This is a genomic window from Micromonospora sp. WMMD961 (assembly GCF_029626145.1).
Taxonomy (GTDB): domain Bacteria; phylum Actinomycetota; class Actinomycetes; order Mycobacteriales; family Micromonosporaceae; genus Micromonospora.
In genome coordinates, this window is record NZ_JARUBJ010000002.1 from 5698495 (window position 1) to 5813837 (window position 115343).

Annotated in this window: 100 protein-coding genes, 2 tRNA genes, 2 pseudogenes and 1 riboswitch (2 of these 105 only partly in view); of the genes and pseudogenes, 38 read left to right on the forward strand and 66 right to left on the reverse strand. The window is 71.5% G+C overall.

From position 1 onward, the window contains the following. The 3 genes from O7614_RS25730 to serS all read left to right on the forward strand — a co-directional run. Window positions 1–168: the 3' portion of a saccharopine dehydrogenase NADP-binding domain-containing protein gene (locus O7614_RS25730; RefSeq protein ID WP_278141005.1), read on the forward strand. It extends 1014 nt beyond the left edge of the window; 168 of the gene's 1182 nt are visible here — the last part of the coding sequence; its start codon lies off the left edge, out of view; it ends in the stop codon at window positions 166–168. Between the two features lie 25 nt (window positions 169–193). After that, on the forward strand, window positions 194–1276 hold the full coding sequence (locus O7614_RS25735) for a MerR family transcriptional regulator (protein WP_278141006.1): 1083 nt from the start codon (window positions 194–196) through the stop codon (window positions 1274–1276). A gap of 94 nt (window positions 1277–1370) precedes the next feature. After that, entirely contained in the window at window positions 1371–2657 is a 1287-nt protein-coding gene (gene serS, locus O7614_RS25740; RefSeq protein ID WP_278141007.1) for a serine--tRNA ligase, read from the forward strand. A gap of 90 nt (window positions 2658–2747) precedes the next feature. On the opposite strand, the gene O7614_RS25745 is transcribed toward serS, so the two are convergent. From O7614_RS25745 to O7614_RS25765, 5 genes are all read right to left on the reverse strand, one after another. Further along, complete coding sequence (locus O7614_RS25745) at window positions 2748–5894, reverse strand: discoidin domain-containing protein (RefSeq protein ID WP_278141008.1); 3147 nt, start codon at window positions 5892–5894, stop codon at window positions 2748–2750. Window positions 5895–6002: 108 nt separating this feature from the next. Beyond that, window positions 6003–6875 carry a cytochrome c biogenesis protein CcdA gene (locus tag O7614_RS25750; RefSeq protein ID WP_278141009.1) on the reverse strand — a complete coding sequence of 291 codons (873 nt, stop codon included), beginning with the start codon at window positions 6873–6875 and terminating at the stop codon, window positions 6003–6005. Next, on the reverse strand, window positions 6872–7504 hold the full coding sequence (locus O7614_RS25755; protein ID WP_278141010.1) for a redoxin family protein: 633 nt from the start codon (window positions 7502–7504) through the stop codon (window positions 6872–6874). The genes O7614_RS25750 and O7614_RS25755 overlap by 4 nt, the downstream gene beginning before the upstream one ends. 42 nt (window positions 7505–7546) lie before the next feature. After that, entirely contained in the window at window positions 7547–9010 is a 1464-nt protein-coding gene (locus O7614_RS25760; RefSeq protein ID WP_278141011.1) for an NADH-quinone oxidoreductase subunit NuoF family protein, read from the reverse strand. Further along, on the reverse strand, window positions 9010–10644 hold the full coding sequence (locus O7614_RS25765; RefSeq protein ID WP_278141012.1) for a hypothetical protein: 1635 nt from the start codon (window positions 10642–10644) through the stop codon (window positions 9010–9012). Before O7614_RS25765 ends, O7614_RS25760 begins: the two co-directional genes overlap by 1 nt. A gap of 281 nt (window positions 10645–10925) precedes the next feature. Between O7614_RS25765 and O7614_RS25770 the strand changes: the two genes are divergently transcribed. Further along, on the forward strand, window positions 10926–12371 hold the full coding sequence (locus O7614_RS25770) for an alpha-amylase family protein (protein WP_278141013.1): 1446 nt from the start codon (window positions 10926–10928) through the stop codon (window positions 12369–12371). Between the two features lie 85 nt (window positions 12372–12456). Continuing rightward, window positions 12457–13365 carry a L,D-transpeptidase gene (locus tag O7614_RS25775; protein ID WP_278141014.1) on the forward strand — a complete coding sequence of 303 codons (909 nt, stop codon included), beginning with the start codon at window positions 12457–12459 and terminating at the stop codon, window positions 13363–13365. A 25-nt stretch (window positions 13366–13390) separates the two neighbouring features. Here the strand turns inward: O7614_RS25775 and O7614_RS25780 are convergent, their stop codons facing one another. Genes O7614_RS25780 through O7614_RS25795 form a run of 4 tightly spaced genes read right to left on the reverse strand, consistent with a single transcriptional unit; the run spans window position 13391 to window position 16878 of the window. Beyond that, window positions 13391–14023: a response regulator transcription factor gene (locus O7614_RS25780; protein WP_278141015.1), complete on the reverse strand. Its 633-nt coding sequence runs from the start codon at window positions 14021–14023 to the stop codon at window positions 13391–13393. Continuing rightward, complete coding sequence (locus O7614_RS25785; RefSeq protein WP_278141016.1) at window positions 14020–15150, reverse strand: histidine kinase; 1131 nt, start codon at window positions 15148–15150, stop codon at window positions 14020–14022. Before O7614_RS25785 ends, O7614_RS25780 begins: the two co-directional genes overlap by 4 nt. A gap of 26 nt (window positions 15151–15176) precedes the next feature. Beyond that, window positions 15177–15977: an ABC transporter permease gene (locus O7614_RS25790; protein ID WP_278141017.1), complete on the reverse strand. Its 801-nt coding sequence runs from the start codon at window positions 15975–15977 to the stop codon at window positions 15177–15179. A gap of 1 nt (window position 15978) precedes the next feature. Beyond that, complete coding sequence (locus tag O7614_RS25795; RefSeq protein ID WP_278141018.1) at window positions 15979–16878, reverse strand: ABC transporter ATP-binding protein; 900 nt, start codon at window positions 16876–16878, stop codon at window positions 15979–15981. A 239-nt stretch (window positions 16879–17117) separates the two neighbouring features. On the opposite strand from O7614_RS25795, the gene O7614_RS25800 reads away from it, so the two are divergent. Further along, a complete protein-coding gene (locus O7614_RS25800) occupies window positions 17118–17972 on the forward strand; it encodes an alpha/beta fold hydrolase (RefSeq protein WP_278141019.1) in 855 nt (284 codons plus the stop codon). 52 nt (window positions 17973–18024) lie between these two features. Here the strand turns inward: O7614_RS25800 and O7614_RS25805 are convergent, their stop codons facing one another. Next, complete coding sequence (locus O7614_RS25805) at window positions 18025–19452, reverse strand: cellulose binding domain-containing protein (RefSeq protein WP_278141020.1); 1428 nt, start codon at window positions 19450–19452, stop codon at window positions 18025–18027. 280 nt (window positions 19453–19732) lie between these two features. On the opposite strand from O7614_RS25805, the gene O7614_RS25810 reads away from it, so the two are divergent. The 3 genes from O7614_RS25810 to O7614_RS25820 all read left to right on the forward strand — a co-directional run bounded on the left by O7614_RS25810 (window position 19733) and on the right by O7614_RS25820 (window position 22324). Beyond that, window positions 19733–20911 (forward strand): glycosyltransferase family 2 protein, encoded by a 1179-nt coding sequence (locus tag O7614_RS25810; protein ID WP_278141021.1) that lies wholly within the window; start codon window positions 19733–19735, stop codon window positions 20909–20911. Between the two features lie 13 nt (window positions 20912–20924). Beyond that, window positions 20925–21110 carry a hypothetical protein gene (locus O7614_RS25815; RefSeq protein WP_278141022.1) on the forward strand — a complete coding sequence of 62 codons (186 nt, stop codon included), beginning with the start codon at window positions 20925–20927 and terminating at the stop codon, window positions 21108–21110. Between the two features lie 83 nt (window positions 21111–21193). Beyond that, a complete protein-coding gene (locus tag O7614_RS25820; RefSeq protein ID WP_278141023.1) occupies window positions 21194–22324 on the forward strand; it encodes a site-2 protease family protein in 1131 nt (376 codons plus the stop codon). A gap of 127 nt (window positions 22325–22451) precedes the next feature. On the opposite strand, the gene O7614_RS25825 is transcribed toward O7614_RS25820, so the two are convergent. Further along, window positions 22452–23723 carry an FAD-binding protein gene (locus O7614_RS25825; protein ID WP_278141024.1) on the reverse strand — a complete coding sequence of 424 codons (1272 nt, stop codon included), beginning with the start codon at window positions 23721–23723 and terminating at the stop codon, window positions 22452–22454. Beyond that, window positions 23720–24472: a hypothetical protein gene (locus O7614_RS25830; RefSeq protein ID WP_278141025.1), complete on the reverse strand. Its 753-nt coding sequence runs from the start codon at window positions 24470–24472 to the stop codon at window positions 23720–23722. Before O7614_RS25830 ends, O7614_RS25825 begins: the two co-directional genes overlap by 4 nt. A gap of 120 nt (window positions 24473–24592) precedes the next feature. Here O7614_RS25830 and O7614_RS25835 point away from each other — a divergent pair, with 120 nt between their 5' ends. Next, a complete protein-coding gene (locus O7614_RS25835; protein ID WP_278141026.1) occupies window positions 24593–25000 on the forward strand; it encodes a hypothetical protein in 408 nt (135 codons plus the stop codon). Window positions 25001–25046: 46 nt separating this feature from the next. Here the strand turns inward: O7614_RS25835 and O7614_RS25840 are convergent, their stop codons facing one another. Beyond that, window positions 25047–25976, reverse strand: a complete 930-nt coding sequence (locus O7614_RS25840) for an LLM class F420-dependent oxidoreductase (RefSeq protein ID WP_278141027.1) — start codon at window positions 25974–25976, stop codon at window positions 25047–25049. Window positions 25977–26074: 98 nt separating this feature from the next. Here O7614_RS25840 and O7614_RS25845 point away from each other — a divergent pair, with 98 nt between their 5' ends. Continuing rightward, window positions 26075–26386 (forward strand): metalloregulator ArsR/SmtB family transcription factor, encoded by a 312-nt coding sequence (locus O7614_RS25845; protein ID WP_088949605.1) that lies wholly within the window; start codon window positions 26075–26077, stop codon window positions 26384–26386. Further along, window positions 26387–26908, forward strand: a complete 522-nt coding sequence (locus O7614_RS25850; RefSeq protein WP_278141028.1) for an SRPBCC family protein — start codon at window positions 26387–26389, stop codon at window positions 26906–26908. A 48-nt stretch (window positions 26909–26956) separates the two neighbouring features. On the opposite strand, the gene O7614_RS25855 is transcribed toward O7614_RS25850, so the two are convergent. From O7614_RS25855 to O7614_RS25865, 3 genes are all read right to left on the reverse strand, one after another. Then, on the reverse strand, window positions 26957–27994 hold the full coding sequence (locus tag O7614_RS25855) for a hypothetical protein (RefSeq protein ID WP_278141029.1): 1038 nt from the start codon (window positions 27992–27994) through the stop codon (window positions 26957–26959). Beyond that, window positions 27994–28263, reverse strand: coding sequence for a hypothetical protein (locus tag O7614_RS25860; protein ID WP_278141030.1), 270 nt, complete (start codon window positions 28261–28263; stop codon window positions 27994–27996). Before O7614_RS25860 ends, O7614_RS25855 begins: the two co-directional genes overlap by 1 nt. Window positions 28264–28739: 476 nt before the next feature. Continuing rightward, complete coding sequence (locus O7614_RS25865) at window positions 28740–29534, reverse strand: class I SAM-dependent methyltransferase (protein WP_278141031.1); 795 nt, start codon at window positions 29532–29534, stop codon at window positions 28740–28742. A 160-nt stretch (window positions 29535–29694) separates the two neighbouring features. On the opposite strand from O7614_RS25865, the gene O7614_RS25870 reads away from it, so the two are divergent. Next, on the forward strand, window positions 29695–30162 hold the full coding sequence (locus O7614_RS25870) for a GNAT family N-acetyltransferase (protein WP_278141032.1): 468 nt from the start codon (window positions 29695–29697) through the stop codon (window positions 30160–30162). A gap of 105 nt (window positions 30163–30267) precedes the next feature. Here the strand turns inward: O7614_RS25870 and O7614_RS25875 are convergent, their stop codons facing one another. Both O7614_RS25875 and O7614_RS25880 read right to left on the reverse strand, forming a co-directional pair. Then, window positions 30268–30612: a hypothetical protein gene (locus tag O7614_RS25875; protein WP_278142459.1), complete on the reverse strand. Its 345-nt coding sequence runs from the start codon at window positions 30610–30612 to the stop codon at window positions 30268–30270. A 214-nt stretch (window positions 30613–30826) separates the two neighbouring features. Continuing rightward, window positions 30827–31468 (reverse strand): annotated as a pseudogene (locus tag O7614_RS25880) (epoxide hydrolase); the annotation flags it as partial. Between the two features lie 65 nt (window positions 31469–31533). Between O7614_RS25880 and O7614_RS25885 the strand changes: the two are divergent. Both O7614_RS25885 and O7614_RS25890 read left to right on the forward strand, forming a co-directional pair. Then, window positions 31534–32478 (forward strand): RNA polymerase sigma-70 factor, encoded by a 945-nt coding sequence (locus O7614_RS25885; RefSeq protein WP_278141033.1) that lies wholly within the window; start codon window positions 31534–31536, stop codon window positions 32476–32478. Window positions 32479–32560: 82 nt separating this feature from the next. Continuing rightward, window positions 32561–33748, forward strand: coding sequence for an FAD-dependent oxidoreductase (locus O7614_RS25890; RefSeq protein WP_278141034.1), 1188 nt, complete (start codon window positions 32561–32563; stop codon window positions 33746–33748). A 209-nt stretch (window positions 33749–33957) separates the two neighbouring features. Here the strand turns inward: O7614_RS25890 and O7614_RS25895 are convergent, their stop codons facing one another. Beyond that, window positions 33958–34332: a YciI family protein gene (locus tag O7614_RS25895; protein WP_278141035.1), complete on the reverse strand. Its 375-nt coding sequence runs from the start codon at window positions 34330–34332 to the stop codon at window positions 33958–33960. Window positions 34333–34455: 123 nt separating this feature from the next. After that, the gene (locus O7614_RS25900; protein ID WP_278141036.1) at window positions 34456–35250 is read right to left on the reverse strand and encodes a hypothetical protein; all 795 of its coding nucleotides are present in this window, start codon (window positions 35248–35250) and stop codon (window positions 34456–34458) included. Between the two features lie 184 nt (window positions 35251–35434). Between O7614_RS25900 and O7614_RS25905 the strand changes: the two genes are divergently transcribed. Further along, window positions 35435–38533: a tetratricopeptide repeat protein gene (locus O7614_RS25905; RefSeq protein ID WP_278141037.1), complete on the forward strand. Its 3099-nt coding sequence runs from the start codon at window positions 35435–35437 to the stop codon at window positions 38531–38533. 25 nt (window positions 38534–38558) lie between these two features. Here the strand turns inward: O7614_RS25905 and ngg are convergent, their stop codons facing one another. The 3 genes from ngg to O7614_RS25920 all read right to left on the reverse strand — a co-directional run bounded on the left by ngg (window position 38559) and on the right by O7614_RS25920 (window position 43153). After that, window positions 38559–40358 carry an N-acetylglutaminylglutamine synthetase gene (gene ngg / locus O7614_RS25910; RefSeq protein WP_278141038.1) on the reverse strand — a complete coding sequence of 600 codons (1800 nt, stop codon included), beginning with the start codon at window positions 40356–40358 and terminating at the stop codon, window positions 38559–38561. After that, the gene (locus tag O7614_RS25915; RefSeq protein ID WP_278141039.1) at window positions 40345–42129 is read right to left on the reverse strand and encodes an N-acetylglutaminylglutamine amidotransferase; all 1785 of its coding nucleotides are present in this window, start codon (window positions 42127–42129) and stop codon (window positions 40345–40347) included. Before O7614_RS25915 ends, ngg begins: the two co-directional genes overlap by 14 nt. Window positions 42130–42505: 376 nt before the next feature. Then, window positions 42506–43153: an NAD(P)H-binding protein gene (locus O7614_RS25920; protein WP_278141040.1), complete on the reverse strand. Its 648-nt coding sequence runs from the start codon at window positions 43151–43153 to the stop codon at window positions 42506–42508. A 93-nt stretch (window positions 43154–43246) separates the two neighbouring features. Here O7614_RS25920 and O7614_RS25925 point away from each other — a divergent pair, with 93 nt between their 5' ends. Continuing rightward, the gene (locus O7614_RS25925; RefSeq protein WP_278141041.1) at window positions 43247–43624 is read left to right on the forward strand and encodes a helix-turn-helix domain-containing protein; all 378 of its coding nucleotides are present in this window, start codon (window positions 43247–43249) and stop codon (window positions 43622–43624) included. A 345-nt stretch (window positions 43625–43969) separates the two neighbouring features. On the opposite strand, the gene O7614_RS25930 is transcribed toward O7614_RS25925, so the two are convergent. Beyond that, window positions 43970–44212 carry a hypothetical protein gene (locus tag O7614_RS25930; RefSeq protein WP_278141042.1) on the reverse strand — a complete coding sequence of 81 codons (243 nt, stop codon included), beginning with the start codon at window positions 44210–44212 and terminating at the stop codon, window positions 43970–43972. Between the two features lie 441 nt (window positions 44213–44653). On the opposite strand from O7614_RS25930, the gene O7614_RS25935 reads away from it, so the two are divergent. Further along, a complete protein-coding gene (locus tag O7614_RS25935) occupies window positions 44654–45655 on the forward strand; it encodes a sodium:calcium symporter (protein WP_278141043.1) in 1002 nt (333 codons plus the stop codon). A 123-nt stretch (window positions 45656–45778) separates the two neighbouring features. Here the strand turns inward: O7614_RS25935 and O7614_RS25940 are convergent. The 6 genes from O7614_RS25940 to O7614_RS25965 form a co-directional block, all read right to left on the reverse strand. After that, a tRNA-Ile gene (locus O7614_RS25940) sits at window positions 45779–45852 on the reverse strand. A gap of 66 nt (window positions 45853–45918) precedes the next feature. Continuing rightward, window positions 45919–47604, reverse strand: coding sequence for an insulinase family protein (locus O7614_RS25945; RefSeq protein ID WP_278141044.1), 1686 nt, complete (start codon window positions 47602–47604; stop codon window positions 45919–45921). Continuing rightward, the gene (locus O7614_RS25950) at window positions 47601–48548 is read right to left on the reverse strand and encodes a hypothetical protein (RefSeq protein WP_278141045.1); all 948 of its coding nucleotides are present in this window, start codon (window positions 48546–48548) and stop codon (window positions 47601–47603) included. The genes O7614_RS25945 and O7614_RS25950 overlap by 4 nt, the downstream gene beginning before the upstream one ends. A gap of 54 nt (window positions 48549–48602) precedes the next feature. Continuing rightward, the gene (locus O7614_RS25955) at window positions 48603–49841 is read right to left on the reverse strand and encodes an NAD(P)/FAD-dependent oxidoreductase (protein WP_278141046.1); all 1239 of its coding nucleotides are present in this window, start codon (window positions 49839–49841) and stop codon (window positions 48603–48605) included. Beyond that, on the reverse strand, window positions 49831–51948 hold the full coding sequence (locus O7614_RS25960) for an MMPL family transporter (RefSeq protein WP_278141047.1): 2118 nt from the start codon (window positions 51946–51948) through the stop codon (window positions 49831–49833). The genes O7614_RS25955 and O7614_RS25960 overlap by 11 nt, the downstream gene beginning before the upstream one ends. Before the next feature lie 432 nt (window positions 51949–52380). Further along, window positions 52381–52453 (reverse strand) — tRNA-Asn (locus O7614_RS25965). Between the two features lie 295 nt (window positions 52454–52748). Between O7614_RS25965 and O7614_RS25970 the strand changes: the two genes are divergently transcribed. Then, the gene (locus O7614_RS25970; protein WP_269682837.1) at window positions 52749–53153 is read left to right on the forward strand and encodes a hypothetical protein; all 405 of its coding nucleotides are present in this window, start codon (window positions 52749–52751) and stop codon (window positions 53151–53153) included. A gap of 64 nt (window positions 53154–53217) precedes the next feature. Here the strand turns inward: O7614_RS25970 and O7614_RS25975 are convergent, their stop codons facing one another. The 17 genes from O7614_RS25975 to O7614_RS26055 form a co-directional block, all read right to left on the reverse strand. Continuing rightward, a complete protein-coding gene (locus O7614_RS25975) occupies window positions 53218–54225 on the reverse strand; it encodes a sugar phosphate isomerase/epimerase family protein (RefSeq protein ID WP_278141048.1) in 1008 nt (335 codons plus the stop codon). 210 nt (window positions 54226–54435) lie between these two features. Then, the gene (locus tag O7614_RS25980) at window positions 54436–54921 is read right to left on the reverse strand and encodes an ATP-binding protein (RefSeq protein ID WP_278141049.1); all 486 of its coding nucleotides are present in this window, start codon (window positions 54919–54921) and stop codon (window positions 54436–54438) included. A gap of 194 nt (window positions 54922–55115) precedes the next feature. Next, the gene (locus O7614_RS25985; protein ID WP_278141050.1) at window positions 55116–57230 is read right to left on the reverse strand and encodes a ThuA domain-containing protein; all 2115 of its coding nucleotides are present in this window, start codon (window positions 57228–57230) and stop codon (window positions 55116–55118) included. A gap of 74 nt (window positions 57231–57304) precedes the next feature. Then, window positions 57305–60163, reverse strand: a complete 2859-nt coding sequence (locus O7614_RS25990) for a PQQ-dependent sugar dehydrogenase (protein WP_278141051.1) — start codon at window positions 60161–60163, stop codon at window positions 57305–57307. A gap of 217 nt (window positions 60164–60380) precedes the next feature. After that, window positions 60381–61448, reverse strand: coding sequence for a polyprenyl synthetase family protein (locus tag O7614_RS25995; RefSeq protein WP_278141052.1), 1068 nt, complete (start codon window positions 61446–61448; stop codon window positions 60381–60383). Further along, on the reverse strand, window positions 61445–62851 hold the full coding sequence (locus O7614_RS26000) for a nucleotide pyrophosphatase/phosphodiesterase family protein (RefSeq protein ID WP_278141053.1): 1407 nt from the start codon (window positions 62849–62851) through the stop codon (window positions 61445–61447). Before O7614_RS26000 ends, O7614_RS25995 begins: the two co-directional genes overlap by 4 nt. Then, complete coding sequence (eboE, locus tag O7614_RS26005; RefSeq protein ID WP_278141054.1) at window positions 62848–64047, reverse strand: metabolite traffic protein EboE; 1200 nt, start codon at window positions 64045–64047, stop codon at window positions 62848–62850. Before eboE ends, O7614_RS26000 begins: the two co-directional genes overlap by 4 nt. Continuing rightward, window positions 64047–64904, reverse strand: a complete 858-nt coding sequence (locus O7614_RS26010; RefSeq protein WP_278141055.1) for a TatD family hydrolase — start codon at window positions 64902–64904, stop codon at window positions 64047–64049. Before O7614_RS26010 ends, eboE begins: the two co-directional genes overlap by 1 nt. Beyond that, on the reverse strand, window positions 64905–65513 hold the full coding sequence (locus O7614_RS26015) for an EboA domain-containing protein (RefSeq protein WP_278141056.1): 609 nt from the start codon (window positions 65511–65513) through the stop codon (window positions 64905–64907). A 53-nt stretch (window positions 65514–65566) separates the two neighbouring features. Then, window positions 65567–66586, reverse strand: coding sequence for a sugar phosphate isomerase/epimerase family protein (locus tag O7614_RS26020; RefSeq protein ID WP_278141057.1), 1020 nt, complete (start codon window positions 66584–66586; stop codon window positions 65567–65569). Continuing rightward, the gene (locus tag O7614_RS26025; protein ID WP_278141058.1) at window positions 66583–67506 is read right to left on the reverse strand and encodes an SCO3242 family prenyltransferase; all 924 of its coding nucleotides are present in this window, start codon (window positions 67504–67506) and stop codon (window positions 66583–66585) included. Before O7614_RS26025 ends, O7614_RS26020 begins: the two co-directional genes overlap by 4 nt. After that, a complete protein-coding gene (locus O7614_RS26030) occupies window positions 67490–68656 on the reverse strand; it encodes an inositol-3-phosphate synthase (protein ID WP_278141059.1) in 1167 nt (388 codons plus the stop codon). The genes O7614_RS26025 and O7614_RS26030 overlap by 17 nt, the downstream gene beginning before the upstream one ends. 623 nt (window positions 68657–69279) lie before the next feature. Next, window positions 69280–70488 (reverse strand): Gfo/Idh/MocA family oxidoreductase, encoded by a 1209-nt coding sequence (locus tag O7614_RS26035; protein ID WP_278141060.1) that lies wholly within the window; start codon window positions 70486–70488, stop codon window positions 69280–69282. A gap of 21 nt (window positions 70489–70509) precedes the next feature. Next, entirely contained in the window at window positions 70510–71562 is a 1053-nt protein-coding gene (locus O7614_RS26040; protein ID WP_278141061.1) for a substrate-binding domain-containing protein, read from the reverse strand. A 97-nt stretch (window positions 71563–71659) separates the two neighbouring features. Further along, window positions 71660–72784 carry an ABC transporter permease gene (locus O7614_RS26045; RefSeq protein ID WP_278141062.1) on the reverse strand — a complete coding sequence of 375 codons (1125 nt, stop codon included), beginning with the start codon at window positions 72782–72784 and terminating at the stop codon, window positions 71660–71662. Further along, window positions 72781–74289 carry a sugar ABC transporter ATP-binding protein gene (locus O7614_RS26050; protein WP_278142384.1) on the reverse strand — a complete coding sequence of 503 codons (1509 nt, stop codon included), beginning with the start codon at window positions 74287–74289 and terminating at the stop codon, window positions 72781–72783. Before O7614_RS26050 ends, O7614_RS26045 begins: the two co-directional genes overlap by 4 nt. Window positions 74290–74452: 163 nt before the next feature. After that, window positions 74453–75631, reverse strand: a complete 1179-nt coding sequence (locus tag O7614_RS26055) for an ROK family protein (RefSeq protein ID WP_278141063.1) — start codon at window positions 75629–75631, stop codon at window positions 74453–74455. Window positions 75632–76512: 881 nt separating this feature from the next. Between O7614_RS26055 and O7614_RS26060 the strand changes: the two genes are divergently transcribed. Next, window positions 76513–76986 carry a hypothetical protein gene (locus O7614_RS26060; RefSeq protein ID WP_278141064.1) on the forward strand — a complete coding sequence of 158 codons (474 nt, stop codon included), beginning with the start codon at window positions 76513–76515 and terminating at the stop codon, window positions 76984–76986. Window positions 76987–77061: 75 nt separating this feature from the next. Here the strand turns inward: O7614_RS26060 and O7614_RS26065 are convergent, their stop codons facing one another. The 3 genes from O7614_RS26065 to O7614_RS26075 form a co-directional block, all read right to left on the reverse strand. Beyond that, entirely contained in the window at window positions 77062–78090 is a 1029-nt protein-coding gene (locus O7614_RS26065) for a YihY/virulence factor BrkB family protein (protein ID WP_278141065.1), read from the reverse strand. A gap of 64 nt (window positions 78091–78154) precedes the next feature. Beyond that, window positions 78155–78964, reverse strand: coding sequence for an ABC transporter permease (locus O7614_RS26070; RefSeq protein ID WP_278141066.1), 810 nt, complete (start codon window positions 78962–78964; stop codon window positions 78155–78157). 9 nt (window positions 78965–78973) lie between these two features. Next, window positions 78974–79762, reverse strand: coding sequence for an ABC transporter permease (locus tag O7614_RS26075; protein ID WP_278141067.1), 789 nt, complete (start codon window positions 79760–79762; stop codon window positions 78974–78976). Window positions 79763–80219: 457 nt separating this feature from the next. Here O7614_RS26075 and O7614_RS26080 point away from each other — a divergent pair, with 457 nt between their 5' ends. Beyond that, window positions 80220–80381, forward strand: coding sequence for a hypothetical protein (locus O7614_RS26080; RefSeq protein ID WP_347404376.1), 162 nt, complete (start codon window positions 80220–80222; stop codon window positions 80379–80381). A 78-nt stretch (window positions 80382–80459) separates the two neighbouring features. On the opposite strand, the gene O7614_RS26085 is transcribed toward O7614_RS26080, so the two are convergent. After that, the gene (locus O7614_RS26085) at window positions 80460–81392 is read right to left on the reverse strand and encodes an ATP-binding cassette domain-containing protein (RefSeq protein WP_278141068.1); all 933 of its coding nucleotides are present in this window, start codon (window positions 81390–81392) and stop codon (window positions 80460–80462) included. Window positions 81393–81537: 145 nt separating this feature from the next. On the opposite strand from O7614_RS26085, the gene O7614_RS26090 reads away from it, so the two are divergent. After that, window positions 81538–83907, forward strand: a complete 2370-nt coding sequence (locus O7614_RS26090; RefSeq protein ID WP_278141069.1) for a TRAP transporter fused permease subunit — start codon at window positions 81538–81540, stop codon at window positions 83905–83907. Then, the gene (locus O7614_RS26095; protein WP_278141070.1) at window positions 83904–84911 is read left to right on the forward strand and encodes a TAXI family TRAP transporter solute-binding subunit; all 1008 of its coding nucleotides are present in this window, start codon (window positions 83904–83906) and stop codon (window positions 84909–84911) included. The genes O7614_RS26090 and O7614_RS26095 overlap by 4 nt, the downstream gene beginning before the upstream one ends. Before the next feature lie 9 nt (window positions 84912–84920). On the opposite strand, the gene O7614_RS26100 is transcribed toward O7614_RS26095, so the two are convergent. Beyond that, window positions 84921–85457 carry a hypothetical protein gene (locus tag O7614_RS26100; protein ID WP_278141071.1) on the reverse strand — a complete coding sequence of 179 codons (537 nt, stop codon included), beginning with the start codon at window positions 85455–85457 and terminating at the stop codon, window positions 84921–84923. Next, window positions 85458–87360 (reverse strand): annotated as a pseudogene (gene dnaG / locus O7614_RS26105) (DNA primase). Between the two features lie 113 nt (window positions 87361–87473). On the opposite strand from dnaG, the gene O7614_RS26110 reads away from it, so the two are divergent. Next, the gene (locus O7614_RS26110; protein ID WP_278141072.1) at window positions 87474–88679 is read left to right on the forward strand and encodes a low temperature requirement protein A; all 1206 of its coding nucleotides are present in this window, start codon (window positions 87474–87476) and stop codon (window positions 88677–88679) included. A gap of 6 nt (window positions 88680–88685) precedes the next feature. Here O7614_RS26110 and O7614_RS26115 read toward each other — a convergent pair whose 3' ends face one another. From O7614_RS26115 to O7614_RS26125, 3 genes are read right to left on the reverse strand one after another with little or no spacing between them, the layout of a single operon-like run. After that, entirely contained in the window at window positions 88686–89534 is an 849-nt protein-coding gene (locus O7614_RS26115; protein ID WP_278141073.1) for a siderophore-interacting protein, read from the reverse strand. Window positions 89535–89549: 15 nt separating this feature from the next. Next, window positions 89550–90812 (reverse strand): deoxyguanosinetriphosphate triphosphohydrolase, encoded by a 1263-nt coding sequence (locus O7614_RS26120; RefSeq protein WP_278141074.1) that lies wholly within the window; start codon window positions 90810–90812, stop codon window positions 89550–89552. Then, window positions 90796–91149 (reverse strand): VOC family protein, encoded by a 354-nt coding sequence (locus O7614_RS26125; RefSeq protein ID WP_278141075.1) that lies wholly within the window; start codon window positions 91147–91149, stop codon window positions 90796–90798. The genes O7614_RS26120 and O7614_RS26125 overlap by 17 nt, the downstream gene beginning before the upstream one ends. Window positions 91150–91403: 254 nt before the next feature. Here O7614_RS26125 and O7614_RS26130 point away from each other — a divergent pair, with 254 nt between their 5' ends. Continuing rightward, complete coding sequence (locus O7614_RS26130) at window positions 91404–91904, forward strand: roadblock/LC7 domain-containing protein (protein WP_278141076.1); 501 nt, start codon at window positions 91404–91406, stop codon at window positions 91902–91904. Window positions 91905–91946: 42 nt separating this feature from the next. Here the strand turns inward: O7614_RS26130 and ppdK are convergent, their stop codons facing one another. Beyond that, the gene (gene ppdK, locus O7614_RS26135) at window positions 91947–94682 is read right to left on the reverse strand and encodes a pyruvate, phosphate dikinase (RefSeq protein WP_278141077.1); all 2736 of its coding nucleotides are present in this window, start codon (window positions 94680–94682) and stop codon (window positions 91947–91949) included. A gap of 314 nt (window positions 94683–94996) precedes the next feature. Between ppdK and O7614_RS26140 the strand changes: the two genes are divergently transcribed. Further along, entirely contained in the window at window positions 94997–96700 is a 1704-nt protein-coding gene (locus tag O7614_RS26140) for a beta-N-acetylhexosaminidase (RefSeq protein WP_278141078.1), read from the forward strand. Window positions 96701–96722: 22 nt separating this feature from the next. Here the strand turns inward: O7614_RS26140 and O7614_RS26145 are convergent, their stop codons facing one another. Beyond that, complete coding sequence (locus O7614_RS26145) at window positions 96723–97895, reverse strand: Clp protease N-terminal domain-containing protein (RefSeq protein ID WP_278141079.1); 1173 nt, start codon at window positions 97893–97895, stop codon at window positions 96723–96725. Window positions 97896–98277: 382 nt separating this feature from the next. Here O7614_RS26145 and O7614_RS26150 point away from each other — a divergent pair, with 382 nt between their 5' ends. After that, complete coding sequence (locus O7614_RS26150; RefSeq protein WP_278141080.1) at window positions 98278–98934, forward strand: C39 family peptidase; 657 nt, start codon at window positions 98278–98280, stop codon at window positions 98932–98934. 355 nt (window positions 98935–99289) lie between these two features. On the opposite strand, the gene dusB is transcribed toward O7614_RS26150, so the two are convergent. Then, entirely contained in the window at window positions 99290–100447 is a 1158-nt protein-coding gene (gene dusB, locus O7614_RS26155) for a tRNA dihydrouridine synthase DusB (protein ID WP_278142385.1), read from the reverse strand. A 192-nt stretch (window positions 100448–100639) separates the two neighbouring features. Here dusB and O7614_RS26160 point away from each other — a divergent pair, with 192 nt between their 5' ends. Further along, on the forward strand, window positions 100640–101614 hold the full coding sequence (locus tag O7614_RS26160; protein ID WP_278141081.1) for a type IV toxin-antitoxin system AbiEi family antitoxin domain-containing protein: 975 nt from the start codon (window positions 100640–100642) through the stop codon (window positions 101612–101614). Window positions 101615–101709: 95 nt separating this feature from the next. On the opposite strand, the gene O7614_RS26165 is transcribed toward O7614_RS26160, so the two are convergent. The 3 genes from O7614_RS26165 to O7614_RS26175 all read right to left on the reverse strand — a co-directional run bounded on the left by O7614_RS26165 (window position 101710) and on the right by O7614_RS26175 (window position 104049). After that, on the reverse strand, window positions 101710–103089 hold the full coding sequence (locus O7614_RS26165) for a glycine--tRNA ligase (RefSeq protein WP_278141082.1): 1380 nt from the start codon (window positions 103087–103089) through the stop codon (window positions 101710–101712). A 114-nt stretch (window positions 103090–103203) separates the two neighbouring features. Then, window positions 103204–103683, reverse strand: a complete 480-nt coding sequence (locus O7614_RS26170; RefSeq protein ID WP_278141083.1) for a hypothetical protein — start codon at window positions 103681–103683, stop codon at window positions 103204–103206. Window positions 103684–103707: 24 nt separating this feature from the next. Further along, the gene (locus O7614_RS26175; RefSeq protein WP_278141084.1) at window positions 103708–104049 is read right to left on the reverse strand and encodes an antibiotic biosynthesis monooxygenase; all 342 of its coding nucleotides are present in this window, start codon (window positions 104047–104049) and stop codon (window positions 103708–103710) included. 28 nt (window positions 104050–104077) lie between these two features. On the opposite strand from O7614_RS26175, the gene O7614_RS26180 reads away from it, so the two are divergent. The 8 genes from O7614_RS26180 to O7614_RS26215 all read left to right on the forward strand — a co-directional run bounded on the left by O7614_RS26180 (window position 104078) and on the right by O7614_RS26215 (window position 108728). After that, window positions 104078–104335, forward strand: a complete 258-nt coding sequence (locus tag O7614_RS26180; protein ID WP_278141085.1) for a hypothetical protein — start codon at window positions 104078–104080, stop codon at window positions 104333–104335. Window positions 104336–104389: 54 nt separating this feature from the next. Further along, on the forward strand, window positions 104390–105334 hold the full coding sequence (locus O7614_RS26185) for a metal ABC transporter substrate-binding protein (RefSeq protein ID WP_278141086.1): 945 nt from the start codon (window positions 104390–104392) through the stop codon (window positions 105332–105334). Next, window positions 105331–106092 (forward strand): metal ABC transporter ATP-binding protein, encoded by a 762-nt coding sequence (locus O7614_RS26190; RefSeq protein WP_278141087.1) that lies wholly within the window; start codon window positions 105331–105333, stop codon window positions 106090–106092. The genes O7614_RS26185 and O7614_RS26190 overlap by 4 nt, the downstream gene beginning before the upstream one ends. Before the next feature lie 3 nt (window positions 106093–106095). Then, window positions 106096–106962, forward strand: a complete 867-nt coding sequence (locus tag O7614_RS26195) for a metal ABC transporter permease (RefSeq protein WP_278141088.1) — start codon at window positions 106096–106098, stop codon at window positions 106960–106962. 43 nt (window positions 106963–107005) lie between these two features. Then, a complete protein-coding gene (locus O7614_RS26200; RefSeq protein WP_141910753.1) occupies window positions 107006–107305 on the forward strand; it encodes a metalloregulator ArsR/SmtB family transcription factor in 300 nt (99 codons plus the stop codon). Further along, complete coding sequence (locus tag O7614_RS26205) at window positions 107302–107700, forward strand: Fur family transcriptional regulator (RefSeq protein WP_278141089.1); 399 nt, start codon at window positions 107302–107304, stop codon at window positions 107698–107700. The genes O7614_RS26200 and O7614_RS26205 overlap by 4 nt, the downstream gene beginning before the upstream one ends. Window positions 107701–107740: 40 nt before the next feature. After that, on the forward strand, window positions 107741–108349 hold the full coding sequence (locus O7614_RS26210) for a hypothetical protein (protein ID WP_278141090.1): 609 nt from the start codon (window positions 107741–107743) through the stop codon (window positions 108347–108349). Window positions 108350–108560: 211 nt separating this feature from the next. Further along, complete coding sequence (locus O7614_RS26215) at window positions 108561–108728, forward strand: hypothetical protein (protein ID WP_278141091.1); 168 nt, start codon at window positions 108561–108563, stop codon at window positions 108726–108728. Between the two features lie 185 nt (window positions 108729–108913). Here O7614_RS26215 and O7614_RS26220 read toward each other — a convergent pair whose 3' ends face one another. From O7614_RS26220 to O7614_RS26235, 4 genes are all read right to left on the reverse strand, one after another. Further along, the gene (locus tag O7614_RS26220) at window positions 108914–110911 is read right to left on the reverse strand and encodes an acyl-CoA dehydrogenase family protein (RefSeq protein ID WP_278141092.1); all 1998 of its coding nucleotides are present in this window, start codon (window positions 110909–110911) and stop codon (window positions 108914–108916) included. Window positions 110912–111016: 105 nt separating this feature from the next. Further along, window positions 111017–111520, reverse strand: coding sequence for a DUF6328 family protein (locus O7614_RS26225; RefSeq protein WP_278141093.1), 504 nt, complete (start codon window positions 111518–111520; stop codon window positions 111017–111019). Window positions 111521–111695: 175 nt separating this feature from the next. Further along, window positions 111696–112445, reverse strand: coding sequence for an SIS domain-containing protein (locus tag O7614_RS26230; protein WP_278141094.1), 750 nt, complete (start codon window positions 112443–112445; stop codon window positions 111696–111698). Window positions 112446–112598: 153 nt separating this feature from the next. Further along, window positions 112599–113429 (reverse strand): alpha/beta fold hydrolase, encoded by an 831-nt coding sequence (locus O7614_RS26235; protein ID WP_278141095.1) that lies wholly within the window; start codon window positions 113427–113429, stop codon window positions 112599–112601. 106 nt (window positions 113430–113535) lie between these two features. Beyond that, a riboswitch (TPP riboswitch) is annotated at window positions 113536–113640 on the forward strand. Between the two features lie 75 nt (window positions 113641–113715). Between O7614_RS26235 and O7614_RS26240 the strand changes: the two genes are divergently transcribed. Both O7614_RS26240 and O7614_RS26245 read left to right on the forward strand, forming a co-directional pair. Next, a complete protein-coding gene (locus tag O7614_RS26240; RefSeq protein ID WP_278141096.1) occupies window positions 113716–114303 on the forward strand; it encodes an ECF transporter S component in 588 nt (195 codons plus the stop codon). Between the two features lie 102 nt (window positions 114304–114405). Then, window positions 114406–115343: the 5' portion of an ABC transporter ATP-binding protein gene (locus O7614_RS26245; RefSeq protein WP_278141097.1), read on the forward strand. 493 nt of this gene lie beyond the right edge of the window; 938 of the gene's 1431 nt are visible here — the first part of the coding sequence; it begins with the start codon at window positions 114406–114408; the stop codon falls past the right edge of the window.

The following is a 115343-nucleotide window of genomic DNA, read 5'->3' on the forward strand; positions in this document are numbered from 1 at the left end:
TACGACGAGACGGCGAAGATGCTCGCCGAGTCGGCGCTGTGCCTGGCGCTCGACGACCTGCCGCCGACCGCCGGGCAGCTCACCCCCGTCGCCGCGATGGGCGACGCGCTGCTCGACCGGCTCGTCCGGGCCGGGCTCACCTTCCGGGTGCTGGACCGCTCGGCTTGACCCTCGACCGGGTCGAGGGGGCAGGATGCCCAGCGTGAGCGACCTGCACAGCATCGGTGAGCTGGCCCGGGCCAGTGGTCTGACCGTCAGCGCCCTGCGCTTCTACGACTCGGCAAGGGTGCTGGAGCCGACCCTGGTCGACCCGGTCACCGGCTACCGCTGGTACACCGACGAGCAGATCGCGCCGGCCCGACTGGTGGCCGGGCTGCGCCGGATCGGCATGCCGGTTCCGGAGATCGCCGCCGCGGTACGCGCCGAGCCGGCCGTGGTGCACCAACTGCTCGACGCGCACCTGCGCCGGCTCGCCGACGGGCTCAGCGACGCGCGTCGCGAGGTCGACCGGCTGCGGGCCCTGGTGGACCCGACCCCGCCGACCGCCACCACGCTCCTGGTCTCCCCCGCTGCCCTGGCCGCCGCGCTCGACGCGGTGCGCTTCGCCGTCGGCGTCGACCCGGAGCTGCCGATGCTCGCCGGCGTGCTGTTCGACGTGGAGCCCGACGGCGTCCGGCTCGTCGCCACCGACCGGTACCGGCTCGCGCTGGCCCGTGCCCGGGCCGACGTCGACGGACCGCCGGTACGGGTGTTCGTGCCGGTGGCCCTCGTCGACCAGCTCCGGCCACTGCTCGACAGCGCCGACGCCTGGCCCGTCCGGCTGACCGTGGCGGGCCCGGACCTGCGGGTGCGGGCGGCCGACCGCACGGTCACCGGCACCGCCCTGCCGTACGACTTCCCGGACTACCACCGGTTGCTGCGGCAGTCCGTCGGCGAGCGGCCGACCGCGCGACGGATCCCGGTGGACGTGGCCACGCTGCGCGCCGCGCTGGCCGACCCGGCGGCCCCCACGGTCGCCCTCGACCACGACGGCACGACCCGGAAGGTCACCGTGCTCGGCGTCGGCGACCACGGCGAGCTTCGACTGCTCGCCGCCGTCGACCCGGGGACCGACGCGCTGCGGATCGGGGTGGACGGTGGCTACCTGCTGGACGCGTTGGACGCGGGCGGCGCGCCGCAACTGGTGCTGGAGCTGGACGGGCCGATCGCCCCGCTGGCCGTACGCCGTCCGGACGACGCGGACACCTACTCCGTGCTGATGCCGATCCGGCTCTGAACGGGGTCCGTCACTCCCCGTCCCGGGTCGAAAGGGGCACGACCGGTAGCATCGGGAGGTCTAACTGACCCCGGACGGAGGCGTACGGAGCAGCATGCTCGACATGGAGTTGATCCGGAAGGATCGCGAGGCGGTGGCGACCGCGCTGGCGAAGCGTCTGGATCCCGCCGAGGTCACCCGTGCCCTGGACGAGATCCAGCGGCTCGACCAGGAACGACGCGCCCTCATCACGGAGATCGACGCCGATCGGCAGCGCCGCAAGGCGGAGGCGCGGGCGTACGCGGAGGCGAAGCGCGCCGGGCGCGAGCCGGACGTCGCCGCGCCCGAGGCCGGTCGCCGGCAGCTCTCCGAGTTGGAGTCGGAGCTGGACGAGGTGCAGGGGCGGCTGCGCACCGCGATGAGCGAGCTGCCCAACCTGCCCGCCGACGACGTCCTTCCCGGCGGCAAGGAGGCCAACCGGGTCGTCAAGACCTTCGGTGAGCCGCCGGTGATCGAGAAGGTCCGCGACCACGTGGAGCTGAGCCGGGCGCTGGGCCTGGTCGACCACGAGCGCGGCGTGAAGCTCGGCGGCTCCGGCTTCTGGATGTACACCGGGATGGGTGCCCGGCTGGAGTGGGCGCTGCTCAACTTCCTCATCGACGAGAACGTCAAGGCCGGCTACGAGTTCCTGCTGCCGCCACACCTGCTGCTCGACACGGCTGGCTTCGCCGCCGGGCAGTTCCCGAAGTTCTACGACGACGTCTACCACCTGGACCGGGAGTCCGCCCCGCGTGGGCAGTTCCTGCTGCCGACGTCGGAGACGGCGATCCTCGGCGCGTACCAGGACGAGATCCTGGAGACGCCGAAGCTGCCGCTGAAGCGTTTCGCGTACACGCCGTGCTACCGCCGGGAGGCGGCCGGCTCACACTCGGACGAGCGCGGCACCGTACGCGGCCACCAGTTCAACAAGGTGGAGATCTTCCAGTTCACCCTTCCGGAGCAGGCCGACGCCGCACTGGAGGAGATGCTCGCTCACGCCGAGAGCCTGGTCGAAGGGCTGGGCCTGCACTACCAGCGCACCCTGCTCTCGGCCGGCGACGCCAGCGCCTCGATGAAGAAGACCCTCGACATCGAGGTGTGGATGCCGAGCACCGGGAAGTACAAGGAGGTGTCGTCGGTCTCCTGGGCCGGCGACTACCAGGCGCGTCGGGCGGCCATCCGCTACCGCGAGCCGGGCGGCAAGCAGACCCGTTTCGTGCACACCCTCAACGGCTCGGCGCTGGCGACGAGCCGGCTCTTCCCGGCCATCCTTGAGCAGTTCCAGCAGGCCGACGGCAGCGTGCTGGTCCCGAAGGTCCTCCAGGACCGCCTGGGCACCGACCGTCTGACCCCGCTGCGCTGAATCAGTCGGCGGCGGGGCTGGTGCGTCCGCACCAGCCCCGCCGCCCTCGATTCGAGCCTCGGGTGTCAGACCGTTGTCGATCCCGCCGGGTCAGGCACCGAACACCTCCGCGTGGGTCAGCCGGGCGTCACCGGGCCGCCAGTCGGTGACCGCGATCGCCACGTACCGCCCGGAGGCCCTGGTCGAGATGGTGGTCTCGGGTCGCGGCTTCGGCACCGAGGCGACCGCCACGTAGTCCAGTCCGTCGGCAGAGGTGGCCACGGTGATCGGCCGCCGCCGACCGGGGGTCCAGGTCAGGCGGACCGAGGCCAGATCGTGGAGCGATCCGAGGTCGATCACCAGTCGGCCGGTCGGGCCGGGTTGCCAGGCGGTACCCGGGTCGCCGTCGACGGCGGCCGACGGGTCGGTCATGCCAGCCGGGAGTGGTGACGTCGGGTAGGTCGTCCGAGACCGGGCCAGGTCGCTGGTCGGCGTCACCGTCCCACCCGGGAACGCGACGTCCCGGCTGCGTCCGGCGGGCACCGTCACCCGCCGTCGGGCGCCGCCGGCCGCGGACTCCAGCTGCACCACCACGATGTGCGCGGCGGGTGCGGTGATCCGGACGCGGTGCGAGTCGGTGACGTCGAACCGGGTACCGGCGGGAATCGCCTTCGCGGGCCGTGCCGCGGTCGCGGTGAACCGGGGCGGCTCGACGCGTGCGGAGGCGGCGGCGAGGTCGACCTGGTAGTCGGTGGTCCCGGGTCCGGTGACCTGGCTTCCGTGGTACAGCCGCAGCGCGTCGTGCTGCGGAAGCGTGACGGCCGCCGTCGTGATGTCGTCGCCGGAGAGGTTGAACAGGCTCAGGTATCCGTCCGCGTCACTCACCCGCAACGCCTCCGGACCGCCGCTGGGCAGGGTTCGGGACGCCGCGGCGGCCAGGGCCGACCTGTTCGCGCCCGCGTACCCCTCGATGATCAGCCGGGTGCTGCCGGTGGCCGGTCCGCTGGACAGGGTGACGGTGGTGGCGGTCACGGTGATCGGATTCTGGCCGTTGTGGACCACCAGGCCCGCTCGTCCGTCGACGTCCAGCCAGGAGCCGGCGATGGTCGGGCTGTCCGGCACAACCGCCGCGTCGCTCCAGGTGGTGCCGTCCAGAGAGGTCTGGATGGCGTACCGGGTGCCGTACGCGGCCTCCCAGTCCAGGCGTACGCCGCTGACGTCGGTGGCCTCGCCGAGGTCGACGGCGAGCCAACTGTCCGGTCGGCCGCGTTCCTCCCGGGCGACCGCCCAGCGGGTTCCGGGGTTGCCGTCGGTCGCGCGCGGTGCCGGATAGGCGGGGTCGGCGGACGAGGCCGTGGTGGGCCGGCCGGTGGCGAGGTCGACCCCGTTGGCGTCGAGCACGGCGAACGCGAACAGCGAGTAGCCGTACTGGTTGGCGGGAGATCGGCCGAGCATCCGCACGTACCTGGCTGGACGAGACGCGAAGCTGATCTGGTCGGTTCCGCCGTCGCCGACGCCCTGTTGTCCAGCCAGGGTGACGGACCCCTGTTCGCCGGTGAAGGTACGGGTGCCGGTGAGCCCGGGTACGCCGGGCATGTCCAGGTTGAACAGGGTGAGCGCGCCCTCGTCGGCACCGATGCCGGTGGTGGCGTACACGACCGTACCGGTGGGCAGCGTGACGTATCCGGCGGTGCCGTCGGCGACGCGCAGGACGGTGGCCGTGGCGTCGACACCGTCCCGGGCCGCGGTGTACTCGGCGGAGGCTCGGCCGAGGACCGGTGCGGACTGCCGCGGCAGCAGCGACGCGGCCCGCGTGTCGAACAACCAGTTGTCGTGGGCGGGGGCCCACTGGAACGACACGAACCCGGTCTTGCTGACCGCCGCGGCGAACGCGGCCGGGGTCTGCTGGGCGGTCAGGCCGGCCTGCTCCCCGAAGTCCCGGGTGCCCGCCGCGGCGGTGAAGAAGGTCTTGCTGTCAACCGGCTTGACCACGCCGCCGTTGGCTGCCCGCCAGGCGTGGAAGAGGTAGCTGATCGCGACCTCGGCCCGCGCCTCGGGCTCGTACTTCGGTTCGCCGCTGAACTTGGTGAGCCGGTACTCGGGCGGGTAGTTCAGGTATGGCATGAGCCGGTCGGCCAGGTCCGCCTCGGCCCGGGCCGCGTGCCGGTCGCCCCGGACCTGCGCGAGGAAGGCGAGCGGCAGGACGTCGCGGCCGTAGAGGTGGTAGCGGTCCGCGACCATCGGCATGAACGGCTCTCCGGCGTCGCTGGCCATCAGTCGCATGGTCCGCCACAGTTGGTCGCCGTTGGGCTGCCGGGTGAGGGCCTCGGGGAGCGGCTGGCCGGCCGTCAGGAAGTGCGCGGCGGTACGGCCCGCCGTACGCCAGAGTTCTTCCTGGTAGTGCGGCCCGAAGGAGCCGTGGTTCTCGACCATGAAGGTGTCGTAGATGTTGTGGGCGGTGTTCCACTCGGCGACCGGCCGCCCCTCGACGATGGCGGGGTTGGCGCGGTCGGCCGGAGGTAGCCCGGTCGCGTTGATCGTCCACGTCAGAAACCGCTCGCGCCACGCCGCTGCTGCGGGGTCGTCCGTCGCCCAGGCCAGGCCGGGCGCGATCGCCTGGGCGTAGACGCCCATCTCTTCGAGCTTGGTGTCACCGACCCAGCCACCGGTGAGGCCGTTCGGCGTCCAACTGCCACTCAGCGGGTCGTTACCGGTGCCGAGGGAATGGGCGTACGCGGCCTGGCCGCGGGCGATGCGGTCGACGTTGTCGCGGGTCACCTCGTCCAGTTCGGCCCAGAGTAGCCGGGCGGCCAGGATGAAGTACAGCTCGAAGGTGCTGTCCCAGAAGAGCTTCTGCCCCCACTCGGTGCCGCCGGCGAGTCGGTTGGTAGCGGCGTACCGCCGGATGGTGGCGAGGGTGCGGCCGTGCAGGGTGTCCCGGTCGACGCCTGCCGCCGCCGGGTCGTACCCGGGCGAGGTGAGCAGGACCGCGTTGCCGAGGACGACCGCGAACCTGAAGTCCGCGAGGCGGTACGCGTTGATCGCCGGATCCCATTGCTCCTCCGACCATCGAGTGTGGGCGAGCAGGAGCGCGTGGTAGGTGTTGGCGACCGGGTCAGTGGCTGCGGCCGGTGACGTGGTGGCGGCTGGCGCGGCCTGGGCGGTGGCGGCGGGTCGGGCGATGGCGAGTCCAGCGCCGACGGCGCCGCCAAGGATGAGGAGCCGACGCCTGCTCAATTCGAATTCGGATATGTCCATGGTGGTCCTTCGGTGTGACAACGTTGTCAGACAGACTCCGACGATCGTTTCCGGATGTCAAGACCAACGCGGTCGCCTCAGGGATGCGGCCGGCGGGCTCCGTTACCGCTAGCCGGGCGGGGGCGTGTCACCGTCGTGAACGGGGTTGGACGGGCGGTGGAGGCGCTTGATGAGCAGCGCGGTCAGGATCAGGGTGGCCAGCACGGCCAGGAGCAGCGCCGGGCCGATGCGGTCGAGGGTGTCGGCCAGGGTGTGCTGGAGCGTCGACGCCGCCTGGATCACCGGGTCCTGCAGGGCGTCGCGGCGGCCGGCGGCGAGCCGTAGCTCGTACCAGCCGTACCAGGCGACGTAGCCGCCGGCGACCAGCAGCACCAGGCCACTGAGGCGGGGCACCAGCGCGCCGGCGACGCGCAGCCGGGCCACCAGGCCGTCCCGCAGCAACGCCACCCCGAGCGCGGCGACCGCGACCACCAGCCCCATCCCGAGCGCGTACGCACCGAAGAGTGCCAGCCCCCGTCCGGTCGAGCCGGCCTGAAGGCTGGTCACCACGATCGCCAGGAACGGCGCGATGGCACAGCCGAGCGACGCCAACGCGTACACCGCGCCGAAGATGGCCATCGACGGCCAGGACCGGGTCAGCCGGGGCGCCCGGGCCGACCAGCCGGGGGCGGGCAGTCGCCGGCCGGCGAGCAGCCAGCAGCCCGCCACCAGCAGCAGCACGCCCAGCGTCACGGTCAGCCACGGCAGCCGGGGCCGCAGCCAGCCGGCCAGCGGCGCGAGCGCCAGGCCGAACGCGCCGAAGACCAGCACGTACCCCACGGTCAGCCCGGCCGCCGCGGTGAGCGCGCGGCCGACCGCGCCGCGGGTGTCCGACGCCCCGGCGACCAACAGCGAGAGGTACGCGGGCAGCAACGCGAAGCCGCACGGGTTGACCGCGCCGAGCATGCCGGCGGTCAGCGCGAGCACCAGCGCGGCGGTCACGCCCCGGCCAGGGCGGCGACCCGGGCGCTGAGCGCCTCACCGTCCAGGAATCCCTGGTGGACCACCTTGCCGGTCCGGTCGACGATGACGAAGATGCTCTGCTCGGTCACCTTGAACCGCTTCCAGAGCACGCCCTTGCGGTCGTCGACCTGGATCGTCCCGGCCAGGTCGAACTCGGTGACGAACTCCTTCATGGCCCGCTGTTCGCCCAGTCCGGCGACGCCGACGATCGGCACGGTGTCCCGGTACTTCGGCGCGATCTCGGCCACCGTCCATGCCTGACTGGCGCAGGTGGCGCACCAGGGCGCCCAGAACCACAGCACCACCGGCTTACCGGCGAACTGCGCCGCGTCGAACGCGGCACCGGTGAGGGTGGTCCCGGTGAAGCGCAGGACGTCCGGAACCTGGGCCGGGGCTGTGGGCGGCACGCTGGTCGCGGCGCCCGTCGGCGCACCGGTCACGGTCGGGGCCGGCCCGGTGGCAGTGGGCCCACCCGGCGCGGTGCCGGTGCAGGCCGCAACGCCGAGCAGGGCCACGACGAGCGCCCCGGCGGTGAGGGCGAGGCGCAGGTGCCCGGCCGCCGCCCTAGCCATGCCCATCCGCATCGGGATCTCCATTCTCGTTCGCAAGGGACCCCTCCTATACCTGAGGCGTTAGGAAGGGTCCCTTCCTTACTCCGCCTTGGCGAGGCGCAGCGCCAGCTCCGGGCACACCTTGACCGCCTTCAGCGCACCCTCCCGCAGCCAGGTCGGCACCGGGGTGGCCGGGAAGGCCGGGTATCCGTTCGCGTCCAGCCGGATGAAGTCCGGTACGACATGCGCGCAGAGGCCGTGCCCGTCGCAGCGCGACCAGTCCAGGGTGAGCTTCTGCGGGTTCGCGTCCGGCGCGCCCGGCAGCCCCATCACGCCCTTGACCCGTCGGCCGCAACCGTCGCCGGTGCTGTGCAGCCGCAGGTCCTCGGCGAAGACCTCGATCGCGGAGAGCGCGAACCGGGCGGTACCGTCCGGGTGGCTGCACGCGCCCCGGCCCCTCACCTCGCCCGCGGCGGCCCGCACCACGTCCGCCGGTTGGCTGCCGGCCACGGCCAGGTCCACCGCGCGGGCGAGGTCCGGCAGGCCCATCTTGCAGGGTCCGCACTGGCCGGCGGACTCCCCGGCCAGGTAACGCACCACCTGCGCGGCCTCACCGAGCGGGCAGGTGTCGAGCCCGACCGGGACGATGATGCCCGCGCCGAGGGTGCCGCCGACCGCGGCCAGACCCTTGCGGGACACCTCGGCCTTCTCCGCCGCCTCCGGGGTGATCCACTTGCCGTGGTAGCCGCCCATCAGGATGCCCTGCACGTCCGGGACCTCGCACAGGTCGAGGACGTCACGCAGCGGCATGCCGGCGGTGCACTCCACCACGGCCGGTCGGCCCGCCGCGCCGGTCACGGTGAGCAGCACGGTGCCCGGCTCGTCGTCGGTGCCGAGCGCCGCGTACTCGTACGGGCCGAGTCGCGCGCCGATCGCGAGCTGGGCGTACGTCTCGGCGTTGGACAGCAGGGTGGGCAGACCGCTGACCCCGGAGTCGCTGGAGCGCTTCTTGGTGCCGGGAGGGATGTGCGGCAGCCCGTTGATCCCGTTGACGAGTGCGCCGCCCTCACCGGAGATGAACCGGTGCGGCACGGTGACGATCGTCGTCATCACCGGCATCCGGCGCTCTTCGAGTGCCTCCATCAACGAGTCCCGGCCGACCCCGTCGTCGGCGACCCCGATGACGATCTCGTCGGCGTCCAGCGCGTACGCGGCCAGCGCCGCGCCGTCCAGGATCAGGTGCGGTGCGCGGGTCAGCAGCACCTTGTCCTTCCAGCTGGCCGGCTCACCCTCGGTGGCGTTGACCACCACGACGGCGGCGAGGTCCTGCCGTTCGCAGGACTCCAGCACGGCCCGCAGTTTGCGGGCGAACGGGAAACCCGCCCCGCCCTTGCCCTTGAGCTGCATGCCCTCGGCGAGGCGGAGCAGTTGCGCCGGCTCCATCGGCCCGATCGGACCGTGCACCTCCTCATGGGCGGCCAGGTCGAGCCGACCGTACTCGGCGAAGCCGGCGGTGAGCCGCGGCTCACCCACGCAGGCCACCGGTGGCACAGCCGTCCGCATCACTTCGCCTCACCCCGCAGCCCGGCCCAGTACGCCCCGTCCACCGCGTCGGCGCTGGCCTTACGGCGCTTGGCGGAGCGGCCCTCACCGGCGGCCCGCTTGGCGCGACGCGAGGCCAGGTCGACCAGCGTCGGCGTGTCGTCGACCGGCGGCACCTCGTCCGGCACGTACCGGGCCGGCGGACGCCAGTAGTCCGGCTCCTCCGGCAGGTCGTCCTCCGCGCTGTGCCGGCCGCTGCCGCTGCGCGGCGTCGCCGAGATCGGGCTGCTGGAGATCGGCTCGGCGGAGACCGGGCCGGCGGAGATCGGCTCGGCGGCCTGCCACCGGCGCGGGCTGTCCCACGGCTCCTCGGGCTCGGCCGTCGACAGCGGCGGAGCCGAGTACCGGCTCTCCTCGTCCTCGCGGCGGGACCGGCGGCTGGTCCGCTCGGCGGCCGGCCCGTCGGCGCGTCGCCGGCCGCTCGGAGCCTCCTCGTCCCGGGTACGCGAGCCACGCCGCCGGGCGACCGGCTCCAACTCCTCCTCGTCGCGCCGGCGGGTGTCGGTCTCCTCGACCCTGCGGCGGGTCGACCGGCGGGTGGTGGGCTCCGCCTCGTCGCGCCGGCCCCGGGACGAACGTTCGGTGTCGCGGCCGGCGGCCGGCTCCTCGTCGCGTCGGCGTCGGCTCGGCCGGGTGGGCTCCACGAGGGAGCCGGGCTCGGGCACCACCGGGACGGTGAACCGTTCGGGGTCCCGCCGTGCGGCCGGTGCGGCCCAGGTGGCGGTGGTGGTGTCCGCCCAGGCGGGACGCTTCTCCGCGGCGGAGTTGCTGCGTCGACCCAACCCGGCCAACAGCGACCGGGCGGCCTTCGCGTCACCGGCCCGGCCGGCCATCGCCGCGTTGCGCGCCGCCGCCTGGTGCTGTTCGCGGCTGCGTCGACCGAGGCTGACCGAGAGCCGCACCAGCAGGGCCAGCACGACCAGCAGGATGCAGCCCAGGTAGCTGAACATCACCCAGGGCGCTGCGGCCCGTCCGGCGTTGAGGCCGTGCAGCACGGCAAAGGGCCAGGCCAGGTACGCGACGGAGTGCAGGGCGCGCCACAACCACTTCGGACCGACGTCGGCGAAGCGGGCCCGGATGATTCCGGTCCAGATGACGCTGACCATGAGCAGGGCGGCGACCGTGCCGAGCCCGACGTACAGCCCTCGGCCACCGACGAACGGCACCAGGGCGTCGGTCGCCGCCGCCCGGCCTGTGGCGATCTTGGTGAGGACGTGGAATCCGAGCCCGGCCACGCCCAGCACGCCGGTGGCGCGGTGCGCCGACTGCATCAGCACCCGGTGCGGGATGCGCAGCACCAACCGGTCGGTGGCGAGCAGACCGAGCATCACGGTAAGGCTCAACGCCACCAGGGAGATCACCCCGGCGAAGAACTCGGTGAAGAAGAAGCCGTACGCGTACGCCTTCTGCCCGGCGCCGGTCAGCATGACCGCCGCCCAGAGCGCGGCGAGCGCCGACGCGATCAGCATGGCGGCCGCCGGCCGCGAGGGGGTTCGCACCCCCCGACTGCTGGCGCTGGTCCGGACGGTGGCCGCCTTCTTGTCCTGCTGTGCCCGGGCCATCTGCTCCTCGATCGTCTCGCGGCGGCGTACCACCGGCCGACCCCTGCTCCCCCATCCAGTACGGACGGACGGGGCGCGCGGATCACCGGTCGCGAAAAATTTCTGGGTTGGGATCGAACCGAGTGACCCCGCCATGCGTTGTGCTCTCCCGCAATCCGAGGCGCAGCGATGAGCATCCATGCGTTGACAGTGCTTGCAACACGCTTGTAATCTTTCGGCAAATTTCAGCAGGGGTTGCAAGATTCGAGCAGCCCGACGGCGACCCGCCGCACCACCTCCCCCCACCCCCACCCCCGCTCCCGTCAGGAGTCCCGATGCATCGACGTCGACGCGGCTCGGCGATCCTCGCCCTCGGCCTGATCGCCAGCCTGCTCGCCCCCGCCACCGTGCCGGCGAGCCCGGCCCTCGCCGCCCCACCCGGCACCAAGAAGGTCATCGTCCAGCTCTTCGAGTGGAACTGGCCCTCGGTGGCCGCCGAGTGCCAGAGCACCCTCGGCCCGAAGGGCTACGGCTACGTCCAGGTCTCACCCCCGCAGGAACATGTACGGGGCAACCAGTGGTGGCTGGCGTACCAGCCGGTCAGCTACCGGATCGAGTCCCGCAAGGGCACTCGGGCCCAGTTCCAGTCCATGGTGAACACCTGCCACGCGGCCGGGGTCAAGGTGCTCGTCGACGCGGTGATCAACCACATGTCCGGCCAGGCCAACGGGGGCACCGGCTGGGCCGGGTCGTCCTACTCGCACTACGACTACCCGGGCATCTACCAGACCCAGGACTTCCACCACTGCGGCCGCAACGGCGGCGACGACATCGTCAACTACAACGACCGGTACGAGGTGCAGAACTGCGAACTGGTGAACCTCTCCGACCTGAAGACCGAGTCGGACTACGTCCGGACCAGGATCGCCGCGTACCTCAACGACCTGCTCTCCCTCGGCGTGGACGGTTTCCGCCTGGACGCCAGCAAGCACATGCCGGCCGCCGACATCGCCGCGATCAGGAGCAAGCTGTCCCGCTCGGCGTACCTCGTGCAGGAGGTCATCTACGGCGCCGGCGAGCCGGTCCAGCCGACCGAGTACACCGGCAACGGTGACGTGCACGAGTTCCGCTACGGCAAGGACCTGGCCCGGGTGTTCCGCTCGGAGCGGCTGGCGTACCTGCGCAACTTCGGCGAGGGCTGGGGGCACCTGCCCAGCGGTCCGGCCTCGGTCTTCGTGGACAACCACGACACCCAGCGCGACTCCGGCGGGGTGCTGACCTACCGCGACCGGGGGATCTACGCGCTGGCGAACGCCTTCATGCTGGCCTGGCCGTACGGCTCGCCGACCGTGATGTCCAGCTACACCTTCAGCAGCCGGGACGCCGGCCCGCCCTCGGACGGCAACAACAAGACGCTCAACACCACCTGCTACTCCGGCTGGGAGTGCGAGCACCGCTGGCCGGTGATCGCCAACATGGTGGGCTTCCGCAACGCCACCGAGGGCGCCGGCGTGGCCAACTGGTACGACAACGGCAACAACCACATCGCGTTCAGCCGCAGCGGCAAGGGCTTCGTCACCATCAACGACGAGGACTCCGCGGTCAACGGCCGTTCCTACTACACGGGGCTGCCCGCCGGCCGGTACTGCGACGTCATCCACGGCACCTACACCGGCGGCACGTGCAGCGGGCCGGTGATCACGGTGGACGGGAACGGCTGGTTCGCCGCCAACGTGCCCGCACACGACGCGGTAGCCATCCACATCGGCGCCCGCCTCTGACCACCTGAAAGGAAGGGCCCCTTGCTATCACTTTTTGTATAGCAGGGGGCCCTTCCTTTCAGCTCAGGTCCGATACAGTGGATTCGTGGGTTTTGACCGAATGTCCCCGTATCGCCGCCGCCGCGTCTGGGTGACCGCCGCCATCGCCGTCCCCGTGCTGCTGGTCACCGCGCTGCTGGTCGGGCAGGCCCTCACTCCGAACTCGACGGCCCCCGAACGGGTCGTCGCGGCGGCCGACCCGACGCCGAGCAGTGTCGAGCAGAACGCGGACGAGTCGACTCCCCCGGCAGCGCCCGCCCCGGCGGGGTTGCCGGTGGTCGACTACGACCCCGCCCCCGGTGGGTTCCCCGCCGACCCGGCCACCATGGACACCACGCCGCTGACCGAGGGGGCGCACCCGACGAAGCGGATCGCCGCGTACGACGCGCCCGGCGGTCGCCCGCGAGCATTCCTCGAACCGACGATCCGAGGCGTGGAGCTGACCATGCCGATCGCCGACCGGCAGGCCGGCTGGACGGCGGTTCTGCTGCCCTCGGCCAATCGGCGGCTCGCCTGGCTGCCCCCGGGCGGGTTCGACACCGTGCCGTTGCGCGACCAGATCGTGGTGGAACGCAAGGTCCACCGACTCACCTGGTACCGGGCCGGCAAGGCGGTGCGCTCCTGGGAGGTCAGTCTCGGCCAGTCGGGGCAGGACACTCCGCTCGGGCGGACCTTCATCCTGGGCCGCACCCCACCGCCGGAGTCGGTCTACGGCGGGGTGGACATCTACGCGCTCGGGTCGGTGCCCGACGACCCGGAGTCGGTGCCGGCCGGGCTGCGCGGCGCGCACATCGGCGTGCACACCTGGCACAACGACGACGAGTTGGGCGAGAACACCACAAACGGCTGCATCCGGCTGACCCGCTCCGGCCAACGGGAGTTGCTCGCCGAGGTCCGCCCCGGCAGCAGCGTGGTGGTCGTCGACCAGTTGCCCACCCCACCGCCGACCGCCTGAGCGCCAGCCCGCGGAGGCCCGTCGTTCAGTCGCCGAGCAGCCAACCGTTCTGCTCGGCGACCCGGATGGCGTCGGCCCGGTTACGCGCGCCGGTCTTGCCGATCGCCGCCGAGAGGTGGTTGCGTACCGTCCCCTCGGAGAGGTGCAGCGCCCCGGCCAGGTCGGCGACCGTGCCACCGCCACGGGCCGTGCGCAGCACCTCGGTCTCCCGCTCGGTCAGCGGGCTGACCCCGGTGGCCAGGGTCTCCGCCGCCAGCGTCGGGTCGACGACCCGCAGGCCGGCGTGCACCCGGCGGACCGCGTCGGCGAGTTGTCGGGCCGGGGTGTCCTTGACCACGAAGCCGCTCGCGCCGGCCTCCATCGCCCGCCGCAGGTAGCCGGGCCGGCCGAAGGTGGTCACCACCAGCACCCGGCAGGTCGGCAACGCGGCCCGCAACGCGGTGGTGGCCGCGATTCCGTCCAGGCCGGGCATCTCCACGTCCAGCAGGGCCACGTCCGGCGCGCTGCGCAGCGCCTCGGGCACCACCTCGTCGCCGCGGCCGACCTCGGCCACCACGGTCAGGTCCGGCTCCAAGGACAGCAGCGCGGCCAGCGCGCCCCGGACCAGCGCCTGGTCGTCGGCCAGCAGCAACCGGATCGGCGAAGGCTCGCCGCTCACCGCGCCTCCCCCGGCGCGTGTACCCGCAGCAGGAAACCGTCGCCGCCCGGTCGGCGGCCGACGGTCACCACCGCGTCCAGTCGGCCCGCCCGCTCCCGGAGGCCGACGAGGCCGGAACCGGTGGCGTCGGGAGTGGACGGCCCACGCCCGTCGTCACTCACCTCGACCCGGTCCGGGTACACCCGGACCGTGCAGCACCGCGCCCCGCTGTGCCGGACCACGTTCGTCACCCCTTCGCGTACCGCCCAACCGAACAACCGGTCCCACTCCTGCGGCAGGTCCGGCACCTCGGCCGGCAGATCCGCCACGATGCCCGCCGCGGCCAGCGCGGAGCGGGCGCCGGCCAGTTCCGTGGCGAGGGTGACCTCGCGGTACGCCCCAGCCGTCTGCCGTACGTCGGCGAGCGCCGCCCGGGCCAGCGCTTCCACCTCGGCGATCTCGACGGCGGCCCGGCCGGTGTCCACCTCGATCAGTCGGCCGGCCAGCTCGGCCTTGATCGCTACCACGGTCAGCGAGTGCCCGAGGATGTCGTGCAGGTCCCGCGCCGCGCGGGCCCGTTCCTCGGCTACCGCGAGCCGGGCGATCTCCTGCTGGGCGGCCCGCAGCTCGCTGTTGCGTTGGGCCAACCGGGAGACCCCGAACATGGCGAACGAGGCGAGCAGCACCGCGAAGACGATGCCGCTCTCCGCCTCCCAACCCGGCACCAGCCAGGAGGCCAACCCGGGGGTCACGGCGCAGACCACCACGGTCGGCAACGCCTCCCACGACGGCAGCAGGAACACCGCCGCCGCCGCCACGTAGACCAGGGTGGCCAGCCAGTCCCCGCCGGTCCCCGGAATGCTCGCCAGGCCCACCACCAGCAGCAGCACCAGCCCGGCCCGGGCGCGGCCGGCCGGGATCGGCCGCAGCGACTGGCGCAGCCCACGCGCCCACTGGAACAGCAGCACGTAGCCGACGCCGAAGGCCACCAGCGCCGTCACTCCGAGGATCCGCCGCCACAGCTCCGGCTGATGCAGCGCGGTGGCGAGCGGCACGTTGAGGAAGAACAGCCACACGGCGGCCAGCAGCCAGCCGGTGAACCGCCAGTGGCGGCTCACCGGCCGGGGCTGCACGGTCGCGAGGTCCATCAGGCTCACGCTAGCCGTCGGGGTGGTCAGACCCGAGCGGTGTCCCGGCGGAACAGCCGAGCCGCACCGACGCCGAAGACCAGCGCCCAGCCCACGAGGTTGGCCACGGCCGCCAGGCTCACCCCGTCGCCGGTCAGTGGAGCACGGGCCAGCACCCCCACGCCGTACACCGGGGTGAACGTGGCGACGTGCTGGAGCACCTCCGGCAGCACCTCGACCGGCACGAACAGCCCGCCGAACATGGCCAGCACGGCCAGGATCGGGCCGATGAACTGCATGACGTTCTCGGCCGGCGCCAGGTAGCCGACGAACAGGCCGAACGCGGCGAAGACCAGCGAGCCGACCCAGGCGGCGAGCCCGGACAACAGCCAGACGTACGCCGGGACACGGACGCCGGCCGCCGCGCCCACCAGAAACTCGACGGCGACCGCGAGCAGGCCGAGGGCCATCGCGGTGGCCAGTTTGGTGGCCACGTACGCGCTCGGGCGCAGTGGGGTGAGCCGCAGCTGCCGGCTCCAGCCCAGCGCCCGCTCGGTGGCCACCGCGCCACCGGCGCTGGTGGTCGCCACCATGGCCGCGTACACGGCCAGGCTGATCATGACGTACGCCGTGACCGGACGCCCGTTGTCCAGGTTCTGCCCGCCCTGCGGCAGGCCGAAGATGAGGAAGAAGACGCTCGGCATGATCAGCGTGAAGGCGAGGGTACGACGGTTGCGCAGCACCCGGCGCAGCTCGATGCGTAGGACGCCCGGGGAGAACCCGCCCAGGGCGGGCAGCCGACGGTCCGGCTGGTCGGTGCGGGGCGGGGTGGCCGACACTGTGGTCATCTCAGGCTCCGGTCTGCGCGGTGGTCAGGGTGAGGAAGGCGTCCTCGAGGTTGCGGGAGGTGATCTCCACGTCCCGGGCGGCGGTCCGGGTGAGCAGGTGTCGGGCGACGGCGTCCGAGTCGCCGGTGCGGACCAGCACGCTGTCGCCGCGTACCTCCACGGTGTCCACGCCGGGCAGCGCGGCGAGCGCGGCCTGGTCGGCGCCGGGCAGGGTGGCTCGCACCGTGCGACCGGCGGCCAGGTTCTTGATCTCCGCGGTGGTGCCGTCGGCGACGACGCGCCCCTGCCGGACCAGCACGATCCGGTCGGCGTACGCGTCCGCCTCGTCCAGGTAGTGGGTGGCGAAGATGACGGTCCGTCCGCGTCGGGCGTCCCGGCGCAGTGCCTGCCAGAAGTCCCGGCGGCCCTCGACGTCCATACCGGTGGTCGGCTCGTCGAGCACCATCAGGTCCGGGTCGGGCAGCAGGGCCAACGCGAAGCGCAGTCGCTGCTGCTGGCCGCCGGAGCAGCGCCCCACCACCCGCCCGGCGATGCCGGCGAGGCCGGCCCGCTCCAGCACCTCGGCCACCGGGCGGGTGTGCCGGTAGAAGTGGGCGGTCATCTCGACCGTCTCGCCCACGGTGAGGTCCTTGAGCAGTCCGCCGGTCTGCAGGACGGCGGCGACCCGGCCCCGGGCCACCGCGTCGTCCGGGGTGCCGCCGAGGATGCGGACGGTCCCCGCGTCCGGGCGGGCCAGCCCGAGCAGCATGTCGATGGTGGTGGTCTTGCCCGCGCCGTTCGGGCCGAGGAAGGCCACCACCTCGCCGGGCTGCACCCGCAGGCTCAACCCGTCGACAGCGGTGACCGCGCCGAAGGACTTGGTGAGGCCGTCCAACTCGACAGCCGGATGCGTACTGGTCATGTCAGTCATGCTCCGGCGGCGCGTACCCCAATGCCTGGAGCGGCCGTCACGTCCCGGCCGTGACATTTGTCAGGGGCCCTGGTTGGCACGGAGAGTGACGGGCACGTGGGCACGGACCGCGACGAGCGTGATGCCGCTGAGTCATCAATATGCCCGTGTGGCATCACGCTCATCGGAGGAATTCCCGCCGCGGCAGCGGGTAACCGCCGGGCCGGACGCCGCGACACCGGGAGGACGCGATGGGTGCCACGCCGCAGGGCCGGGTCGACACGGTCGTGCTGATCCACGGACTCTGGATGACCCCGCGTAGCTGGGAGGGGTGGGTCGAGCGGTACACCGCGCGCGGTATGCACGTCATCGCCCCTGCCTGGCCCGGGATGGACCGGTCCGTGGAGCAGTTGCGTGACGATCCCGGCCCGATCGCCGAGCAGAGCATGGCCGCGATCGTGGCGCACTACGACAAGATCATCCGAGCGCTGCCCCGACCGCCGATCATCATGGGGCACTCGTTCGGCGGCCTGTTCGCCCAGGTCCTCGCCGACCGGGGTCTCGGCGCGGCGGTGGTGGGGGTGCATCCCGCAGCGGTGAAGGGTGTGCTCAAGGTGCCGCTGAGCACGCTGCGCTCCGGATTCTCGATCCTCCGCAACCCCGCCAACCGCCACCGGGCCGTCCCGTTCACCCCGGACGACTTCGCCTACGCGTTCGGCAACGCGATGAGCCGCGAAGACTCCGACCGGGCCTGGCAACGCTATGCCGTTCCGGGCGCCGGGCGGGTCCTCTTCGAGGGCGCGTTCGCCAACGTCGACCCGCGCTCACCGGCCCGGGTCGACGTCGGGCGCGACGACCGCGCACCGCTGCTGCTGATGGCCGGCGAACTCGACCACGTGGTGCCGGCGTCGGTGGTCCGCGCGAACGCGGGGCTGTACCAGAAGTCCCGCGCCCTCACCGCGTACCAGGAGTTTCCCGGCCGGTCGCACTTCACCGTGGGGCAGGACGGCTGGGAGGACATCGCCGACTACGCGCTGGACTGGGCGCTGCGCGCCGCGGCCCTGCCCCGGGAGGCGACCATCGCCAGCGAGACGCCCCGCCGCTGAGTGCGCCGCTCGGACCACGACGAAGCGGAACGGGTCCGACCAGGGTCCGTCCCTACTGATCGGCTGTGGTGTTGATGTAGTTGATTCCGTTCTTGTAGAAGCTGTCGACGGCCCTGTTCACCTCCGCGACGCCTACTGCCTTGCCGGCAACCGAGTAGATCCAGTTGACCTGCATGTTCCAGGTTCGTTGGCCGGCGAAGGGCAGGTCGATCAGCCATGCGTTGAGGTGGATGCGCATCGGTTCGCGGGGGAAGGTCTTGCCGCCGCTACTGAAGACGGGCCGGCCGTCGACCGAGTATGTGACCGTGCCGTCGACCGCGGTGATCATCAGGGTGTGCCACCCGGTGAGGCTTCGATTCAGGGCGCGCGTGGTGCGGTCCCCCTGGGCAGCGCTACGCCAACTGGTGGTGTCGAGCTTGGGCCCGGGTGCGCCCCAACCGCCGTTGGGCTGGTACTCGAAGTCGAGTTCGTTGTAGCGCTGTGAGGTCGCCTCGGGCGAGATCGTGCAGAAGGATTCGACGACGTGGTCGCCGTCGCGACCGTCGACCGGTTTGTCGGTGAAGTTGATCCGTGCGGCGATGGTGCCGGTGAGGAAGGTGTTGTCGATGCCGATCAGCTCGGCCTGCCGGGTGCCTTGCCGGGTGCCGTCGGTGGTGACCTGCAGCTGAAGTACCTGCCCGCCGTTGGCCTTTTGATTCGCGGGGAAGCTGATGGCATCCGCTGACCAGGTGCCGGCGATCCCGGGCCCGCCGCCGTCGGTGCGGACCTGCCATCCGTTGGCGGTCACCGCCGGATCGGCGACGTCGGTGTAGCGGAAGTTGTCGAAGAGTGTTCCGGCCGGCAGTGTCGCGGCCGACGCGTTCGAGGGTCGAGGGGAAGCCTCCGGTGGAGCGCCATCGGGTTCGTCCCCCCAGAAGAGGACGCCGTCGACATAGCCGGTCACGCGCGCCGAAGGCGCGTAGTGGGTGAGCGCCGGGTCGAACGAGCGATCGTCGGCCTGGTCCAGGGCCTTGTGGTCGAGTCGGTACAGCTGTAGCCCGATGCCCTGGCTGCTCTGCCCCGGTGCCAGCGTGCCGGCAGCGGAGGTGAAGCCGACCCGCAGGTAGTGGGTGGCCGTGGGAGCCGGCTGCGGCATCGCGGTGACGACCTGGGTGACGGTCGAGCAGCGGAGGGCCGTCTGCACGCAGTTGGCCGCGTAGTCGGCATCGCCGTGCTCGCTGAAGTAGTACCGGAGCGTCACCTGGTGCAGTGCCACCGGTTGGCGGGATGTGTTGATCACCTCCAGCCACGGCTGCGCGACCGCAGCGGTGGCCGGGGTGTCCGTCCGATACCGGACGGTCAGCAGCGCACTCCCGTCATCAGGCCGGGCGTTGTGCGTCGTCCGCCAGACGCCGTACGACAACAGCCCGGCGCCGAGGACGACCACGACCATGAGCAGGCTGAGCCAACGGCGGGAGGAACGGGAACGCGACCGACCCATGCGTGCTCCTTGACGACTCGACGCCCGCTTGCCGGGAAGTGCTGGCAGCGGGCGTCTAGACAAACGCGGGTCATCCTACCGACGCGGGCCCGCGTCGTGGGTCCGGCATGACACGAGACATCCCCGGCCGGCCGGACGGCCGTCTCCAGCGCGCATCGGCCGAACAGGCAGCTAAAACTGGCCCGGCGGAGGCGTCGCCGACTTGATCAAGCCAGCTATGGTTCTCCCGCTCCAGACCGCGACAGCCGGCCCTGGACGATGATCATCGGGCGGGGAACTCGTGTCACACAACATCATGCGCGAAGCCGGGCCTGAGGCGACAGTCATCCTGAAAGGTCTCCCACGGAGACGCCACGGCAATCCGAAGCCCAGCGGGCCGACGCTGCACGACATCGTCGCCATCATCCCGGCCCGCAACGAGGAAGTCGGGATCCTCACCTCCCTGAACTCCCTGGCCCGGCAGACCTGGCGCCCTGACCGCATTGTCGTGGTTGTCAACAACTCCACCGACCAGACGGAACACTACGCCCGGCAGTTCGCGGCCGATCCGCACACACCGCGTACCGACGTCCTGCTGATGCCCGAGAACGAGCACAAGAAGGCCGGTGCCCTCAACTACGGCATCGCCTGGTTGAGCCAGCGGGTCGGCGGGCGGTTGGACCCGGTTCAGCACGTCCTGGTGATGGACGCCGACACGGAACTGCACCACAAGTTCATCGAACGGGCCCGCAAGGTGATCACCTCGGACCCCGAGGTCGGCGGCGTCAGCGCCGTCTGCCTGGGCCGCACCGGGCTGTGGCGCAACCCCTGGCAGAGATTCCTGCTGGGCATGCAGATCATCGAGTACGGACGCGCCGCCAACGCCCGTTTCCAGACCGACGTGCACACCATGTCGGGCGCCGGATCCTTCTACCGGGGCGTCGCCCTGCAATCGGTCATCGACAAGCGTGGCGCGGTGTTCTGGGAGGACCACCGCAACCTCGTCGAGGACTACGAAACGACGTTGACGCTCAAGGAATGCGGCTGGAAGGTGACGGCGAACCAGCTGTGCATCGCGTACACCGATCTCATGCCCACGCTGCGTGAGCTGCTGCAACAACGTCAGCGCTGGGTTCGTGGGACCGTCGACGCCCTACGCGCCCGTGGCTGGACCAAGTTCACCTGGCACTCGATCGCGTCGATGATCCTGGGGCTGCTCGGCGTGGTGTACCTCATCGGCTGGGGCACCACGCAGCTGGCCGCCGCCGTCGCGAACGGCTTTTCGCAACAGCCCATCTTCTGGTTGCTGTTCGCGTTCTGGGTCACGTACCCCGCGGTGATGGTACGCAACCTCGGCTGGAAGGCGATGCTGGTCGAAGCCCTGCTCATACACGAACTGGTCTACACGGTCGTACGCATGTACTGGCTTCTGTCGTCCCTCCTCAAGTCCTATTTCACGCCCGTGTCGGCCTGGAAGTAAGGCAGCGTCACAGGTGAACTCCCTGAAAGGCTTCGGGATCTGCTTCCTCTTGGCGGCGACCCTGATTGCCATGCGCGAACTCGCCGAGGTGGAATACGCCCTCCTCGTCCTGACGGTCATCCTCATCTCCGTCTCCACCGGCATCTACGTGGCGTCGCGTCGGCGGTACCGTAAGGACCGTCGAATCGTCGGAGACTGACGTCCCCGGGGCCTTCCCGACCGGTCGGAACCTCAGTCAGCCGGGTCCGGCATGGGCGGGCCCGGATGGGGTATCTCAGCGGGATGAGGGCCAGTTTCCGGCTCGGCCGGATCGCGGGGGTGCCGGTCGGCGTCAACTGGAGTGTTCTGGTCATCTTCGTGCTGATCGCGTGGGGGTTGGCCGCCAACCAGTTCCCCCGCTCGTACCCCGACCGCTCGCCGCTGGCGTACACCCTCGCCGGGCTGGCCGCGGCGGTGGTGTTCTTCGTCGGCCTGCTCGCCCACGAGGTGTCGCACGCGGTGGTGGCCAAGCGCAACGGGCTGGCCGTCGACGGCATCACGCTCTGGCTGTTCGGTGGGGTGGCCGAGCTGAGGGGCGAGCCCCGCGACCCGGGCGCGGAGCTGCGGATCGCGGGCGTGGGCCCGCTGGTCAGCCTGCTGATCGGGGCGTTCTTCGGTGCCATCGCCGCGCTGCTCGCGCTGGCCGGGCAGGGCGGGCTGCTGCTCGGGGCGGTGGCCTGGCTGGCCGGCATCAACGTGCTGCTGGCCGTCTTCAACGTGCTGCCGGCCGCGCCCCTGGACGGCGGTCGGTTGCTTCGTGCCGCCGTGTGGAAGGCCACCGGTGACCGGACCCGGGCGTCAGTGGTCGCCGCCCGGGCCGGCTGGGTGCTGGGTGTGCTGCTGATCGGCCTCGGGTTGTGGCAGTTCCTGTCCGGGGTGGGGTTCGGTGGGCTCTGGCTGGCCCTGATCGGCTGGTTCCTGATCGGCGCGGCCGGGGCGGAGGAACGGCAGGCCCGCACCGGCAGCGCGCTCCGCGGCATCCGGGTGGGCGACGTGATGACGCCGCAGCCGCAGACCGTCTCGGCGGAGGTGACGGTCGCCGACTTCGTCGACCACTACCTGTTCGCGTACCGGCACTCGGCTCTGCCGCTGACCGAGGACGGCCGGCCGACCGGTCTGGTCACCGTCGACCGGGTGCGGGGCGTACCGGCCGAGCGGCGGGCGTCGACCACCCTCGCGGAGGTGGCCTGCCGGGCCGACGACCTGGTGCTCGCCCAGCCGGGTGAACAGCTCAACGACCTGCTGCCCCGGCTCTCCGAGTGCGCCGACGGCCGCGCCCTGGTGGTCAATGACGACGGCCGCCTGACCGGAATCGTCTCCCCCAGCGACATCGCCCGCGCCGTCCAACGCAACACCCTCGCCGGCGCCCGCTGACCCACACACGTCTCGTCGATCATGGAGTTGTGGTGGGGACGAAACGTCTCCTGAGCCCCCAGAACGGGCACCACCACTCCATGATCGACAGGGTGGAGGGGCGGGAGGGCAGAGCGGCGCGGAGGGGTCAGCGGGGGAAGTAGCGGTTCAGGGGGTCGGTGTCGAACTTTGCTTTCGGGTCCAGGTCGGTGAGCAGGGCGGTGAAGTCCGCGTGGTGCGGGTAGCGGGCGGCCAGCTCCGCCGGGTCGGTGACGAAGACCTTGCCCCAGTGCGGGCGGGGCGCGAACGGCGCCAGGCGCTCCTCCACCGCGGCCACCACCGGCAGCACGGCGGCGGTGTCGTCGATCCAGGTGAAGTGCACGACGAAGCTGTCCCGCCGGTGGTTCGGGCTGAGCCACAGCTCGTCCGCCGCCACCGTACGCAGCTCGCACACCAGCAGCACCGGTGCGATCAGGTGCGCCACGTCGTCCAGGGCGGCGAGCGCGTCGGCCGCCGCCGCGCGCGGCACGTGGTACTCGGACTGCAACTCGTCACCGCTGCTCGGCGTGAAGCCGAGCTTGAAGTGCGGCAGCCGCTCGTGCCACGGGCCCGGCTCGCCGAGTTGCGGGGTGCAGTTCTCCGGCGGCATCCCGAGCACCGGGTGCCGCGGCTGGTCGGCAGCGGTGGTGCCGAGCCAGTCCGCCGGGGGCGGCGGTTGGTCGGCTGCCTGCTTGCGCCACACCTCGCGCAGCCGGGGAGTACGCCAGTCGGTGAAGACACTCACGCTGTACGCCGAGCCGAGCGCCTCGTCCAGCGCCTCCCGGTCGAGGTCGAGCCGCACGTACTGGCGCAGCTCGAAGGCCGGCACCACGTCCAGGGTGACCCGGGTGACCAGGCCGAGCGCGCCGAGACCGACCACCATGCCGGCGAACCTGTCGGTGTCGCGGTCGACCCGCAGCAGGTCGCCGTCGGCGGTGACCAGCTCCAGGCCGGCGACCGCGCTGGCCAGGTTGCCGTGGGTCTGACCGGAGCCGTGGGTGGCGGTGGCCACCGCGCCGGCGACCGAGATGTGTGGCAGCGAGGCGAGGTTCGCCAACGCGTACCCCTGGGTGTGTAGCTGTCCGGCGAGGTCGCCGTAGCGCATCGCGCCGCTCACGGTGACCTGCCCGCGCTCGTGGTCCACCTCGACGGCCGTGGGCAGCCCGGCGAGGCTGACCAGGTCGCCGTCGGTGTCGCCGAAGCGGTTGAAGGAGTGCCCGCTGCCCACCGCGCGGAGCCGCGGGCTGGCGGCGACCAGTCGGCGCAGTTCGTCGGTGGAGGTCGGTCGGTGGAACGCCCGGGCGGCGTACCGCACGTTGCCGGCCCAGTTGCGGCGCGGAACGTCGGTGGTCGACGCCGTGTGCGGTCCCTGCTCGATCATGTAGCGGTCTCCCGATCGGTGGACTGGTGGTCCGCCAGCGCGCTGACGAGGGCGTCCAGAACCGTATCCGTCTGGTGCGTGTTGTAGCCACGTTGGGCGATCGGCACACCGGCCGCGGTGGCGCGTTCGATCTCGCCCCGGGCCGCCTGCCGGGCCGATGCGTCGCCGGACATCAGGGCGTCCTGCCCGCGCCGGATCAACCGGTCGACGCGGTCCATCTGGTAGCCGCGCAGCCCGACCGTGAGGTCCGGGGTGGCGAAGGCGGCGTGACGCAGCGCGCGCAGGTCGACAAAACGGTCCCCGGCATGGCGGGCGAGCGCGGCGGACACCTGCTCGGGGTGCTCGCGGACCTGGTCGAGGACGAGCAGCTCGATGGCCGGACGGCCGTCGACCGGGTGCCGGGCGGTGACCAGCTCGCGCGGCACACCCTGCACAGGCACCAGCAGCAGTCGCGGCGGTGTCGCGTAACCGGCGCGGCGGGGAGGCTCGTCGAGGACCAGCGTGTCGACCTCGTCCCACCGGATCTCCCGGCGCAGGCCGGGCCGTCGGATGCTGAGCCCGTCCGCGTGGATCCCGAACCGGAACGGCCGTACCGCGCTGACCAGCGCGACCGCGCCGAGCGCGATCGCCCCCACCGCGATGACCGTCCGTAGCAGATGGCCGTCGCTGGGATAGACCAACAGGAGCACTCCACCGAGTACGCACACCAGGGCGAGCGCACGGGCCCCCCGATTCCGGCGCAATTCCACGCTCGGACCCCCGTTTCATGACCGTGGCGTCGGTCCCGACATCTTCCGCCAGACCGGGCACCAAGGACACCGGTCGATCGGGCACGGTTGTTCTCGTCGTCGTCGGGGAACCCTACGCCCATGAGCAGCTACCGCGATCCGGCCGCACGAGGTGACGTCTTCCCCTCCGAGGAGGAGCTGGACCCGACCGGCACCGGAGTCGAGCAGGCCGGCGGGGTGCCGAGCCACCCGGCACCCACGCCCGGTCCCCGCCCCACACCGGCACCCGCGCCGGCCCCGACGCCGGTGCCGGCACCCGGGCCGCCGCCACGCGCCCCCGGCGCGCAGTCGATCGTGACCCGCCACCTGGACGGTTCGGTGGAGGTGGTCACCGACCTCGACGGTGACGGGGTCGCCGACGTCGTCCAGATCGACGTGGACGGCGACGGGATCCCCGACATCACCTACGTGGACAGTGACCGGGACGGGCGTCTGGACACCGTGCTGGGCGACCCGAACGCGGTCGGGACGGGCACCCACCGCGCCTGACCGGCGGCGGCCCGCCACGGCCGCCGGCCGCCGACCGCCGATTGCCTCAGAGCTTCGCCATCACCTCGCTGGCGACCAGTTCCAGGTGCTCCAGGTCGCCGAGGTCCAGCACCTGGAGGTAGAGCCGCTCACTGCCGATCTCCGCGTACCGGCCGATGGTGTCCAGGACCTCGGCGGGGGTTCCGGCCAGACCGTTGGCCCGCAGCTCGTCCGGTTCGCGGCCGATGGCAGCGGCCCGGCGGGCCACCTCGGCGTCGTCGCGCCCGCAGCAGAGCACCAGGGCGTTGGACCAGACCATCTCGGCCGGGTCCCGGCCGATCTCGACGCAGGCCGCGCGAACCCGGTCGAACTGCGCCGCCGTGTCCGGCACCGAGGCGAACGGCAGGTTGAACTCGTCGGCGTAACGGGCGGCCAACCGAGGGGTTCGCTTCGGACCTGTCCCGCCGAGCAGGATCGGTGGGCGCGGCTGCTGCACGGGCTTGGGCAGGGCGGGCGAGTCACTCACCGGGTAGTACCGGCCGTCGTGGTCGAACCGCTCGCCGACCGGCGTGGACCAGAGCCCGGTGATGACGGCGAGTTGCTCCTCCAACCGGTCGAACCGTTCGGCCAACGGCGGGAACGGGATGCCGTACGCGGTGTGCTCCTCGGCGAACCAGCCGGTGCCAATGCCGAACTCCACCCGGCCGCCGCTCATCTGGTCGACCTGCGCCACGGTGATCGCCAGCGGGCCGGGCAGCCGGAAGGTCGCGGCGGTCATCAACGTGCCGAGCCGGATCCGGCTGGTGTCCCGGGCCAGCCCGGCCAGCGTGGTCCACGCGTCGGTGGGGCCGGGCTCGCCGGCCCCCTCGCCCATCCTGAGGTAGTGGTCGGACCGGAAGAACGCCCCGTAGCCAGCATCCTCGGCGCAGCGGGCGACGGCGAGCAACTGGTCGTAGCTGGCGCCCTGCTGGGGCTCGGTGAAGATCCGAAGTTCCATGATCCGAGCATAGGGAGCCGGTCGACGGTCCCGCGTCGGGACGGCAATCGTCGTCGCATGCTTTGACAGTCATATGACCAAGGAGGCATATTGGGTCGGTGTCCACCGATGCCTTCACCGTCCTCGCCGAGCCGACCCGGCGCCGGATCCTCGATCAGCTCCGCGACGCCGAACGCAGCGTCGGCGAGCTGGTCGACGGCCTCGGGGTCAGCCAGCCGGCCGTCTCGAAACACCTGCGGGTGCTTCGCGACGCCGGCTTCGTCACCTGCCGGACGGCCGCCCGACAGCGGATCTACCGCCTCGACCCCGGCCCGCTGCGGGCCGTCGACGGCTGGCTGGACCCGTACCGGCGGCTCTGGGCCCGACACCTGGACGCCCTGGAACGGCACCTCGACAGTCAGGAGCAGTGAATGGACCGCGACGCGTTCCGCCCGAGCCCACCCGCCGACGTACGCGCCGAGGCCGGCGCGACCCTGGTCTTCGTCCGCGACCTGCGGCATCCGCCAGCCGCCGTCTGGGCGGCACTGACCGACCCGACCCAGCTCGCGCAGTGGGCGCCGTTCCTCGCCGACCGCGATCTCGGCGACACCGGCGCCGCCGTGCTCACCCTCGTCGACGGCGAGACCACCCAGCAGGACCCGGCGACGGTACGCCGGGCCGAGCCGCCGCACCTGCTGGAGTACACCTGGGGCGACGACCTGCTGCGCTGGGAGCTGAGCCCACTGGGCGGCGGCACCCGGCTCACCCTGCGGCACACCGTCGCCGACCGGGGCATTCTTCCGATGGTCGCGGCCGGCTGGCACCTCTGCCTCGACGTGGCCGACCGGCTGCTCGACGGCGACCCGGTCGGCCCGATCCGTGGCGCGGAGGCCAAGGACTTCGGCTGGCCCGAGCTGCGCGACGCGTACGCCGAACGGCTCGCTGAGGGCTGACCGGCACGGTCCCGGCGGCCCCGGCACCCCGGAGCCGCCGGAGCCCGGTCAGACGTACGGCCGCTTGGCGTACGCCTCGCGGAGCGCGGCCAACCCGGTCGCCTTCGGCGTCAGGGTGCCCCACCCGGAGTTGAAGTAGTTGGTGCGCACGATCCGTGGCCCGCGCTCGGCGTTGAGCTGGGCGATCGCCGCCGGCACCGTGGCGATCCAGGCCGCCTGGTCGGGGATCTCGGCCACCCGCACCCCCCACTCCGCGATGATCACGGGTCGGGACAGCGCCACCGGCCCGAGATCCGCCACCGCCCAGTCCTTGGTGCGGCGGAACCGGGCCAGCGCGGTGTGGCTGGCGTTGGTGCCGTACGCGTTCCACTGAAGATAGTCGAGGCGGGTCATCAGCGACTCCGGGTGCATACGCTGGAAGCAGGCCCGGTCGAAGCCGCCCAGACCGACCGAGAAGGTCGTCCCGGTGGGCAGGGTCCGAGCCTTGAACCACGTCAGGATGTAGTTCACCGCCTGCACCGCCCGAGCGTCCGACTCGGCCCAGCTGTAGGCCTTACCGTCCTCGGTGGTCCCGAACTCGTGGTCGGTGTCGAATTCCGAGGCGAGCTGGATGTTCACCCCGAAGCCGAGCGCCCGGTACTGCGACAGGGCGCGGGCGAACAGCCCGTCGCACTGCCCGTTGATCACCTGGCCGTACCCGTACGCCTTCGGCCAGGTCGTGCCGGGTCGCTGCTGGATGGTCATCGACGGCGCCGGCACCGTGTAGCTGACGCCGTCCACGGCGAAGCTCTGCGGCCCCTGGTTCGGGGCGCCGTAGTGCTTCAACTCCAGGACCATGTTCATCTGCACCCCGGCCTTTCCGAGGCTGGTCAGCCAGGGTCGGTTGTAGCCGGGGAAGGTGTAGCCGTCGGCGAAGCTGCGGTACTGGGTGAGGGACCGGAAGTTGCCGCCGGCCATGTCGGCGGTCGGATCGGCGCCCCCGGACAGGTAGTAGCCGCCGAGCACCGGTTGAGCCAGGCTGTAGTCGGCCGTGGCCGTCGCGGTGTTGCCGCCCGCGTCCCGGACCTGGACGGTGACCCGGGGCATCACGCCACCGCCCGGTACACGGCCACGGAGCCGTTGTCGGACACCCGGGTCCAGGTACGCCCGGAGTTGTCGGTGACGCTCACGGTGAGTGGGTCGATGACCGCCGTGACCTTGACCGGCGCGCTGCTGTTGCCCTGCGCGTCGGTGACCACGATGGTGACGGTCAGCGGTTTGGTGTCGGCGTCCTTGTAGGTGACGGTCAGCAGCATCTGGTCACCCGGCGCGAAGACGGATGCGTTCAGGGCTGCGGTTGCGGTGGGAGCGGCCATGTCGGGCCCTTTCTGGCTCGATCGCCAGGGCTCGGCGCGCGGTCGAGCGACGCCGGACCCGGCGGGTCCACAGTGGGAAAGGCCGGCGGGGCACGGGGACGGTGGGCACGACCGGCGGACGACGTTGCCTGACTGCCGGCGGTGCTGACGTCCTTGTCCCGGTGGGCGGAGGCACCGCTGCGGGCGCCCGCAGGGGTGTCGGTGGCAGCCGTGGCCCGTCGTACACACGATCGGCACGGCAGCTGTGCCGTGACCGGCGCGGCTTCGAGGCCGGGCTGGGTGAGAGCGGCACCGGTGCGGACGATGGTGTCCCCGCCGGGCCGGAGGATCGGGATGTGGCCCGCCACCCGTCTACCTCCACCTGCCCCAAGGGTGCTCTACCAGGGGCTTTACCGTCTTGTCCGGTTCGCGACAAGGCTCGGCGGCCGGGCTCGGCGGCACCGCTCGGCGGGGCTCAGCAGGGCTCGGTGCGACGGTTACGCGGGCCTGGTGCCCCGTACCGCCCAGGCCCGCGCGGTGAGCCGGATCGAACCGTCCGGCTCGACCGGCAGCCGGGTGGCCAGCAACTCCCGCAACGCGGCCCGGTCGGTCTCGGCCAACGTCGCGACGTACCCCGGCGCCGACCCCTGACCACCGAGGAACGGCGTCCAGTAGTCGGCGAAGTCGGTGAAGGTCGTCGGTACGTCGACCGGCCGGACCGACACCTCCCGCAACCCGGCCTGCTCCCACAGCGCGTGCAGCGTGTCGGGCTGGCCCACAGTGGTGCGTCGGCCCTCGTCCCGCTCGATCGAGGCCGGGTCGAGCTGTGCGGCGGCGGCCCAGAAATGCCGCATCATCGCCATCCCCTCGGCGTAGTCCCAGACGTAGGCGGCCACCACCCCGGCCGGCCGGACCACCCGGGTGAACTCCGCCACCGCCCGCTCGGGCTCCGGCACGAAGTTGAGCGTCAATCCGCTGACCACCACGTCCGCGACGCGATCGGGCAGTGGCAGCGCCCGCGCGTCACCGACCTGGAAGGCCGCCCGGGGGTCGGTGACCCGGGTCCGCGCGACCGCGACGAACCCCGCAGACGGGTCGATGCCCGTCACCCGGACGGGATCCGTGGTGGTGAGGATCGCCGAGGTCAGCGCCCCGGTGCCGCTACCCGCGTCGAGCCAGTGCCTCCCCGGCGGCACGGCCAACCCGCGCAGGAAGTCCGCCGCGACCAGGCGGCTCCACCGACCCACGTACGCCTCGTACGCGTCACCGTTCGCCCACACCGGCTGTGCCATTCCGGAACGATACGACAGACCGGGGCTGTCGATGCTGGCGTTCAGTCGAGGTGGTCGGCATCGGCGCTGACGAACCCCGCTACAACGCGCGCCGCATGGTGGAACTCCTCGTCGCAGGGCTGCCAGCGCCCTGGCGCCGGGCCGCGATAGCTTATTGATCATGGTGGACTGGGAGCTTCGGCCGGCCTCGATGGCGGACGTCGAGGCGGTGGCCGAGTTGCGGGCGGTGGTGCTGCGGGCCGATCTGGAGCGGCTCGGGCGGTACGACGAACAGCGGGTGCGGCAGCGCCTGCGCGACGGGTTCGCACCGGCGTACACCTGGGTTGTCGAGGTGGGCGGCGCGTTCGCCGGCTGCGTGGCGCTGCGGCCCGACGCGGACGCCCACTGGCTGGAGCACTTCTACCTGGCCCCGCGGCTACAGGGCAGCGGCATCGGCACGGCCGTGCTGCGCGAACTGCTGGACCGGTGCGACCGCGACGGCACGCCGGTCCGGCTGAACGTGCTGCAGGGCAGCCCGGCTCGGCGACTGTACGAGCGGCACGGTTTCACCCTCGACACCGAGGATCCGGTGGACGTGTTCATGGTCCGCAGGCCCAGGACAACCAGCAACGAGAGCCTGTCAATGTAGCGTTGACGCCGCCGCAGCGATCTGCCTGACCGCCGTGGTCGCCGCCATGTCCATTCGTCCGCCCGCGCTGCGTGACGCCCGCCGGATGACGCTGCCCTCGCGCGGTTAGCGCAGCAGCCGGAAGAAGGCGCGCAGGTCGGCGATCAACAACTCCGGCACCTCGAGCGCGGGGAAGTGCCCACCCCGGTCGTGCTCCTTCCAGTACCGAAGGTCCGGGTAGCGGCGGGTCACCCAACGCCGGGACGGCCGCGGCAGCTCGGCGGGGAAAATCGAGGCACCGACGGGTACGCGGACCTGATCGGCGTCCGCACCGCTGATCCAACCGGACACCCGGTCGATGCTCTCCGCGTACAGGCGCGCCGACGACGCCGCGGTCCCGGTCAGCCAGTAGAGCGTGACCTGGTCGAGGATCTGATCTCGGGTGAGGCTGGCGGGGTCGGCCCAGAGCAACTTCTCGCCAGGCGCACAGACCGGCCGGGGAATCCAGCAGGGCGTATCCGACGGTCTGCGGTGCGGTGCGGTGGGCCTCCGAGTACGCCGAACTGGATGTGCCACGTTGACGCAGGTCGGCCAGCGCTCGGCGTTCGGAATCGGTGAGCTCGTCGGTGGCGGCCGGGTCCGGGCCGGCAAGCGGCGGTACGAGATGCACGCCGGCCACGTGCTCGCCATCCAGCGCTCCGAGAACGCTGGAGACGCTGGTGCCCCAGTCACTGCCGGCGGCTCCGTACTGGGTGTAGCCGAGCGCCGCCATGATCTCCGCCCATGCGGCGGCTGTGCGCTCGATGCCCCAGCCGGGGTTGGCGGGTTTGGCGCTGAAGCCGTACCCGGGCAGGGACGGGATCACCACGTCGAAGGCATCCTCGGCGGTGCCGCCACAGCTCACCGGGTCGGTCAGCGGCGTGATGAGGTCGACCAGTTCCAGCACCGAGCCGGGCCAGCCGTGGGTGAGCACCAGTGGCATCGCGCCCGGGTGCGGCGATCGGGCGTGTAGCAGATGGATCCTCAGTCCGTGGACGTCGGCGAGATACTGCGGGACCGCGTTGAGCCGCGCTTCGGCGGCTCGCCAGTCGTACTCCTCGGCCCAGTACCCGCACAGACTCTGCACCTCGTGCAGGGGTATGCCGTGTGCCCAACCGGGCGCGGGGGCAGCCTCGGGCCACCGCGTACGGGCGAGCCGGGCACGCAGATCTGCCAGTTCGGATTCCGGCACCTGCACCCGGTAGGGCTCGACATGGACGGGCATGCGTGTCCTCAGCTGTCCGAGGCCAGCCGGACGGTGCTGGCGGCGACACCGGAAGTCTTCCATGGACGAGGCCCCTAGGCACCCCGTCGACCGGTCGACGCGGTCGCGCGGGTGGATACTGTCTAGTCATGCCGCTCAGTCCGGACGAGGTGGAGCTGTTCGAGCACTCCAGGGCCCGCCTGGAGGCGGTCGCCTATCGCCTGCTCGGCTCGGCCAGCGACGCGGAGGACGCCGTCCAGGACACCTTCCTCCGTTGGCAGGGCGCCGACCGGGAGCACGTCGAGACGCCCGAGGCGTGGCTGACGAAGGTCCTCACCAACGTGTGCCTCAACCACCTGACCTCGGCGCGGGCCCGGCGGGAGACGTACGTGGGCACGTGGCTGCCCGAACCGGTCCTCGCCGGTGACCGGATGCTCGGCCCGCTCGACACCGCCGAGCAGCGCGAATCGGTCTCGATGGCGGTGCTCACCCTGCTGGAGCGGTTGTCGCCCAACGAGCGCGCGGTGTACGTGCTACGGGAGGCCTTCGGCTACTCGCACGGTGAGATCGCCGAGATCCTCGGCATCACCGAGTCGAACTGCCAGCAGACCTACCGACGTGCCAAGCAGCACGTCACCGCCGAACGGGCCCGCGCGGAGGTCGACGCTGCCACCGCCCGGAAGATCGTCGCGGAGTTCCTCACGGCAGCCAACAACGGCGAGATCCAGCGGCTGGTGGAGTTGCTGACCGACGACGCGACGAGCACCGCCGACGGCGGCGGCAAGATCCCGGCCCGTGCCGCACCGATCGTCGGCGCACTGGCGGTGGCGAAGTTCCTGCGTGGCCTGTTCAAGCCCGCCGACGTCAAACGGGACCTGGTCGGTGGCAGCCCCGCCCTGCACGTCGCCACCGCCAACGGCGCGCCGGCGGTGGTGGTCGTGATCGACGACCGGGTCATCGCCGTGATGTCGGTGGAGGTGACGCCCGACGGTGTCACGGCCATCCACAACCAGGTCAACCCCGACAAGCTCGTCCGTGCCACCCGGCAGTGGTCCGCGACTGAGCACGAGGAGCCCACCCTGCGCGTCTGGTGACCCAGCTCATAGCCGGCTCCTGTCAGGAATCGCGTCGCTGTCCGGTTCAGGAAGCGACCACCACCGAGACAGGAGTGCCACCATGAAGCACCGCATCGTCGTCCTCGGAGCGGGGTACGCCGGAGCCATGGCCGCGGGACGCCTCGCCAAGAGGCTGCACCCCGACGACACCGAGATCACCGTCGTCAACGCCGACGCCGACTTCGTCGAGCGGGTCCGCATGCACCAGCTCGCCGTCGGGCAGGACCTCAAGCACCGCCCGCTGCGCGACGTCTACGCCGGCACCGGCGTCACGCTTCGACGGGCCCGGGTCACCGCCGTCGACGCCGACCGCCGGACGGTCGCGCTCGCCGACGAGCACGGCAGCGACGAGATCGCGTACGACACGCTCGTCTACGCCCTCGGCAGTGCCGCCGCGGACCAGGGCGTTCCCGGAGTCGCGGAGCACGCGTACGACATCGCGGGTCGGCCCGCGACGCTGCGGTTGCGTGACCGCCTCGCCCGCCTCGCGGCCGGCGGGACCGTGCTCGTCGTCGGCGGGGGCCTCACCGGCCTCGAAGCGGTCACCGAGATCGCCGAGGCCCGGCCGGACCTCGACGTCGCGCTCGCGGCCCGGGGTGGTCTCGGCGACTGGCTCAACGACAAGGCGCAGCGGCACCTGCGCGGCGTCTGCGACCGGCTCGGCGTCACCGTGCACGAGCACACCGACATCGCGCGGGTCGACGCGACCGGCGCGGTCACCCGCGACGGTCGGGAGGTCCCGGCCCAGGTGACCGTGTGGACGACCGGCTTCGCCGTCCACCCCATCGCCGCCGCCACGACCCTGGCAGTCGCGCAGACCGGCCAGATCATCGTCGACGAAACCATGCGGTCGGTCTCACACCCCGACGTGTACGCGGTGGGCGACGCGGCGATCGCCGCAGGGCCGGGCGGCAAACCGCTGCGGATGTCCTGCGCCTCGGGCATCCCGATGGCCTGGCAGGCAGCCGACGCCATCGCCGCCCGCCTGACCGGTCGGGCGAAGTTCCCCAAGGCCCCGCTGCGCTACTTCAACCAGTGCATCAGCCTCGGCCGCCACGACGGCATCATCCAGTACGTGACCGCCGACGACCGGGCCAAGCCGTCTCTGCTCACCGGGAAGCTGGCAGCCCGCTACAAGGAGTTCGTCTGTACGGGCGCGGCCTGGAGCCTCTCCCACCCGATCCTGTACCCGGTGCGCCGCCACCGCATCGTCGCGACCCGATCGGAGATCCGCACGGGCTCGTCCTGACGGGCACGCGCCAGCCCTGGACGAGTCCGTCCGCACCGTGGCTCGGGCTGCGGGCGCGGCCCGCGGTGACCGTCGGTCACCTCAGTGCGCGGCGGATGTGACAGCGCGCGGTATACCTCAGAGTCGTATTCATGACTCTGAGGTATGCCGGCGGCAGCGTCGTGATGCTCACGCCCGCGAAGGCGGCCGGCGCCCGACCCGTCGAGGTGTCAACCCCGGCTGGCTGCCTCGCGGAGCATCGCGTCCGTCTCGGGGTCGGGCATGAGCTCGCGGACCTCCTGCGCACAGCGGCAGGCGACGGCGATCTTGGCAGCCCACTCCAACGCCTCCTCGCGGGTGGGCACGTCGATGACGGTGAGCCCGCCGATGACCTCCCTGGTCTCCGGGAAAGGACCGTCGGTGACCGTCCCGTCGGTGGCCACGATGCTCGCCTGCTGCCGTTCGAGTCCGCCGCCGTACACCCAGACACCGGCAGTCACGGCCTCCTGGGTCACCGCGTGCGCGGCCTTGCCCACGTCGGGGAAATCCTCGGCGGGGATGTGGTCCATCGCGCCGTCGTTGAACGAGATCAGGTACCGCGCCATCGCGTGCCTCCTCTGTCGTGGCGGCATCCTCCGGCCGCCTTCCGTCTGGTCTACGAACGACTCGTCGCGGATTCGACGGTATGCCAGCGGACTTCCCACCCGGGTCTCCCCCGGCCTGGTCGATCAGCCGGTGTACTTGCCGTTGCGGGTGTCCCCTGACGTCCCGTCGTAGTGCACCTTGCGGTAGCGGTGCACCGAGCCCTTCTTGACGGCCTGCCAGTGGAGGTACGCCACCTCGTAGTCGTGGTGCTTGTAGTAGTCACCGAACGACTTGTAGTAGATCCGGTGTCGGGCGTACCCGCCACAGTTGGCGAGGTAGCTGTAGGAGTACATCTTCATCCCGCCGAAGTCGGACGCGTAGTACGTCTTCGCCGGGTGCCACACCGACGACGGATTCGGGTATCCGGGCAACTCGGCCCAGTTGTACGAGTTCCAGTACAGGTCCCAGCAGGTCATCGTCGCCGCTGTGGACATTCCACTCGACGTCGGCGCGACCAGATCGTCGGCGACGACCGGGGACGCCACGATGGTCCGGTAGGCCAGCTCCGGTGGGGTCGGCGTGCCGGCCGGCGGTTCCGACAGCAGCACGCGGGGCACCGGCACGGACCTGGGCGTGATGGTCAGGTAGGTCTGCAACATGCTCTGCTTGTCGTCGTACGTCAGGGGCGCGTTGCGGCCCATCTCGCCGTCCTGACGAAGGCCCCAGTCGCCGGACAGCTCGTCGCGGGAGAACACCACCCGCACACCGTTGCGGTAGCCCAACCGCGCCAGCTCGACGTCGCGGTCCACGGGCTCCTCGTCGTACACCCCTGGGCCCGCCCCGGCGGCGGCGCTGACCGGCGTGGCGTTCCACGCGGTCAGCGTCGGCAGGACGACCAGCACCGCGAGCAGTGCGCGTCCCGACAGCACTCTTGCCATCACAACTCCTCACCCGATCGATTGCGAGGCGCGGACCCGGACGGTTCGCGCCTCGGTGTGTCCGGGACATCCTTCGAGGCGAGGTTCAGAGCGTCGTCAAGGTGGCGTCAAATACGCCGTGTTTCGGTGTCGCAACGGCGACGCTCCCGTATGCGTGGCCGTCCGCACGGCGCCCAATGAAACGATGAGCGCCCCGACGGATCGCGAGTGGAGCCGACGGTGGACCGTCGTGGTGGCCGCAGCCGGGTACGGCAAGACCTTCGCCGTGCGACGCTGGCTGGGCGACCGCCCGGTGCGGTGGTGCGACGGCCCGGAGGTGGCCGCTCTGGCGACGGCCGGGCCGGAGTGGCTTACCGCCCTCGGCACCCGATCCGTGATCGACCTGCCCGCCGACGAACCGAGCTGGCTCATCCTCGACGACGTTCCACGACTCTCCCGCCGACGGCTACAGGCCCTGCTGGACACCCTGGAACAGCTTCCCCCGCAACTGAGGGTCGTCCTGGTGACCCGCCACCCGCCACCACTGCCCCAGCGGCAGTCGGGGCTGCTCGCCGAGCACGGTCCGACGGATCTCCGGCTCTCGCCCGACCAGGTGGCGTGCGTACTCGCCGCCGACCACGGCCTGACCGACGCGGCGCTCGCGATCCGCATCCACGCCGCGACCGGTGGTTGGCCGGCGCTGGTCACCCTGGCCGCCCGAGCGGCGGCCGCCGCCGGCACGGACTGGGACGACCCGGCTGAGCCGGGGTCGCCCCTGGAGTCCTATCTGGTACGGGAGGTGTTCGCGGAGCTGCCGCCCGAAGTCCACCGACTGCTGCGGGACGCGGCGCACCTCGACCCGATCCACCCCGATCTGACCGGCTTCCTCGGGCACCGACACGGGGTTCACCGGCTCGACCAACTGGCCCGCACCGGCATTGTCGTCCCGGTGACAGCGGGCGGGCAGGCGTACCGGATGGTGCCGGTCGTCGCCAGCGTCGCCCGCCGCCATCTGTCCCTGGACCCGGCGGCGACGGAACACCTGCACGCGCGCGCCGCAGCGTGGTACGCCGAGCACGGGCACCTCGTCCCGGCCCTTCGGTCGTACCGAAAATCTGGTGTCGCCGAGGCGGCGGCGCTGGTCCTCGCCGGCCACGGCGCGGAGCTGATCGCGTCGGGCGGCGCGGAGGCCGTCGTCGACGCCTACCAGGCCCTGCCCGAGGACGCCCGGTCCGACGGGCTGCGGCTGCTCTACGGGGAGGCGCTACAGATGCGTGGCGACTTCGACGCCGCGCTCGCCGTGTACGCCGCGTTGGACGACCGGCAGAAGGCCCTCCCGGCCGGGCTCGCCTGGCGGTACGGCCTCGTGCACTACCTGCGCGGTGAACCGCAGGCCGCGCTTGAGGTCTTCCAGCGCGCTGCGCTCGACCCCCACCCGTCCACCGACAACGCCCGGCTGCTCGCCTGGACCGCCTCGGCGCAGTGGACGACCGGGAACGCCGAGGCGTGCCGGCACAACGCCGAACACGCCCTGGCCGCAGCGACAGCCGTGGGCGGCGACGCCGCACTCGCCGCCGCGCACACCGCGCTCGCCCTCGACGCCAAACTGCGCGGTGATCGGCCGGCGGCCGACGAGCACCACGAGAAGGCGCTGCGGGCCGCCGAGGCGGCGCGCGACACCATCCAGGTGACCCGAATCCGCGCCAACCGCGCGTCCGCCCTGGTCGGCGAGGGCCAGTACCTCGAAGCGCTGACCGAGGTCCGGCCCGCGGTGGAGGTGGCCCAGACCAACGGGCACGCCGCGATGCTCGCGTTGGCGCTCTGCAACGAGGGCTCGGCCTACTTCCACCTCGGTCAGCTCGCCGAGGCCATCGAGTGTTACGAACGCGCGGTGCCGCTCCTGCAGCGCATGGGCTCCCGCAAGGTGGCGTACCCCCTGGTGGAAATCGGGGACGTGCACGCGCTGCGGGGCCGGACCACCCTGGCTCGCGCGGCGTACGAGGAGGCGCTGCGCGCCAGCGAACCCGTCAACGACCATCAGATCCAGGTACCGGCGCTCGCCGGACTGGCCCGGGTGCTGGCCGCCGAGGACGGCGCCACGGCGTTCGCCCTGGCACAACGCGCCGTCGAACTGGAACGCGGTCCGGATTCGGCGACCGCCCGACTCGCGCTCGGCTGGGTGGCGCTGGAGATGGGTGACCACGAGCGGGCCGCCGAGGTGGCGCTGATGGCGTCCAGCGCCGCCCGGCTGCACCGTGACCGCGCGGCGCTCGCCGAGGCGTTGGAGCTTCGCGGGGCTGCCGCCGTCGACGCCGACGACACCCGCCAGGCCTGGCGGGAGGCGGCCGCGACCCTGCGCGACATCAAGTCCGCCGTGGCCGCGGACCGACTCGCGGTGCTGCTCAGCCGGCTGCCCGGGGCGGATCCTCAGGAGCGGGTCAACGCCCAGCTCGCCGCCGAGCGGCTGACCGGTGCCGGCGTACCGCCGCCGACGCTCAGCCGGCAGGGCACGTGCCGGGTCGCCCAGGTCACCGTCCGCACCCTCGGACGCTTCGAGGTGTACGTGGACGGCTCGCAGGTGCTGGCCACCGCGTGGCAGTCCCGCAAGGCACGAGACCTGCTCCGGATCCTCGCCTCCCGACGCGGTCGCGCGGTGCCCCGGGAGCAGCTCGGCGAGATGCTCTGGCCCGCCCAGGCCCCGGAGCGGGTCAGCCACCGGCTGTCCGTGGCGCTGTCCACCCTCCGCGGCGTCCTCGATCCGGAGCGCCGTACGACGACGGACCACTTCATCATCGCCGCGCACCCCAGTCTGGCGCTCGACGTCGACCACGTTGAGCTGGATGTCGAGGAGTTCCTCACCGAAGCCGCACACGGCTTGCGGCTGGCAGAGCAGGGCGAGATCGACGACGCGCGGGCCACGCTCCTCCTCGCCGAGCAGCGTTATCGGGGCGACTTCCTGGAGGACGAGCCGTACGACGACTGGTCCCGTCCGACCCGCGAGGAGGCACGTCGGGTGTACCTGCGTGTCGTACGCAAGCTGGCCTCGCTGGCGCACAGCGTCGACGAGACCGTCCGCCACCTCGGCCGCGCTCTCGAACTGGAGCCCTACGACGAGGGTGTGCACGGCGAGTTCGTCCGGACGTTGACGGCTGCGGGCCGGCACGGCGAGGCCGCCCAGGCGTACCGGCGCTACGTGGAGGCGATGTCCTCGATCGGCGTACCGGCCCAGGCGCGAGGCGAGCTGTGCGGTGCCGCGCCCGCCGACCCGACCTCGGCGACCACCGTGCCGTCGGTTGTGCTCTGACCTTCGGGCACGCCAGGGATGGTGGCTACTCTGCCGGGACGCCGGCCGGCGTCCACAGCCGGTGCGCGGCACTCGTGCCGGGGAAGAGCAGATCGATGAAGCGCTCCGCGGTCGGCTGCGGCTCGTGGTTGGCCAGTCCTGGGCGCTCGTTCGCCTCGATGAACACGTGCTCCGGCTGATCGCAGGAGCGGACGAGGAGATCCAGGCCGGTGACCGGGATCCCCAGAGCCCGGCTGGCGGTGACACATGCCGCGGCGATCCCCGGATGCAGCCGAGACGTGACGTCGTGGATGGTGCCACCGGTGTGCAGGTTCGCGGTCCGACGCACGGCGAGTACCGCGCCCTCGGGCAACACGTCGTCCATCGCGAACCCGGCCTCCCGGACGGTCTCCCGGGTGAGGTCGTCCGTCGGGATCCGCGACTCGCCTCCGGTGGCGGCGGCCCGCCGCTGACTCTGCCGCTCGATCAACTCGGTGATCGAGCGCCGTCCGTCGCCAAGGACCGACGCCGGCCGACGAATCGCGGCCGCGACAACCTCGTGGTCGATGAGGAGTACCCGGAGGTCCTCCCCGCGGCACATCTCCTCGATCAACACATCGGCGCAGTACCGGCGGGCCAGCGCGACCGCCGTCGCCAACGAATCGGGCGCGCTCACCCCCACGGTGATCCCGGCGCCCTGCTCGCCCCGGGCCGGTTTGACCACCACCGAGCCGACCGACGACATGAAGGCGGCGTCATCGTCGTCACCCGTCGCGGTGCGGCCGCGGGGAACCGTCAGGCCGGCGTCCTCGAACACCCGCCGGGTGACCCGCTTGTCGTCGCAGCGGCTCATCGCGATGGCGGAGGTCAGTTCCGACAGCGACTCACGGGTCAGGACGGTACGCCCGCCGTTGGACAGCCGAAGCTCGGCCCAGGCGGGATCGGTGACCTCCACCCGGATGCCACGGCGCATGGCCTCGTCCGCGATGATCCTGGCGTACGGGTTCAGTTCGTCGTAGCCGTCCGGCATCTTGGGCAGGAAGAGGCGCTGGTTGATGGGGTTCTTGCGCTTCACGCACAGGGTGGGTGTGCGCTCGAATCCGAGCCGTTCGTACAGCCGGATCGCGCCCTCGTTCTCGGCCAGCACCGACAGGTCCACGAAGCGCCGGCCGCGTTCGGCGAGCCGGGCGGCCAATTCCAGCAGCAGGGTCTTCCCGGTCCCCGGTGGCGCGTTGTTCGGGTCGACCGTGAGACACCACAGGCTGGAGCCGCTCTCCGGGTCGTCGAACACCGCGACGTGGTCGACGCCGGTGATCGTGCCGACGATCTCACCGGTTCGAGACTCGGCGACCAGGTGGAGGAAGTGTTTCGTCGCGCTGTTCGCGACGAGAACGTCCACCGGTGCGGTCAGCATCCCGTTGCGGGCATAGATGCGGTTGACCGCGTGACCGTCGGCGTCGTCCCGCAGTTCCCGGATACGTAGCCCCGCTGCGGCGTCGGCATCCTGCTGAACGTTGGCCAGGTCCAGCCGGTAGGTCAGCGAGGGGTCGATGAACAGCTCGTCCGGCAGCCGGGACACCAGCACGTGCGGGTCCCGCAGATAGATGCAGATGTCCCGGGACCCGGCCGCTTCGGAGCGCAGCACGTCCGCGACGTCGGACGGGTGGGCGAAGGTCTGACCGAACACCAACCGGCCCCATCCGCAGTCGAGCACCACGTCCGTGCCATCACCCGGCGGGTCGTCGAAAGGGCCGGGCAGGACCGGGTCGCCTCCGGCACCGACCCGCTCGCGTCGCCCGGGTGGCGTCCTCGGATCGGAGACCTTCGTGCCGTCAGTCGATTCCATGACTCTGTAACCACATCTCCAGAAGTCCGAGCTGCCAGAGCTTGTTGCCGTGCAGCGGGGTGAGCTCGGCGTTCGGATTCGTCAGCAACGTCTCGACGTAATCGGCGCGGAACAGGTTCCGCCGTTGGGCCTCGGGCGCGTACAACGCGTCGCGTACGCGGTCCAACAGCTTTCCCTCAAGGTGGGTCAGCCCCGGCACGGGGAAGTAGCCCTTGGGCCGGTCGATCACCTCCCTGGGAAGCACCCGTCGGCCGATCTCCTTGAGTACGCCCTTGCCGCCCTGGGCGAGCTTCAGCGCCGGCGGGCAGGTCGCGGCCAACTCGACGAACTCATGGTCGAGGAAGGGCACCCGGGCCTCCAGGCCGTGCGCCATCGTCATGTTGTCGACCCGTTTCACCGGGTCGTCGACGAGCATCACGGTCGTGTCGATCCGCAGTCCGGCGTCCACCGCCGTCTCCGCGCCGGCCCGACCCAGGTGCGCCGCCACGAACTCCCGGACCGGGTCCCCGGCGGGCAGGTACTCAGGATTCAGCACCTCCGCCAGCCCGGCGGCGTCCCGGTCGAAGAACGCCTCCGCGTAGGTGCCCAGTTCCCGCCCACGGTCCACCTGGGCCAGCGGCGGATACCAGTGATAGCCGCCGAGGATCTCGTCCGCGCCCTGACCGGACTGCACGACCTTGACGTGCCGCGCCACGACCTCACTCAACAGGTAGAACGCCACGCAGTCGTGACTGACCATGGGTTCGGACATGGCGGCGACGGCGGCTTCCAGCGGAGCCACCAGATCCGCGGCGGCCACTTCGACCCGATGGTGGTCCGTGCCGAAGGTGCCGGCGACCATGTCGGAGTAGACGAACTCGTTGCCGGCGCGGCCACCGACCGCATCGAAACCAATGGAGTACGTCGACAGCCCGCGCTGCCCCTCGTCGGCGAGCAGGGCCACCACCAGGCTGGAGTCCAGCCCGCCGGAGAGCAGGACGCCGACCGGAACGTCCGCCACCATTCGGCGCCGGACCGCGACGGTGAGCGACTCCAGCAGCGCGTCCTGCCAGTCCCGCTCCGACCAGTCGGCCCGGCCAGGATCCCGGGTGAACGACGGCTCCCAGTAGACGCGGTCGCGGACCCGCCCGTCCGGCTCGTAGGTGCGTACGGTGGCCGGCGGGAGCTTGCTCACCCCGCGCAGGATGGTGCGTGGCGCGGGCACGATGCTGTGCAGGCTCAGGAAGTGGCTGAGCGCGACGGGGTCGATGGAGGTGTCCACGCCACCGCCGGCCAGCAGTGCCGGGAGTGTGCTGGCGAACCGCACCACGCCCGGGCTTTCGGCCAGGTAGAGCGGTTTGATCCCCAGCCGGTCGCGGGCCAGCACCAGCCGACCGGTGTCCCGCTCGGTGATGGCAACGGCGAACATACCGATCAGATGGTCGACGAAGTCGGTGCCCCACTCGGCGTACGCCTTGACGACGACCTCGGTGTCCCCGGCGGAGAAGAACCGGTGACCCCGCGCCTCCAGTTCCGCTCTCAGTGCGCGGTAGTTGTAGATGCACCCGTTGAACACGCCTGCCAAGCCGGCGGCCGGGTCCACGAGAGGCTGACCGCTGGCAGCGGACAGGTCGATGATTTCCAGCCGGCGGTGGGCGAGTGCGGTGCACCCGTGCGACCACGACCCGGCATCGTCGGGGCCACGAACGCTCATCGCCGCCGCCATGCGTTCGACGGTGGCGACGTCGGCGCGGGCGCCGTCGCGGCGAAGCTCTCCGCTCAGTCCACACATGTGAAGCGGTCCTCCCGAACCCGCCCGCCGGGGGTTCCCGGCCCGCCGCTCTCGCTGCTGCCTCTGAGCGTCCGCATCCGCCAACCCCCGAGAACGATTGATTTGGTCCCGACATGAACTCCTGCTCGGCCACCAAATCTTGACGAGATATATGGCGGAGCTACCGCAGGACCATGACAAATCAATGACACCGCAGGCGCGCCGGATGTAGTCGGCTGTCGCAGCGCCACCGCCTGTTCACCGAGCGTGCGTGCGTGCGGTGAAGTCGAGCCATCTCGAGGAGCGCCTCAATCACCAGACAGAGCTGCCCGGGCGCCGGGCGGCGGGCTGCCGATCGCGTCCACCGACACCGCGCCCTTGCCGGAAAGATCGCGGTTCAGTACCCCAGGTTGAGGTGGGCCCGGCGGTGCTCGCCCTTCTCGATCAGGTCGACGAACCCGAGCGCGTAGTCCGGGCCGGAGATCGCTCCGCCGTCCCCGGGCTGAACGGCGACGTCGTCACCGACCCGGTAGGTGCCCAGCCGCTCTCCGGGCACGTGCGCACCGAACCTGCCCGCCGGGCTCACGAACACCCAGTCGAGCGTCTCTGGCGTGGCCGGGAGATCGTCGGTGACCAGCGCCGCCACGGTGACGAGTTCGTCGTGGTACGCGGCGGGGGCGTGACTCAGGTCCGCGACGTAGCGGGGCGCTCCCGAGGCGGGGCGCAGCGACGAGAAGCCGCCGACGACGTACAGCGGAATCCTCTCGGCGTCGGCGAGACGAGTGATCATGGCATACACGTCCCGGAAGGAGCCCGCCAACGAACCACGCGGTGCGAGCGCGCCGACCACGACGTCGGCGCCCGAGATCACCGAACTCAGCGCTGCCTCGTCGGTGACGTCGCCCCGGACGTAGGCCACGCCCGGGACGCGATCGGCCGGAACCGACCGGCTGAACGCGGTGACCTCGTGACCGCGAGCGGCAGCCTCGGCGACGATGGCCGATCCTGCGTACCCGGTACCGCCGAGGACGGTGATGCGAGACATGAAGTTGCCCTTCTTGCCAGCTTCCGCGGCCCCCTGACCGCGCTTCCTCGGTTACCGTAAGAGACCAGGTCTCCATCGGGAAGAAGGCACTTTTTGGTAACCACCCAGGCCGCGGCCCTCCACGGCGACCCGTATCAGGCCGACTGTCCGACCCGGCGCATCCTCGACCGCATCGGCGACCGATGGACCGTCCTGATCGTCAGCGTCCTGGGCGACGGGGACGCCCGCTTCTCCGAACTGCGGCGGCGCATCGAGGGCGTCTCGCAGAAGATGCTGACCCAGACCCTGCGAGGGCTGGAACGAGACGGCCTCGTGCGCCGCACGGTGTACCCGGAAGTGCCGGTCCGGGTCGAGTACGCGCTCACCGAGGCCGGCCGGACACTGCTGGAGCCGCTGCGTGCGCTCCAGCGGTGGTCGATCGAGCACCTCGGCGACGTGTCGGCGGCACAGGACGCCTACGACAAGCGGTAAGCGAGGGAGTCGACCGGGCGGCGGGCCGCGCTGCTCACCGCCACCATCCCTGGCGACCCGCTGACCCTGCCTTCGCACAGGGCGCGAACTCGGACGGCGTCTGGCGACCCCGGCCCGAGCAGCCAAGGCCGCCGACGCATGCGGCCAGACACCGGCGAGCTGACGGTTGGCCTGCTAGCAGCGGAATCGGCCCTCGACATCTCTCACCGCTCCCCCGCCGTTCATCGACCTCTTGCGGACTGGATGCGGACCGCCCCCCGTTCCACGTTCATGCCGGGCTGATCCTCGTGGCCGTTGCTGGCGGATCGCGCTCAATCGGCCCGGACCGCGGCTTCTGACCCTGCCCTATCCTGAGTCGCGCTGCCGTCGCCGCAGCAACACGGCTGACACCAGGTTGCCCATACCGCCGACCGCCCACAGTGCGGCAAATGCCCAATGCCACGGCGTGGGGTCTCCGACGGCCACGAGCACCCACCCGGCGGCCAAGAGAAGCCAGACGCCTCCCATGATGAAACCCCGCTTCGGCGTTTTCGCTGTTTGCCACCACGGGTTCTTGGCTGGCTTCATGTGGGCGATCTTCGCACTCATCACGGAACCGCCTGAAGCCCATCTCCACCGTGAGTCCGCACATCGTGGAACGGGCACGCCTCGGCGGCCATGATGTTGGACCGTGTACGCGGACCTCTTCGAGGACGACCTGGACCAGGTGGCCGACCGTCTCGACCGGGTGGCGGGCCGTGCCGCTGCGGACTCAGTGCGGACTGAGGGTGTCGGTCCGGACCTCGACGCGGTCCGTCCCGCTCGTCGGCAGCATGGCTGACCCGCTACCGCTGAACGCGCCTCACCGACGGACCTCGGGAGACCGATGAAGGCCACGGGAGTGATCGGGACCGCCAGGATTTCGGACCGTGCCCGTGACCGGGTCGCCGTGCCAAAATGCCGTCCGTCGGGTACCGGTAGAGCCATGGTTTCTGCAAACGGGCTGACTGCCGGCGGCACCTGGTGACCGCCGCCGGCACCTGGCCCCTCGTGCCGAGCGTGATCGCGTTGCTCACCGCACTGGTGGCGATCCTGTTCGCCGGCGGGGCGCTGGCCCGGACGGCGGACGAGTTGGCGGACCGGACCGGGATGGGCGAGGCGGTGGCCGGTGCCCTGTTGCTCGGCGCGGTGACCTCGCTGCCCGGCATCGCCACCACCATCATCGGTTCGGTTCGGCAGGACGCCGAGTTCGCCCTCGCCAACCCGATCGGTGGCATCGCGGTGCAGACGGTGTGGCTGGCCATCGCCGATCTGCTCTACCGCCGGTCCAACATCGAGCACGCGGCGGCGTCGCTGGAGAACGTCCTGCAGTCGCTGGTCCTGGTGGCGTTGCTCTGCCTGCCCGTGGTGGCATATGCGACGCCTGAGCTCACCGTCTTCTGGGTGCACCCGGCGAGCCTGTTGATCCCCGTGATCTATCTGTACGGTCTGGTGCTGCTGCGCCGGCTGCGCCGGGAACCGATGTGGTTCGCCCGCCGCACCGCCGACACCCGCCAGGACGTGCCCGCCGCGACACCGTCGGGTGTAAGCCTCCGCCGGTTGTGGTTCAGGCTGGCCGCGCTGGCCGCCGTGGTGGCCGCCACCGGCTACCTGATCGGGCAGGGCGGACTCGGTGTGGTGGCCGCTTCGGGCCTGCCCAGCGGATTCGTGGGCTTCACACTCACCACGGCGATCACCTCGCTACCGGAGCTGATCACCCTCATCGCGGCGATCCGCATCGGGGCGCTGACACTCGGCATCGGCAACATCCTCGGTGGCAACGCCTTCGACGCCCTGATGATCTTCCTGGCCGACGCCACCTACCGGTCCGGATCGATCTACTCCGAAGCGAACCTGTCGGGCCTGCTGTTCACCGGAATGACCACTCTGATGACCGCCACGCTGGCAGCTGGGCTGATCATCCGGGAACGCCGGGGAATCGGCTTCGAGGGGGTCGCCATCCCCATCATCTACCTGGCCACCGTGGTGCTACTGCTGATCCGGCCCGGCTGAGTTCTTGCCCGGGTCGCCTGCTCGAATCACACCTCGGCGAGCTGCACCGTCCGCAGCAGCCGCTTTCACCGCCGACCTGCGATTCTGCGACCTGCGCCTCTCCATTCGAGTGTCCGTTTGAAGTGGGGCGGGCGGGACTCGAACCCGCGACCGAGGGATTATGAGTCCCCTGCTCTAACCGGCTGAGCTACCGCCCCTCACACCGCGCCGGATCTTATCCCGCCCGGTGGATCACGGGCCAGCAGCGATCCGGCCCCGCCTCATCACCGCCGTCGTCGCTTCAGCAGCACGATGGGCAACGCGAGGATAACAGTGAGCATCCAGCCGACCGCGATGACGCCCCAGAACCACGCGTCGTCCTCCGAACTTTCCTCGGCGACGAACATGCCGATGGTGAGCAGCAGGCAGAAGCCGCCCATGAGCAGGGTGCCGAGCCCGCTGAGCACCATCACCGGCACCTCCCACCAGGAACGCTTGGCGGGTTCGGGCTGGCGCTCGATGGGCCTGGGCTGCGGGATCTGGTCCGCGCTGCGGGCCGGCATGGTGACGTGCCGGTCGGCTGGCACCCCGGCGTCGATGGCCTGGATCGTCCCCGGGGGCAGGCCGAGCATGGTCGGCTCGATGTGCAGCACGATGGCGTCCGTACCGATGAGTTGCCGTGCGCCGTCGGGCCACGCGAGCATGGCGGCGCAGTCGGCGTAGCGGACGGTCAGGTGCCCGTCCGTCCGCAGGTAGGTGACACCGTCGACGCCGAGGCGGACTCCGCCGGCGCCCTCCCGGGCGCGGTACGTGGGGCCGTCGACGGTGTCGGCGGAGTGGGTGGGCGCGGCGGTGAAGCCTGCCCAGTCGGCGGTGTGGCCACCGGGCACCATCAGCAGCGCCGAGGTCATCACCTCGCCGACCACGTCGTGCAGGTCGGTGATGCTGACGGCCTTCAGCTCGGCGCGGTACTCGTCGACTGTGAGGTTCGGCTGCCCGGTCAGGAGGTTGAGGGCGTACCCGGGTAGCCGCGCGGCGTCCACCTCGGTGGTGGCGAGCAGGTCTTCCCGCTTGGCGATGGTGGCGTCGAGGTCCGCCTGTTCGATCCGGCCGACCCGCATCTTCGCGAGTACGTCGATGAAGCCGCCGAGCACGGCGTCCTGCTTCTCCGCCAGCGCGTCGGCGAGGGCCCGCAGGGTGGCGTACCCGTCGCCGCGCGGCTCGTACCCGGTGGTGGTGGTGTAGGACAGGCCGGCGTCCTGGCGCAGCGACCGGTACAGCTCGCGTTCCAGCACCCCGGCGAAGGTGCTGGCGGCGGTGCTGCGGCGTACCACCGAGTCGAGCACCACGGCGCGGGTGCCGCTGACGAAGTACGCGGGGGTGGTCGGCAGCGCCGACGACGCCACCGGAACCGGTTGCCGGACGCCGCCGGGCAGGGTGAGCCGTAGTCCGGCGGGCACCCGGTCACCGGCGATCCAGAGCACGGCGTTCTCCCGGGTGAACCAGCGGGCCGTCCACTGCCGCAGGTCGTCGGCGGTGAGCGCGCCCAGGCCCCATTCCGGGTAGCTGCTCAGGCCGAAGTCGCGGGCGCCGTAGCGCCACAGCGGGATGTCGTCGACGGCGGCGGAGCCTCGGCTGCTCCATTCGGTACGCAGGATCTCCTTCTCGACGTCGAGCCGCGCGACCGGCAGGTCGGACAGGTGCCCGCAGACGGCGGTGAGGAACGCCGCGATGTCCGACTCGGAGCCCTGGGTGTGGAACGTGGTGAACGCGGGGGCGGTCGCGCCGTTCACGTGGTAGTCGGCCAGCCCGAGTCGGGCGAGCGCGAGGTGTTCGATGAGGTGGGTGACGCCGGAGCGGGCGAGCGTCTCGTCGGCGGTGCCGACCCGGAAGGTCAGCCCGGCGTGCATCGGCCCGCCGGTGGGGGCGAGCAGCGTGGGCACCCCGTCCACGTCCAGGTGCTGGATCACGACCGACCACCCTTCGCGTACGCCTCGGCGCGGTACCTGGTGAAGCCCTCGGCCCCGTCCACATAGGTCCAGGGGTATTCCGTGCCCAGGTTGCCCAGGACGGTGAACTGGCTCGCCGCGGCGGACCACTGCCCGGTCAGACTGAACATCAGTGCGAACGTCGACCGGACCCACACCCAGTCCGCTCGGTCGACATAGTCGGGGTGCAGCACCGAGCGCTGTCCGGCCTGCATGATCTCGTCCACCACGGGCGTGCTGCGCAGGTACTCCGTGCGCTCCCGTTCGGTGTCGAAGTCCAGCCAGCGTTCCAGGTGCGCCTCGGCGACGAGCGCGGCGTTGGGTGCCCCGTCGGGCGCGGACTCGGCGCACTCGCGGGCGAAACCGAAGGTCCGGTCCCAGTCGCCGCTCCACTTCGGGCAGAGTTGCTGGAGCAGGCTGGCCTGCGCGGGCAGGTGGTGGGGATGGTGTCGGGCGAGCCGGTCGTAGCGGCGACGTGCCTCGTTCTGGCCGAGTTGCAGGCCCCGGGCGAGGGTGATCCGTTGGGTCCAGGCCGCCGCGTCGTCCTCGTGCCGGGCGGTGACGTCGATGAGCACCTGCTCGGCACGCCGCAGGTGCTCGTGGAACTGCTCGAACTGGCTGCGGCTGACGTGCTCGGCCCGGGCGGCGCTGCGGATCCGCCAGCCGGTGCGGATGAGGCAGTTGCCGAGCAGCGTCCCGGCGAGGGCGTCGGTGGGGTCCTCGTCGTACGCCCGCCGTAGGAACGGTTCGGTCCCTTCCTGGTCACCGGCGGCGTCGACCAGCAGTGTCCGGGTGGCGGGGTCGCGGTCGGCGAACAGCGCGCGGACGGCGGGCCAGTCGGCGGCGTCGAGCGCCTTCCGCAGGTCGTTGACCTCCGGGTACGCGGCACCAGCATCGAAGGTGGGGGCTGGCAGGGGGGCGGGCATGGCGGGATCATAGGTGATCAACAAGGGCTTCGTGGCCCCCGTTTCGGGCCGGGCTCAGCGGGCGCGCAGCTCTTCCAGCACCGCTCCGGCGGCACGCCAGCCGCTGGCGAGGGCGCCCTGGATGGACGGGCTGTCCCGGTGGTCACCGGCCACGAACAGCCCCTCCCCCAGCGACACGGGTTTGCGCAGCCGTCCCTGCGGTGGCGGCGCGGCGGGTAGCGCCTGCGGGACGGCCACTGTGGTGAGGTGGGTCCAGTCGGCGGTGGACTGACCGTACAGCCGGGTCAACTCGGTCCGGATGGTCGGCTCGGGTGGGGCGGCCGGGCCGACCACGGAGGTGGCGATCAGGTGCCGTCCGGCGGGGGCGTAGGTCGGTGCGGCATTGCTGAGCACCACAGTGTTCGCCACGATCTCGCGCCGGTCGCCGTCGACGAGCAGGATCGGTTCGGTGAGCGGCGGCTCGGGCGCGCTGTGGTAGTAGGTGGTGTAGCTGTGCATGCGTACCGTCGTCAGGGCCGGAAGCAGCGCGGGCGCGGCGGGCGGGTCGACGGCGACCACGACGGCTCGGCAGCGGATGTCGCCGGCCTGGGTGCGGACCCGGCCGGGGGCGACCTCCGCGACCGGGGTGTCCAGGTCGAGCAGGTCGGCGGGGAGCGGGTCGGCGATGGCCCGGGGCAGCGCGGCCATCCCCTCGGCGGGCAGCCCGATGCGGCCCCGGGCGAAGGAGCGCAACACCATCGCGAGTACGTGGCTGGAGGTGGCCAGTTCTCGATCGATGAACACGCCGGACAGGAAGGGTCGTAGCAGTTCCTCGATGATCGCGTCGGAGAGGCCCGCCCGGCGGAGCGCCGTCTCGGCACTGGTTTCCGGGGCGGCGAGCAGCCGGGCCGCCGGCAGGGTGGCGCAACCGGCGGCGAGCGCGGCGAAGCGCAGCCGGTCGCGCAGCGAGCCGACGCCGGCGAGCGCGGTGCCCGGGCCTCCGGTCGGTTCGCGCAGCGGGTTGACCAGCCGCAACAGGTCGTCGCCCTTTCGCACCAGCACCCCGGAGGTGAAGTACCCGAGGTCGAGGCGGTCGGTGTCGAGCAGCGTGCCGAGGCGTGGGTAGGCGGTGTTGAGCACTTGGAACCCACGGTCGATGAGGTAGCCGTCGACGACGTCGGTGGCGACCCGGCCGCCGAGTCGACCGCCGGCCTCCAGCAGCCGCCAGGGCACCCCGGCACGGTGCAGCCGGCGGGCGGCAGCGAGCCCGGCCAGGCCGCCGCCGACGACGACCACGTCGGTCTCAGCCAGCATCACGCGCCTCCCGCTCACCGTTCGCCCGGGACAACCGGCCCGGCCACCAGATCTTCGGCCCGATGTCGTACGCCAGTGCGGGCACCAGCAGCGACCGGACGATGATGGTGTCGATCAGTACCCCGATCGCGACGGCCGTACCCAACTCGACCAACACCACCAGCGGCAGGACGGCGAGGGCGGAGAACGTCGCGGCGAGCACGATGCCGGCAGAGGTGATCACCCCGCCGGTGACGGCGAGGCCGGCGAGCACGCCGGCGCGGGTGCCCCGCCGGACCGACTCCTCGCGGACCCGGCTCATCAGGAAGATGTTGTAGTCGATGCCGAGGGCGACCAGGAACACGAACGCGAACAGCGGGAACGACGAGTCCACGCCGGGGAAGTCGAAGACGTGGCGGAACAGCAGCGCACAGAGGCCGAGGGTCGCCGCGAAGCTGAGCAGGACGGTGGCGATCAGCAGCACCGGGGCGAGCAGCGCCCGCAGCAGCAGGGCCAGGATCACCGCGATGACCACCAGCACCACCGGGATGATGACGTTCTGGTCGCGCTTCGCGGCGTCCGAGGTGTCCACGTTGATGGCGGTGAAGCCACCGACCACGGCGTCCGCGCCGGGCACCTGGTGTACGGCGACGCGCAGCTCACGGATTGTCCGCTCCGCGCCGTCGCTGTCGGGTGGGTCGCTGAGGGTGGCCTCCAGTTGCACCCGCCCGTCGACGACCTTCGGCGGGGCGTTCGGGTTCGGTGGGCCGGTCTGCGGGCCGGCGGGCAGGGGCCGGACGTCGGCGACACCGCGTACGCCCTGTGCCACCTGGGCGACCTGCCGGGCGGCCTGTTCGGTGGTGAAGATGGTGGCCGGGCTGCCCGTCCCGGCCGGGTAGTGCCGGGAGATCACCTCCTGGCCGTCGACCGAGTCGACGCGTTGGGTGAACAGGTCGGACTGGCCGAGCGTGGTCGCGCCGAGCTGGGTGAGCCCGAGCGTGAGGACTGCCAGCACGACGGCGGTGCTCAGCCAGACCGGTCGGGCGTGCCGGGCCACGAAGCCGGCGATGCGACTCCAGATGCCGTGCTCCATGCGCGGGTCGGCCTGGTCCTCGCGGGGCCGTCGGGGCCAGAACGCCCAACGACCGCCGAGGACCAGCAGCGCGGGCAGGAACGTGAGCATCACCAGCAGGGTGGCGGCGATGCCGATGGCGGCGACCGGGCCGAGCGCCCGGTTGGAGTTGAGGCTGGACAGCAGCAGGCAGAGCAGGCTGACGATGACCGTGCCGCCGGAGGCGATGATGGCCGGCGCGGCTCCCTTCCAGGCGGCACGCATGGCGGCCCAGGGTCGGGCGTGGCGGTGCAGCTCCTCGCGGTAACGGGCGATCAGCAGCAACGCGTAGTCGGTGCCGGCGCCGAAGACCAGCACGGTGAGGATGCCCTGGGCCTGCCCGTTGAGCTTGACCACGTCGGCGTCGGCGAGCAGGTAGACGAAGACCGAGGCGAGGGCGTACGACATCCCGGCGGCCAGCAGCGGAAAGATCCAGAGCACCGGGCTGCGGTAGACGACCAACAGGATGATCAGCACTACGACCAGGGTGACCAGCAGCAGTGGCCCGTCGATGGCGGAGAACACCTCGATCAGGTCGGCGAGCAGACCGGCCGGGCCGGAGACGTCCACGGCGAGGCCGTCCCGGTCGCTGCCGGTGATGTCGCGGAGCTGCTCGACCACCGTGCCGATCTCCTCACCCTCGGCGTCGTCCACCGGTACGACGACCTGGAGGGCCTGGCCGTCCTCACTGGGAATGGGCGGTGGCAGCGGCGTGACCACGCCGGGCACCTGGGCGAACCGGGCGGCGTCCGCGCTGACCCGCTGCCGGTCCGCGTCGGTGATCCCGGAGGGTCGCTCGTAGACGACCAGAGCCGGGATGGTCTGCCGGTCGACAAACTGACCGGCGAGGTCCTGGGCCCGGGTCGCCTCGGCGTCGGTGGGCAGGAAGGCGGCGTTGTCGTTGGTGGCGACCTCACTGAGGCGTCCGGCGAACGGGCCGGCGACACCGCCGATCACCAGCCAGGCCAGCACGACCACCACCGCGACCAGTGTGGCCCTGCCACCTCGTCCGGACATGCGTACTCACCCCACGGATCGGCACGTCGATCGACGCAGCGGAAGCCTGGGTCGACATCGACCATCCTGCCGGGCACCGGAGCACCAAGCGGCCCAAACCTCTCATTCTGCCCGCGCCCCGCGCCCCGCGCCCCGCGCCCCGCGCCCCGCGCCCCGCGCCCCGCGCCCCGCGCCCCGCGCCCCGCGCCCCGCGCCCCGCGCCCCGCGCCCCGCGCCCCGCGCCCCGCGCCCCGCGCCCCGCGCCCCGCGCCCCGCGCCCCGCGCCCCGCGCCCCGCGCCAAGATCATGCACAAACCAGGAAGTAGTGGCCTCACCAACACACCGACACCACTACAACAAGGAACGAGCACGATCTTGCCGGCCGGGTGCTGCGGAACGTGGGCACACGAAGACGCCCGCCGGCACCGGGCCGACGGGCGTTGAGCGGAGAAGCTCCCCCGATTGGACTCGAACCAATAACCTGCCGGTTAACAGCCGGCTGCTCTGCCAATTGAGCTACAGGGGATCGTGCACCGCCCGGAATCGGATCTCGCCGACGCCGTGCGACGGGACAAGAGTACAGGACTTTCCCCGGTGGCGGTCCAGCGGGTTCCACCCCACCGCTCGTTGATCAAGACGAGCAGGTCAGGGTCGAGGACGCATCGACAAACGGGGTAAATCGTCATCCCGGCCCAGACATGCTTGAGCGGGGAGCAGGATGGGTAGTTAGCTGCGGACAGAGGACGCAGGCGCGAACAGGTCGCCTTCCGACGGGGCAACTCAACGGGGGCGACGGCGCGTCAGGTACGGAAGGAGCCGCCATGCGCGGAAAGATCATGTTTCTTGGCGGGCTGGCTGCGGGATTCGTCCTGGGCGCCCGTGCCGGCCGGGAGAAGTACGAAGAGCTGGTGGTCCGGGGCCGTAAGGTGCTCGACCACCCGACCGTCCAGGAGGCGGCCGGAGTCGCGCAGGCCCAGGCGAACAAGCTCTACAGCGAGGGCAAGGACAAGCTCGGCCAGACCAAGCTGGGCGAGAAGCTGGGCAACGGCAACGGCAGCACCGGCAAGCAGGAGCTGACCGCCGCCGACGACGCGTTCGCCGGCACGCCCGCCACGGTGGGCGCCAAGGCGGGCACCAGCACGGTCGGCACGACCTCCGGGTCGCCGTCGTCCACGAACCCCCGCACCAAGCCGTCCGGCTCGGGCACGAACGCCAGCACGCTCTGACCCACCGCACCACGACGGGCCGGTCGCCGCAGGGCGACCGGCCCGTGGTCTGTCCGAGGTGCGGTCAGTCCTTGCTGCTGAACGCCGCGTCGAAGGCGGCACTCGGAGCGTCGAAGGCGAGCCGGCGGACGAACTGCAACGCCTCCGGGGCACCGACGAGCCGGTCCATCCCGGCGTCCTCCCACTCGACCGAGATCGGGCCGTCGTAACCGATCGCGTTCAACGCGCGGAAGCAGTCCTCCCAGGGCACGTCGCCGTGCCCGGTGGAGACGAAGTCCCACCCGCGGCGCAGGTCGGCCCAGGGCAGGTGCGAGGCGAGCCGGCCACGCCGGCCGTCCCCGGTGCGCACCTTGGCGTCCTTGCAGTCCACGTGGTAGATCCGGTCGGCGAAGTCGAAGATGAAGTTCACCGGGTCCAGCTCCTGCCACACGAAGTGCGACGGGTCCCAGTTCAGCCCGAACGCGGGCCGGTTGCCGATCGCCTCGAGCGTCCGCTTGGTCGTCCAGTAGTCGTACGCGATCTCGCTGGGGTGCACCTCGTGCGCGAACCGCACCCCGACCTCGTCGAACACGTCGAGGATCGGGTTCCACCGGTCGGCGAAGTCCTGGTAGCCGCGCTCGATCATCGACGGCGGCACCGGCGGGAACATCGCCAGCGTGTGCCAGATCGACGAGCCGGTGAAGCCGACGACCGTCTTCACCCCGAGCTTCGCGGCCGCCCGCGCGGTGTCCTTGATCTCCTCCGCGGCCCGCTGACGGACCCCTTCGGGCTCCCCGTCGCCCCAGATCCGGGCGGGCAGGATGTCCTGGTGCCGCTCGTCGATCGGGTGGTCACAGACCGCCTGACCGACCAGGTGGTTGGAGATCGTGAAGACCTGGAGGTTGTGCTTCGCCAGGGTCTCCCGCTTGCGCTCGACGTAGGAGTCGTCGGCGAGTGCCTTGTCGACCTCGAAGTGGTCGCCCCAGCAGGCGATCTCCAGACCGTCGTAGCCCCACTCGGAGGCGAGCCGGCAAACCTCCTCGAACGGAAGGTCGGCCCACTGGCCGGTGAAGAGCGTGATGGGTCGCGCCATTGTTCTTCTCCCCTGTTGTCATGGGGGATTCCAGGTGCGGACCGGGGCGAGGGTGACCGGACGTACGCGACGCCGAGCGGTCACCGGTGGGTGCGGAACACACCTGGGCCCGCGGGTTGCGCCTCCCGCCGGGTCACCGGCCACCAGCACGGTCGCCGACCCCACCTTATTTCCGTGGCACCCCATCGCGAAAGCCCCGCAGCCCGATCATCACTCGGCCACCTCCTCGGGCGCGGGCAGCGCGACCCGTACGGTGAAGCCGCCACCGGCACGTGGGCCGGCGGAGAACGTGCCGCCGAGCCGCTCGGCGCGTCTGCGTACCCCGAGCAGACCCTGCCCGGTGTGGTGGGCGCGCCCGCCCGACGGCGCTGGAGCGGCGCCCTCGTCGCGTACCTCGATGGTGATGCCCGTGGTGTCGTAGCGCAGGCGGACCGCGACCGGCGCGCCCGGGGCGTGCCGGCACGCGTTGGTGAGGGCCTCCTCGATGATCCGGTACGCCACGACGTCGACCGGCCCGGGCAGCGGCCGAGGGTACCCGGTCAGACTCCAGCGCACCGGCTGGCCTGCGGCGAAGCCCTCCACCAGCGCGTCGAGACGATTCAGGCTGGGTGCGGGACCGGTCGACGCGTCGGACTCCTCGGCCCCGTGCAGCAGCCGGTGCCCGTGCGCCTGCACCATCCGGCGCCACTGCGCCATACGCCCCATGCTGGTCAAGGTACGGCAGTGGCCTGTGAGCCGGGCCCCGGGCGGTGTCCGGCGCGGGGGCCGTAACCGCGGCGTGAGCGTCATACCTGTGCACGACGCGCAGGTATGACGCTCACCGGGGCACTGCCTCGGGAGGAGCCGCCGCCAGGTCGGGTCGTGACGGCGGCTCCTCCCGGCTCAGCCGGTCAGGGCAGGGTCCACTTCTGGTTGGCCGCATTCAGGCAGGTCCAGAGGTGTACGACGGTGCTGTCCGCCGAGTTGTTACCGGAGACGTCCAGGCACTTGCCGGACGACGGGTTACGCAGGGTGCCGTCGGACGCCGCCGCCCAGTTCTGCGCCCCGCTGCCGTTGCAGGTCCAGAGCTGGATCTTGGTGCCGTTGGCGGTGCCGCTGCCGTTGACGTCGAGGCACTTGCCGAGCGCCTTGATCGTCGAGTTCGGCGTCACGGTCCAGGTCTGCGCCGCGCTGCTGTTGCACGTGTAGATCTGGATCTGGGTGCCGTCGGCGGTGCCGCCGCTGCGCACGTCCAGGCACTTGCCGGCCAGGCCCTTGATCGGGCCGACCCCGGTGCCGCCCCCGCTGCCCTTGACCAGGGTGAAGTCGTCCACGTCGAAGAGGCCCGTGCCGCTACCGGTGAAGGTGAGGTAGAGGTTCTGGGTGCCGGACGGGACGTTGGACAGGGCCGTGGTGACGTTGGCGAAGGTCGTCCAGCTGCCGGTGTTCGGCACCGCGACAGTGCCGAGCACCGGGCCGGTGGCCGAGCCGGTGCGCACCTGGATGGTGCCGCCCGCGCCACCGGAGACGACCCGGGACGTGAACGAGGTGACCCCGGTCAGGTTGACACCGTTGTACGCCGCCCAGTCGCCCGGGTCGATGTAACCGACGGTCTGCCCACCGTTGGCGCCCGCCTTGGTGAACGCGGAGACCCCGTTGGCCGAGCTGAACGCCTCGGCCTGGACGGTGGTGTTGCCGGTCGGCGGCGGGGTGGTGCCCAACTCCTTGATCCGGATGTTGCGGAACGAGGCGTCGTCACCGGTGCCGTGGTTCTGGATGCCGATGTGGCCGGCCAGCGAGCGGACCGGGTTGGTGTTGGTGAAGTCGTTGATCTTCACCCCGTTGAGGAAGATCTGTAGCCGCTCACCCTCGACCAACAGCTCGTAGGTGTTCCACTCCCCCGGCGCGTTCAGCGCCGCGTCGCGGGCGGCGATGTCGGCCGACTTGAACGTGTAGACCGCTCCGGTGGTGCGGTCGGTCGCGTCGGTCGCGTCGATCTGGATCTCGTAGCCGTTGTCCACCGCCGACCACGGATCACTCGACGGCGGGAACCCGATGAAGATGCCGGAGTTGTCGTCCCCGGCCAACTTCCAGTCCAGCTTCAGCGAGTAGTCGGTGAACTGCTTGGCGTTGTACCAGAACAACCCCATGCCGCCGACCGAGGTCAGGGTGGCGTCGGAGTTGGTGAAGCTGCCCGGACCGGCCTGCGACCAGCCGGTCGTCGAGCCGTTGAAGATCGGGGTGTAGCCGGTCTCGGGCCGGCAGTCGGCCTTGCTCCGGCCGGAGGCGTAGCGGATGCCGCCGAGCAGGTGGTTCCGGAACGCCGGCTCCGCGTACGACGCCTGGGTGTGCCCGGCGCCGGTGTAGAAGGACCGGCCACCGTTGTAGCTCTTGCACCAGCTCAGCGGGTGGTCGGCGCCCATCCCGCCGCCGGAGTACGACGACTCGTCGAGCGAGGCGAGCACGTGCGCGGTCGACCGGGGGTTGGTGCGGTAGTTGTACCACTCGTCGGTGCGCGTCCAGGTCTGCGGCAGGTGCGCGGTCGCCGCGTGGCCCCGGTCCTCCACCTTGATGTTGGCCTGCTGGATTGCCGGGTGCGAGGCGAACCACGCGCCCACCAGGTTGCCGTAGAACGGCCAGTCGTACTCGGTGTCGGCCGCGGCGTGCACACCCACGTACCCCCGACCGGAGCCGATGTACGACTCGAAGGCGGTCTGCTGGCTGGCGTTGAGCACGTCACCGGTGGTGTTGAGGAAGACGACGGCCTCGTACTGGGAGAGGTTGCTGGTGGTGAACGCGTTGGCGTCCTCGGTGGCGGTGACGGTGAAGTTGTTCGCCGCGCCCAGGTCGCGGATGGTCTGGATGCCGACCGGGATCGCGTCGTGCCGGAAACCGGCGGTCTTGGAGAACACCAGGACGTCGTAGGGGGCGTCGGCGGCGCTGGCCGGGGTGGCCGGGGTGGTACAGGCGATGACGGCGAGTGCGGCCATTGCCGCACCGAGGACGGGTCGCAGGCGTCTGCGCATATCGCTCTCCTAATCGCGGTTAGGAAGGGCCCCTTGTACAACACTAGGCGTTAGCAAGGGGCCCTTCCTTCAGCTCAGGGCAGGGTCCACTTTTGGTTGGCGGCACCGCTGACGCAGGTCCACAGGTGGACCACCGTGCTGTCGGCGGAGTTGTTGCCGGAGACGTCGAGGCACTTGCCCGACGCCGGGTTTCGCAGCGTGCCGTCGGCCTGGGCGGACCAGTTCTGCGCGGCGGTCCCGTTGCAGGTCCAGAGCTGGATCTTGGTGCCGTCCGCGGTGCCGGCAGCCGAGACGTCCAGGCACTTACCCAACGACTTGATCGTCGAGTTCGGGGTGACCGCCCAGGTCTGCGCCGCGCTGGCGTTGCAGGTGTAGATCTGGATCTGCGTGCCGTCGGCGGTGGCGCCGCTGCGCACGTCCAGACACTTGCCGCCCAGACCCTTGATCGCCCCGGCCCCGCCGGCCGGCGGCGTGCCGGTGACGAAGGTGAAGGCGTCGAGGTCGAAGAGCGCCCCGGTGCCCGAACCGGCGAAGGTCAGGTACAGCGTGGTCGTGCCGGTCGGCGGGTTGGTGATCGTCCCGGCCACCGTGGTGAAGGTGTCCCAGCCGCCGGTCACCGGGACGGTGGCCGAGCCGAGCACCGTGCCGGTGGCCGAACCGGCCCGGACCTGGAGGGTGCCGCCGGCCCCCGCCGACGAGACCCGGGCGTTGAACGAGGTCACGTTGCCCAGTCGGTACGGCTGGAACGCGATCCAGTCACCGTTGTTGATGTCGCCGACGGTCTTGCCGCCCTCGGCCGGGGTCTTGCTGAACACGTTGATCCCGGAGGACGTGGCGTAGAACTCGGCCTGCCGGTGCCGCGGCGGCAGCGTGTGCTGGGTGTGTGTGGTGAGCCCACCGGCGTCGGTGTATTCGGCGTCGAAGATCGCGAAGATGTTCGCCGCGTCGTCGTGCTCACCGTCGACCGGGATGGTGATCGTGCCCGAGCAGCCGTTCTGCGAGGTGATCTGGTGCCCGTGCTGGTCGTGGCCGAGCACGTAGGTCATCTTGACCTTCGTGCAGTCGATCGTGCCGTCCTCCGGGTCGGTGACCGTGATGCTGAACGGCACCGTGTCACCGAAGCTGAACAGCTGGCCGTTGCCCGGGTTGTTGATGGTCACCGTCGGCGCGGTGTTACCGACGTTGATCCGTACGCTGCTGCTGCCGGTGGCGCCCTGCGGGTCGCGCACGGTCAGCGTGGCGGTGTACGTGCCGTTGGTGGTGTACGTCTTCGACGGGTTGGCGGCGGTCGACGTGGTGCCGTCACCGAAGGCCCACGAGTAGGTCAGCGCACCACCCTCGGGGTCGGACGAGCCGGCCGAGGAGAAGGTCACCGCGAGCGGGGCCGCACCGGAGGTGCGGTTGGCGCTGGCCACGGCGGTCGGTGCCCGGTTGCCGCCGCCGACGTAGTCGAAGCGGTAGAGCGCCGAGTTGGCGTCACCGTTGAAGTACCCGGTGCCGTAGTCGAGCACGTAGTACGCGCCGTCCGGGCCGAACGCCGAGTCCATCACCTGCTTGCCGACCCAGGGGAAGGTGTCGATGGTGCCCCGGGAACCGTCGGCGTTGACGTGGATCGGCTTGATCCAGCCCCGGCCGAACTCGGTGGCGAAGAACTGCCCGTCGAAGGACTGCGGGAACTTCGTGGTGGAGGTCGACGAGGCGTTGTACCGGTAGACCGGGCCGCCCATCGGCGACTCGGAGCCACCGCCGAACTCGGTCGGGGTGCCGGCGTCGCCGGCGTACCGGATCCAGGCCGGCTGGGCGGGCGGCAGGGTGGTCCGGCCGGTGTTGCGGAACGAGTTGTTGGTCGGCCCGCCGGCGCAGTTGTACTTCGGCCCGGTGCTGTTGCTGGCGAAGTCCCACTCGTTGTACGTCTCGGTGGTGGTGTTGGTGCCGGTGCAGTACGGCCAGCCGTAGTTGCCCGGCGCGGCGACCCGGTTGAACTCCACCTGCCCGGACGGCCCACGGGTGGAGCTGGTGGAGCCGGCGTCCGGCCCGTAGTCACCGACGTAGACGACACCGGTGGCCTTGTCCACGCTGATCCGGAACGGGTTGCGGAACCCCATCGCGTAGATCTCCGGGCGGGTCTGGGCCGTGCCCGGCGCGAACAGGTTGCCCGACGGGATGGAGTACGTGCCGTTCGCGTTCACCTTGATCCGCAGGATCTTGCCCCGCAGGTCGTTGGTGTTGCCGGCGCTGCGCTGCGCGTCGTACGCCGGGTTGCGGTTGGTCCGCTCGTCCAGCGGCGAGTAGCCGGCCGACTCGAACGGGTTGGTGTCGTCACCGGTCGACAGGTAGAGGTTGCCGGCCGCGTCGAAGTCGATGTCCCCACCGACGTGGCAACAGATGCCTCGGCTGGCCGGGACGTCGAGCACGTCGACCTTGCTGGCCTGGTTGAGCGTGAAGTCGGAGTTGAGGGTGAACCGGGAGAGGCGGTTCACCCCGTTCCAGGCGGAGAAGTCCGTGCCGGTGGCGGGAGCGTCGCCGCTGGGGGTGGAGAGCGGCGGGGCGTAGTACAGGTAGATCTGCCGGTTGCTGGCGAAGCCCGGGTCGACGCCGACGCCCTGCAACCCCTCCTCGTCGTGCGTGTAGACCGACAGGGTGCCGATCACGGAGGTGGTGCCGTTGGCGTCGGTGCGGCGCAGGGTGCCGTTGCGGGCGGTGTGCAGGACGGAACGGTCCGGCAGCACGGCCAGCGACATCGGCTCGCCCATGTCGCTCACCCCACGGGCGAGTTCGACCTGCTGGAAGTCGGTGGCGACGATCGTGTGCGCCTGCGCGGGGGTCGGGCCGGCGCCGAGTGCGACCGTGCCGGCAGCGACCACCAGCAGCGCTGCCGATCCGGCCGACAACCATCGTCGGGACCGGTGTCGTGGAGCGTCCTTCATGGACATGGGTGCTGCCCCTTCCTGACGATTGATTGCCAGGCCGGGCGCGCGCCGTCGCGCCGGATGCCGTAGCGGTGGTGGGGGTCGATGGGTTACCGCGCCGCCGGTTCACCTCGACGAAACATTGTCGTGTTGGTCACGACACTAAGTTGAAGGTGTCGATGTGTCCATACCTTCCGGCGGTTCAGCATCAACTTTTGTCGATCTGATCGAAAGTTGGTGCTCAGGCGCGGCGGTCGATGACCTGTCCGGCCAGCTCGACCAGCGCCGAGCGGGCCTCGTCGGCCACCTTCGCGGCCTGCAGGGCGACGAGTGCGGCCTCGGTCCGGACCCGGATCATCTGCTCGATCCGCTCCCGGGCACCTGTCGTCTCGATGATCCCGCGAAGCTCCGCGGCGCCGTCGGCGTCCAATGCCGGATTGCCGAACAACTCCCGCAGCCGAGCCGTCTGCGCCCGGTCGGCGGCGCTGCGGGCCAGCGCCATCATCACCGTGGGCTTGCCCTCACGCAGGTCGTCCAGGATCGACTTGCCGGTGACCGCCGGGTCCCCGAAGACGCCCAACACGTCGTCGCGCAACTGGAACGCGTCGCCCAGCGGGTCACCGAACTCCTCCAGCGCGGCGATCAACTCCGCTCCCGCTCCGGCCAGGGCCGCACCGATCTGCAACGGCCGGGTGACCGTGTACCGGGCGGCCTTCATCCGGATCACGGTGAGCGCGCTCGCCACCGAACCGTCACCGACGCCGGAGACCAGGTCCAGGTACTCCCCGGCGATCACCTCGGTACGCATCAGCGCGAACACGCCGTACCCCCGGTGCACCTGCTCGGTGCTCAGCCCACACTCGTGGAACATCTGATCCGACCAGGCCGCACAGAGGTCCCCGCAGAGCAGCGCGGTGTTGCGACCGTACGCCTCCGGATCACCGCGCCACGACGAGCGGGCGTGCAGGTCCGCGAAGAGCCGGTGCACCGACGGCTCACCCCGGCGGCGGTCGCTGCCGTCCAGGATGTCGTCGTGGATCAGCGCGAACGCGTGGAACAGCTCCAGCGCCGCGGCGGCCACCACGATCGGGGTGCCGTCGGCCGCGCCCGCGCCGCGCCAGCCCCAGTAGCAGAAGAGCGGGCGTAGTCGCTTCCCGCCGGCCAGCACGAACCGTTGCAGGGCGGTGAACACGCCGCGCGGCGCGCCGTCGGGCCAGTCCGGGCCCTGCCGTTCGAGGAACCCGGCCAGCTCCGCGTCGAACCGGGCCCGCAACCCGCTCGTGTCGGTGGGCGCGACGGTGACCGTCATGTCCCCTCCCCCGGCCCGCCGGCAGTCAAGCCGGCCAACTCCAGCAGCAGGGCCTTGACCTCGGTGGCCGCGATCTTCTCTCGGGCCGCCGTCGGGTCGGAGCAGAGCAGCACCGGGGCGTCCGCCGGGTCGTCCGGCAGCCGCCCGTGCGAGCCGCGCACCGCCCGCGCGCCGGCATCCAGGCCGACGGCGCTCATCAGGTAGCGCATGCCGAGCTTCTTGCGGGCCAGCGCCACCCCGGCGCGAGCCTTCGCGGCACCGGGGTTGGCCGGGTCGAAGAACAACTCGGCCGGGTCGTAACCCGGCTTCCGGTGGATTTCCACCAGCCGGGCGAAGTCCGGCGCCCGGTCGTCGTCCAGCCAGTAGTAGTACGTGAACCAGGCGTCGGGCTCGGCCACCAGCACCAGCTCACCGGCTCTCGGATGGTCCAGCCCGTGCGCGGCCTTGCCGTCGGCGTCGAGCACCTCGGCCACGCCGGGCAGACCGGCGCAGAGCTTCGCCACCGCCGGCACGTCGGCCGGATCCTTGACGTAGACGTGCGCGATCTGGTGGTCGGCGACCGCGAACGCCTTCGACGTCCACGGGTCGAGGTACTCCATGCCTGCCTGGGTGTGCACCCGCAACAGTCCCTCGGCGCGCAGCAGCCGGTTGACGTCCACCGGCCGGGACACGTCGGTGATGCCGTACTCGGACAGGACCACCACTGTGGCGTCCCGAGCCCGGGCGGCGTCGAGCAGTGGGCCGAGCACCGCGTCCAGCTCGGCCGCAGCGGCGGCGGCCTGGGGGGACGACGGGCCGAAGCGTTGCAGGTCGTAGTCCAGGTGCGGGACGTAGACCAGGGTCAGGTCGGGTGACACGTCGGCCAGGATCTGCTCGGCCGCCTGGCAGATCCACTTCGACGACGGCAGGCCCGCCGTCGGCCCCCAGTAGGTGAACAGCGGGAACGTGCCCAGCCGGCCGGTGAGTGCGTCGTGCAGCTCCGGCGGGTCGGTGTAGCAGTCGGGTTCCTTGCGCCCGTCGGCGTAGTAGACGGGACGCGGGGTGACCGTCCAGTCGACGTCGGCACCCATCGCGTACCACCAGCAGACGTTGGCGACGGTGTAGCCGGGCTCGGCGCGACGGGCCGCCTGCCAGAGCTTCTCCCCGCCGACCAGCGCGTTGTGCTGCCGCCACAGCAGCACCTCACCCAGCTCCCGGAAATACCACCCGTTGCCGACGATCCCGTGCCCGCTGGGCGGTTCGCCGGTGAGGAAGGTGGACTGCACCGAGCAGGTCACCGCGGGCAGCACGGTGCCCAGCTCGGCCCGGAAGCCGCCGTCGGCGACCCCGCGCAGTCGGGGCATGTGCGCCAGCAGTCGGGGGGTCAGCCCCACGACGTCGAGCACCACCAGTCGGCGGCTCATCGCGTCCCTCCCATCGTCACGGATCGCTGCGCGGTCAGACCGAGTCCGACCAGTTCGTCCCGGGCGAAGGCCAGCTCGGCGGCGATGCCGGCGGCCAGCTCCGCGTCGGTGCGGGGCCGCCGTGCGGCCGGCAGGACCCCCCAGGTGTACGTCTCGACGTCGAGGTGGTCGCAGCCGGCGACCGGGCCGTCGAAGAGCGCTCTCAGGGCCGCGCGCAGAACCGGCAGGGTCGAGCCGAGCGGTTCCTCGGGTGGGGCGTGCAGGGGCACGTGGTAGTGCACCCGCCACGGTCCGGGCAGCGCCCGGTCCAACGCCTCGTCCAGGTCGTCCGCCGCGTACGACTCATCGGCCGGGTCGGGCAGGCCGGCGCAACCGGCGCCCCGGGTCTGGTGCAGGAAGCGCGGCTCCACCCAGCGGCGCAACGCGTCGGCCCCGCCCTGCGGGTCGGCCGCCTCGACGGCGGCGGAGACCTGCACCTTCACCACCGGCAACCCGGCCGCCCGCAGTCGTCCGAGCGCCTCGGCCGGGTCCTCCCAGGCGCACGCCAGGTGGGCCAGGTCGAGGCAGACGCCCATCCGATCGGTGTCCATCCCGGACAACAAGGTGGCGGCCTGGCCGCTGCTCTCCACCACGCAGCCCGGCTCCGGCTCGAACGCGACCCGCACCTCGCGGCCGGTGTCGCGCTGCACCGCCGCCAGGCCGGCGGCGAGCTGGTCCAGCCGCCGTCGAGCCGCGTCGGCCCGTCCGGTGTCCCACGGCTGCCGCCAGGCCAGCGGCAGGGTGGAGATCGACCCCCGGGCGGCGTCGTCGGGTAGCAGGTCGGCGAGCACCCGGGCCAGGTTCAGCGTGTACGTCAGGCGCTGCTCGGTGGTCCAGTCCGGGTGGTACACGTCCTGCTTGACCACGGGGGCCTGGAAGGCCGCGTACGGGAAGCCGTTGAGGGTGACCACCTCCAGGCCGCGCGCGTCCAGCTCGGTGCGCAGCCGGCGGCGCAGCGTCGGGTCGGCGGCCAGCTCGGCGGCGACCGGGGCAGCCAGCCACAGGCCGAGCCCGAGCAGGTCGCTGCCGAGCGTCTCGCGGACCGGCACGGCGTAGGTGTCCAGCTGACCGAGGATGCCGGCGAGGTCCTCGGCGGGGTGCACGTTCGTGCAGTAGCCGAGGTGGACGGTCTCGCCGCCGGCATGTCGCAACCGCATCAGCTGCCGCCGCGCAGGATCGAGTTGCCGGTCTGCGGGTCCACGGCGGCGGCGACGTCCAGGTCGCTGAGGTCGAGCCGCCCCGACTGCACGTAGAACTCCACCGGGTTTCGCCACAGCACCTTGTCGACGTCGTCGTCGCCGAACCCGGCCGACAGCATCGCCTCGCCGGTGGCCCGGGTCAGCAGCGGGTCGGAGCGTCCCCAGTCGGCGGCCGAGTTGACCAGCATGCGGTCCGTGCCGTACTCGCGCAGCAACTCGACCATCCGCTGCGGGGTCATCTTGGTGTCCGGGTAGATGGAGAAGCCCAGCCAGCAGCCGCTGTCGCGGACCAGCTTGACGGTCACCTCGTTGAGGTGGTCGACCACGACCCGCCCCGCGTCGATGCCGGATTCGGCGACCACGGCGAGGGTGCGTTCGCAGCCGCGCGCCTTGTCCCGGTGCGGGGTGTGCACCAGCGCCGGCAGCTCGTACGCCACGGCGAGGGCGAGCTGCGCCGCGAACGCCTCGTCCTCCTCCGGTGTCATCGAGTCGTACCCGATCTCGCCGACCGCCACCACCGCGTCCTTGTCCAGGTAGCGGGGCAGCAGGTCGAGGACCGGACGGCAACGCGGGTCGTTGGCCTCCTTGGGGTTCAGCGCGATGGTGGCGAAGTGCCGCACCCCGAACTGCCCGGCCCGGAACGGCTCCCAACCGATCAGCGAGTCGAAGTAGTCGGTGAACGAGGCGGGGCTGGTCCGCGGCTGACCCAACCAGAACGCCGGCTCCACCACCGCGCGTACCCCGGCGGCGGCCATCCGTTCGTAGTCGTCGGTGGTGCGTGAGGTCATGTGGATGTGGGGGTCGAAGATGCGCATTCACGCCTCCCGGGGCAGTGCGGCGGTGAGCCGTTCGAGCAGGTCGGTGGCGTCGGCGGGCAGTTCCCGGCCGGCGGCGTGCCGTTCGGCGGCGAGCGCGGCCAGCATGGCGGCCAGCTCACCGTCGGCCCGGGAGTCCAGGTCGGCGACCGCGGCGAGGGGAACACCGCTGAACACACACTTGAGCACCGCCTGCCGCCAGGCGGCCGGGTCGAGGTGCCGGGCGTACGGGCCGAGCGCGGCGGCGACCAGGCGGGTGTCGTTGGTGCGGATCGCGTCGTGCAGCAGCGGCACACCGGCGGCGTCGATCGGCAGCAGTGGCAGCGCCCGCAGCACGGCTCGCCGTTCGGCCGCGTCACCGTGCTGGTAGAGGCGTTCGGCGTACGCCGCGTGCTCGCCGGGCAGGCTGGCGAGCAGCAGCACCCGGGCCGCGTCGTCGGCGGTCCATCCGGGGGCGTCGGGCAGCGCGGCCCGCCCGCAGCGCCGGCCCACGGCGGGAAAGAGCCGGGTGATCTCGGTGGGCTCGGTGGTGACCCGGCGCAGCGCCGTGTCCAGCCAATCGGGATCGGGTACGCCTCCCAGCGCGGCCCGTAGTGAATCCGGTGTCATCCCGTCTCCTCCCTCTTGCTGCTCCAGGCGCCCCACCACCCTTTGCTCTGCACCTACATATGCGACGGGGCCTCGTCAGCGGGCGTCGCCTCGGCGGGTGCAGAGCAAAGGGGGCTGGCAGGGTGGTAATTGGTGGCCGTCGCAGCGGCGGCACGCAGGAACTCGATCGACCGGGCGGCCACGGCCGGCGCGGCGTGCGAGTCGCGGGGTAGCTCCACCGCGACCAGCCCGCGATAGCCGGCCGCCGCCAGGGCCGCCAGCACCGGCGGAAAGTCGATCTCGCCGACGCCGAACTCCAGGTGTTCGTGCACGCCCCGGCGCATGTCGTCGATCTGCACGTTGACCAGGTGTGCGGCCACCTCGGCGACACACTGCGGCACCGGCCACGGCTCCAGGCAGCGACAGTGGCCGATGTCGAGGGTGATGCCGAACCGGGCCGGGTCACCGAGCCCGGCACGCAGCCGACGCCAGTCGGCGATGTCCTGCACCAGCATGCCCGGCTCCGGCTCGAAGCCGAGGGTGACGCCTGCGGTGTCGGCCGCGTCGACGACGGTGGCGCAGCCGGCCACCAGCCGGTCCCACGCACACTGCGGTGACACCGTCTCGGGCCGGACGCCGGCCCAGAACGAGACCGCCTCGGCACCCAGGTCGGCACCGATCCGGACGGCCCGGCGCAGGAACTCGATCCGCAGGGTCGGATCGTCGTGCAACAACGTCGGCGCGTGTTTGTGCCACGGGTCGAGCAGGTAGCGGGCCCCGGTCTCGATCACCACCGCCAGACCCAGCTCGTTCAACCGTCGGCTGACGGCGGCGACCCGGCGGGTGAGGCCGGGCGCGAACGGGTCCAGGTAGTCGTGGTCCAGGGTGAGCGCCACCCCGTCGTAGCCGAGATCGGCGATGACGGCGAGCGCGTCGTCGAGGCGGTGGTTGTTGAAGCCGTTCGTGCCGTACCCGAGCCGCAGAGTCGTGGCATCGCCGGCTGACAGGACGGGCCCGCTGGCATCGCCGGCCGACAGGACGGGCCCGTTGGCATCGCCGGCCGTCGGCGCGGGTCGGGCCTGCGGAACGGTCATGTCGGCGAGACCTTCCGGGCCAGCCGTCGACCCAGCGGCGCGGCCGCCGCGACGGCCAACCCGAGCAGGCCGGCGCCACCCCGAGCGGTCAGCGCGCCCTGGAGGGCGGGCAGCCCGGTGATCCCGGCGCCGACGGCGGCGCGGACCCGCCCGGCCGACGGGTCGCGGACCACCTCGACCTGGGCCGCCCCGTAGCGGGCCGCGTACCACCCGGCCAGCACGGCGGGCAGCACGGCCGCGACACCTGCCGCCCGGGTCCGCTCGGGGCGTACCCCGGCCGGGTCGTCCCCCCGGGCGGTCGTGCGTCGGGTGCCCGGGACGGCGACGGCGGCACTGGCCGCGACCACCGCGGTGCCCGCGAGGGTACGCATCGGCAGGGCGGCATCGGCGCCGGTGACCTCGCGGCGGGACAGCGCGGTGACCGTCCAGGTGTGCGCGGCGACGGTCACCGCCGCCGGCACTGCCCGCGTCACCCGACCGCCGGACGCACCGAGCAGCACGTCCAGCCCTCGGCAGGCGGCCATCACGGCCGGGCCGGCGGCAGTGTTCTTCGCCAGCAGGTCGTACCCCCAGATGGTGGCGGCCAGCGGCACGGCGAGCGCGGCGGCGCGGCGACCGCCCACGGCGGCGGCCAGGCCCACGCCGGCGGCCGTGAGGCCCGCCGCGAGACCGACCGCGGCGGTCGGGGTGATGCGCCCGCTGGGGATCGGACGCTCGGGCCGTTCCTCGGCGTCCAGGCGTCGGTCGGCCCAGTCGTTGGCGGCCATTCCGGCCCAGTAGAGCAGCACCGAGGCGCCGGCCAGGGCAGGGGTACGCGGACCCAGCGCACCGGCCGCCGCCGCTCCGGCGACGACGTCGCCGGGCACCGAGAGCGCAGCCGGCGCCCGGACCAGCTCGGCGAGGTCAGCCAACGTTGTCATGATCACCGTCCCCGCCGGCGTGCAGTTGCTGGGTGAAGTCGGTCAACCGGGCCCACTGCTCGCCCAGCGAGTGGGTGGGCGCGCCGATCGGGTCCTTGAAGAAGAAGCCCAGCTCGGTCAGCGGTCCCACCCGCCCGGCCGCGTGCGCGGCGGCGGTGAGCCGGGCCAGGTCCAGCACCAGCGGCGCGGCCAGCGCCGAGTCGCAGCCGTGCCAGGTGAACTCCATCCGCATGCCGGTGCCGAGGAAGCCGGCGAAGGTGATCAGATCCCAGGCGGTCTTGAAGTCGCCCAGTTCCTCGACGTACTCGATGCGCGTGCCGCCCTGCGGGACGTACCCCAGCGTCTCGCCGAGCACCCGCTGCTTGCTCTGCACCTTCGCCGCGTTCGCGGCCGGGTCGGCCAGGGTGGCGCCGTCGCCACCGCCGAGCAGGTTGACCCCGGACCAGGAGCGCACGTCCAGGTTGCGCATCGCGAACATCGGCGCGAGCACCGACTTGACCAGGGTCTCCCCGGTCTTGCCGTCGTGCCCGGCGTACGGCAGGCGGGCCTCTTCGGCCAGCGCCGCCAGCGCCGGCAGCCGCAGCCCGGTGGACGGGGTGAAGTCGACGTACGGGCAGCCGGCCAGCAGCGCCGCGTACGCGTAGAGGGAGCTGACCGGCAGCACCTCGTCCGACCCGTCGAGGGCGGCGCGCAGCGCGGCCGGGTCGGCGTGCGCGGGATGCGGCTGCGGGGCCGGCTCGGTGGCGGAGACGTTGACCACGACCACCCGGTCCAGGTCGTGCCGCTCCCGGAAGCTGGTGAGATCGCGGACCACGACGGCGGCCCGATCGGACTGGGTCGCGCCGACCGGTGCGGGGCGCAGCTCCTGGTCGATCACGCCCAGCTCGTCGCGGAGCGCGGCGACCAGCCGCCAGGGGATGACACCGGCGTCGGCGAGGGTCTCGGCGCGCTTGCACAGCGGGGTGGTGGCCAGGTCGTGCCCGCCGAAGACGAGGTCGGCGAAGCCCGGCAGGGCGGGACCCCGCAGCTCGGGGAGCTCGGTGACGCAACCGGTCGGCCCGGCCAGGCCGGCCCGCAGTGCGAGCCCTCCGACGATGCTGGTGGTCGCGACCGAACCGCGCGCTCCTACCAGCCAGACACCTGTTCGCATGGTGCTCCCTCCCCGTTCACGAGGAACCGTCGGTACCACTAAATATAGGAATATCAGAATATCTTTCGGAAAGATACGGCCTTGGTCGAGGGGCCCCGTCCGCCCTTCCCGCACCGGAGCGGCCCCGGTTTCCGACGTCGGCGTCGGCGGCGACGACGCCGGACCGGAGCCCGGCCCGGGTACAGGCAGACGGGGCTTGGTAGACAGGGTCGGGTCGGCGTCTCGACCCTGTCTCCCCCGCATCCGACCGGTCGGGGCGTTGGCATGCCCCGGCCGGGCGTCTCAGGCCGCCGTGCCCACCAGGTCACCGTACGGAGCACGACCCACCGGACGTCGGCGAGTGGCTGCGGTACGGGTGGGGGCAACAGCGGGCGGTGTGGTCAGGTCCTACGGGTCTCCACCGATGGTGGCGGTCCTCCGGTGCGGCCGGGGAATCCCGGTCCGGTCGCACCGGACGACCGTCCTGCTCGTGCGCCACCGGGCCAACGGCCCGGCCGCACGCTCTCCGACGCCGACCTCGTCCCGGCCACGGGGCGCAATCCGCGGCCGGTCCTCGCCGGTCGGCTTCGGGAAGCCGGTCGGGCGACGGCGGTACGATCACCACCATCGCGGATGGTCGATGGTCAGACGGTCGCCGCGGTCAGCGCCGGTTCCACCTCGGTCCAGGAGGAGCCGAGTTCCGCCGAACGGGCCACCGCGTCCAGCACCAGCTGGACCTGCAACGCGTCGGCGAACGAGGGAGTCGGGTCGACACCGGTGGCGACCGCCTCGATGAAGTCGCGCATCTCGTGCGTGAACGAGTGTTCGTAGCCGATGATGTGGCCCGGGGGCCACCACGCCGACATGTACGGGTGCTCGCCCTCGGTCACCAGGATGCGGCTGAAACCCTGTTCCGCGCTGGGCCGGGTGGCGTCGTAGAACTCCAGTTCGTTGAGCCGCTCCAGATCGAAGACCACGCTGCCCAGCGAGCCGTTGATCTCGACACGCAACGCGTTCTTGCGACCGGTGGCGAACCGGCTCGCCTCGTACGTGGCCAGGGCACCACCGTCGAGTCGGGCCACGAACACCGCCGCGTCGTCGACGGTGACCGGCCCGGTGGGCGCCGCGCTGCCGTCCACTGTGGCCGCCAGGCCGCTCGACTCGGCCGGCAACGGCCGCTCCTTGACGAAGGTCTCGGTGACCGCGCTGACCCCGCTGATCCGCTGACCGGTGACGAACTGGGTCAGGTCGATGATGTGCGCACCGATGTCACCGAGCGCGCCGGAGCCCGCCCTGTCTTTCTGCAACCGCCAGACCAGCGGGAACTGCGGGTCCACGATCCAGTCCTGCAGGTACGTCGCACGGACGTGTCGAATCACCCCGAGCCGTCCGTCGGCGACCAACTGCCGCATCATCGTGACCGCGGGGACCCGGCGGTAGTTGAACCCGCACATCGACCGCACCCCGGCGGCCCGGGCGACCTCCGCCGCAGCGGTCATCGCCCGTGCCTCCTCCACCGTGTTGGCCAACGGCTTCTCGCACAGGACGTGCTTGCCGGCGGCCAACGCGGCGAGGGCGATCTCGGCGTGGCTGTCGCCCGGGGTGCACACATCGATCACGTCGATGTCGTCCCGGTTGATCAGGTCACGCCAGTCCGTGGTGTACGCCTCCCAGCCGAGTCGGTCGGCGGCGTCCGCCACCTTTCCTGTGTCTCGACCGCAGATGAGCGCCATCCGGGCCCTCGTCGGCAGGTCGAACACGCGGTTCACGGTGCGCCAGGCCTGCGAGTGCGCGGCGCCCATGAACGCGTAGCCGACCATGCCGACCCGCAGTTCTTTGTCTGTCGTGGACAAGGTGGGTCTCCCCCCGGTATGTCAGAACCCGAGCTTGTCGTAGCTGCTCGCGTTCTCCTTGGTGATCGTCTCGGAGGCGAGGGTCACTTCCTTGGGCACCTGGAGCTCCGTCAGGTCTCCGAGGCCCCGACCCTGCGCGATGAGGCGCGCGAGCGAGATCGCCGAGGAGGCCATCGACGGGTTGTAGGTGACCGTCGCCTTGAGCACGCTGTTGTCGGCCTTGATCGCGTCGATCGCGAGCTTGGAGCCGGCACCGCCGACCATGAAGAACTCGGAGCGGTTGGCCTGCTTGATCGCGGCCAGCACGCCGATGCCCTGGTCGTCGTCGTGGTTCCAGATCGCGTCGATCTTCGGCAGCGCCTGGAGCAGCTGCGCCGCCTCGCGCTGGCCGCTGTCCGAGGTGAACTCCGCCGAGCGGCGGTTCTCCACCTTGAAGCCGTAGGTGGCCAGGGCGGCCTTGAAGCCTTCGCTGCGCTCGACGGTCAGCGGGATCTCCAGACCGGCGATCTCACCGATGATCGGGTTGGCGACGCCCTTGTCCTTGAGCTGCTTGCCGATGAAGTGCCCGGCCGAGACGCCCATGCCGTAGTTGTCGCCCTTGATGACCAGCCGCGAGGCCAGTGCGTCCGGGAAGACCCGGTCGAGGTTCACGATCGGGATGCCCGCCTGCATCGCCTGAAGGGCGACGGGGTTGACCTCCTTGCCGTCGTGCGGCAGCACGACGATGATGTCCGGCTTCTGGGCGATCAGCGTGCCGAGGGTGGAGCGCTGGGTCGCGGAGTCCGACCCACCGTCGACCTCCTTGAACTCCACGTCCGAGTAGGCCGCCGCCTGGGCCTTGGCGTTGGCGTGGATGGCACCCATCCAGCCGTGGTCGGCGGCCGGCGCGGAGAAGCCGATGACGACCTTCTTGCCGGGGGCGTTGTTGCCCTCACCGCCGCCGGCGGCCTTGGTCTGGGTGCTGGCGGCCGGGGTCTCGTTGCTGGTGCAGGCGGTCAGCAGGGTGGCGGCGCCGACTGCGGCTCCGCCGAAGAGCAGCCGGCGGCGCGACAGGTCGCGACTGTGCTGGGTCATGAACGACCTCCTGGGAACGGTATGTGACTGAATGAGGGTGTGCGAGGCCCTGCCGGCGTCGAAAGTTTCGACGTGGCCAGGACAACGGTGCGGTGCGTCAGGCGGTGGTGACCCTGTTCCGCGCGAGGAGCCGAGTGACTGACTTGTACTGGAACTGCTGGATCAGGACGGCGGCGACGATGATGCCGCCCTTGACCATGTTCTGCGCCTCGATGGAGAGGCCGTTGATGGCGAAGAGATTCGTGATCGTGGCGAAGATGATGACGCCGAGCAGCGAGCCGACGATCGTGCCGCGACCCCCGCTGAGCAGCGTGCCACCGATGATGGCCGCGGCGATCGCGTCCAGCTCGTACAGGTTGGCCATCGCCGCCTGCGCCGAGGTGGCCTGCGAGGTGAGCATGATGGCGGCGATGCCGCAGCAGAGACCGGAGAGCCCGTAGAGCAGCATGGTGTGCCGGCGTACGTTGATGCCGGCCAGCCGCGCCGCCTCCGGGTTGCCGCCGACGGCGATGGTCCGCCGGCCGAAGGTCGTCCGGTTGAGCAGGACCCACCCGGCCAGCACCACCGCGCCGAGGATGTAGACGAGGATCGGGATCCCGATCACCTTGCGCGCCGCGATGTCGTTGATGAAGGTGCTGCTCGACACCTGGGTCTGCTTGTTGGAGATCGACGCCGCGAGCCCTCGCGCGGCCACCAGCATCGCGAGCGTCGCGATGAAGGGGACCAACCTGCCGTACGAGATGAGCACACCGTTGACGAGGCCGACGCAGATGCCGACCACGATGGCGGTGAAGATCATGCCGCCGGCCCCGTAGCTCTGGGTGGCGACTGTGGTGCACCAGACGCCGGCCAGCGCGACGATCGCACCGACCGACAGGTCGATGCCACCGCCGATGATCACGAAGGTCATGCCGACGGTGACCACGCCGACGACCGAGGCGAGTTGGAGGATGGCCAGGACGTTGTTCCAGACCCAGTTCGGGTCGCCGTACAGGTCCGGCTTGGTGACCGCGCCGACCACGATGAGCGCGGCCAGCACCCCGATCAGACCGAGGTTGCGCTTGGCGCCGTCGCCGCCGTCGCCCCGCCACCAGGAGAGCCGGCCCGAGGATGCTGCTTTATCGCTGGCCACCACCGTCTCCGCCGGGTCCACCGGCGGCGACTGCGCCGGAAGCTGCGGGCGCTCCGGTGTCGCGGTGGGAGTGGGAGTCGCGTCGCTCATGCCGGTGCGCCTTCCATCAAGGACCCCGCCATCACGAGGTCAAGCACAGTGTTCTCGTCGAGTTCGCCGGCCGCGGCTTCGCGGACGACCCGCCCTTCCCGCATCACCAGCACCCGGTCGGCCAGACCCAGCACCTCGGGCACCTCGCTGGAGACCAGCAACACCCCGACGCCCTGCGCGGCCAATGACCGGATGACCTGGTAGAGCTCAGCCCGGGCGCCCACGTCCACGCCCCGGGTGGGCTCGTCGAGCAGCAACAACTTGGTGCCGCCGAGCAGCCACCGCCCGACCACCACCTTCTGCTGGTTGCCGCCGGACAGCGTGCGTACCGGCCGGTCGACGTCCCGGGGCCGCAGCTCCAGGGTCTCGGCGATCCGGTCCGCCTCGGCGCGTTCCTTGGCGGCGTCGGTGAAGCCGAGCCGCGCGTACCGGCCGAAGGTGGCCAGCGTGACGTTGCGGTAAATCGGCTCACCGAGCAGCAACGCCTGGCTCTTGCGTTCCTCCGGGGCCATCCCCATGCCGGCCCGGACCGCCGAGCCGACGCCGGGGCGCAGCACCCGCCCGTTCATCCGAACCTGACCGGCCTCCGCGAGGCGGGCACCGTAGATCGTCTCCAGCAGTTCGGAACGGCCGGAGCCGACCAGCCCCGCGATGCCGACGATCTCCCCGGCACGCACGTTCAGCGAAACGTCGGCGAACTCGCCGGTGCGGGTCAGCCCCTCCACCTGGAGCAGGTCGTCGCCGACGGTGTCGTCGGCCGGCCGGTCCGGGAAGACGTACTCGATGGTCCGGCCGGTCATCCGGCTGACCAGGTCGCGGGTCGGGGTGTCGCGCGCCGGCAGGTTCGCCGCCGTGGTCCGGCCGTCCTTGAGTACGGTGACCCGGTCGCCGATCTCGCGGATCTCCTCGAGTCGGTGCGAGATGTAGATGACGGCGATGCCCTGCGCGGTCAGCTCCCGGATGATCCGGAACAGGTTGCCGACCTCGTCGTGGGCCAGCACCGCGCTCGGCTCGTCCATGATGATCAGTCGCGCCTCGTGCGACAGCGCCCGGGCCATGCTGACGATCTGCTTACCGGCCGCCGGCAACGACCGGACCATCCGACCCGGCGGGATCTCACCGTGGCCGAGCCGACCGAGGATCTGCCGGGTGTGCCGCGCCATGCTGGCGCGGCGGATGAACCCGAAGGTGCGGTACTCGTGCCCGAGGAAGGCGTTCTCCGCCACCGACAGGTCCTCGACGAGGTCGAGCTCCTGGTAGATGGTGGCGATGCCAGCCTTCATCGCGGCCTGCGGGTTGGCGAAGGTGACCGGCTCGCCGTGCCACTCCACCTGCCCCGAATCCGGTTGGTGCACCCCGGCGAGCACCTTGATCAGGGTGGACTTGCCGGCGCCGTTCTGCCCGAGCAGGCAGTGCACCTCGCCGGCACGCACCTCCAGCTGGACGCCGTCGAGCGCGCGTACGCCAGGGAAGGTCTTGACCAGATCGGTGAGGCGCAGGACCACCTCGCCCGCGACGGTGTCGGCGGGAGCCTCGACCAGCGGTGCCTCGGCGACGGCGTCGGCCGACGCGGTGCCGGCTGCGGCGGCCTCGGCCGACGCGGTGGCGGGGTCATCCTCGGGCAGAGCCACAGTCTCCTCCTCGCTCACGACAGGATCTCGGTCAACTTCATGCGGCTTCCGCGAAGGCGACGTCGCTTGCCAGCACGGCCGCTCCGGTGACGCCGGCTCGACCACCGAGCTCGGACAGCACCACGGGCAGGTTGCCGGTGGCCAACGGCAGCGAACGGCGGTAGACCACGCTGCGGATCTCGGCGAGCAGGATGTGCCCGAGCTGGGCCAGCCCGCCGCCGATCACGATCATCGACGGATTGGTGAAGCTGACCAGGCCGGCGAGCACGCCACCGACCCGCCGTCCGCCGTCCCGGATCAGCTGGATGCAGGTCACGTCCCCCTCGACGGCGCCCTCGGCGACGTCGAGGGCGGTCACCACACCGCGCTGGGACATCCGCTCGGCCAGCGCCGGCGACGCCCCACTGCGGGCCGCGGCGGTGGCGTCCTTGGCCAACGCGGCACCGCTGAACAGCGCCTCCAGGCAGCCGATGTTGCCGCACGAACACATCGGACCGTGCGCGTCGACCTGGATGTGGCCGATGTCGCCGGCACAGCCGTCGGTGCCCCGGTAGACCTCACCGGTGAGGTAGATGCCGCACCCGATGCCGGTGCCGATCTTCACGAAGAGGAAGTCGTCCACCGAGTGGGCGACGCCACCGTGCCGCTCACCGATCGCCATGATGTTGACGTCGTTGTCGACCACCGCCGGGCAGCCGTGCTCCCGGCTGAGCAGCTCGCGCACCGGGTACCGGTCCCACCCGGGCATGATCGGCGGCGAGACCGGAACGCCGTCTCGGAAGCTGACCGGGCCGGGTACGCCGACGCCCACCGCGTCCAACCGCTCGTACGCCCCGTCGACCCGAGCCTTGTGCAGTAGCTCGTTGACCCGTTGCAGGGTCACCTTGGGGCCGTTCCGGATGTCGGCGGCTTCGCCGTAGTGCGCCACCGGTTCGAGGCGGCCGTTGACCACCTCGATGTCCATCGAGCTGGCACCGAGGTCGACTGCGGCGAAGCGCAGCTTCGGGTTCAGCTCGACGAGCGTCGAGCGACGCCCACCCCGGGAGGCGGCGAGCCCCGCCTCGGCGACGTAACCCAGGGCGACCAGACGATCCAGCTCGGCCAGCATGCGCGGGCGCGGCATCTGGAGTCGGTCGCCCAGCTCGGCCCGCGACACGGCTCCCTCGTCGCGGAGCAACCGCAACAGTCGCACGTGTAGGGGATCGACCGTTCGCACCGGAGCCGCCTTTGCATTGGCATCGTTCACATCGACGCAATGCCGATGTGTTGTGTCCGACACAGTAGGAGCGCTCGCACCACCTGTCCAGAGCTTCGGCTATTCCGACGCTAACTTTTGCTCAAACGGACAGAAGTTTTGGTCGAGCCTGTGGTGCGTGGACCGGCGGCGGCGTGCGTCAGCCCTCCGCGCCCCGCGCCCCGCGCCCCGCGCCCCGCGCCCCGCGCCCCGCGCCCCGCGCCCCGCGCCCCGCGCCCCGCGCCCCGCGCCCCGCGCCCCGCGCCCCGCGCCCCGCGCCCCGCGCCCCGCGCCCCGCGCCCCGCGCCCCGCGCCCCGCGCCCCGCGCCCAGATCGTGCAACATCCTGGAAGTAGGGGTGTCAACGCGCCGGGAGACCACTACATCCAGGATGTTGCACGATCACGAGCGCCAGACCTACCAAAGGGCGCGGAAACCGCCGAAGATCCGCGCAACATCAGGGAAAGCGCTGCCTCGCCGTGCCGGGAGACAGCAACATCACCGACACTGCGCGGATCTTGACGACGAGCAGTCGGCGCGGGCGCAGGCAGGGCGGGCAGGCCTCAACCCAACGCGGGTTGGGCGTACCCGATGGGGTCAACTCGGGCGGAATCCCAGCGGTGCCGGGCGGTCTCGCGGCGTCGGCGCCAAACCCTGCTCAAGCAGCGAATACGCCACCGGAGAGCACGCTGAACAGCCCGCGTCCAGCACCACAACAATTGCACAGGACGTTGACAGTCGTCTACGTCCCCGATAACGTTCCTGGACATCGGCAGCCACGGGGTCGAATCGCGCGCCGCAATTCTCCAATCGCGATGAAATGCCGTTCTGTCGTGCCCGAAAACCCCGACGGGAAGGACCCCAATGAATCGACCGACGCGCTTTGTCGCGGCCGTGTCCGCAGCGACCTTCTTCGCTTTCCTGGTGCCATCGGCAGCGCAGGCGACGCCAGCCTCGACGGGGTCCGCAGTCGCGGCAGCGGTCGCCTCGCCCGCCCAGCAGGTGGCCTCCAGCCCCACTGGCTCGGACTTCGCCCCGCTCGGGAACTGCACCGCCGGGATCTTCTGTGGCGAGGTGAAGAACCGGCTGGGCCGATCCGTGAAGCTTTCGGGCAACTGGCCGACCAACAGCAAGACGATGTGGCTGCCCGCCGGCCAGGGCAGCGCATCCGACTCGTCGTACTACTACGAATTCCGGGACACCGACGGTTTCCAGGTGCCCAGCGGTTACATTTATTACGACAGCGTGGGCAACAAATACTACCCCGGTTGGCACAAGGTGAACGACCTCCAAGAGGTCACCCTCAACGGTTGGTGCCTCACCTCAGCCTGTAGTTAACGGCCGGCTCCACAATTGCGCACGTCAGTGGCTACCGGGTTCAGAACGGGCCCGGTAGCCACTGATTACGTCGTCTCAGTCGCCCGAACCGCGTTGGTTACGCTTCTTGCGGAGCTTGCGGTCGTCGCGCAGCTCGACGTACGGCTCGTCGTCCACGGCGTGACCCGCCGAGATGGCCCGGCCGCGCTCCAACTCGGCGTCGAACTCGGCGCCCAGGAGGATCGCGATGTTGCTCAGCCAGAGCCACACCAGGAAGATGATCACCCCGGCCAGCGTCCCGTACGTCTTGTCGTACGAACCGAAGTTGCTCACGTAGAAGGCGAACAGGCCGGAGATCACCAGCCAGATCACCACGGCCAGCACTCCACCCGGGCTGACCCAGCGGAAGCCGCCGTGCCGGGCGTTCGGCGAGGCCCAATAGAGGATCGCGAACATCAGGCTGACCAGGACCAGCAGCACCGGCCACTTGGCGACGTCCCACACCGCGACCGCCGTCGAGCCGACCCCGATCACGTCGCCGACCGACTCGGCGAGGCGACCGGTGAAGACCACGATCACCGCGCTGGCCAGCAGCAGCACCCCGATCACCGCGGTCACGCCCAGTCGGATCGGCAGGGTCTTCCAGATCGGCCGGCCCTCCGGCACGTCGTAGATCGTGTTGGAGGCGCGCATGAACGCGCCGATGTAGCCCGACGCGGACCAGAACGCGGCCACCAGACCGATGATCGCCGCGATGCTGGCCAGGCCACCGTTCCTGTCCGCGGTGCCGATCGCATCGGTGATGATCTGCCGGATGCTGTCGTTCGGCACCGCCTGGTTGACGGTGTCCCGGACGCCGGTGGTGGCACTCTCACCGAGCAGGCCGAGGATCGAGATCAGCACCAGCACGCCGGGGAAGATGGACAGCACCCCGTAGTAGGTCAGTGCCGCCGCCCAGTCGGTCAGGCTGTCGTCCTGGAACTCGGCGACCGTTCGGCGCAGTGCCGCCTTCCACCCACTGCCGGGCAGGTCGCCGGGGCTGTCCGGCCCCGCGTCGGGACCGACCGGCGCGCCCACGGGACCACGCTCCTGCTGCCGTTGGGCGGAAGACTCGTCCGAGGCCATCGCCCCTCCTCCTGGTCGGCGGTGTCACCTCCGGACATGCCCCGTCGACGGTCGGGCGTAACCCCTACTTGTAGAGCAACCTGCCCATCCGGCGTGAAGCCACCAGCAGGCCGACCGCCACCAACACCAGCAGGTAGAGCACGTCGAGCAGCCAGAGCCACCCGCCGCTGCCCAGCGTGACCCCTCTGATCAGGTGCACCGAGCGGTACAGCGGCGTGATCTCGACCAGCCAGTGCAGCACTGTCGGGTAGGCCTGCGCCGGCACGAAGGTGCCGGAGAACAGGAAGAGGGTGAACTGGGCGGAGCCCACCAGGTCGAAATCCTGCCAACTGCGCATGAAGGTGGAGATCGCCATCCCGAGCGCCCCGAACGCGAACCCGACCAGCACCGCGGCCGGGAAGGCGGTCAGCGCTCGGGTGACGCTGGTCAGGTCCAGAGCGACCATCACCCCGAGGAAGGCAGCCGAGTATGCGCTGCCCCGCAGCATCGCCCAACCCAACTCACCGACGGCGATCTCGAACGGCCGTACCGGGGTGGCGATCATCCCGTCGTACAGCTTCATGTACTTCATCTTGCCGAAGAAGTTGAACGTGGTCTCCGCGAGCGCGCCGGTCATCGCCGACGAGGCGAGCATCGCCGGGGCCACGAACTCGGCGTACGAGACCAGTCGCCCGTCCGGCAACGGCAGGTCGCCGACCAGCGCGCCGACGCCCACCCCGATGGAGAGCAGGTAGAGCAGCGGCTCCACGAAGCCGGAGAGCAGCAACAGCCAGTAGACCGACTTCAGCGCTGCGAGGTTGCGCCCGACCACCGACCCCGACCGCCGGGACGCGGCGGAGACGTCGACCAGCCGGGGCAGGATCAGCGTGACCACGACAGCCTCCTAGACGACGAGCTTGCGACGGAACATGCGCACCGCCAACAGCCAACCGGCGACGGCCCAGGCAGCCAGGTAGAGCAGGTGCCCGACGATCGACCACTGTGGTGCGACGCCGAGCGTGGCCGCCCGACAGAGGTCGACGGCGTGCCACAGTGGCGTCACGTACGCCAGCCACCGCAACGCCTCGGGTAGTGACTCGACCGGGAAGAACACCCCGGCGAAGAGCGTCATCGGGATGACCGCGAACCGGAACAGCATCGCCAGCCAACTGTCGCCGGACACCCACGCCGCGTACGCGAAGGTCGGGGCGGCGACGGCCAGCCCGAGCAACGCGACCACCGGCAGGGTGAGCACCGCCCAGGGCGAGCGCAACGCCCCGAACACCCCGGTGACCAGCAGGAACGCCGCGATGGTGGTGAGCACCCGGAACAACACGAAGGCCAGGTGCCCGGCCACGATGTCGCCCACCCGCAGCGGCGAGGCGCTCTGCGCGAAGTAGGTCTTGACCCACTGGAAGTTGCTGAACACCGGCCAGGTGGAGTCGCCGACGGTCACCTGGAGCGCGGTGGACGCGATCAGACCGGGCACCAACCAGTCGAGGTAACGCACCCCGCCCACACCCTGGTCGATGTAGGCCCCGACGCCCACCCCGAAGCCGAGCACCGTCAGCACCGGCAGCAGGAACGAGGAGAACACCCCCGCCCGCCAGGTGCGCCGCAGACCGACCAGGTAGTGCTCGAACACCGCCCACGCCGGCACCCACGGGAACCGCGCCGATCCCGTCACACTCACACGACCACCCCCGCCCGCCACCACGACCTGTCTACCCCCGGGGTACGACAGACCGCCGGTCACCTTACGGCGACGCCGTCGACGTGTCGCCCGGGTTTCGCCGGCCTCGACCGACGCGCCGACCTCGCTCGACGCGCCCGCAGCCTGATCGAACCGGTTTGCCGGAAGTCGGGGTATCAGTCGCCGTGGGATGCCCCGTTCTTCTGAAACCCGAGTCGATCAGCGGACCGACGCGCCGTGGCGGCCTTGTTCGAACCGACCGCCGGCTGAGAACACGGCGTCACACCGGCGGGCGAAGTCGAGACTCGGCCGGCGCTCGGATGTCTCCACCTTGGCCACCAGCGCGCCGGAACAGCTCAGCGCCTCGCGCCCCGTGACCCCCCGATCCGGGCGCCCCTCCCCACCGACGGAGGTTCCTCGTGCGACTCACCCGGTCGGCTCGCGGCGGCGGGCACTGATGCCCCGCTACCGCCCACACGTGGCGGCCCGCCCGTCCTGGCGCTGCCGGGTCTGCGGCGCGGCGTGGCCCTGCTCGCCGGCCCGCCTGTCGCTGCTCGGTGAATACCGTGAGAACCGCACCGGCCTGCTCATCTACCTCGCCGGGACCAGAACCCGTTGAGCGGTGATCGTTGGCAGCTCAGCCGTGCGACACGCCGGAGGAAGTGCGGCTGAGCTGCCAACGATCAAACGTGGGTGGTCAGTCGACCAGGGTGCGGCCGGTCAGGTGCAGGAAGACGTCCTCCAGGCCGCTGCGCCGCACCAGCACGTTGGCGGGGTTGAGCCGCAACGCGGTGACCTCGGCGACCGCCGCGTCGCCGTCCGGAACGTAGAGCAGGACCCGGTCGGGTAGCACCTCCACCCGCTCCCCCAGCCCGTCGAGCTTGTCGGCGAACGGTTCCTGCGACTCGGCGGCGAAGCGCAGCTCGACCACCTCGCGGGTCGAGTGCTGCTCGATCAACGCGCGGGGTGAGCCCTCCGCGACGATCCGCCCGCCGTCCATCACCACCAGCCGGTCGCAGAGTTGCTCGGCCTCGTCCATGTAGTGCGTGGTCAGCACCAGCGTGACGCCCTGCTGCTTGAGCCGGAACAGCCGCTCCCACACCAGGTGCCGCGCCTGCGGGTCGAGCCCGGTGGTCGGCTCGTCCAGCAACACGATCTCCGGGTCGTTGACCAGAGCACGGGCGATGGTCAGCCGTCGCTTCATCCCGCCGGACAGCGGCTCCACCTTGCTGTCGGCGCGCTCGGTGAGCTGGACGAAGTCGAGCAACTCAGCGGCCCGCTCGCGGGCGGCCCGGCGCGAGATGCCGAAGTAGCGGGCGTAGACGGTCAGGTTTTCCCGGACGGTCAGCTCCGGGTCGAGATTGTCCAACTGCGGGCACACACCGAGACGCGCCCGGATCGCCGGCCCGTCGGCCACCGGGTCGAGACCGAGGATGCGCAACTCGCCCGCGCTGGGTGGGGAGATGCAGCCGACCATCCGCATGGTGGACGACTTGCCGGCGCCGTTGGGCCCGAGGAAACCGAACGCCTCACCCGAGCGCACCTCGACGTCGATGCCGTCCACTGCGGTGAAGTCACCGAACCGCTTCACCAACCCACGCGCCTGAATCAGTGGTCGCCCCAAAGTCACCGCCTGACCCTAACCGCCGGGTCCGACAGCCCTCCACGCAAATATCCGCCGCCGACCACCCTGACCGGCCCAGACGGGGCGTCGCGGAAGGGAAACGCCGATCAACGCCCCACCTCGCCGGGCAATCGACGGGTATCGTCCCCCTGTGTCGCCCATCAGCTCGCCCGATGGTTCGTCGTCACCTGCCCGACCAGCCAACTCTCCCGTCGACGGGCTGAGCGCAGGCACCGGCGGTGGACCACCCCGACCACGCCCGACCGCCGAGCCGACAAGGCCGGACGAGCCCGTCGTCGGCAACCCGCCCGAACCCGACGCGGGCTCGGTCGCCGAGCGGGCCACCCGGGATCTCGCCGCCCAGTTCGAGGACGAGAAGCCGGGCCGGGTGTTGACCGGGCCGGCGGGCCTGCTCCTCACCGGGGCGGCGCTGGCGGTCGGCGTCCTCGCCCTCTGGCAGGTGTTCCGCCCGCTGTCGCAGGGCAGCAAGTACTACCTGATCATCTTCCTCGCCGGCGTACTCCCTCTGGTCTTCCTCGCCTACCCGGCCGACCTGCGGCTGCCGGCCCGCCTGCGGGCCCGACGACGACGCCCCGACCGCGACGACGCGGAACACGACAGCACCGAGCACGACAGCACCGAGCACCACAGCACCGAGCGCCGCCGGGCACGCGCGTCGGCGCGACCCACCCCCACCGACTGGGTGCTGGTCGTGCTGGCCGTGGTGGCCTGCCTCTACCCCGTCCTGCCGATCGCGATCGGCAGCGGTGGCGGCGGCTACAACGCCTTCCTCGACCGGCAGGGCCTGCTGGCCCCGATGGACCTGGTGCTGGGCACCGTCCTGCTACTCCTGCTGCTGGAGGCGTGCCGGCGTGCCACCGGGTGGATCCTGCCGGCGGTCTGTCTGCTGTTCCTCGCCTACGGCTACTACGGCGGGTTGCTGCCGCAGTCCTGGCCGGTCGCCCACGCCGGCCTGGACTTCAGTCAACTGGTGGACGCGTTCTACAACTCCGACAGCGGTTTCTACGGCACGCCGCTCGACGTGGCCGCCTCGTACATCGTGCTGTTCACCATCTACGGCGCGGTGCTGGAGTTGTCCGGGGCCGGACGGTTCTTCGTCGAGGTGTCAGCGGCGGCGTTCCGCCGATCGCGTACGGCCGCCGGTCGGACGGCGGTGGCCTCCGGATTCCTGCTCGGCACCGTCTCCGGCTCCGGCGCGGCGACGACGGTGAGCATCGGCGCGGTCACCTGGCCGCTGCTGCGCCGCGCCGGCTACCCCCCGGAGCGGGCCGGCGGCATGTTGGCGGCGGCCGGGGTGGGTGCGATCCTCTCCCCGCCCACCCTGGGCGCGGCGGCGTTCATCATCGCGGAGTACCTGGGCGTCTCGTACCTGCAGGTGCTGGGCTGGGCGACGGTGCCGACGGTGCTCTACTACCTGGGCATCCTGCTCTCGGTGGAGATCGACGCACGCCGCTCGGGCGTGCGTCCGGTGGTGATCGACGTCGGTTCGCCGTGGCGTCTGCTGGCCCGCTTCGGCTACCACTTCGCCTCGCTGATCGCCATCATCGTGTTCCTCGCCGTCGGCATGTCCGCGACGCGGGCGGTCGTCTTCGCCACCGTCCTGGCCGTCGCGCTCTCCTTACTCGCCCCCGCGCGAACCCACCCGAGCGACCCCGCGCGGCAGCGCACGAGCGAACCCGCGCAGGGCCACACGAACGACCCCGCGCACCGGCTCACCCCGGCCCGGCTGGTGACCGCGCTGGTCACCGGGGTACGCGGCGTGCTCGCCGTCACCGCGGTCTGCGCCGCCGCCGGCATCATCACGGCGACCACCACGAAGACCGGCCTCGGGCCGCAGGCGGCGGCGTTGCTGGTCGGCGGTGCGAAGGCGGCCACCTCGGACCCGACACTGGTCCTGGTGCTCACCGCGCTGCTCGCCGCCGTAGCGCTCAGCCTGCTGGGTCTCGCCGTGCCGGTAACCGCGTCGTTCGTGATCGGTTGGGTGATCGTCGGTCCGACCCTGCTCGACCTCGGCGTGACCGCGCCCGCCGCGGCGATGTTCGTCTTCTACTTCGCGGTGCTGTCCGAGGTGTCCCCGCCGACCGCGCTGGCCGCGGTGGCCGCCGCCGCGGTGACCGGCGGTCGGCTGGTGCCGACCATGTGGCAGACCCTGCGGTACGCACTGCCGGCGTATCTGACCCCGATCGCGTTCGTCATCACGCCGGCCGGGCTTGGGCTGCTCGGCATCGGCGGCGTCCAGCGGATCGCGTTCGCCGCCGTGGTCACCGCGCTCAGCGTCGCGGTACTCGCCGTCGCCGCCGGTGGCTGGCTGCCCGGAGTGGGCCCCGCCGGTGCCCCGGAGCGGGTGTTGGGTGCGCTCGCCGGCGTCACAGTGCTCTGGCTCGAACCCGTGCCGGTCACGGTCGGCGCGGCGCTGGCCGCCGTGGCGGCGGCCGGTGTGTTCCTGCGACGCCGGTCCGCCGGCCGACCATCGTCCGAACCTGTGGAGGAGAAACTGTGAGACGAATCGACGTACGGCTCGCCGCGGGCCTGAGCGTGCTCGCCCTCGCCACGGGGTGTGGCGGTCAGCAGGGCGGCGCGGCCACCGACGACACGGCCAGCGAGGTCACCTGCGAGGTGACCGAGGAGACCCGCGTCGGCATCGCCACCGGCAACGCGACAGGCGTCTACTACGTGGTCGGCAACGCCCTGGCCGGGCAGTTGTCCGGTGCGACCGGTGGCAAGCTCACCGGCACCGCCGCCGAGACCGGCGCCTCGGTGCAGAACGTCGAACAACTCGTCGGCGGCCAGTACGACGTGGCGTTCTCCCTGTTCGACACGGCCGTCAACGCGATCGAGGGCAAGGGCAGCTTCACCGCGCCGCAGCCGGTGCAGGCGCTGGCCCGCATCTACGACAACTACACCCAGGTGGTGGTCCGCAACGACTCCGGGATCACCTCGGTGGCCGACATGCGTGGCAAGCGGATCTCCACCGGCTCGCCGAAGTCCGGCACCGAGGTGATCGCCAACCGGCTGCTGGAGGCCGCCGGTCTCGACCCGGCCAAGGACATCCGAGCCCAGCGCCTGGACCTGACCAAGACGGTCGAGGGCATCAAGGACGGCAGCGTCGACGGGTTCTTCTGGTCCGGTGGTCTGCCCACCGGAGGCCTCACCGACCTGTTCACCACCTCCGGCGACACGGTGAGGTTCGTCGGCCTCGCGCCGCTGCTGCCGAAGATGGCCGCGCTGAGCCCCGGCTACCAGGAAGGCACGATCGGGCGGGACGTGTACCGGACGGCGACCGACACCCCGACCATCGTCGTGCCCAACGTCCTGTTGGTCCGCAAGGACCTGGACGCCAACGTCGCCTGCGCGATCACCCGCACGGTGTTCGAGAAGCGCGACGCCCTGGCCCAGGCCAACCCGGCGGCCAAGGGGATCTCGCTGGAAAGGGCCCGCAGGACCCTGCCGGTGCCGCTGCACCGGGGTGCCGACAAGGCGTTGAAGGACCTCGGCGCAAAGTGACCCGACGCGTCAGAGGTCGGCGGGCGCGGTGGCGGCGCGGGCCACGCCGACGAGACGGTCGGTCTCGGCGAGCAGGGCCTCGTCGTCCGCCGGGGTGCCGGGGTCGAGTCGGACCGTCCAGGTCAGACCGTCGACCCCGGCCGTGCGACGGGCCGCGACCCGCGCCGCGCCGCCGGGCACCGGCTGGTGCTCGGTGTACGCGACCGAGCGGGTCACCCGCGCCCGCACCTGGTGTGGCAGCTCGCGCGGGTCGAGGAGGAAGTACGTCTCGGCCGGGCCGTCGGCGACCACCGTGTAGCCGTCGCGTTCGAGGACGGTCTCGGCGGGTGTGACGGTCAGTTCCCGGCCGGACCAGACGGCCTTGAGGATGTCGTGCCAACCGAGCCGGTGCCCCCGCCCGGGCAACCACAGCCCGAGGTTGGTGGCGACCACCACGCCGTCGCCCTCGCCGTTGCCGACCGCCGCCCAGGCCAGCACCCGCTCGTCGGCGGTCAGTGGCGGCCGGTCGGCCGGTGGCAGTTTCGGCTTGCGGCTGAACAGTCCCATCTAGAGGCCTCCCGCAGCCTGCTCGCGAAGCGCCCGGGCGTGCTGCTCCAGGGAGAGCAGTTCACCGAAGGCGGCGAAGTACTCGTCCTTGTTGTTGACCGGGTTGATCCGCTGGATGCGCGACTTGAGGTCCCGGATCCGGGCGGTCACCGACCCGAACTGCACCCGCGCCATCGTGATCGACACGTAGCGTGGGTCGGGCTCCCCGTCGATGCGCAGCGGTTCGACGGCCAACTCGCCGACCAGCGCTGCCGCCGCCAGGTCGTCGCAGGCGTCGCGGACCGACTCGATCCAGACCGCGCCGCCGGTCGCCGACGCGGCACCACCGGCCGCCGCGATGGCCGTACGCACCGCGACGTGCACCGGGTGCCGGTATTCCGTCGCCTCGACCGCGTCGAACATCGGCCCGGCCAGGACCGGCTGCTGGAGGGCGAGCTTCAGCGCCTCCCGCTCGACCATCGACTGCGGGCTGTCCACCGCCGGCTCGGGGCGGCCCGGTGCGGGGCGGGCGGCCGGTGCGGCGTCGCGGGTGCCGGGCGGCGGGGTGTTCGCGGCGGCGAGCACCGCCCGTTGCACCGGCTCGATCTCCATGCCGAGGTCCATCGCGAGCTTGCGGACGTACTCCGGGCGTTTCTCCCGGTCCTTGAGGCGCGCGACCAGCGGCGCGGCATGCCGCATGGCCTCGACCCGGCCGTCGACGGTGTCCAGGTCGAAGCGGCCGATCATGTGCCGCAGCGCGAAGTCGACGAGCGGCTCGCGGCGGGCGACCAGGTCCCGAACCGCCAGGTCACCCTTGGCCAGCCGCAGGTCGCACGGGTCCATGTTGTCCGGGCTGACGGCGATGAAGGTGCGGCCGACGAAGCGCTGGTCGTCCTCGAAGGCGCGCAGCGCGGCCTTCTGGCCGGCGGCGTCACCGTCGAAGGTAAAGATGATCTCGCCGGCCACCTCGTCGCTGTCGAACAGGAGGCGGCGCAGAACAGCGATGTGGTCCGCGGCGAAAGCGGTGCCGCAGGTCGCCACCGCCGTGCTCACCCCGGCCAGGTGGCAGGCCATCACGTCGGTGTAGCCCTCGACGATCACCGCCCGACCCTGCTTGGCGATCTCCCGCTTGGCCTGGTCGATGCCGTAGAGCACCTGCGACTTCTTGTAGATCGGCGTCTCGGGGGTGTTCAGGTACTTCGGGCCGTCGTCGTCGTCGAAGAGTTTGCGCGCGCCGAAGCCGATCACGTCACCGGCGAGGTCGCGGATCGGCCAGAGCAACCGGCGGCGGAACCGGTCGATGAGGCTGCCGGAGCGAGCCTCCCGGGACAGCCCGGCCGTGACCAACTCCTGGTGGGTGAAACCCTGCTGGCGCAGGTGCTTGGTGAGCAGGTCCCAGCCCTCCGGCGCGAAGCCGCAGCCGTAACGCTCGGCGGCGGCCCGGTCGAAGCCCCGTTGGGCGAGGAACTCCCGGGCCGGCCGGGCGCCCGCGGTGCTGAGCTGCGCCCGGTAGAACTCCACGGCCGCGGCGTGCGCGGCGACCAGACGCTGGCGCTGACCCTGCTGTGGGCGGGGGCGCGCGGTGCCCCTGTCGTCCTCGATGTAGCGCAGTTGGATGCCGGCGCGGCCGGCCAGGCGCTCGACGGACTCCACGAAGCTGAGGTGGTCGGCGTCCATCAGGAACTTGATCGCGTCCCCGCCGGCCCCGCAGCCGAAGCAGTACCAGACGTTGCGGGCCGGGGACACGTTGAACGACGGGCTCTTCTCGTCATGGAACGGGCACAGGCCCTTGAGGTTGCCGCCGCCGGCGGACTTCAGGGTGACGGTCTCGGAGATCACATCCCCGATCGAGGTGCGTTCCCGGACCAGTGCGATGTCCTCGTCCCGGATCCGCCCAGCCATGCGCCACCCCCTCGCCGTACATCCTGCCCTGCCGGACCGACGACACGGCGGCCGGGGGACGCCGGTGTGGCGGCGGCCGCTGCCGGCTGGGCGGTTCCGGCCCGCAGGCCGGGTCCGCCCGGGGACCATGACCAGATGCGCCGGGTACGGACCCAAGCCCCCCGCCTGCCCAGATGGCTGGCCGGCCGGGTCGGGCTACCCGACCGGCTCCCGGGCGCGGACGAGGCGGGACACCGCCACGCCACCTGGCTGGAACTCTTCCTCGACCTCATCTTCGTGTACGCGCTGGCGGCGGTGGTGCGCCGACTGGGCGACGACCCCACCCCGTCACCGGGCGCCGTGCTGGCCGTACTCGGGCTCTTCGTGGTGATCCAGTGGGCCTGGATGGGGCAGGTCTACTACGACACCCGGTTCGACCCGGACGACGCGGTGCACCGGGTGCTGGTGCTCGTCGCGTTGGTCGGCGCGGGCGCGATGACCCTCGGTGTCGACGAGGTGCCGGAGAGCGTCCTGCTGCCGGTCGGGTACCTGATCGTGCGGGGCGTGCTGCTCCTGCTGTACCTGCGCGCCCGACCCACCAGCCCGATGGCCCAGATGGTGACGACGGTCTATCTGCTCGGCTTCGGGTCGGGCTGGTTGATCTGGTTGGTGTCGCTGACCGCGCCCATCGAGCTGCGGCCCGCCCTGTGGATCATCGCGATGGTGATCGAACTGGCCACCCCCTGGGTCGGGGTGCGCTGGCTCAACCGCTGGCCGGTGGACAACCGGCACCTGCCGGAACGGATCGGGCAGTTCACCATCATCGTGCTGGGTAGCGCACTGGCCAGCCTGCTGTTCGCGGTGCCGGACCACCCGCCGCCGCACATGATCCTCACCGCCGCGCTGGCCTTCCTGATCCCGGCGGCCGTCTGGTGGATCTACACCACATTCGTCACCACCCGGCTGACCCAGCCCCGGCTCCGTGGCGGGCAGGCATACAGCTACCTGCACATCCCGCTCGGCGGCGCGCTGCTGCTGCTCGGCTGGGCGCTCGGGCAGGTGGTCCGGCTGGTCGACGACAACGCCAACCGACTGCCGCTGGAGCTGCGGCTGCTGCTTGGCGCGTCGATGGTGATCTGGACGCTCTGCGGGCTCGCCCTGTACTGGCTGTGGGCCCGGCCGAGCGCCGCCCGGTTGGCGATCGCCGTCTACGCGGTGGTCTCGATCTCTCTGATCACCACGACGGTCCACCAGCCGAGGCTGATGCTGTCGCTGCTCTCCCTGGCTGTCGTCGGGTACGCCGTCCTGGTCAGCCGGCGACTGGCCAGGGCCGGCGAGGAAGACCACACACCCGAGGGATAGCGACGCTCAGGCCACCCGGGCCGGCTCGGCGGTGCTCGCCTCCTCGGCCGCCACCTGCTGGTTCCAGTCGGCCTTGGTGGAGCGCCAACCCTCGTCGTCCATGCCGCGCCGCCAGTAGCCGGAGATGGAGAGCCGGTCCAGCGGCACACCCCGCTCCCCGCGCAGCAACCGGCGCAACTCGCGGACGAAGGCCGCCTCACCGTGCACGAACGCGTGCACCTGGCCGGCCGGGAACTCCAACGCCCGCACCGCCGCGACCAGCGCCTCACCCACCGGGCGTTCGCCGCGATGCAACCAGGTCAGCTCGACCGCTCCGGGGCTGAGTAGCTTCTGCTCCTCGGCCGGGTCGCCGATCTCCACGAAGACGTGGGCCGGGGCACCCAGTGGCAGCCGCTCCAGCGCGGCGGCGATCGCCGGCAGGGCGCTCTCGTCGCCGACCAGCAGATGCCAGTCCGCGTCCGGGTCCGGGGCGTACGCCCCACCGGGGCCGACGAAGTGCACGGGGTCACCCGGGCGCAGCGCGGCAGCCCAGGGACCGGCCAACCCCTCGTCGCCGTGGTGCACCACGTCGACCGTCAGCTCCGCCGCGAGCGGATCCCAGCGCCGCACCGTGTAGGCGCGCAGCCGGGGCCACTGCTCCCGGGGCAGGTCCCGGCGGATCGCGGCGAGGTCCAGCGGCTGCGGGTACGCGACACCGGGCTGCGGCAACACCACCTTGATGTAGTGGTCGGTGAACTCGCCCACCGGCAGACCGGTCAGCTCGTCCCCACCGAGGACGAGCCGGATCAGGTGCGGGGTGGGCCGCTCGGTGCGCAGCACCCGGGCCGAGGTGACGTTCCTGGGGCGTTCCGTCATGTCAGTTAGGTTAGCCTAAGCTGGCTCGTCGTCAATCGGCGGCGTGCCTCCCCCGACCAGGCGGGTGTGCCAGGCCACCGCCGCCGGGTCGGTGAGCGAGGCGACCTGGTCGATCACCACCCGCAGCCGGGCCGTGTCATCCTCGGCGGCCCGCCACAGCGGGGCGAAGACCGGGTCGAGCCCCTCCGGGGCACGTCGGACCAGCGCGGCGACCAACTCGGCCAGCATCGTCCGCTGCCGCTCGTAGCGACCCCGGAAGCCGGACCGACGCATCACGTACCGCAGCGCGATCCCCTTGAGCAGGGCGCACTGCGCCCGGACCAGCCGGGGCACCACCAGGTCGGCGGCGAAGCGGCGGTGCGGCCCCGGCCCGAAACGCTCCTCCGTGGCCGCCACCGCGGCGGACACGAACCGACCGGTCACCCCGCTGGTGGTCGCCTTCAGCGCGACCTGCGCGCGATGGCTGCCGTCGTACCCGGCCAGCGGGGCGAGCAGCGGGTCGGCCAGCAACTCGACCAGCACCTCGGCCAGGTCGGCCGCGGACTCCCCGGAGTAGGTCTCCGCCACGTCGGCGCAGAGCGCGGCCCGCTCGTCGGCGTCGGCGAGCAACGGGCGCAGCGTCACGTACCCGCCGTGGATGCCGTCCTCCACGTCGTGCACCGAGTACGCGACGTCGTCGGCCCAGTCCATCACCTGCGCCTCCAGGCAGCGCCGGTCGCCGGGCGCACCATCCCGGATCCAGGCGAAGACCGCCGCGTCGTCGGCGTACACCCCGAACTTGCGCTCGCCGGGGCGACGCGGCCAGGGGTACTTGCCGATCGCGTCGAGCGACGCCCGGGTCAGATTCAGCCCGGCGGACGAGCCGTCCGGGGCGAGCACCTTCGCCTCCAGACGGGTCAACACCCGCAGGGTCTGCGCGTTGCCCTCGAAGCCGCCGCACGGTGTGGCGAGCAGATCCAGCGCCGCCTCGCCGTTGTGCCCGAACGGCGGGTGCCCCAGGTCGTGGGCGAGCCCGGCCACGTCCACCACGTCCGGGTCGCACCCCAACCGGGCACCCATCTCCCGGGCGATCTGGGCCACCTCCAACGAGTGGGTCAGCCGCGTACGCAGGAAGTCGTCGGTGCCGGCGGTGTGCACCTGGGTCTTGGTGGCCAGCCGTCGAAACGCCGCGGAGTGCAGCACCCGGGCGCGGTCGCGCTCGTACGGCGACCGGCGGTGCCCGGTGTCCTTGGGCGACTCCTCGACCAGCCGGGCGTCCGGCTCACTCCTCGCGCGCACGCAGCACGCAGAACTCGTTGCCCTCCGGGTCGGACAGCACCGTCCACTCGACGTCGCGCTGACCGATGTCGACGTGCCGGGCGCCCATGTCGACCAGGCGCTCGACCTCGGCCTCCTGGTTGGCCGGGCGTAGGTCGAGGTGCAACCGGTTCTTGCCCTGCTTGCCCTCGGTGGCCGGCACGAAGACCAGGCCGGGCAGGCGGTCGGCGGACGGGCGGATCTCCACCTCGTCGGGCTTCTCGGTGACCACCTGATAGCCGAGCGCCTCGGCCCACCAACGGGCCAGTCGGGCCGGATCGCGGGAGTCGACAGTCAGGCTCTCCCAGACACTGGTCATGCAGTCACCTCTTCCCGTTCGACGCGGCGCCCAATCGGCCGTGTACGAGCGAGCCAAGATTACGCCCGCCGCAGCTCCTCAGCCGGCCCCCGACGCATCGACGATGGACCCACAACCGCCGATCGGTCTGGAGTTGCCATCCGATCGCCGTCGGTTATGGGCTCGCGGGCCGAGGTGGCTGCCGGTAGCGTTCCCGGCGCGGAACGTGACCAGCCGATCGACATGCCAATCCCGACCGGTAAGGGGAGAATCTCGTGGACGCGGACACGGTGGTGGGAACGGAACTACGCGGGCTGCGCCGCCGTCGACCCGAGATCGCGGGCACGGTCCTGGCCGGCACCGACGGGCTGCTCATCTCCAGCGACCTGCCCAGCACCGACGCCACCCATCTCGCCGCTCTCGCCGCGGCCAGCTTCGGGCTCGGTCACCGCGTGGCCGACACGGTCCGATGTGGTGAGTTCCGGGAGTCGGTCGTGCGCACGACCGCGGGTTGCGTGGTGACCTACCCGGCCGGGCGTTCCGCCCTGCTGACCCTGGTCACCGTGTCGCCGGGCGAGGATCTGGAGGCGCTGCACGAGGAGGCCCGCGCCGTGGCCCGCCGGGCCGGCACGGTGATGGACCGTCGCGGCGGGGGTGTCGGCGCCACCGCCGTTCCGGAGGCACACGGCCCGCTGGCCGTGCGTACGCCGATGGCGACCCTGCCGGCGCAGTTACGCCGCTCGTCCCGGCCCACCTGGCGTCGCCCGCCGATCTGAGCGTCGGCGGCGGCCGGGTGACCGGCGCGCCGCCGACGTGCGTCAGCGGCTGTCCGAGCCGCCGCTCTCGACGACCGCCCGGCCGGCCTCCAGCCGGGCCACCGGCACCCGGAACGGCGAGCAGGACACGTAGTCCAGGCCGACCTCGTGGAAGAAGTGCACCGAGTCCGGGTCGCCGCCGTGCTCACCGCAGATGCCGAGCTTCAGCCCGGGCCGGGCCGCGCGGCCCTCCTCGGCGGCGATGCGCACCAGCCGGCCGACGCCGTCGCGGTCGATCGACTCGAACGGCGAGATGCCGAAGATGCCCAGCTCCAGGTACCGCCAGAAGAACGCTCCCTCGACGTCGTCGCGGGAGAAGCCCCAACCCATCTGGGTCAGGTCGTTGGTGCCGAACGAGAAGAACTCGGCAGCCTCGGCGATCTGGCCGGCGGTCAGCGCCGCCCGGGGCACCTCGATCATGGTGCCGATCAGCACCTCGACGCCGCTGTCCCCGACCACCTCGGCGATGATCTTCTCGGCCTCGGCGCGTACCGTCTCCAACTCCTGCACGGCCCCGACCAGCGGCACCATGATCTCCGGCTTCGCCACGCCGCCGCCACGGGCACAGGCGACGGCCGCCTCGGCGATGGCCCGCACCTGCATCGCGAACAGGCCGGGGATGACCAGGCCGAGGCGGACGCCGCGCAGCCCGAGCATCGGGTTCTCCTCGTGCATCCGCCGCACGGCGGCGAGCAGCGCCTCCTCCTTGGCCACGTCCTCGCCACGCTCCTGGGCGACCGCCACGTTCACCGCGAGTTGCTCGAGCGGTGGCAGGAACTCGTGCAGCGGCGGGTCGATCAGCCGGACGGTGACCGGCAGCCCGTCCATCTCGCGGAAGATCTCCACGAAGTCGGCCCGCTGCAACGGCAGCAGTGCCTCCAACGCCGCCTCCCGCTCGTCCGCGTCGCGGGCCAGGATCAGGCGCTCGACCAGCTCCCGACGGTCGCCGAGGAACATGTGCTCGGTGCGGCACAACCCGATGCCCTCGGCGCCGAAGCGCCGGGCCCGGGCGGCGTCCGCGCCGGTGTCGGCGTTCGTCCGGACCGCCAGCCGCCGCTTCCCGTCGGCGTGCGTCATGATCCGGTGTACGGCCCGGACCAGGGCGTTGTCGACGTGCTCGGCGTCGAGGCTGCCCTCGAAGTACTGCACCACCTCCGACGGCATGACCGGCACCTCGCCCAGGTAGACCTTGCCCGTGGTGCCGTCGATGGACACCACGTCGCCCTCGTTGACGGTCTGCCCGGCCACGACGAACCGCTTCGCCGGCACGTTCACGTCGATCTCGTCGGCACCGGAGACGCAGGTCTTGCCCATGCCCCGGGCCACCACCGCGGCGTGGCTGGTCTTGCCGCCCCGCGAGGTGAGGATGCCCTTGGCCGCGATCATGCCGTTCAGGTCGTCCGGGTTGGTCTCCCGGCGGACCAGGATCACCGACTCACCCTCGGCGGCCAACTCGACGGCCCGCGCCGAGGTGAAGACGACCTTGCCGGACGCCGCACCCGGCGACGCGCCGATGCCCTTGGCGACCGCCTCGAACTCGTGGTCGAGCTGGAATCGGGGGAACATCAGCTGCGCGAGCTGCGCGCCGTTGACCCGGTGCAACGCCTCGTCCAGGTCGATCAGGCCCTCGTCGACGAGCTGGCCGGCGATCACGAACGCGGCGGCGGCGGTCCGCTTGCCGACCCGGGTCTGCAGCATCCACAGCTTGCCGCGTTCGATGGTGAACTCGATGTCGCAGAGATCCTTGTAGTGCTCCTCCAGCCGAGCCATGTACCCGAGCAGCTCGTCGTAGGACTTCTTGTCCAGCCGCTCCAGCTCGTTCAGCGGCACGGTGTTGCGGATGCCGGCGACGACGTCCTCGCCCTGCGCGTTGGCCAGGTAGTCGCCGTAGATGCCCTGCGCGCCACTGGCCGGGTCACGGGTGAACGCGACACCGGTGCCGGAGTCCGGGCCGAGGTTGCCGAAGACCATCGTCACCACGTTGACCGCGGTGCCGAGGTCGGCCGGGATCCGCTCCTGGCGACGGTAGAGCACGGCGCGCTCGGCGTTCCACGACTCGAAGACCGCCCGGATGGCGAGGTCGAGCTGTTCGCGCGGCTGCTGCGGGAACTCCCGACCGGTGTGCTTCAAGAAGATCTTCTTGTACGCGTCGACCAGCCCACGCAGGTCGTCGGCGTCCAGGTCCAGGTCGTTGTGGGTGCCCTTGGCGTTCTTGGCCTCGTCCAGCGCGTGCTCGAACTCCTCGCCCGGCACCTCGCAGACGGTCTTGCCGAACATCTGGATGAGGCGGCGGTAGGAGTCCCAGGCGAATCTGTCTGCGCCGCCGGAGGCGGCCGGGCCGGCCGAGCCGCCGGCCTGTCGTGCGAGACCTTCCACGCTCTGGTCGTTGAGACCGACGTTGAGGACTGTCTCCATCATGCCGGGCATGGAGAACTTGGCGCCGGAGCGGACGGACACCAGCAGCGGGTCCTGCGGGTCGCCGAGGCGCTTGCCCATCGCGCGCTCCAACGATTCCAGATGCGCCTCGATCTGCCCGGCGAGCCCGTCCGGCTCCCGTCCCGTCGCCAGGTACGCCTGGCACGCCTCGGTGGTGATGGTGAAGCCCGGCGGGACGGGCAGGCCGAGGTTGGTCATCTCGGCGAGGTTGGCGCCCTTGCCGCCGAGCAGGTCCTTGAGATCCTTGTTGCCCTCGGAGAAGTCGTAGACGTACTTGTGATCGACGGTCTCTTGCGCTGCCACCAGAGCCTCCACAACACGCGCCGGACGGACACTTAACGAAGGTTCAGTTTTCTTCTTCCCCGGGACGGACCGCCGGCAATCCCGGGGTCGACGTCGATCGGTGGGCGAAGGTTAAGCGACCATCGAGCGACCTGGGACCGTTCGGTGACAATTGGCACAGCCGTCACGACTATCCGTGTTCGTACCGTTTTCTGGGAACGCTTCCATGCGCACCAACACGCAACCCCACCGAGCGCCGTACGCTGGATGGCACGCCAACCGGTGAACCTCGCTTTTGCCATAACCGACGCGAATACACCCCCGGAGTCGCCGCCGTGTCGACCGTCCCCTCCCCCGGCCCTGCCGCCACCCCCGCCACCAGCCCGGTGCCGTTGCCGGCGGTGGCACCAGACGCGGGCGCGCTGGCCCGCGCGGCCGAGCGAGCCGCGGGCCAGGCGCTCGCCCCGTCAGCCCCGCACCGGTTGGCCGACGTGGTGCCGGCTCCCCAGCAGGTCCAGCCGGACCCCACCGGAGACTGGACACTGCCGGCCGAAGCGGTCATCGAGGCCAGCCCCGACCCCGCCGCGCTGGCGGTCGCCGAACAACTCGCCGAGCTGCTGCGCCCGGCCACCGGTTACCCGCTGCCGGTCACCGACACCGCCGCGCCGGCACCGGTCGACGGCATCGCGCTGGTGCTGGACGAGACCGCCGCCGACCTCGGCGCGGAGGGCTACCGGCTCGACGTCACCACCAATGGGGTACGCGTCACCGCCGTCACCGCCACCGGGCTCTTCCACGGCGTGCAGACGCTGCGCCAACTGTTGCCGGCGGCGATCGAGAGCCCGACCCCGGTCACCGAACGGTGGACGCTTCCCGGCGGGACCATCACCGACATGCCCCGGTTCCCGTACCGGGGCGCGATGCTCGACGTCGCCCGGCACTTCTTCGCCGTCGAGGACGCCCTGCGGGTGGTCGACCACCTGTCCCGGTACAAGCTCAACCACCTGCACCTGCACCTCACCGACGACCAGGGCTGGCGGATCGCCGTCGACTCCTGGCCGAAGCTGACCACCGTCGGCGGGGCGACCGAGGTCGGCGACGGCCCCGGCGGGTTCTACACGAAGGCCGACTACGCCCGGATCGTCTCGTACGCGGCCGCCCGGCACATCACCGTGGTCCCGGAGATCGACCTCCCCGGGCACACCAACTCGGCGCTGGTCGCGTACCCCGAGCTGGCACCGGACAAGATCGCGCCGCCGCCGTACACCGGCACCGAGGTCGGCTTCAGCTACGTCGATCCGGCCGACGACCGGACGTACGACTTCGTCGCCGACGTGCTGGGTGAACTGGCCGCGGTCACACCCGGTCCGTGGCTGCACATCGGCGGCGACGAGGCCTTCAAGGTGAAGGGCGAGGTCTACACCGGTTTCGTGGAGCGGGTCCAACGCATCGTCGCCGGCCTCGGCAAGACCGTCGTCGGCTGGCACCAGCTCGCTCCGGCCGCCCACGCCGACGGGCGGGTGCTGCAGTGGTGGGGCACGAACGGCGACGACCCCACCACGGTCGAGGCCGTACGCCGGGGCGCCCGACTGATCGTCTCCCCCGGCAACCACGCCTACCTGGACATGAAGTACGCCCCGGACACCCCGATCGGGCACGACTGGGCTGGGCTCATCGACGTACGAAAGGCGTACGACTGGGACCCTGGCACGCACGTCGTCGGCGTGCCCGCCGAGGCTGTGCTCGGTGTCGAGGCCCCGCTCTGGACCGAGTCGGTCACCTCGCTCGCGGACATCGAGTTCCTGCTCCTGCCCCGGCTCCCCGCCATCGCGGAGCTGGGCTGGTCGCCCAGGGCGACCCACGACTGGGCCGGCTTCCGCGACCGGCTCGCCGGCCACGGCCCGCGCTGGGATATCGCTGGCGTCACCTTCCATCGCTCGATCGATATTCCCTGGCCGGCGAGGCCCACCATTCCAGTCCCTGCGACCCGCCACCCGGCCGGCGACGCCCAGTTGCCGCTCGGAAGCGACGCGGGGTAGCGAGAGCGCCGAGGGTGCGGTGTCAAGGTCGACTGCCGCCACCCTGAGCGCTGTCCTCGACCAGGCGATCAGTGAGATCCCGCCGCAGTTCGTGAAGGACGATCAATCGGCGGAGCAGCCGCTGCGCCGCGCAATCATCGAGGGTGAGCATCGCCAGCACGAGGTGGCTCGTGCCGACCTCACCGTTGCCGGACAGGCGAAGCGCTTCGTCCGTCACGGCTGCCGCCTCCGCACCGAACGGCGGATCGGCCCGTAGGCTTCGCCAGCGGTACGTCCGATCCCCCGTCGAGGCAGGTTGCGGCAGCACGGCAACCCTGGTCACGATCGCCGACACGTCGAGCCCTCTTTCTGCGAGGAACTCGCCGGCAGCGTTGGCCGCAGCCCATGGCGGCGCGATAGCGCGACCGGAGTAGGCGAGCTGTTCGTCGAGCGAAAGAACGGCTGCCAGTACGCCGACGCTGTCCACCTGAGCGGCACCCATTCGCACGGTCTGACGGATGGCCTCCTGATCCAGGGACGGCAGGATGAGGCCGATGTCGGACCGCAGTATCAGCCGGCTCACCCGCGACCGCAGTCGCCGTGACAACGCTCCGCCCGGCCCGTTCAGCACACCCATGCCGGCAAGGAAGCCCGCAGTGAAGGTCACCGGCGTCCCCTCCGCCGCCACCGACACCTCCATCGGGACGGCGCGCGCGATGTCTTCTCCGCAGATACCGAGGTTCGCCAACGCCACACTCGCCCGGCAGGCCGGATCCTCGATGAGCGCACCAAGCAGATGCATCCCGTGGGCGTACCGGACCCCGTGGGTTCGAGCGATACCCAGGGCGTTGCGTACCGCGGCGTGGACCGCAGAGCTCCACAACGGCGGCGAAACGAGGTTGTCGTACCGCAGGTCGCGGCGGGCGTTCCACATCGCCTCACGCAGGACAGCCTCGACCTCCTGGTCGACGGGTGACCGCGAATCTCCGGACGACTCGACCACCGCCGCCTCGGACGGAATGTCCGAAGCCACGCCCCCGAGGTGCTTGGCCTTCCGGCCGAGCAGCCGTTTGAATGACATCATGCGGGTTGTCAGCTCGACTGCCACATCCGACGTGTCGACGACATCGCGCCCATCGCGCCAGCAAACACCTGCCGCACCGGCCAAGGTCCAGGTGAGCTCTCTGCCCGCTCGGGGCTGCCATACCGTCTTCACGTATCCCCCGCCACCGCAATGGGTCAGTAACCACGTGGTTCGGCCCCCGACGTCCGGTTTCGGCCGAGTCCGTCGAGGTCCCGGGATGCGCCAATCAGCGTAGATGTGCCGCGCACGGCTTCCTGTCGCCGAAGGTAGGCCCGCCGGAGGCGGAATGATGGCCCGGGCCGCGTCGTTGTACAGGCGGTAACCACGACGGCCCCCGGCTTTCGCGCCGGGCCCCCACCGGTGGAATGCCTCGCCGGCCGCGACGGTTACATCCCCCGGACACCCGAGCAGGTCCCCTGGATCGCCGGGCCGTCCCCTCGAACTTTCCCCGCACGGCCACGCACCCCCCGTTGAGTGCCGTGCGGACACCCCCGATGCAGAGGAGCACGCCATCATGCGTACCGATCTGATCCGTAAGACCGCCCTGACCGCCGCCGGCCTCGCCTTCACCGGAGGCGCCATCGCCGGCCCCGTCACCACCGCCTACGCCGCCTCCGACGCCAAGCCCACCACCCAGACCCAGACCGACCGCAAGGGTCACGGTGAGCGTGAGCTCGGCGTGCGCTACGAAGCGCAGCCGAACTTCTACTACTGCGGCCCCGCCGCCACCCGCAACGCCCTGTCCGTCCAGGGCAAGAACATCAACGTCGACGACATGGCCAAGGAGATGGGCACCACCGAGGCCGGCACCAACAGCATCAACGACATCACCCCCGTCCTGAACAAGGAAACCGGTAAGGACGCCTACCACTCGGTGGAGATCAGCAGCCCCGACGCCGACGCCAAGCAGACCGACAGCCTGCGCGCCGACATCGTCCGCACCGTCGACGACGGCCGGGCCGTGGTCGCCAACATCGCCGGCACCAGCACCGACACCGACGGCAGCACCCACTCCTACGAGGGCGGGCACTACATCAGCGTCGTCGGCTACCGCGACAACGGCGACACGGTGAAGATCGCCGACTCCGCCGACCCGAACACCGCCTCCTACTGGATCAGCGTCGAGCACCTCGCGGACTGGATCGCCACCCGCGGCTACGCCACCAGCTGACCCACACACCAGCAACACACCGAAAGGGCCGGACCCCAGCACGGGGTCCGGCCCTTTCGGCATACCCAGGTCACTTGGCCACGGCCCCTCGCCGGACCGAGCAAGGCCGAAGGGTCATCCAAGCTGGCCAGGCCAGCCCGCCCAGCAACCGAGCAGGCAAGGCCGACCGACTGTGTTGCTGGTCCTTTGGAGCTGATGTCATAGACGAATCAGGGCATCGACGACCGAGCCGAACTGGTGATTCGTTCACGACATCAGCTCGATAGCGTGCCGAACCCACCTGCCCAGCCACCGCGCCGACCCCGCGTTCGGAGCGACGTTCGCCGGGCGCCTCCGCCCGGCCCCGCCAGGGGGCTCAGCCGCCGGAGTCGTCCATCTCGGCGCCCTCGGGGACGGTGTCGTCGTCCCGGCTGGCCAGCCAGCCGTCCGGCAGCGCGACCTTGCCCGGCGAGTTGGTGCGCCCGCGCGGCTGGCCCAGCGCGGTCACCGGGAACGGCTCGGCCGGGTCGAGCTTGCCGAGCAGGTCGTCCAGCTGGGCCAGGCTCTCGATCATCGCCAGCGAGCGGCGCAGTTCACCGCCGACCGGGAAACCCTTGAGGTACCAGGCGACGTGCTTGCGGAAGTCGGTGCAGCCGTCGCGTTCGCCCCGGGCCGGGTTGCGGGCGCCGGCGACGAACTGGTCCACCAGCAGCTCGGCGTGCCGGCGCATGGTGACCGCCACCTCGCCGAGAGTGGGCAGTCGCCGCTCCGGGCGGCCGTTGAAGGCGGCCTCCAGGTCGGCGAAGAGCCACGGCCGGCCCAGGCAGCCGCGACCGACGACCACCCCGTCCACGCCGGTGTGCGCGATCATCCGCAGCGCGTCGTCGGCCTCCCAGATGTCACCGTTGCCGAGCACCGGCACGTCGAGGGCCTGCTTCAAAGTGGCGATCGCGTCCCAGTCGGCGGTGCCCGAGTAGCGTTGCGAGGCCGTCCGCCCATGCAGGGCCACCGCGGCCACGCCGGCCTCCTGGGCGGCGAGCCCCGCTTCGACGTACGTCAGGTGGTCGTCGTCGATGCCCTTGCGCATCTTGACCGTGACCGGCACCCCGGACGGTGCCGCGGCATCCACAGCGGCCCGCACCAGTCGGGCGAAGAGCCGACGCCGCCACGGCAACGCCGCACCCCCGCCGCGCCGGGTCACCTTCGGGACCGGGCAGCCGAAGTTGAGGTCGATGTGATCGGCCAGGTTCCGCTCCACGACGATCCGCACGGCGGCGGCGGTGATCTCCGGGTCGGTGCCGTAGAGCTGGAGGCTGCGTGGCTTCTCGTCGTCACCGAACGCGATCATGCGCAGCGTCTTCGGGTTGCGCTCGACGAGCGCACGGGTGGTGATCATCTCGCAGACGTAGATGCCGCCACCCTGCTCGCGGCAGAGCCGACGGAAACCGACGTTGGTGATCCCGGCCATCGGGGCGAGCACCACCGGCGGCCACACCTGGTACGGCCCGAGAGTCAACGGCCGCAGCACGGGCATGGTCAACGCAGTCACCGCCCAAGTGTAAGGAACGGCCCCTGCTTAACGTCTGCTGCATAGGAAGGGCCCCCTGCTAACAAGACGCATATCACACCCGGCGACGCCAGACGGAGTTGTCCACAACCGGCGCGTTATCCACCGCGGCCGCCAACCAGGCCGGACAGAACCGGGCCCCGGCGGCATGCTGCGGCGATGCGCGACCTTCCACCCGAGCTGGCCACGACGACCGAGCGGCAACAGCAGATCGCGACCCGGGCTCAGCTACTCGCCGCCGGCTACAACGACATGTACCTCTACCGCCAGGCTCGACGAGGCCGGTGGCAACGCGTCCTACCTGCGACGTACGCCCTGGTCACCGGGGTCCTGACCGACGAACAGCGACGGATCTCCGCCGCGCTCTACGCCGGGCCGCAGGCGCAGCTCACCGGCTTGGCCGCGCTCACCTGGTACGGGTTCCGGCAGTTGCCCCGCACTGCCGACGTACACCTGGTGGTGCCGCACGAGGTGCGGCGCCGCTCGGTGGGATACGCCCTCGTCCGACGGGCTCTGGCGCTGGACGCCCGGCCCCGGTCAAGCGCGCTCTACCCGGTCTGCTCGCCTGCACGGGCGGTGGTGGACGCGGCCCGCGACCTCCGGGAGCTCCGCCCGGTGCGAGCCATCGTCGCCGAGTCCATTCAACGCGGCTTCACCGACCTCGGCACCCTGGACGAGGAGATCCGCCGGGCGCGGCGCAGTCGCACAGCGCTCATCAGGATGGCGTACGCGGAGGTCCTGGCCGGCACTCGGTCGGCACCCGAGGCGGAGCTGCGCGAATGCCTGGCGGGCAGCGCGATCCTGCCGGAGGTCCGGTGGAACCCGCGCCTTGGTACCAGCGATGGGGCGGCGTTGCCGACGCCGGACGGCTACCTGACCGACTCGGCGGTGGCGTTGGAGGTCGACTCACAGGAGTACCACTTCAGTCCGGGCGACTGGGCTCGGACGCTGGAGCGGCACAACGAGCTGAGCCGGCATGGTGTCCTGGTCCTGCACGTCACGCCAGCCCAGCTGAGGCAGCACCCGGAGCGCATCCGACGGACCGTCGAGGACGCCCACGAGTCCCGGCGGGGCGTCGGTCTCACGCTCCGGGTCCGCGTCCGGCCGGCCGTACCCGAGCCGGCGGCACCCTGATCGGGTACGCCGGCAGGCCGGTCGCGGAGACCGCAGACGTTATGAAGGGGCCCCTCCTATACCGCAGACGTTAAGAAGGGGCCCTTCCTTACCGCTCAGCAGCCGGGGAGGCGCTCGATCAGGTAGCGCTCGACCTGGTCCAGGGAGACCCTCTCCTGGGCCATGGTGTCCCGGTTGCGCACCGTCACGGCGTCGTCGTCCAGCGTGTCGAAGTCGACGGTCACGCAGAACGGGGTGCCGATCTCGTCCTGTCGACGGTAGCGGCGGCCGATCGCCTGCGAGTCGTCGAACTCCACCACCCAGCGCTTGCGCAGCAGTGCCGCGAGGTCCTTGGCCTTCGGTGACAGCGCCTCGTTACGCGACAGCGGCAGCACCGCCACCTTGACCGGGGCGAGCCGCGGGTCGAACCGCATCACGGTGCGCTTGTCCACGCCGCCCTTGGTGTTCGGCGCCTCGTCCTCGTCGTACGCCTCCAGCAGGAAGGCGAGCACGGCGCGGGTCAGACCGGCGGCCGGCTCGATGACGTACGGCATCCAGCGCTCACTCTTGGTCTGGTCGAAGTACGACAGGTCGACGCCCGAGTGCTTGCTGTGCGTGGAGAGGTCGAAGTCGGTGCGGTTGGCGACACCCTCCAGCTCGGCGAACTCGCTGCCGCCGAACTGGAAGCGGTACTCGATGTCCACCGTCCGCTTCGAGTAGTGCGAGAGCTTCTCCTTGGGGTGCTCGTACAGGCGCAGGTTGTCCGCCGACAGGCCGAGGTCGAGGTACCAGTTCCAGCGCTCCTGGAGCCAGTACTCGTGCCACTGCTCGTCGGTGCCCGGCTCGACGAAGAACTCCATCTCCATCTGCTCGAACTCGCGGGTCCGGAAGATGAAGTTGCCCGGGGTGATCTCGTTGCGGAACGACTTGCCGGTCTGCGCGATGCCGAACGGCGGCTTCTTGCGGGCGACCGTCTCGACGTTCTTGTAGTTGACGAAGATGCCCTGCGCGGTTTCCGGGCGCAGGTAGTGCAGACCCTCGTCGCTCTCCACCGGGCCGAGGTAGGTCTTCATCAGGCCGTTGAACATCTTCGGCTCGGTGAAGGTGCCCTTGTTGCCGCAGTTCGGGCAGTTCAACTCGGCGAGGGAGGTCAGCGGCTTGCCGTGCTTCTCGGCGTACGCCTCCTCGAGGTGGTCGGCCCGGAAGCGCTTGTGGCAGAACTGGCACTCGGTGAGCGGGTCGACGAACTCGGCGATGTGACCGGACGCCTCCCACACCTTGCGGGCCAGGATGACGGCGGAGTCGAGGCCGACCACGTCGTCGCGCTGCTGGACCATGGTCTTCCACCACTGCCGGCGGACGTTCTCCTTGAGCTCCACGCCGAGCGGGCCGTAGTCCCACGCCGATCGGGTGCCTCCGTAGATCTCGCTGGAGGGGAAGACGAAGCCTCGGCGCTTGGCGAGGCTGACGACGGCGTCGATACGGTCGGCTGGCATGTTTCCTCCTACGCCGGCTGGCGGTCGGCGGGGGCGAGATGTGGATGGAACGGTCAGTTCGGGACCACGGTACGACCACCGCGGCCCTGAGCCCAGCAGAATACCGGGGGCGGGTCAGCTGACCCCGCAGACCTCCACGCCCCCGGTCTGCCCGTCCTGGCCGAGGCTGACCTGCTGCTGCTCCCGGTCGCCGCCGGCGAGCGTCACGTCGACCGGCACGGTCAGGCTGGTGGTGTCGACCTCACCCACCCGGAACGCCGCGACCTGTGGTTCGGCGGCGGCGCGACGCTCGAACTCGGGTCGGGACTCTCGCCGCTGCGCGTCGTCGCAGAGCTGGTCGTACGCCCGCCCGTAGTCCCGCTCGACAAGCGCCTGGTAGTAGTCGCCGGTCACGGTGCGGGCCTGCTCCCGGATCGCCTGCACGCCGCTGACGGCCAGGCCGACGACGGCGGTGCCGCCCCCGCCACAGCAGAGCACCAGGGCGAGCGCGCCGACGCCGAGGCCGAGCCAGAGCCGGGTGCGGCGGCCCTCGGTGGGCGGCGCGGCGAACGGCGGAGCCACCCCGGGTCCGGGTGGCGGAGCGGGTGCGGTCATAGGAGCAGCGTAGTGTCCGCCGGCTCAGCGGTAAGGACCCGCAGCCCGATCACTCTGGGCGACGACCACCGCTCCTCCGGGCGGCGCGATGGCCAGCGCCTCGTACGCGGAGGGCTCGTCGACCGACTCGGCGAGCAGCGGAACGGCGCTGACCTTGACTTCGAAGGCGCCCAGCGCCCGCCGGTAGGTGCCGACCGACTCCCACTCGGTGACCAGTGACCAGTAGCGGGGGTCGTCGAGCGCCCGGACCAGTTGACCGCGCAGGTAGCCGGGGCGGGCGGCCAGGGCGGTGAGGGCGGCGTGCGCCCGTTCGGTGAAGTCGTCGGCGGCATCGACGTCGACCACGAACCGGTTGGTCACCAGCACCGGGGTTCCTCCTCGTAGAGTCTGTGGGATGCAGCGTACGCAGCGCCCTCTGCTGGCCCGTTTGGCCGGGGCGAACCCGACGTCGGTGTTCCTGCTCACCCTGGTGGTGGTGCTGGTGGCGTTCTTCACGCCGGGGGTGATCGGCGGGCTGCTGACGCTGGCGCTCGCCGCGGTCCTGATCGCCCTGTTGGCGACGACCTGGGCGGTTCAGGCGCCGCGGACCCGGCTGATCCGCCTGCTGATGCTGACCCTGTTGGTGACGGTGGGCCTCGCGAAGCTGCTCTGACATGCACTCATGCGTTTTTGACAATCATTATCGTTGCCACGGACAGTTGAGGGCATGACCAACCGCGCCACGTACCGTGTCCTGGCCGCCGCGACCGCCCTGCTCGCCCTGGGCGCCGGGGCTGGCTGCTCCACCGGCGACGCCGCTGGCGCCGACCCGCAACGAGTCGACGTGGTGGCCGCGTTCTACCCGCTGCAGTTCCTGGCCGAGAAGATCGGCGGCGACGCGGTCCGGGTGACCAACTTGGCCAAGCCCGGCGCCGAGCCGCACGACCTGGAGCTCAACCCGAGCCAGGTCGGTGAGGTCAGCGACGCGGAGCTGATCGTCTACCTCAAGGGGTTCCAGCCGGCGGTGGACGACGCCGTCGCGCAGAACGGCGCTGACCGGGCCTTCGACGTGACGAGCGTGCAGCCGCTGCTGGACGCCTCCGCCGGCGGGCACGACCACGAGGGCGAGGAGGGGCACGCCGAGGAGAGCGGCGGCAAGGACCCGCACGTCTGGCTCGACCCGACCCGGCTGGCCGGCATCGGCGACCAGCTCGCCCAGCGGCTCGGCAAGGCCGACCCGGACCACTCCGCCGACTACACCGCCCGCGCCGCGGCGCTACGCGCCGACCTGACGACCCTGGACGGCGAGTTCAAGACCGGTCTGGCGACCTGCCAGCGGCGGGAGATCGTGACGAGTCATGCCGCGTTCGGCTACCTCGCCGACAGGTACCAGCTCGACCAGGTCGGTATCACCGGGCTGAGCCCGGACGTCGAGCCCTCGCCGCAGCGGCTCGCGCACGTGATCGAGGAGGCGAAGGAGCACCAGGCCACCACGATCTTCTTCGAGACCCTGGTCAGCCCGAAGGTCGCCGAGACCATCGCCGGTCAGGTCGGCGCGAAGACCGCCGTCCTGGACCCGATCGAAGGGCTCGCCGCCGGCGGCAACGGGGACTACCTTTCGGTGATGCGTACCAACCTGCAGACCCTGAAGACGGCCTTGAGCTGCTCGTGACCGCACCTGTCATCACCGTCGAGCACGGGGTGGTCGGCTACGACGGCCGCCCCGTACTCCGGGACGTCTCGTTCACCGTGGCCGCCGGCGAGGTCGTCGCGGTGCTCGGCGCCAACGGCTCCGGCAAGTCCACCCTGATCCGCGCCGTGCTCGGGCTGGTGCCGCTCAGCGCCGGCTCGGTCACCCTCTTCGACCGGCCGTTGCGCCGCTTCCGGCAGTGGGCCCGCATCGGGTACGTCCCGCAGCGTCTGGGCGCCGGTGGCGGCGTACCGGCCACCGTCCGCGAGGTGGTGGCCTCCGGCCGGCTGGCCCGCCGGGGGGTGCTCCGCCCACCAGGTCGAGCCGACCGCGCCGCCGTCGACGCCGCGCTGCTCGCGGTCGGGCTCGCCGACCGGGCCGGTGACCCGGTCGCCACGCTCTCCGGCGGCCAGCAGCAGCGCACCCTGATCGCCCGCGCCCTGGCCGGCAGACCGGAGCTGCTGGTCCTCGACGAGCCCACCGCCGGGGTGGACGCGGCCAGCCAGGAGGCGTTCGCCGGGGCGCTACGCGACTTCGTCGCCGACGGCGGGACGGTGCTGCTGGTCGCGCACGAGTTGGGTCCGCTGCGGCCGGTGATCAGTCGGGCCGTCGTCGTTCACGAGGGTCGCGTCGCGCACGACGGCGCGGTGCCGGACCCGGCCGGACACCACGCGGAGCCCGACCACGACCACGTGCATCCGCACTGTTACGACGAGCCCGCCGGGTTGTGGAGCAACTGACGCATGGAACTCTTCCAGTACCCCTACATGCAGCGCGCCCTGATCGGCGCTCTGGTGATCGGCCTGGCGGCGCCGGCGCTCGGCATCTACCTGGTGCAGCGCCGGCTGGCGTTGATCGGCGACGGTGTCGGGCACGTGGCGTTGACCGGCGTCGGGGCGGGCCTGCTGCTCAACCGCTCACCGGTGCTGGTCGCGGTGATCGCCGCCACCATCGGCGCGGTCGCCATCGAGATCGTCCGCGCCCGCGGGCGTACCTCCGGTGACCTGGCCCTGGCCCTGCTCTTCTACGGGGGCATCGCCGGTGGCGTACTCCTGGTGGGTCTCTCCGACGCGACCAGCGCGAACCTCAACGCCTACCTGTTCGGGTCGCTGACCACCATCTCGCCTGCCGACCTGGTCACCATCGCGGTGCTCGGCGCGGCGATCCTGGTCACCATGATCGCGCTGCGGCCGGCGCTCTTCGCGGTCAGCCACGACGAGGAGTACGCCCGGGTCTCCGGCCTCCCGGTCCGCACGCTGAACCTGCTGATCGCGGTCGCCACCGCGGTCACCGTGACCATCGCGATGCGGGCCGTCGGCGTGCTGTTGATCAGCGCGCTGATGGTGGTGCCGGTGGCCACCGCCCAGCAGGTCACCCGGGGGTTCCGCAGCACGATGGCCGCCGCCATGGCGCTCGGGCTCTTCGCCGCCGGCTCGGGGGTCTGGGTGGCGGCTACGGCGGACACCGCTCCGGGTGCCTCGGTGGTGTTGGTGGCGATCGCGTCCTTCCTGGTGGTGGCGGTGGCCGGCGGTGTGTGGCGGGTGCTGCGCCGCCGGGCGACACCGACCGCCGCACCAGCACCGGAACCGCACGAGGTCGTGCTGAGTTGAGCCTGATCAGCGGGACGTCGGTGGTATTGGTTACCGTTGCAAGATGACCAGCGTGACGGGTTACGACGGGTTCGACGGGGCCAGCGAGCTGCTCCGCGCCCTGTCCGCGCCGATCCGGCTGGCCATCGTCAGCGAATTGGCCGGCGGCGAGCGGTGCGTGCACGAGTTGGTGGAGAAGCTCGGTGCCGCGCAGCCGTTGGTCTCCCAGCACCTGCGGGTGCTGCGCGGCGCGGGAGTGGTGCGCGGCTCCCGCCGGGGCCGGGAGATCGCCTACAGCCTCGTCGACGAGCATGTCGCGCACATCGTGGCGGACGCGGTCAGCCATGCCGGGGAGGGATCATGAGCGAGAGCAACGCGGCAGTGCGCAACACGCGGCAGCGCTCGGCGGTGAGCGCGCTGCTGGGTGAGATGGAGGGCTTCCACAGCGCCCAGGACATGCATGCCATGCTGCGCCAGCGCGGTGAGCGGGTCGGCCTGACCACCGTCTACCGCACCCTGCAGGGGCTCGCCGACGCCGGCGAGATCGACGTGATGCGTCCTCCGGGTGGCGAACACCTCTACCGCCGGTGCAGCGATGGGCACCACCACCACCTCGTCTGTCGGGCCTGCGGGCGCACCGTCGAGGTGGCCGGCCCGGCGGTGGAGAGCTGGGCCGACCGGGTCGCCGCGCAGCACGGCTACGCCGACGTCAGCCACACCCTGGAGATCTTCGGCACCTGCCCGGCCTGCGCCCGCTGACGGGTGCCGGGGCGTCGCCGTTCGTGACACGCTGTCCGGCGTGAAAATCTATGCTGATCGGTTTCCGACCGCCGTCCGTCAGGTGCTCACCGACCTGCTCGTCGTCGCCTGGGTGTACGCGGCGATCCGGGGCGCGCTGTGGCTGCACGACCTGGTGCAGAAGCTCGCCGTACCGGGGCAGAAGCTGGAGGGCGCCGGCAGTGGCCTCGCCGACAACCTTGCCGACGCCGGCAGCAAGGTCCGTCGGGTCCCGCTGGTCGGTGACGAGCTGACCGCGCCCTTTCGACAGGCCGCCGACGCCGCCCGGGGGCTCGCCGACGCCGGCCGTGACCAGCAACACCTCGTCGACCAGCTCGCGCTCGCCCTCACCATCGCGGTGCTGATCTTCCCGCTCGGCCTGGTGCTCTTCGGTTGGCTGCCGCTGCGGGTGCGCTGGATGCGCCGGGCCGGGTCAGCCGCGAAGCTGGCCGCCGGGCCGGCCGGCCGGGACCTGCTCGCCCTACGGGCGCTGGCCACCCAGCCGTTGGGCCGGCTGACCCGGATCGCGCCGGATGTGGCCGAGGCGTGGCGGCGCGGCGACGACGACACGGTCGACGCCCTGGCCGCGTTGGAGCTGCGCCACCTGGGCCTGCGGGGCCGAAGCCGCTGAGGTCTTGCGCCCACAGGTCACGACCGCGCTCCCCTGGGCCGCCACCGGCCCGCCTGCCGCCGCCACCGCCCCGCCTTGCACCGCCCCGCCTGGCACCGCCCCGCCTGGCACCGCCACCGCGTCACTTGATCAAGGGACGCACTGTTGGTCGGCGGTGCGCGTCCGCTGCGCCGGCTCGGGCCGGTGCGGTCGGGGCGGCTAAGGTCTTCGGGTGTTCTACTTCCTCGTCGTCATCGCCGTTCTGCTGCTCGGCTACGCCGCCGTCCTGGTCGCCTTCCTGCGGCGGGGTAAGAAGATCCCGCCTGCGGCGTACCTGGCCCTGGCCGGGCTCAACGGCCTGATCCTGGCAGGTGTGCTGGCCTGGGCGGTAGCCCGCTGACCGCTGGCCTCCGCTGCCACTGGCCGCCGCCGCAGTCCACCCCCCGCTGCCACTGGCCGCCGCAGTCCACCGACGCTGCCCGCTGACCCGCCACGGCCGCACCGCCACCGCCGCACCGCCCTTCCGCAGGGCACCCACGGTGATCCACTCCACGTCGGCGACGTAGGGGTATCGAGGCTGCGGGGTTACGGCTTCGGTGGGATGCGGCGGCGGACGTCGTCGGCGGTGGACGGGCCGGGCGTCCAGCGGGCCACCCAGGGCAGCTCGTCGGACGGGGTGATCACACCCTCCTCCAGGCCGGCGTAACGGCCGGCGAGGATCCGCTTCGCGGCGGCGGTGTCGACCGAGTCGGTGTTGTCCCAGAGCGCGGCGAACAGGGCATCGACCCGCACCCGTGCCTGCCGGCAGAACAGGTCGGCCAGCTCGACGTTCTCCGGTCGGGTGTCCCGTTCGGCGGAGGCCCGGACACAGACCGCGGACATCGCGAACAGCTCGGCGCCGATGTCCACCACACGCCCGAGGAACGCCTGCTTGCGCTCCATCTTTCCCTGCCAGCGTGACATCGCGTAGAACGTCGACCTCGCCAGCTTGCGGGACGACCGCTCCACCTGCCGCAGGTGCGCGGCGAGCGGCCCGAACTCGGCGTACGCCGAGGGGCTCTGTCCCCGGCCCACGGCGAGCGTGGGCAGCCACTTCGCGTAGAAGGCCCCGGCGCGGGCGCCGGCTCTGGCCTTGCGGCCCAATCCCGCGTCCGGGTCGATGATGTCGCCGGCCACCGACAGGTGGGCGTCGACCGCCTCCCGGGCGATCAGCAGGTGCATGATCTCGGTGGAGCCCTCGAAGATCCGGTTGATCCGCAGGTCGCGCAGCATCTGTTCGACGGCGGCCGGGCGTTCGCCCCGGGCGGCCAGCGAGTCGGCTGTCTCGTAGCCGCGCCCGCCCCGGATCTGGATCAGCTCGTCGGCGATCTTCCAGGCCATCTCGCTGGCGTACAGCTTGACCAGCGCCGCCTCGATCCGGATGTCGTTACGGTCGTCGTCGGCGAGCAGGCAGCAGAGGTCGAGCATGGTCTCCATGCCGTAGGTGGTGGCGGCGATGAACGAGAGCTTCTGCGCGACCGCCTCGTGCTCGCCCACCGGCCGACCCCACTGGACCCGGTCGGCGGCCCAGCCCCGGGCCACGTTCAGCGCCCACTTGCCGGCGCCCACGCACATCGCCGGCAGTGAGAGCCGGCCGGTGTTCAGCGTGGTCAGGGCGATCTTCAGCCCCTTGCCCTCGCCTCCGATCACGTTCTCGGCGGGGACGAACACGTCGTGGAACCGGGTGAGGCTGTTCTCCAGGCCGCGCAGGCCGATGAACTCGTTGCGCCGCTCGACGGTGATGCCCTCGCTGTCACCCTCCACCACGAACGCGGTGATCCCGCCCCGACGCCCCTCGGTGGCCGGCACCCGGGCCATCACCACCAGCAGCGTGGCCACGATGCCGTTGGTAGCCCAGAGCTTCACCCCGTTGAGCCGGTAGCCGGTGCCGTCCTCGGTCGGCTCGGCGGTGGTGGCCAGCCGGGCCGGGTCGGAGCCGACATCCGGCTCGGTGAGCAGGAACGCGGACACCTCACCGGCCGCGAGGCGGGGCAGGAAGCGTTGCTTCTGCTCGGCGGTGCCGAACATCTTCAGCGGCTGCGGCACACCGATCGACTGGTGTGCCGAGAGCAGCGCGCCGATCGCCGGGCTGACCGAGCCGGCAAGCATCAGCGCCCGGCAGTAGTGCAGGTTGCTCAGGCCGAGCCCGCCGTACTTCTGGTCGATCTTCATGCCGAACGCCCCGAGGTCGGCCAGGCCGTGGAACACCGAATCTGGAATGGAGCCGTCTCGTTCGACGGCCGCGCCGTCCACCTCGGAGGCCAGGAAGGTGCGGAACCGCCCGAGGAACTCCTCGGCGCGCGCGACGTCCGCCGGGTCGGACCGGGGCCAGGGGTCGATCAGATCGAGCCGGAACCGGCCGAGGAACAGCTCCTTGCCGAAGCTGGGTCGGTCCCAGGTGGACTCGCGGGCGGCCTCGGCGACCTGCCGGGCCTCCTTCTCGGAGACCTGCCCGGCTTCCGCGGGCAGTGCGGCGGCGGCACCGGCGGTGGCTTCGGAGTCGGGGCCGTCCGGTGCCGGTCGGCCGTTCTGCGTCGTGGTCACGGCTGCCCCCTCGAAGCTCGGTGCGGCTGCGTCGACGTGCGCGACTACCCGCCACGCTACCCCCGGTTGTTACCCAGGGGTAGCGCTGCGTGCAGATCGGCGGGCTCAGCGGCCGATGGTCGTGTCCGGGTCGTCGTCATCGTCGTCGATGTCGTCCTCGCCCCAGTTGCGCCGGGCGAACGGCAGGGCCACCCAGAACGTGAGGAACCAGATTCCGGCCAGGGCGCTGAGCACGAAGGCGATCGGCCGGTCCAGCACGAAGTCGGTGATCAGCAGCACCGCGCTGACCATCGCGATCAGCATGAAGGCCAGGCCGCCGGTGGCCATCCGGTGCGCGAACCGCACCAACTCCGGCTTACGTCCCTGCCGGAACAGCGCCCGGTGGAACGCCACCGGCGAGATGATCAGTGCGGTGGCGGCCGCCGCCGCGAGCAACGCCACGATGTAGACGTCACGCTGGAACTCGGTGGTCTCGCTGAACCCGCTACTGAACGGCAGAGTGAGCAGGAAGGCGAAGAGGATCTGCACGCCGGTCTGGGCGACCCGCAACTCCTGCAGCAGGTCGGCGAAGTTGCGCTGCCAGCGCTGCTTCTCGGTCTCCTTCGACACGCGCTACCTCCGGTGAGACGCTACTGCCGGCGGTCCCGGCCGCCGGCAGCAACGCCAATGCCCCACCCGGCCGAGCGCGAAACAGGTTCACGACACCTGCCGTTCATCTCGGGGACGCATTCGGCCCCGGCGGCCGGGCGAGGCACCGGCGACGGGCCCAGGACCGGCGCCGGCCTCAGGACCCGCGCCGGATCCGACCCGCGTACCGAGCTTCCAGCTCCGTGTTGTGCGCGTCGCCATCCGGGATGTTCGCCGACAGGTAGACCGGCGGTCGATCCCCCGTCGCCAGCAACCGCGCCACCACCTCCACGGTGACCTGCTGGGCCAGCAGGGCGGCGGTGATCGAGGAAACCGCACCGACCGCGCCACCGCCCGGCAGCGGGAGTGTCGCGTCACCGTACGGCGCACCGTTGTCGAGCACCACGTCGGCGAGGTCGCCCAGCTTACGGCCGGACGGATGGCGGGAGGTCATCCGGCCGGAGTGCTGCACCGAGGTGATCGCCACCAGCCCGTGGCCGCGTTCCTTGACCAGTGTGGCGAACTCCACCATCGCGCCGTTGACCCCGGAGTTCGAGGCGAGCACGAAGACGTCGGTGGGCCGCACCGGGGCCAACTCGTAGAGGCGGTGCGCCACACCCGGGTCCCGTTCCAGCATCGGACCGAGCCGGTCGGCCGGTTCGCCACCGAGCAGCACCAGGTCGCGCAGCGCGATCCGGTTGGTCGGCACCAGGCCACCCGCCCGTCCGGCGATCTCCATGGCCAGGGCCTCCGAGTGCCCCGTGCCGAACGCGTGCACCACCCCGTCGGCGCGTACGGCCTCGGCGACCAGGTCCGCGGCCCGGCCCACCGCCTCCCGCTGACTGGCGGCCACCCGCCCGATCGTCTCGGTCACCACGGCCAGGTAGTCCTCGGCACTCACCGTCATGCGTCCTCCGTCGTCCGGTTGCGGGCCAACCAGTCAACCGCGCCCCCCGCCGAGCATGTCGACCAGGGTGCGCCCGGCCAGCGCCGGTTCGGCGGCCGGCCCGGGCACGCCGACCAGGCGCCGGCCGTCCGGCCCGGTGCCGTCCAGCGCCACTCAGGCCGTTCCGCCGGCTCGGGCCAGGATCGCCTCGGCGAGCGCACCCGGTGCCGCGTCCGGAATCCAGTGACTGACGCCGGCCAACTGCACGAAGCGGAAGTCCCCGGTGACGTTCGCCGCGCACGCCTCGGCGGCGGTCCGGCCGATCGCGACGTCCCGGTCACTCCACACGTACGTGGTGGGCACCGCCACCGGGCCGACGGCGGCCAGGTCGGCGCGGGACATCGCCCGGTACCAGTTCAGCGCGGCGGTGAGCGCCCCCGGCTCACGCATCGGGTCGGCGTAGCGGTCCACCCGGGACCGGTCGCCGACCCCGCCGAGCAGTTTCCGCAGCGCGGTGGCGTGCCAGGCCAGCAGCACCTTCTCCGCCTTGTCCGGCTTACGGAACAACGCGATGTACGACGACCGGGCCTTCTGCTGACTGTCGTTGGCCAGCGCGTACGCCATGGCCGCCGGATGCGGCACGGAGACCGCGGTCAGGGTGCGGACCCGCTCGGCGTGCCGGGCGGCGACCGCCCAGGCCACGACCGCGCCCCAGTCGTGCCCGACCAGGTGGACGGCGTCCAGGTCGAGGGCGTCGAGCACGGCCACCACGTCGGCGACCAGCTCGGGAATCCGGTAGTCGGCCACCGCCGTGGGCCGCGCCCCCGGCGAGTAACCGCGCTGGTCCAGCGCGTACGTGCGCAGCCCGGCCGCGTGCAGCGCCGGCACGACGTCGTCCCACTCACCGCTGTGCTGCGGAAAACCGTGCAGCAGCAGAACGGGTACGCCGTCCGGCGGACCACCGACGGTTACCTCGAACGTGAAGCCTCGCGCGTCGATCCGCATGATCGGAAGCCTACCCAGCCGACGCCGGACCGACCGTCCGCCGCAGGTCAGCGGAGCCCTGCTGGGTCGGCGGCCCCGGTCGGTGTTAGCGTCAGCGAGACAACTTCACATCCGACAGGGGAGCGCACAGCGCTGAGAGTGCGGGCACGCCCGCAGACCCTCGAACCTGATCTGGGTAATGCCAGCGCAGGGAGTTCGGTCGACCTCCAGCCGCGCCGCAGTCCGGTGCCACCGGGCGCGGCGTGCGTCTTCTCCTGGTTCTCTCTTCGTGAACTGGGAGCACAGCATGGACAACACCACCAACCGTTGGCGGACCATCGACATCGTGGTCGCCTCGGTGATCGCTGTCGCCTTCGGCGTCATCTTCTGGGCGTGGGGCCTGGTGTGGAGCGCCACCGAGGGCGCGTTCGCCTTCTTCCCGCCGGCGCAGGCGCTGCTCTACGGCGTCTGGCTGATGCCGGCCGTGCTCGGCGGTCTGGTCATCCGCAAGCCCGGCGCCGCGCTCTACTGCGAGACGGTCGCCGCCGTGCTCTCCGCGCTGCTGGGCAGCCAGTGGGCCGGCACGGTGATCCCGCAGGGCATCGTGCAGGGCGTCGGCGCGGAGCTGGCGTTCGCCGCCTTCCGGTACCGGTCGTTCCGGCTGCCGACCGCGCTGCTGGCCGGCGCGCTGACCGGTCTCAGCGCCGCGCTGTTCGACTTCTTCGTCTGGAACGTCGAGACCGAGCTGACCGGCTACCGAATCCCGTACGCGTTGATCACCATCGTCAGCGCCACCGTGGTCGCCGGTGCCGGCGGCTGGCTGCTGACCAAGGCCCTGGCCAACACCGGTGTCCTGGACCGCTTCCCGGCGGGCCGGGACCGCGCCCTGATCTGACCCCGCAATGGTGTTGATCAAGAGGTTTGCGTCAGGAGACCAGCCTCCGTCGACGCAAACTTCTTGATCAACAAGGCGGGCTGGGTGGGAGGGGGTGGGTTGGTGGGCGGGGTACTGCTGCGGGGGTTCGGGTGGCGGCACGCCGGACGGCGAGCCTGGGCTCTGCGCGGGGTTGACCTGCGGGTGGAGGCCGGGGAGCGGGTTCTGCTGCTCGGGCCGTCGGGAGCCGGTAAGAGCACCCTGCTCAGCGCACTCGCCGGGCTGCTGCCGGAGGACTCCGGCGAGCAGGAGGGCACCGTCGAGATCGACGGGCTCGACCCGCGCAAGGGTCGGGAGCGGGTCGGCATCGTCTTCCAGGACCCGGAAACCCAACTGGTGATGGCCCGCTGCGGCGACGACGTCGCGTTCGGGCTGGAGAACCGGGGAGTGCCGGACGACGAGATCTGGCCCCGGGTGGACGAGGCGCTGCACCGGGTCGGCTTCCCATACCCCCGCGGCCGCCACACCGCCGCGCTCTCCGGCGGGGAGCAGCAACGCCTCGCCCTGGCCGGCGCGCTGGCCCTGCGCCCGGCGCTGTTGCTGCTCGACGAGCCGACCGCCAACCTCGACCCGGCCGGCGCGAGTCTGGTCCGGCAGGCCGTGACCCGCGCGCTGGACGCCGACACCACGCTGATCCTGGTCGAGCACCGGGTCGCCGAGGCGCTGCCGCTGGTCGACCGGGTGGTCGTCCTGGAGCCGGGTGGCGGCGTCCGCGCGGACGGCACGCCGGAGGCGGTCTTCGCCGCGCACGGCGCCGCCCTGGCCGCCGAAGGCGTGTGGGTGCCGGGTCACCCCATCGCGCCCCGCCCGGCCGCCGCCGGCCCCGGGGAGCTGTTGCTCACCGCCGACCGGCTCGGCCTGCCGCCCCGGCTGGCCTCCACCGACCTGGGGGTACGCGCCGGCGAGGCACTCGCCGTCCGCGGCCCCAACGGTGCCGGCAAGTCCACGCTGGCGCTGCTGCTCGGCGGGCTGCTCCGACCGGGCACCGGGCGGGTCACGGC

Coding starts and splice junctions, on each gene's coding strand:
- O7614_RS25735 (WP_278141006.1), top strand. CDS start 194: ATGCCCAGCGTGAGCGACCTGCACAGCATCGGTGAGCTGGCCCGGGCC.
- serS (WP_278141007.1), top strand. CDS start 1,371: ATGCTCGACATGGAGTTGATCCGGAAGGATCGCGAGGCGGTGGCGACC.
- O7614_RS25745 (WP_278141008.1), bottom strand. CDS start 5,894: ATGGACATATCCGAATTCGAATTGAGCAGGCGTCGGCTCCTCATCCTT.
- O7614_RS25760 (WP_278141011.1), bottom strand. CDS start 9,010: ATGCGGACGGCTGTGCCACCGGTGGCCTGCGTGGGTGAGCCGCGGCTC.
- O7614_RS25770 (WP_278141013.1), top strand. CDS start 10,926: ATGCATCGACGTCGACGCGGCTCGGCGATCCTCGCCCTCGGCCTGATC.
- O7614_RS25785 (WP_278141016.1), bottom strand. CDS start 15,150: ATGGACCTCGCGACCGTGCAGCCCCGGCCGGTGAGCCGCCACTGGCGG.
- O7614_RS25790 (WP_278141017.1), bottom strand. CDS start 15,977: ATGACCACAGTGTCGGCCACCCCGCCCCGCACCGACCAGCCGGACCGT.
- O7614_RS25795 (WP_278141018.1), bottom strand. CDS start 16,878: ATGACCAGTACGCATCCGGCTGTCGAGTTGGACGGCCTCACCAAGTCC.
- O7614_RS25800 (WP_278141019.1), top strand. CDS start 17,118: ATGGGTGCCACGCCGCAGGGCCGGGTCGACACGGTCGTGCTGATCCAC.
- O7614_RS25805 (WP_278141020.1), bottom strand. CDS start 19,452: ATGGGTCGGTCGCGTTCCCGTTCCTCCCGCCGTTGGCTCAGCCTGCTC.
- O7614_RS25820 (WP_278141023.1), top strand. CDS start 21,194: ATGAGGGCCAGTTTCCGGCTCGGCCGGATCGCGGGGGTGCCGGTCGGC.
- O7614_RS25825 (WP_278141024.1), bottom strand. CDS start 23,723: ATGATCGAGCAGGGACCGCACACGGCGTCGACCACCGACGTTCCGCGC.
- O7614_RS25835 (WP_278141026.1), top strand. CDS start 24,593: ATGAGCAGCTACCGCGATCCGGCCGCACGAGGTGACGTCTTCCCCTCC.
- O7614_RS25840 (WP_278141027.1), bottom strand. CDS start 25,976: ATGGAACTTCGGATCTTCACCGAGCCCCAGCAGGGCGCCAGCTACGAC.
- O7614_RS25850 (WP_278141028.1), top strand. CDS start 26,387: ATGGACCGCGACGCGTTCCGCCCGAGCCCACCCGCCGACGTACGCGCC.
- O7614_RS25855 (WP_278141029.1), bottom strand. CDS start 27,994: ATGCCCCGGGTCACCGTCCAGGTCCGGGACGCGGGCGGCAACACCGCG.
- O7614_RS25860 (WP_278141030.1), bottom strand. CDS start 28,263: ATGGCCGCTCCCACCGCAACCGCAGCCCTGAACGCATCCGTCTTCGCG.
- O7614_RS25865 (WP_278141031.1), bottom strand. CDS start 29,534: ATGGCACAGCCGGTGTGGGCGAACGGTGACGCGTACGAGGCGTACGTG.
- O7614_RS25870 (WP_278141032.1), top strand. CDS start 29,695: ATGGTGGACTGGGAGCTTCGGCCGGCCTCGATGGCGGACGTCGAGGCG.
- O7614_RS25885 (WP_278141033.1), top strand. CDS start 31,534: ATGCCGCTCAGTCCGGACGAGGTGGAGCTGTTCGAGCACTCCAGGGCC.
- O7614_RS25890 (WP_278141034.1), top strand. CDS start 32,561: ATGAAGCACCGCATCGTCGTCCTCGGAGCGGGGTACGCCGGAGCCATG.
- O7614_RS25895 (WP_278141035.1), bottom strand. CDS start 34,332: ATGGCGCGGTACCTGATCTCGTTCAACGACGGCGCGATGGACCACATC.
- O7614_RS25900 (WP_278141036.1), bottom strand. CDS start 35,250: ATGGCAAGAGTGCTGTCGGGACGCGCACTGCTCGCGGTGCTGGTCGTC.
- O7614_RS25905 (WP_278141037.1), top strand. CDS start 35,435: ATGAGCGCCCCGACGGATCGCGAGTGGAGCCGACGGTGGACCGTCGTG.
- ngg (WP_278141038.1), bottom strand. CDS start 40,358: ATGGAATCGACTGACGGCACGAAGGTCTCCGATCCGAGGACGCCACCC.
- O7614_RS25915 (WP_278141039.1), bottom strand. CDS start 42,129: ATGTGTGGACTGAGCGGAGAGCTTCGCCGCGACGGCGCCCGCGCCGAC.
- O7614_RS25920 (WP_278141040.1), bottom strand. CDS start 43,153: ATGTCTCGCATCACCGTCCTCGGCGGTACCGGGTACGCAGGATCGGCC.
- O7614_RS25930 (WP_278141042.1), bottom strand. CDS start 44,212: ATGAGTGCGAAGATCGCCCACATGAAGCCAGCCAAGAACCCGTGGTGG.
- O7614_RS25950 (WP_278141045.1), bottom strand. CDS start 48,548: ATGCCCGCCCCCCTGCCAGCCCCCACCTTCGATGCTGGTGCCGCGTAC.
- O7614_RS25955 (WP_278141046.1), bottom strand. CDS start 49,841: ATGCTGGCTGAGACCGACGTGGTCGTCGTCGGCGGCGGCCTGGCCGGG.
- O7614_RS25960 (WP_278141047.1), bottom strand. CDS start 51,948: ATGTCCGGACGAGGTGGCAGGGCCACACTGGTCGCGGTGGTGGTCGTG.
- O7614_RS25970 (WP_269682837.1), top strand. CDS start 52,749: ATGCGCGGAAAGATCATGTTTCTTGGCGGGCTGGCTGCGGGATTCGTC.
- O7614_RS25975 (WP_278141048.1), bottom strand. CDS start 54,225: ATGGCGCGACCCATCACGCTCTTCACCGGCCAGTGGGCCGACCTTCCG.
- O7614_RS25980 (WP_278141049.1), bottom strand. CDS start 54,921: ATGGCGCAGTGGCGCCGGATGGTGCAGGCGCACGGGCACCGGCTGCTG.
- O7614_RS25985 (WP_278141050.1), bottom strand. CDS start 57,230: ATGCGCAGACGCCTGCGACCCGTCCTCGGTGCGGCAATGGCCGCACTC.
- O7614_RS25990 (WP_278141051.1), bottom strand. CDS start 60,163: ATGTCCATGAAGGACGCTCCACGACACCGGTCCCGACGATGGTTGTCG.
- O7614_RS25995 (WP_278141052.1), bottom strand. CDS start 61,448: ATGACGGTCACCGTCGCGCCCACCGACACGAGCGGGTTGCGGGCCCGG.
- O7614_RS26000 (WP_278141053.1), bottom strand. CDS start 62,851: ATGAGCCGCCGACTGGTGGTGCTCGACGTCGTGGGGCTGACCCCCCGA.
- eboE (WP_278141054.1), bottom strand. CDS start 64,047: ATGCGGTTGCGACATGCCGGCGGCGAGACCGTCCACCTCGGCTACTGC.
- O7614_RS26010 (WP_278141055.1), bottom strand. CDS start 64,904: ATGCGCATCTTCGACCCCCACATCCACATGACCTCACGCACCACCGAC.
- O7614_RS26015 (WP_278141056.1), bottom strand. CDS start 65,513: ATGACACCGGATTCACTACGGGCCGCGCTGGGAGGCGTACCCGATCCC.
- O7614_RS26020 (WP_278141057.1), bottom strand. CDS start 66,586: ATGACCGTTCCGCAGGCCCGACCCGCGCCGACGGCCGGCGATGCCAAC.
- O7614_RS26025 (WP_278141058.1), bottom strand. CDS start 67,506: ATGACAACGTTGGCTGACCTCGCCGAGCTGGTCCGGGCGCCGGCTGCG.
- O7614_RS26030 (WP_278141059.1), bottom strand. CDS start 68,656: ATGCGAACAGGTGTCTGGCTGGTAGGAGCGCGCGGTTCGGTCGCGACC.
- O7614_RS26040 (WP_278141061.1), bottom strand. CDS start 71,562: ATGACCCAGCACAGTCGCGACCTGTCGCGCCGCCGGCTGCTCTTCGGC.
- O7614_RS26045 (WP_278141062.1), bottom strand. CDS start 72,784: ATGAGCGACGCGACTCCCACTCCCACCGCGACACCGGAGCGCCCGCAG.
- O7614_RS26060 (WP_278141064.1), top strand. CDS start 76,513: ATGAATCGACCGACGCGCTTTGTCGCGGCCGTGTCCGCAGCGACCTTC.
- O7614_RS26065 (WP_278141065.1), bottom strand. CDS start 78,090: ATGGCCTCGGACGAGTCTTCCGCCCAACGGCAGCAGGAGCGTGGTCCC.
- O7614_RS26080 (WP_347404376.1), top strand. CDS start 80,220: ATGCCCCGCTACCGCCCACACGTGGCGGCCCGCCCGTCCTGGCGCTGC.
- O7614_RS26100 (WP_278141071.1), bottom strand. CDS start 85,457: ATGGGACTGTTCAGCCGCAAGCCGAAACTGCCACCGGCCGACCGGCCG.
- O7614_RS26110 (WP_278141072.1), top strand. CDS start 87,474: ATGCGCCGGGTACGGACCCAAGCCCCCCGCCTGCCCAGATGGCTGGCC.
- O7614_RS26115 (WP_278141073.1), bottom strand. CDS start 89,534: ATGACGGAACGCCCCAGGAACGTCACCTCGGCCCGGGTGCTGCGCACC.
- O7614_RS26125 (WP_278141075.1), bottom strand. CDS start 91,149: ATGACCAGTGTCTGGGAGAGCCTGACTGTCGACTCCCGCGATCCGGCC.
- O7614_RS26150 (WP_278141080.1), top strand. CDS start 98,278: ATGCGTACCGATCTGATCCGTAAGACCGCCCTGACCGCCGCCGGCCTC.
- dusB (WP_278142385.1), bottom strand. CDS start 100,447: ATGCCCGTGCTGCGGCCGTTGACTCTCGGGCCGTACCAGGTGTGGCCG.
- O7614_RS26160 (WP_278141081.1), top strand. CDS start 100,640: ATGCGCGACCTTCCACCCGAGCTGGCCACGACGACCGAGCGGCAACAG.
- O7614_RS26165 (WP_278141082.1), bottom strand. CDS start 103,089: ATGCCAGCCGACCGTATCGACGCCGTCGTCAGCCTCGCCAAGCGCCGA.
- O7614_RS26170 (WP_278141083.1), bottom strand. CDS start 103,683: ATGACCGCACCCGCTCCGCCACCCGGACCCGGGGTGGCTCCGCCGTTC.
- O7614_RS26180 (WP_278141085.1), top strand. CDS start 104,078: ATGCAGCGTACGCAGCGCCCTCTGCTGGCCCGTTTGGCCGGGGCGAAC.
- O7614_RS26185 (WP_278141086.1), top strand. CDS start 104,390: ATGACCAACCGCGCCACGTACCGTGTCCTGGCCGCCGCGACCGCCCTG.
- O7614_RS26195 (WP_278141088.1), top strand. CDS start 106,096: ATGGAACTCTTCCAGTACCCCTACATGCAGCGCGCCCTGATCGGCGCT.
- O7614_RS26200 (WP_141910753.1), top strand. CDS start 107,006: ATGACCAGCGTGACGGGTTACGACGGGTTCGACGGGGCCAGCGAGCTG.
- O7614_RS26205 (WP_278141089.1), top strand. CDS start 107,302: ATGAGCGAGAGCAACGCGGCAGTGCGCAACACGCGGCAGCGCTCGGCG.
- O7614_RS26230 (WP_278141094.1), bottom strand. CDS start 112,445: ATGACGGTGAGTGCCGAGGACTACCTGGCCGTGGTGACCGAGACGATC.
- O7614_RS26235 (WP_278141095.1), bottom strand. CDS start 113,429: ATGCGGATCGACGCGCGAGGCTTCACGTTCGAGGTAACCGTCGGTGGT.
- O7614_RS26240 (WP_278141096.1), top strand. CDS start 113,716: ATGGACAACACCACCAACCGTTGGCGGACCATCGACATCGTGGTCGCC.